Raw genomic sequence first — 113,248 nt, 5'->3', positions numbered from 1 at the left:
AGGGCGCGAGGTTCAGGTCGGTGCGCCCGGAGGACAGGGCCAGGATGGTGTCCGCGTCCGAGGAGTAGTACTGCAGCGCCGCCGGTGCCTTGCCCTTGGCCTCGAGCTCCTTGTTCCACGCGATCAGGATCTTCTCCTGGTTGGTGCCCGACCCCACCGAGATCTTCAGGCCGGAGATGTCATCGGAGCCCTTGATGTTGTAGCTGGAGCTCTTCTTGGCCTCGAAGCCCATGTACGCGGCGCGGTAGCTGGAGAAGTCGAACAGCTTCACCCGTGCGGCGTTGATGCCCACGTTGGAGAACACGGCCTCGAAGTCGCCGGACTGCGTCTTCAGCGGCCAGTTCTCCCAGGAGGTCACCTGGACATCCAGCGCCAGGCCCAGCTTGTCCGCGACCAGCTGGGCCAGGTCCACTTCGACTCCGATCGGGGTCTTGTCGTCCGTGGCGTGGAAGGACAACGGAATGGCGCCCGCGGTGGTGGCCACGGTCAGCTTGCCGTCCTTCCCGATCAGCTCGGGCACCTCGGCGGCCAGGGCCGCATCCTTCTCCGCCCGGATCCGCTGCTGGTCCGGTGAGGTGTTGTAGACGACGCCGTTGCGTGCCGCCGTCGCTGTGTTGCCGCTGGACGCGCCGCCTGCAGCGGCGGAGGCTCCGGGATCGGCGCAGGCGCTCAGCGCCAGCGTGCCGGAGAGGGTGCCGATCAGGACGAGGGCGGGAAGCGCCGCACGCTTCCGCCGGGGACCAGTACTGGGGCGGGCGGTACTGGCACGAATGGTATTGGGGGCGGTGCGGATTGCCATGGGTGTTCCTTAGATGTTGAAAGCGGGTTCGATCACTTTGGAGAAGAAACTCCGGGTGCGCTCTTCCCGCGGGTTGGTGAAAATCTCTTTGGGCGTGCCTTGCTCGACGATCTGGCCCTGGTCCATGAACACCACGGTGTCCGCGACGTCGCGGGCGAAGCCCATCTCGTGCGTGACGATGATCAGCGTGGTGCCGGACTTGGCGAGCCCGCGGATAACGTCCAGGACTTCGTTGACCAGCTCCGGGTCCAGGGCCGAGGTGGGCTCGTCGAAGAGCAGGATCTTGGGATCCAGGGCAAGTGCCCGGGCGATCGCGACGCGTTGCTGCTGGCCGCCGGAAAGCTGGCGCGGGTAGGCGCCGGCCCGGTCCTTCAAGCCCACCCGGTCCAGCAGTTCCAGCCCGCGTGCGCGGGCCTCGGCCTTGGTCAGCCGGGGCTTTCCAACCCGCGGCGCGACGACGGGCGCCTCGGTGACGTTTTCCAGCGCGGTCAGGTGCGGGAACAGGTTGAAGTTCTGGAACACCATGCCGATCTCGGTGCGCTGCTTCAGGATCTCTTTTTCGCGCAGCTCGTGCAGCCGGTGGCCGCGGACCTCGTAGCCCAACAGCGTGCCGTCGATCGCGATGAACCCGGCGTCGACCTTCTCCAGGTGGTTGATGGTGCGCAGGAGGGTGGATTTGCCGGACCCGGACGGGCCGACGATCACGGCGACGCCGCCGGGTTCGACCGTCAGCGTGATGCCCTTGAGGACTTCCGTGGTGCCGAAGGACTTGCGGACCTTGGTGATCTGGACCAGGCCCCGGGTGGGTTCGGCGGTCCCGGTTGGTCCGGTGGATCCGGCGGTTTCCGCCGTGAGGACTTCGGCGCTCATCGGGTGCCCCTTTCCTGGGTCGTTTCCCTTGTGGCGGGCGCATGCGTGGCGAGGAATTTGCAGGCCTTCTGCAGCGGGGTCAGCGGCAGGGTGCGGACGGCGCCCTTGGAGTAGTGGCGCTCGATGTAGTACTGGAAGACGCTCAGGACCGAGGTGATGACGACGTACCAGAGGGTGGCCACGAGCAGCAGCGGCAGGACCTGCTGGGTCCGGTTGTAGATGACCTGGACGGTGTAGAACAGCTCGGAGTAGGCCAGGACGTAGACGATCGAGGTGCCCTTGACCAGTCCGATCACCTCGTTGAACGCGGTGGGCAGGATGGCCCGCATGGCCTGCGGCAGCACGATCCTGGTGGAGCGCCGCCAGGCCGGAATGCCCAGGGCGGCTGCGGCCTCGAGCTGGCCCTGGTCCACGGAGAGGATGCCGCCGCGGATGATTTCGGCGGAGTAGGCGGCCTGGTTCAGGGTCAGGCCAAGGACGGCCGCGGCGAACTGGCTGATCAGGGTGGTGGTCTGGGCCTCGAAGAAGCGCACGTCCGTGAAGGGGATGCCTAGGCTGATTTTCTCGTAGAGGTAGCCCAGGTTGTACCAGAGCAGCATCTGCACCAGCAGCGGTGTGGAGCGGAAGATCCAGGAGAAGGTCCAGGAGACGGAGACCAGCAGCGGGGACGCGGAGAGCCGCATCAGGGCCAGGATGAATCCCAGGATGAAGCCGAGCGCCCCGGAAATCGCCGTCAGCTTGAGGGTTTCCAGCAGGCCATTCACGATCGACTGCGCGGTGAACCATTGCGCCACCACGCCCCACTCCCAGCGCGGGTTGGTGGCCAGGGACCAGGCGATGCCGGCCACGCCCAGGGCGACGACGGCGGTGCCCACCCACCGCCACGGGTGGCGGGCCGGGACCAGCCGGTAGTCGGCGTAGTCGGTGGCGGCCTGCCGGCCCGCCGAAGCGGTGCCGGAGGTTTCGGTGCCGGAGGTTCCGCTGCCGCCTGCGCCGGAGGGGTTCGTGGCTTCGGCGCCGGGTGTCCCGACGGCGGCCGGTGTGGTCTCGGGTACGGATTCGATGCCGGCGGACGCCGGCCCGGGGGTGGACTGCGCCACCGGGGTTGCTGTTGAACTCATGCGCCACCTCGCTTCTTCCAGTTGCTGTGGGGGTACGGTTGGCTGCCAATCTAGGGCCGTGCGAAAACGCGCAGCAAGGCGGCAAGTTGCATACGTTCACGCAGGTTCGCGCGGCGTCACACGACGAATTCTTGCCCCGATTTACGCCGCGTTACGCGCGGTGAACGGCCGTGACCGGCGCCTCGACCGGCCCGGATTCCGGTGCCTAGCATGAGGGCTCCGCACCAGAGCCGAGGAGACCGCCATGCCAGTGACAACCCCATCCGTGGTCCTCATCGGCGGCGGCCCCCGCACGGCAGGGTTGCTGGAACGCCTCGCCGCCAACCGCCCGGAACTGCTCGCCGGCGCGCTCCAAATCCACGTCGTGGAGCCGCACACCCCGGGCGCCGGCAGGATCTGGCGCTACGAGCAGCATCCCGGGCTGATGCTCAACTCCGCCGCGGCGGACGTCACGATGTTTACCGATGACTCTGTCCAGTGCGAGGGACCGGCGGTCGAGGGCCCCGGCCTGGCGGACTGGGCTGCCGGGGTCCTGGCCGGCACCATCACCGATGTTCCGGAGCTGCCGCACGAACTCCGTCGCCAGCTGGCGGCCCTCACCGGCTCGACCTTCCCCACCCGGCAGCTGCAGAGCGCATATCTGGAATGGTTTTTCCGCCGTTCCGTCGCCGCCCTCGGTCCGGATGTCACCGTCACGGTGCACCGGGACACGGCCACCGCCGTCGAACCTGTGCAGGGCGAGCCGGAGCCGGCCAGCCGTCAGGGCACCGAAAGCTACCGCGTCCGGTTGGCCGGCGGCGCGGTGCTGCGCGCCGACGTCGTGATCGCCGCCCTTGGGCATACGGATTCGCGGCCGGATGAGGAGTCTGCCGCGTGGGCCGGTTTTGCCGCCCGGCACGGCGCTTTCCACGCGGCACCCAGCTACACCACCGACGTCGACTACTCACCGCTCGCCGCCGGCCAGGACGTGATTGTCTCCGGCATGGGTCTGGCCTTCGTGGACCTGCTGGTACTCCTGATGGAGGGCCGCGGCGGCGGGTTCGAGGAGCTGCCCGACGGCGGCCTGCGCTATCTGCCCTCCGGCGCCGAGCCGAGGCTGTGGGCAGGGTCCCGCCGCGGCGTGCCCTACCATTCCAAGATCACCTCGGCGCTTCGCGGCGATGCTGCGGGGGAGCCGGCGTTCTTCACCGCAAAGGCTCTCGCCGGGCTGCTGGATGCGCCCGGCGAGCTGGACTTCCGCGCACAGCTGTGGCCCCTGATCGCCAAGGATGCCGGCTACGCGTACTACCGCGAGCTGTTCACCGGCTACCCGGAGCGGGTCCGGATCGGCTGGCAGGAATTCTCCGAACGGTTCTCCGCCGCGGACTGGTACAGCCAGGACCGCCACCGGCTCGTCACCGAGTCGGTCCCGGACACCGGGCTCCACCTGGACCTCGAGCGGCTGGACCACCCCTTCGCCGGCCGCGCCTTCACCGGCCATGCGGACATCCAGGCCGCGGTAGCCGCGTACATCGACCGCGACCTCGAAATGCGCACCGGGCCGGACCATTCGGAGACCCTGGCGCTGTTCACTTCCCTGCTCAAGTCCTACATGGACCTGGGCCGGCTGGTGCCGGCCGAGCGGCTGAATGCGCGGTCCCAGCGCGAGGTCCAGGGCTGGTGGCACGGCTTCTTTAGCTTCGTCGATTCCGGGCCGCCGCCGCGCAGGCTGCGGGAAATGCTGGCGATCCACCGGGCCGGGCTGCTGCAGTTCATTGGCCCGGGGCTGGAGATCGACGCCGCGGAGTACTCGGGCCGGTTCGTGGCCCGCTCGGCCCAGGCCGGCATCACCGTGTCAGCGACGGCCCTGATCGAGGCCCGGCTCCCGGCGCCGTCGGTGGCCCGCTCCGCGAACCCGCTGCTGCACCAGTTGCACACCTCCGGGCTCGGCACCGAGCAGCAGCTCCTGACCGCGGACGGTACGCACGCCACCAGGAGGCTCCTGGTGTCCGCCCACAACGAGCTGGTCAGTCCGGTCGGGGAGCGGCGCGAGAGGCTGTTCGGCGTCGGCCCCGGCACCTCCGGCTGGGGCGCCGGAGCCTTTGCCCGGCCCGGCACCAACGCCGCGCCGTTCCGCGAAAACGACGCCCTGGCCCGACGTATCCTGACCCTGCTGGGCGGCGACATCAAGAACCAGGACATCAACGGCCAGGACATCAAGAACCAGGACGCCACCCGCCAGGACATCACCCATCGAGCGACAAGTGGGTCGGCGGTGCCGCAGGCTGCCGCCCACGGAAAGGACCGGGCATGACCCCGTCATCCCTACACGCCACGCCCATTGACGGCCGTCCGCTGGACAGCTCCAGCCTGACAGTCCTCAACCTCCCCATGGACGATCCGCGGGTCCGGCCGCTCCTGGACGAGCTCGCGCTCGAATATGACACCCGCTACGGCAACCTCTTTGGCCGGGGAGCCGCCGCGGAGGAACTCAACCGCTACCCGGCCGGGGAATTCGCCGGGCCCGGCGGGGCCCTGCTGATTGTGCGCGAGAACGGTGAATCCGTGGCAGGCGGCGCGTTCCGCCGGCACGGCCCACAGACCGCCGAGTTCAAACGGATCTGGACGCATTCGGCGCATCGTCGGCGCGGACTCGCCCGGATCGTCCTGGCCGAGCTGGAGGCGCTGGCCGCCCGCCGCGGCTACCGGAAGGTCTACCTGACCACCGGACCCCGCCAGCCGGAGGCGAAACACCTCTACCTGAACACCGGCTACGAGGCACAGTTCGATCTCTCCGCCGATCCGGAGACGATCGGAGCGCTGGCATTCACCAAGGACCTGCCCCTCAGTTCCCCGAGGGGCTCTGCCTAGGCTTCCTGTGCCGCGGCATCCCGGAGGGGGCGCCGGGCCAGCCACGCCGCCACGATCGCGCCGGAGATGTTGTGCCACAGCGAGAACACGGCGGAGGGCAGCGCGGTCAGCGGGCTGAAGTGTGCCGTGGCCAGGGTGGCGGCCAGGCCCGAGTTCTGCATGCCGACCTCGAAGGCCAGTGCCCGGCGGGCCTTGTCATCCAGGCGTCCCAGCTTGCCGGCAAGGTACCCCAGGCCCAGGCCGAAGCCGTTGTGCAGCACCACGGCGAGGAACACGATCCCGCCGGCGGCGACGATCTTGCTGGCACTGCCTGCCACCACGATCGCGACGATCAGTGAAATCACGACGGCGGAGGCCCACGGCAGAGCCGGCAGCACCTTGGCGACGAGCTTCTTGAGGAACAGGCGGGCCAGCAGGCCCGCGATCACCGGCAGGAGGACGGTCTTGACGATGTCCTGGACCATGGCTCCGGCGTCAATCTGCAGGTAGGAACCGGCCAGGAACAGCACCAGCAGCGGCGTCACCACAGGGGCGATGAGGGTGGAGACCGACGCGACGGCAACCGAGAGGGCGACGTCGCCCTTGGCCAGGAAGGCCATCACGTTGGACGCCGTACCCGAGGGGGCGCAGCCCACCAGGATCAGGCCCACGGCCAGTTCGGGTGGCAGGTTCAGGGCGACGGCGATCAGCCAGCCAGCCCCGGGCATGATGACATAGTGCGCCACGATGCCGAGGACCACGGCCCAGGGGCGCTTGGCCACTGAGGCGAAATCAGGCGGGGTCAGCGTCAGGCCCATGCAGAACATGATGATGCCCAGCAGGAAGGGCACGCTGGGCGCGAGGGGTTTGAACGCCCCGGGGAGCAGGAAACCGGCGAGCCCGGCCACCACCACCAGGATCGGGAAGACGGTCACAGCGATCCGGGCGATCTTGGCCTCGGCGGCGAGGGCGGGATTGGCCGGGGCGTCAGCGGCGGCGCTCGCGTCCCGGGCGGTATTCGGAGTTTTAGTTGCCTCAAGCATCCAAGAATGGTGCCACCGGGGCGCGCGGACTGGCCACTTCGTGACCACCTGTCAGACAAATATGTCAGATTTATTGCCGGCGGCAAGAGGCCCGGCCGGTAGGGTTCATGGGGTGGGTGAGCCCTAAAAAGGCGAACTCCCGCCCCGGTGCGACGCCGCCCACATTCTCCAAATCCCCCACATTCCTGAACTGCCGCAGTGCCTTTAACTGCGACAGCAGCTGTGCCTTCTTCGCCGCTGTGCCCTTTTGACCACGAACGGAGCCATCAATGGCCACCAGCACCGCAACGGGGGCCCTGGCCCTCACACCCGAGCAGCTGAAATCGGTCCGCGGCGCCCTGGCGTCGCCGCGCCGGCTCAAGACCGAGGTCCTGGGCGGGCTTGTCGTGGCCCTGGCCCTTATTCCCGAAGCGATTGCCTTCTCGATCATCGCCGGCGTGGATCCGAGGGTTGGCCTCTTCGCGTCCTTCACCATGGCGGTGACCATCGCCTTCGTCGGCGGCAGGCCGGCGATGATCTCGGCGGCCACCGGCGCCGTCGCCCTGGTGACTGCCCCGCTGGTGAAGTCGCACGGCCTGGATTACCTGGTGGCGGCGGTGATCCTGGCCGGAATTTTCCAGATCGTCCTGGGCCTCTCCGGCGTGGCCAGGCTGATGCGCTTCATCCCGCGCCCGGTCATGGTGGGCTTTGTGAACGCCCTCGCCATCCTGATCTTCATGACGCAGGTGCCCGAGCTGATCGGCGTGCCCTGGCTGGTTTACCCGCTCACTGCGCTGGGCCTGCTGATCGTGTTCGGCCTGCCCAGGCTTACCAGAGCCGTGCCCGCACCGCTCGTGGCCATCCTGGCCCTGACGCTCATCACGGTGAGCGCCGCCGTCGAGGTTCCCACGGTGGGGGACAAGGGCGCGCTGCCGGATTCGCTGCCCACCCTGTTCGTGCCGAATGTCCCGTTCACGCCCGAAACGCTGCAGGCCATCTTCCCGTTCGCGCTGGCCATGGCCTTCGTGGGGCTGCTCGAATCGCTCATGACCGCGAAGCTGGTGGATGACATCACGGACACGCGCTCCTCGAAGACCCGTGAGGCCTGGGGGCAGGGTGTGGCGAATATCGTCACCGGCGTCTTCGGCGGCATGGGCGGCTGCGCCATGATCGGCCAGACCATGATCAACGTCAAGGCCTCCGGCGCCCGCACGCGGATCTCCACCCTCCTGGCCGGCGTCTTCCTGCTCATCCTCGTGGTGGCACTCGGGGATGTTGTGTCCCTGATCCCGATGGCCGCGCTCGTGGCGGTCATGATCTTCGTCTCAGTCGCCACCTTCAACTGGCACAGCATCCGGCCCGCCACCCTCAAGGCGCTGCCCAAGAGCGAAACCGCGATCATGGCGGCCACTGTGGCGGTGACCGTGGCCACGCACAACCTGGCGATCGGCGTCGGCGTCGGCGTCCTTGTCGCGATGGTCCTGTTCGCCCGGCGGGTGGCCCACTTCGTCACGGTGGAGCGTTCGGTGACGGAGGACGACGGCGGCCCGCTCGCCACCTACCGGGTGGATGGCGAGCTGTTCTTCGCCTCCTCGAACGACCTCTACACCCAGTTCGAGTACGCCCTGGACCCCGCACGCGTGGTCATCGACATGCGCGACTCCCACCTGTGGGACGCCTCCACGATCGCGGCCTTGGACTCCATCACCGAGAAGTACCGCCAGCACGGCAAGCACGTGGACATCGTGGGCCTGAACGAGGCCAGCATCCTGATGCGCCAACGCCTGGCCGGGAAGCTCGGCGCAGGCCACTGACCGGCGCGGCGATACCGGCCGGGCCCCGCAATTAGGTCAAACGATTGGGTCTTTTTGTTTGCCGTCGGGCGTCCTAGCGTGGACCTAAGTGGTTGCCCAGCCGGGGTGGCCGGACCACGGAGGAATATCCCATGACGACGCATGTAGCCGACTGCAGCGTAAGCAATTGCTCCTTCAATGACCATTCCCATTGCAACGCGGCCGCCATTACCGTCGGCGGCGCTGAAGATCATGCCTCCTGCGCCACGTTCATCGACATCGGCGTGCACGGAGGGCTCCCCAAGGTGCTGGCCGACGTCGGCGCCTGCCAGCGGACCGAATGCGCCCACAACGAGCACCTGATGTGCAAGGCGTCCGAGGTGCACGTGGGCCCCGGCGTCGACAACGCTGACTGCCTGACCTACGCCCACCGTTAAGCCGCACGCAAGCGCGACCCCACCCACCTAAGGACTATCACCTCTCCCCAGTCATCCGGGAATTAAGTCACACAAGTTTGACGTTAAGGCTTACCTAAGTAAGGGTTAGCTAAGTAGATGCTGTCTAACGTCAAACAAAGGATTCCTCTGTGGCGCCCACAATTCCCGCGGCTGTTAACCCCGTGCCAGCCGGTGCCAGGACCGGGCACAGTGCCCCGGCCGGCCTGGTCGAAGATGTCACCGACCACCTGTTCAATTCCCGCAATGCCGCCGCGTACACAGTCCAGGTTCTGCAGGGTGTGACGACGGTGGCCGCCAAGGTGGCCCGCTGCACGCGCCCCTTCACCGGGGCCACGCCCGGCGAGCTGAAGAGCCGGGTCGAGGCCGTGGATCTGGGCACACCGCTGGCGGACACCGCGGCCGCCCTCGAAGAGCTGGAAGGTGTCTACCTGCGGGATGCCGTCTATTTCCACGACACCAAATACGCGGCCCACCTGAACTGCCCGGTGGTGATCCCCGCACTTGTTGCCGAGGCCGTCCTGTCCGCCGTGAACTCCTCCCTGGACACCTGGGATCAGAGTGCCGGCGCCACGATGATCGAGCGGAAGCTCATTTCGTGGGCGGCCGGGCAGCTGGAGCTGGGCGGCAATGCAGACGGCGTCTTCACCTCGGGCGGCAGCCAGTCGAACTTCCAGGCGCTGCTGCTGGCCCGCAACCAGAGCGTGGAATGGCTGAAGCTGGACCCGGAGAATGACGGGCTCCGTTTGCCGTCCCTTTTGGAGAAGCTGCGGATCTTCACCTCGGCGGACAGCCACTTCAGCATCCGGAAATCCGCATCCATGCTGGGACTGGGGTACGACGCCGTCGTCTCCGTCCCCTGCGGACCGGAGCACCGGATGGACCCGGCGGCCCTTGCCGGCGCCCTGTCCCGTGCCCGGGATGCCGGACACGTGCCCATGGCCGTGGTGGCCACGGCCGGCACCACCGACTTCGGGGCCATTGATCCGCTCGCCGAGCTGTCCGCCGCGGCCCGCGAACACGGTGCGTGGTTCCACGTCGATGCCGCGTACGGCGGTGGCCTCATGGTCTCCGGCCGGCACCGGCACCTGCTCAACGGGATCCACCGGGCGGACTCGGTCACCGTCGACTTCCACAAGACCTTCTTCCAGCCGGTCAGCTCGAGCGCTCTGCTGGTCCGCGACTCAGCCACGCTCCGGCACGTCACCTTCCACGCCGATTACCTGAACCCGGCCTCCGCCGTCGACCGGCCCAACCAGGTGGACAAGAGCATCCAGACAACCCGCCGGTTTGACGCCCTCAAGCTCTGGCTGACGCTGCGGATCATGGGCGCCGCGGCGGTCGGTGCGCTCTTCGACGCCGCCATTGACCTTGCCTCGGGCGTGGGTGAGGACCTGGCCGCGGACCCAGACTTCGAGCTCGCCGCCACACCGCAGCTCAGCACTCTCGTGTTCCGCTACCGGCCCCTCCAGCCGGACGGCAGCCGCCTGTCCGACGACGCCGCGGACCGCCTCAACCAGGACATCCGCTCCGCCGTCTTCGCCTCCGGCGAGGCCGTGGTGGCCGGGACCACGGTGACCGGCAGGCACTATCTGAAGTTCACCCTGCTGAACGCCGAGGCCAGTGTGGAGGACATCCGCAGCATCGTTGACCTGCTCCGGGCCACCGGGGAAGCGCTGCTGGCAGATGCGGAGGTGGCCGCATGAGCTCCGGAAACGCGCGCGTCTACGACTTTGCCGCGATCGGCGTCGGGCCCTTCAACCTCGGCCTCGCCGCCCTGAGCGAGCCAATCGACGGGCTGGACGGGGTCTTCCTGGAACGCCGGGAATCGTTCGACTGGCATCCGGGCATGATGCTGGAACCGGCGCACCTGCAGGTCCCCTTCATGGCAGACCTCGTGACCCTGGCGGACCCGACGTCGCCGTACTCGTTCCTGAACTTCCTGAAGCAGACCGGACGGCTGTACCGGTTCTACATCCGGGAAAACTTCTATCCGCTGCGCGCCGAGTACAACCAGTACTGCCAGTGGGTGGCCGGGCAGCTGGATTCCGTCCGGTTCGGCACCGAGGTCCGGGAGATCAGCTACGACGCCGGCGTGTACCGGCTGGCGGTGGACGGCCCCGGGGGTCCCGAGGTGCTGCACGCGCGGCGGCTGGTGCTCGGCACCGGTACCTCGCCGCACATCCCCGCGGCCTGCGAGGGCATTGTGGACGCCGGCGGACTGGTCCTCCACAACGCCGAATACCTGCCGAGGAAGGCCGAGCTGCAGCAGCAGCGCAGCATCACGATTGTGGGCAGCGGCCAGAGCGCCGCGGAAATCTACTACGAGCTGCTGCAGGAGATCGACGTCCACGGGTACCAGCTGAACTGGGTCACCCGCTCGGGCCGGTTCTTCCCGCTCGAGTACACCAAGCTCACCTTGGAGATGACCTCGCCGGAATACGTGGACTACTTCCACGCCCTCCCGCAGGAGCAACGCGACCGTCTCATCAAGACCCAGAAGAACCTGTACAAGGGCATCAACTCCGAGCTCATCGACGCCATCTACGACCTCCTGTACGCCAAGAGCCTCTCCGGCATGGTCGACACCCGGCTGCTGACGCACTCGGCGCTGACCGGCGCGTCCTGGGACCCGGCCGCCAGTTCGCACACCCTGCAGCTGCGGCACGAGGAGCAGGGCGCCGACTACTCGCTGGACACCGGCGCCGTGGTGCTCGCCACCGGATACGGCTACGTCGAGCCGGATTTCCTGGCCGGGGTGCTGGACCGCATCGCCCGGGATGACCGTGGCAGGTTTGCCGTCGAGCGCAACTACAGCACCGGCGTCGAACCCGGCGAGATCTTCGTCCAGAACGCCGAACTCCACACCCACGGCTTCATCACGCCCGACCTCGGCATGGCCGCCTACCGCAACTCGTGCATCCTGCGCGAAATCACCGGCCGCGAGATCTATCCCGTGGAGCAAAGCATCGCGTTCCAGCAGTTCGGAACGCAGGAGCCCGCCAGGTTCCAGGGCGGCGGCCGATCTGCTGCTGTCCGTGAGCCGGCGGGGGTGCAGGCATGAGTTTCACGTTCCGCTGCTTCGACCCCGAAGCCGACGCGCAGCTCCTCCACAGCTGGGTCACCCAGCCGTACGCCTCCTTCTGGGGGATGCAGTCCGCCACGGTGGAGGACGTGGTGGAGGAATACTCCAAGATCCAGTCCAGCGGGCATCACCACGCGCTGCTGGGGCTCGACGACGGCGTCCCCGCCTTCCTGATGGAGGAATACCTCCCGTCGCTGTCGCCGCTCGCCGGCCTGTACGCCGTCCAGCCCGGGGACATCGGGATGCACCTCCTGGTCGGTCCGCCCGCAGGTCCGCCGCGCACCGGCTACACCGCAGCGGCGATGGAAACGGTCCTGGACAGGCTCTTCACCAAGGACAAGGTGGAGCGCGTGGTGGTGGAGCCGGACGCCCGGAACCACAAGATCCACGTCCTCAACGAGCGGCTGGGCTTCCAGCCTGCCGGAGAGGTGGCACTCCCGGACAAGCATGCTCTCCTCAGCTTCTGCACGCGGGAAGCATTCCACCGCGCTCGAGCCGCCCTTCATTCATCCCCGATCCGCCAGGGAGCAACACTGTGACCACCGCTGAACTTGAATCCGTCCAGACTGCCGGCAGCACCGACCTCTCGCCGGACGGCCTGGCCGCCGGCACCGACCTCTCTCCGGGCGGCCTGGCCGCCGGTAACGCCACCGCCCACCTGACCCCTGAACGCTGGGCCGCCGCCAACCGGCACCTGATCCGCAAAGCGCTCGCGGAGTTCTCGCACGAACGGATCCTCACGCCCGAACCCGTGGGCGCTGAACCCGCTGGCGCCGAACCCGGCAGCGTCGAACCCGGCATTGCCAAGACCGGCTCCCGGGAACCCGCTGAGTACCGCGTCACCAGCGACGACGGCTCCGTGGAATACCGGTTTACGGCCCGGAAACTGGAGCTGGACCACTGGTCCATCGCGGACATGCCCATCCGCCGCCTCGAAGCGGGGACATATCCCGATATGTCCAAGCCCGGGCCTGAAGAAGGGCCATGTTCCGCGGTGGAGGGGACCGAACTCGATGCCCTGCGCTTCATCACCGAGTTCCGGAAGACCCTCGGAATCCGCGAGGAGATGCTTCCGGTCTACCTTGAAGAAATCAGCAGCACGCTCGCCAGTCATGCGTACAAGCAGTGGAGGGGGCAGCCGTCCGCCGCTGAACTTGCGGCAGGCGTGACCGGCGGAGCCGACCCCGCCCTGGACTTCCAAGCCATCGAGCGGAGCATGACCGAAGGCCACCCCGGCTTCGTGGCCAACAACGGGCGGCTGGGCTTCGGCATCGCTGACTATCACGCCTTCGCCCCGGAGGCCGGTGCCGCCGTGCAGCTCGAGTGGATCGCGGTGCACCGGACCCGGGCCGTCTTCACGTCCGCCGAGGGGCTCGGCTACCGGGACCACCTCGACGCCGAACTGGGGGCGTCCGCCGTCGAGCATTTCGACGCCGAGCTGCGAGCCCAGGGCCTGGACCCGGCGGAGTATTTCCTGATGCCGGTCCATCCGTGGCAGTGGGCGAACAAGCTCACCGTGACGTTTGCCGCCGAAATAGCGCAGCAGCACATCGTCCACCTCGGGATCGGGGCGGACGACTACCAGGCCCAGCAGTCCATCCGGACGTTCTTCAACACGGTTTCGCCGGAGAAGTGCTACGTGAAGACGGCCATGTCGGTGCTGAACATGGGCTTCATGCGGGGACTGTCACCGCAGTACATGAAGGCCACCCCGGCCATCAACGACTGGCTCCGGGAACTGATCCTCGGCGACGCCGCCCTGCAGAAGCGCGGGCTGGGACTGATCCGCGAAGTCGCCGCGATCGGCTATCACAACGGCTACTACGAGGCCGCTGCGGCGAAGGAATCGCCGTACCGGAAAATGCTGTCGGCGCTGTGGCGGGAAAGCCCATTGCCGCTGCTAAAGGAAGGGCAGCAGCTGGCCACCATGGCGTCCCTGCTCCACGTCGACGGCGCGGGCAAGCCGATGGTCTCCGCGCTGATCGAGCGTTCCGGCCTGGAACCCGTGGAGTGGCTGCGCCGCTACCTCGAGGCCTACCTGGTCCCGCTGGTTCACTGCCTGTACGCCTACGAACTGGCGTTCATGCCGCACGGGGAAAACGTCATCCTGATCCTGGAGAACGGCGTTCCGGTCCGTGCCATCATGAAGGACATCGCCGAGGAAATCGTGGTGATGGGTGACCGCCTGGACCTGCCCGAAGAAGTGGCACGAATCAAGGTCGAGATCCCCGACAAGGAGAAGGTCCTGGCCATTTTCACGGACGTCTTCGACTGCATTTTCCGGTTCCTCAGCGCGTTGCTGGAGGAGGACGGCAAGCTCAGTGGCGAGGACTTCTGGCGCACGGCCGCGGACGTCGTGCGCGACTACCAGGCTGAGCATCCCGAACTCGCGGCCCAGTTTGCCCGGCATGATCTGTTCGCCCAGGATTTTCCGCTGTCCTGCCTGAACCGGCTGCAGCTGCGCAACAACCAGCAGATGCTGGACCTGAGCGACCCGTCCGGCGGACTGCAGATGGCCGGCCGGCTGGGGAACCCGCTGGCACGGTTCGCCTGACTGGGCGGGCCTGGCCTGCTTCCGTGCCGGACTGCGCCGCCGGAATTCCCCACCAGGCGAAACCAGGGATTCCCACTCGTGTGCCCGCCCTCGACGCCGAAATTCCCCACCTTTGAGGTCCCCGCTCGGCGTGTCGGGCCGAATCGCCGGTGTGTTCCGGCGTCGAAGCCTCAAAAGTGGGGAATTTGCGCACCGAGATGAGGAGACCCGGCAAGGTGGGGAGACGCGGAGAGGTGGAAGGCGCTGCCGGGCGAAACCAGGGATTCCCACTCGTGTGCCCGCCCTCGACGCCGGAATTTCCCACCTTTGAGGTCCCCGCCCGGCGTGTCGGGCCGAACCGCCGGTGTGTTCCGGCGTCGCGGCGTCAAAGGTGGGGAATTTCCGCGCCCAGATGGTGAGACTCGGCAAGGTGGGGAGAATCCACGGAGGCACGGAGGCAAGAATCCGCGGAGGCCGGGAGGCAACGGAAGCGGGGCCCACGGGTAGCCAGGCCCCGGGTCAGTGGGCAGCGGGTCGCAGGGTTGCAGAAGGCACGTCGCGGCACCCGCTGCTTTCTGCCCCCGCCTGTGCCTGCCCGCGCTAGCCCTGCGTGAGCCGGTACCGCTCGATCTGCTTGAGCCGGCGGAGGAGGCTGTCGCGGCGGGGGTGCGGGACGGCGTCGGCCGGCTCGGCGGTGAGTTCGATGTGCTCGGTGCCGTACTGCCACAGCAGCAGGTCATCGAGCAGCCGGTCCGGGCCGGGGGAGTAGCGGTGGTCCAGCGCCTGGCGGACCTCGGTGATCCGGTTGGCGCTGAGCAGCCCGGCGAGCTGCATGGTCTGGTTGAGGCCATGGGCGGCCATGAGCTCGGCGGCCCAGCCCCAGTCGTCATCGACCTTCCGGTCCACGTGTGGCAACAGGGTCCGCCAGACGTCGCGGATACGGTTGGGCGTCAGCGGCGCGGCACCCTCGCCGTCCACGTCCCAGTAACCGCGGACCTCTTCGTAGCGCTCGTGCAGGTCCGAGAATGCGCTTTCCACGGTCTCCAGCATGGCGGCGGTCGCGGTGAACTGGCGGTCGAAGTGCGGGGTCCAGGCCCGGGGGTCCTCGGCCTTGAACCGGATGTCGTGCTCGATCTCGCTCCAGGCGTGCGCGAAGACCGTGCGGATCTGGCACTCGAAGAAGTAGCTGCCGTTCGGCGGGACCTCCGGGTTGAAGGCCTGCTGGTACTCCTTGACGGCCTCGTTCTGGATGGTCCGCAGGATCAGGTGCCGGCTGGAGTAGCCGTAGGTGCCGGACTCGATCGAGCCGATGTCCTTTTCGCGGTCACCCCGGCAGTCAAAAAGCTGGCGCTGGCGCTTGATCAGGTTGGCCGCCACCGCGTTTTCCGCCGGCAGCTTGGTGATCACGCGGATCCCCACCATGTCGTTCAGCGTCCGGAACGGATCCGGGAATTTCAAAACTGGGGGACCGCCGGGCTCCAACGGTTTCTCGGTGCGGGAGATCTTCTCGCGGAAGGATTCCACGGTCTTGGTGCGGCCGGTGACGAACAACGGCGTGACCTCGGTGTCCTTGAGCATGGTCCGCAGCGTGAGCAGGACCTCCCTGGTGACCAGCTTCAGGGCAGGCCGGACCCGCTCGTAGAGTTCCACGTTCTCCTGCACGGATTCGCGCAGGCTCAGGTCCAAACGGTCCCAGTTGCTCGCCATGGACCCAGCTTACGGGGCACCACCGACACCGGCCCGCAAGCGCTCCCGCAGGCTCTCCCGCATCGGCCCCAGCGGGCTCTCCGGGAGCGGCCGTCAGCGTGCGGCGTGCAGGGGGCCCGCCTGCGGGGAGCCGCTAGGAGCCCAAGGTAGGCTCTGCACATGGCTGAAATGCGGCGACGGGCTATCATCGCTGCCGCAGCGGCGGTGACTCTGGGGGCAGTCTCCGCCGCCTGTTCACCGGGCCCCAAGGAGGACGCAGTGAAGAGGCAGAAGTACCAGTACGGCGAGGACCCGAGCCAGTGGGGTGAGCTCTTCCTGCCCGAGGTGGCCGCGCCCAAGGGTGTGGTGGTGGTGATCCATGGCGGGTACTGGCGTTCGCAGTACGGTGCGGAGCTTGGGGAGCCCCTCGCCAAGGACCTAGCCGCGCACGGCATGGCAGCCTGGAACCTGGAATACCGGCGGGCCGGCAACGGCGGCGGCTGGCCCAACACTTTTGCCGACGTCCTGGCCGGAATCGACAAGCTGGGCGAGCTCGCCGGTGAGCACGGACTCGGACTTGACCGGGTGGTCGCCCTTGGCCACTCGGCCGGCGGCCACCTTGCGGTCTGGGCGGCCGGACGCAGCAGGCTCGCCGGGCTCGGAGCCCCGGATGCGGACCGGCAGCTTACGCGTCGGGGCGACGACGACGGCGCGGTGCAGCTGACCGGCGTCGTCAGCCAGTCAGGGGTGCTCAACCTCGCGGCCGCCGAGCGGCTCAACCTCAGCAACGGCGCCGTCAGCAACTTTCTGGGCGGGTCGTCGGAGAAGTATCCCAAACGGCATAAATTCGCGGACCCGATGAGCGCGGTGCCGCTGGGCGTGCCTGTATATGCCGTGCACGGAATTGAGGACGACACCGTGCCGGTCAGCCAGTCCGAGACCTATGTCGGGGCAGCCAAGGCGGCCGGCGCGCCGGTCCAGTTGCTGAAGGTCCCCGGCGACCACTTTGCCCTCATTGATCCGAAGGCACCCGCCTACCGGAAGTGCCGCGAGCTCGTGCAGCAGCTGCTGGTCTGAAATCGGCCCGGCCCTCCAGCCCGCAGGCAGCCCTCCAGCCCGGCCCGCGGGCCGCCGGAAGCGAATAGACTTGACGCAGGTGCGCCGGGAAGTCTGGTCGGCATAGTTCCGTCGACCCTACTTTGAGGACTCCATGAGCGCCCTGCCACCTATTCCCACACCCCGTCGCCTCTCGGTTTTTGGACGCGGCAGCTACGCCGAGGCCCTGCGGATCGGCGAAATCCTGCGGAAGGAAACCGTAGGTGGCGCCCTGCTGGTCGCCGCGGCGGTGATCGCCTTGATCTGGGCCAACTCCCCGGCGTCGGCGAGCTACTTCGCGCTCCGCGACTTCAGGCTCGGCTACGAGCCCTGGCACCTGGACCTGAGCCTGGGCGCGTGGGCGGCCGACGGGTTGCTGGCCATCTTCTTTTTCCTGGTCGGCCTCGAACTGAAGCGCGAGTTTGTCGCGGGCGACCTGCGCCAGCTGAACAAATCCGTGGTCCCGGTGGCCGCCGCCGTGGGCGGCGTCGCCATTCCCGCACTCATCTATGCAGCGGTCAACCTCGCCGGCCACGACGCCCTGGGTGGCTGGGCCATCCCCACTGCCACGGACATCGCCTTCGCCGTCGCCGTGCTGGCGATCATCGGTTCCCACCTGCCCAGTGCGCTGCGGATCTTCCTGCTCACCCTCGCCGTCGTGGATGACCTCCTGGCCATCACCATCATCGCGATTTTCTACACCAGCGAGCTCCATCCCGTGCCGCTCCTGCTGGCCCTGATCCCGCTGGGCCTCTACACGTTCCTGGTCCAGAAATACCCCCGGTTCTTCGGTCTGCACGCACTGGCCGCCTGGGTGATCCTGCTGCCGCTCGGGGCCGCCACCTGGGCGCTGGTCCACGCCTCAGGCATCCACGCCACCGTGGCCGGCGTCCTGCTCGGTTTTGCTGTCCCCGTCCTCCGTTCCCGGGCCAGCGGCGGACCAGAGGCCGGGCCGGGCCTTGCGGAGACCTTTGAACACCGGTTCCGTCCCATCTCGGCTGGAATCGCGGTCCCGGTCTTCGCGTTCTTTTCCGCCGGAGTGGCAGTCGGCGGCCTGACGGGCCTCGGCGCCGCGCTGACGGACCCGGTGGCCGTGGGGATTATCCTGGCTCTCGTGCTCGGAAAACCCGCCGGAATCCTCGGAACCACCTGGCTCATCACCAAGGTCACGCGTGCCCGGCTGGACAGCTCCTTCAAATGGATCGACGTCTTCGGGCTCTCGATCCTGGCCGGCATCGGTTTCACGGTGTCGTTGCTGGTTGCCGAGCTGAGCTTCGGCCAAGGCACTGTCCACGATGACCATGCGAAGGTGGGGATCCTGGCGGCCTCCGTGATAGCCGCGCTCCTCGCGACCGCCGTGCTGCAGGCCCGGAATAAGCACTACCGCCAGACGGAGGCGGAAGAGAGGATTGACTCGGACCACGACGGCATCCCGGATGTGTACCAGCAGGACCGCGCCGCAGGATAGTTGTGGGGCCGGATTTAAGGGAGACTGGGGCGTAGGGGGAAGGCGCTGCACGCAGCCCGCTGATACCCCAAGGGGTATCATGATCTAGCTGAAATACGCACTGAAATATGCACCGGCCTTCCGGTGCCCCCGAAAGGAACAGGCATGAAGAGCATCTCCGTAAAGGACCTGGCCGCCCTGGGCGACGACACCGAAATCGTCGATGTCCGCGAGGAAGACGAATTCGCCGCCGTCCGGGTTCCCGGCGCCAGGAGCATCCCGCTCTCGCGCTTCGTCCAGTCCCTTGCCGAGGTTCCGGCCAGCGGAACGGTCTATGTCATGTGCGCCGCCGGCGGCCGCAGCGCCCAGGCCACCGCGTACCTGGAGGACCAGGGCTACGACGCCGTCAACGTCACCGGCGGGATCATGCAGTGGCACGACGAAGGGCACCCCGTCAACCGGGGCTGACCGTAGCGGGCTGACCTAACGGAGGGGCCATGGAAGTCATCGTCATCGAGACCCGCCAGCTCGGGGACCGCAGCTATCTGGTCCACGACGGCTCAGTGGCGCTGGCAATCGACCCGCAGCGTGACACGGACCGCATCGAGGCGGCCGCCCGCGACGCCGGGGTCGCCATCACGCACGTCGCCGAAACCCACCTGCACAATGACTACATCACCGGCGGGCTGATCCTGGCCCGCGCCCACGGCGCCAGCTATCTGGTGAACGCCGCCGATCCCGTGGCGTTCGAGCGCACCCCCATCACGGACGGCCAGAGCGTCCGGGTAGGCTCGCTCACAGTCACGGCGGTCGCCACGCCCGGCCACACGCACACCCATATGTCATTCATCGTGGACGACGGCGGGAAGCGGGCCGTCTTTTCGGGCGGCAGCCTGCTGTACGGCTCGGTGGGCCGCACCGACCTTGTGGCCGAGGCGGACACCGTGGGCCTGACCCACGACCAGTACGCCTCGGTCCGGCGCCTCGCCGCGGAGGCCGGCCATGACGCCGCACTGTTCCCGACCCACGGATTCGGCTCGTTCTGCTCCTCTGGACCCGCCACCGGAGCCCGGTCCTCCACCATCGCCGAGCAACTCGCCGCCAACCACGCCCTGACGGACCCGGACGAGGACCACTTCGTCCGCCAGCTCATTGCCAACCTCACGGACTACCCCTCCTACTACGCCCACATGAGTCCGGCAAACGTCCGGGGCCCGGGTCCGGCGGATCTGGCCGTTCCCGCGTCGCTTGATCCCGCCGAGCTCACCCGGCGGCTGGAGGGTGGCGAGTGGGTGGTGGACGTGCGGCGGCGCGTGGCGTTCGCCAGCAGCCACCTCAAGGGCAGCGTCAGTTTCGAGTACGGCTCCGGTTCCAGTTTCACCACCTACCTGGGCTGGGTGCTGCCGTGGGGTGAACCGCTGACCCTCGTGGGCTCGCGGGACGATATCGAGAACGCCATCCGCGACCTCTCCCGGATCGGCATCGAATCCCCGGACGCCGCGCTCGGAACTGAACCGCACACCCTGGCCCCGCAGGCCGCCCTCGCCTCGTACCCGCGTGTGGGCTGGGAAGGCGTGCTCGCCGGCCGGGGCGCCGGTGACACCGTCCTGGACGTGCGCCGGGCCGACGAATTCGCCGCTTCCCGTGTGGTGGGCGCGGTCAACGTGCCGCTGCACGAACTGCTGCTGCGCCTTGACGAGGTCCCGGCCGGGAAGCTCTGGGTGCACTGCGGCTCCGGGTACCGTGCCGGGATCGCCGCCAGCCTCCTCCAGCGGGCCGGGCGGGACGTGGTCCACATCGATGCCCGGTTCGCCGAGGCCGCGTCCGCCGGGATTGCCCTGGACACCCCGGCGGCCTGAACGCCGGCATCCAGTCCGGCGGCTGGAGGTAACCAAACGACGCGGAACGGATTCTCTGGCAGAGTATGAGCATGCTCACAGTTATAGGCGAGGGGCTGGTTGATGTAGTCCAGCGATCCTCCGGCGTCCAGGCCCATGTCGGCGGCAGCCCCCTCAACGTGGCGGTAGGGCTGGCCCGGCTGGACCATCCGGTCCAGTTCATCGGACGCTATGGCCGCGATGCCTACGGGGAGGCCCTGGCCGCGCACCTGAAGTCGAGCTCCGTGCTGCTCCCGCTGGGTCCCGACGAGCTGCCCACCAGCGTGGCCGCCGCGTTGATTGACGACGCCGGCGCCGCCACCTACACCTTCGACCTCGCCTGGGAGCTTCCCGGCGTCGCAGCGCGCCTGCCCTTCCTGCTGCAGGGAACCACACTGCTGCACACCGGCTCCATCGCCACCATGCTGGCGCCCGGCGCCGCGGACGTGCTGGCCGCCGTCGAACGCGCCCACCCGTCCGCCACCATCAGCTTTGACCCCAACTGCCGCCCCAGCATCATCCCGGACGTGGACTTCGCCCGCGGGCAGGCCGAAAAGTTCGTGACCCTCGCCGACGTTGTCAAAGCCTCCGACGAGGACCTCGAATGGCTCTACCCGGGTGCTGACCCGCTGGACTCGGCCCGCCGCTGGCTGGCCCTGGGCGGCTCGGAAGGGCCGGCCATGGTGGTGGTGACCCGCGGCGGCGAGGGCCCCTGGGGCGTCAACGCCGCAGGTGCCGCCCAGTTCCCCGCCCCCGAGATCAACGTCGCGGACACCGTCGGTGCGGGGGATTCGTTCATGGCCGCCCTGCTGTCCGGCGTGGTGGACCTGGGCCTGGACGGGGCCCAGAACCGCAAGGCCCTGCGCGAACTGTCCGCCGAAAGCCTCCGCGATCTCCTCGCCCACGCCTCCCGGGCAGCGGCGGTCACCGTGTCCCGCGCGGGCGCCAACCCGCCCACGCGCGCGGAGATGGCACGGATGGAAACGGGCGCGCAGCCCCTGCAGTAAGTGAAAGGCAGCCATGACACGCCACGATGTTCCGGTGTTCCCGGTCCGCAGTGACTCTTTCACGGAGGGCCAGACCCTCCCGCCTGCCCAGCGCAGCGGCCGGATGCGGGCAGGCGGCCAGGACCAGTCGCCGCAGCTGAGCTGGAGCGGCGCCCCGGCCGGCACCAAGGGCTACGCAGTGACCATGTTCGACCCCGACGCCCCGGGGCGCGGCGGCTTCTGGCACTGGGCCGTGCTGGACGTCCCCGCCGACGTCACGTCGTTGCCCGCCGGGGCTGGTGCCGAAGGCGGCAACGTCCTTCCCCCGGGGGCCATCCAGTTGAAGAACGACGGCGGGTTCCACGGCTACCTCGGGGCCGCACCGCCTCCCGGGCACGGGCCGCACCGGTACGTCATCACCGTCCACGCACTCGACGTTGCGCGGTCCGGGCTGAACGAGGGCACATCTCCGGCCAGCCTGGAATCGAAGCTGTCGGCTCACATCCTGGGCCGGGGCACGCTCACCGGCATCTTCGAACGGCACTGAGCCCCTCCGCCGTCGGACTCGCCGGAAACTCTCCAGTTCGCCGGAAATTTCCGGCGAACCCGACGCGGTCCGGCGAACTGGACGCGACCCGGGCGGATGCGGACGCGGGAGCCGGCCGCCGCGGTCCACGTAGACTGGCTCTATGCGGCTGGTAGCAAGTGACATCGACGGAACGATCCTGGGCCATGACGGCAAAATCAGTGAACGGACCGTCCGCGCGTTCCACGCCTGCCGCGACGCCGGGCTGGAACTGGTGTTCGTTACCGGTCGGCCGCCGCGCTGGCTCCACCCCCTGCAGGACCAGCTGGGGCACACCGGAACGGTCATCTGTTCCAACGGCGCCGTCGTGTGGGACCTCGAGGCAGACCGCATGCTCTCGGCGAGGACCCTGGACCTGGACGCCGTGTTCGAGATCCGGCGCATCATCAAGCAGCTGCGTCCGTCCGCCTTGTTTGCCGCCGAGACCCTCACCGGCTTCCACCTGGAACCGGGCTTCATTGAAAACGGCTCAAGCCAACTGCTCGCGGAATTCACGCCGGCCCCGCTGCACACCACCCTCGCCGAGGGGGACTCTGTGGTGAAGTTCCTGGCCATTCTCCGCGAGGGCACCGCCGACGAATTCCTCGCCGACGTGGCGCCCGCCGTCGCCCATCTGGCCGCCGCGACGCACTCGGCGCCGAACATGGCCCTGCTGGAGCTCTCCCTGCCCGGCGTGAACAAGGCCGTGACCCTCGCCGAATATGCGGCGTCCCTGGGCATTGGCGCGGCGGACGTGGTGGCGTTCGGGGACATGCCCAACGACATCGAGATGCTCCGCTGGGCCGGACACGGCTACGCGATGGCCAGCGGCCACCCCGAAGCGATCCGCGCCGCAGGCCAGCAGGCCCCGCACTTCGACGACGACGGCGTCGCCCAGATCCTCGAGGCCAAGCTGGCCGAACTCGGCGTGCGGCTGACCTAAGGGCGCCGCAGCCGACATCCCGGCCCCGTCCGGGGCCGAGGTCCACGTCCCGGCGTGCCCGCCGGCGTCCTGATGCACGTCCCGGCCGGACACCGGATTCCCAGCGGACGGTCAACTGGCGTTCACCTTGCCCTTCTAGGCTGAAGTCTCGCGACAGTTCGTATGACCGATAGTGGGGACATCATGGCCAGGCACCGCATCAACAACACGGACGATCAACCCCTGCGACCGGCGGAGCCGGACCCGCACTGGAGGCAGCTGCGGCAGGGCGACCGCGTCAGCGTCCGGCTGGCCCCGGGCGTCGAGACCAGCGGCCTCGTGGACGCAGTGACGGCGGACCACAGCGTCGTCTGGGTGGACCTCGACGGCGGCCGCGGCCGCACACTGCTGCACTGCGCCGACGGCGTCGAAATCCGACCGCACGACTCCTGACACCGGCCCCGCCGAGCCCCTTTGCCCGCTGCCGTCCTCCCGCCTGCGGCCCGGTTCGACCTCACGGGCCGGCAGGTCCAGGCTCAGGTACGCTTCAGGAGTGACCAGCCCTCACCCGTACTTCGCCCCCCGCGGGAACCACGACGCCAGCCCGGAGGACGCCGCTACCCGTGTCTCCGGCGGTTCCCTGGCGCCCTTGGCGATGGCCCACCGGGGCTTCTCGCTGGACGGGCTCGAGAACTCGATGGCCGCGTTCCGCGCCGCCGTCGACCTCGGGTACCGGCATCTGGAGACGGATGTCCACACGACGGCCGACGGCGTTTTGATGCTCTTCCACGACCCCACCCTGGACCGGATCACGCAGGGGAAAGGCCGGATCGCGGACCTTCCGGCTGAGACCGTGGAGCAGGCCAGGATCGGCGGAACCGAGCCGATTCCGCGGTTCGAGGAGCTGATTGCGGCCTTCCCGGACATCCGGCTCAACATCGACGTCAAGGACTGGCAATCGGTGGGCGCCCTGGCCTCGGCGATCGAACGCCACGGGCTGCACGACCGCGTGCTGGTGGCCAGCTTCTCGGACCGGCGGCGCCGTGCGGTGCTGAAGCGGCTGAGCCGTCCCGCCGCGAGCTCGGCCGGCATCATGTCCAGCGCCGTGTTCGTCCTTCTGGGCCCGGTGCTGCCGGCGCGGCTGATGTCCCTCGTGGCGCGTCGGGCACTGCGCGGGGTCCACGCCCTGCAGGTCCCGGTCCGCTACGGCGCGGTGCCCGTGGTGACGTCCGGCTTCATCCGGCGGGCCCACCGGCACGGCCTGCAGGTCCATGTGTGGACGGTCAACGAGCCCGCGGAAATGCACCGGCTGCTGGACGTCGGCGTCGACGGCATTGTCACGGACCGCGCCGACCTGCTCAAGGCGGTCCTTCAGGAGCGCGGGACCTGGGCCTAGCTGTGCTCCCAGCCGCCGCGCCCCGTCCCCACGACTGGACACCACGACCGGACACCACGACTGGACACCACGTCCTGGGCGCGCGTCTTGTTGGCGCCCTTGTTGGTGCCGCGGCCACGCCGGACTGGCAGGATAGACCCATGCGCATCCTCATCGCCCCGGACAAATTCAAGGGCTCCCTCACCGCCACCGAAGCCGCCGCCGCCATTGCCGAAGGCGCCCTGCGCGTCTACCCGGACGCCGAGGCCATCCAGTTTCCGGTGGCCGACGGCGGCGAGGGGACCCTCGAGGCGGCCGTCGCGGCCGGTTATGAGGAAAGGCTCAACGCGGTCGTTGGCCCGATCCTGGCCCCGATCGGCGCCGCCTGGGCTATCCGCGCGGATGCCTTCGGCGGGGCCACCGCGGTGATTGAAACGGCCCAGGCATCCGGGCTGGCGCACATGGAGCCCACCCCGGCGAACGCGCTGCGCGCCCACAGCTATGGCTGCGGGCAGCTGATCGCCGCCGCGCTGGACGCCGGTGCCAACGAAATCGTCCTGGGCGTGGGCGGCTCGGCCATGAGCGACGGCGGCAGCGGCGCACTCCGGGCCCTCGGACTCAAGCCCCTGGACGCCTCCGGGAATGTCGTGCCCCTCGGCGGCGGATCGCTCGCCGACGTCGCGTCCGTGGACATCAGCGGCCTCGATCCACGGCTGTCCGAAGTAAAGTTCAGGATCGCCGTCGACGTCCAAAACCCGCTGTACGGCACCGACGGGGCAGCACACGTGTTCGGTCCGCAAAAAGGCGCCGACGCCGATGCGGTGGAGCTGCTCGACGCCGGCCTGCGGAACTGGGCCTCGGTCCTGCGCGAGTCGACGGGCCGGGACGTCAATGTGCCCGGCGCCGGCGCGGCCGGCGGCTTCCCGGCGTCGTTCCTGGCCTTCAGCACGGCCGCCCTGGAAGGCGGCTTCGAACTGGTGGCCGGCCTGACCGGGCTTGCCGCGAAACTCGCGGTGGCGGACCTGGTCATCACCGGAGAAGGCTCCATGGACAGCCAGTCGCTGACGGGCAAGGCTCCGATCGCCCTTGCCGATGCCGCCCAGGCCCTCGGCATTCCCGTGATCGTGGTTGCCGGCCGGATCCTCGTCACGCCTGAGGACCTGGCCCGGCACGGAGTGGTGGCCGGCGCGCAACTCCTGGACGTCGCCGGCAGCCCGGAGGACGCTGTCGCCAACGCCGCAAAATACCTTGCCTGGGCCACCAGCCAGGTCCTCGAAGGCGCGTAGGGCGTAGGGGCGGACCGGACCGCGACTGCGCGCCCGTTCCTCTGGTCCGGGTGAGTCCGCCCGGCTAGACTGGCCAAATTGGGGGCCCGTGACTCCCGGCCAGGGCCATGAGCACACATGGCCTTCCCAGGAGGACGATATGTCCACGAAGCACAACTCCCGCCGGGCGAAGCTCCAAGAGCGCCGGCTAGAGGTCGAACACATCAACGTCGTGGACCGGCGCGTCATGCGCAAGGCCCTCGGCGGCACCATCGTCGGGAACACCATGGAGTGGTACGACGTCGGCGTGTTCGGCTACCTGATCACCACCATGGGCCCCGTCTTCCTGCCGGAGGCGGACAAGACCGTGCAGAACCTGTTCCTGCTCGGCACCTTCGGCGCCACCTTCATTGCGCGGCCGCTGGGCGGGGTGTTCTTCGGCTGGCTTGGCGACAAGATCGGCCGCCAGAAGGTCCTCGCGATGACCCTCATCATCATGGCGGCCTCGACCTTCGTGGTGGGGCTCCTGCCCGGGTACGCCGTGCTTGGTATCTGGGCGGCCGTTCTTCTGGTGGTCACCAAACTCATCCAGGGATTCTCGACCGGCGGTGAGTATGCCGGTGCCACGACCTTTGTCAGCGAACACGCCCCGGACGCCCGCCGCGGCTACTTCGCCAGCTTCCTGGACCTTGGCAGCTACATGGGCTTCGCCATCGGCGCGGCCCTGGTAACGCTGCTGCAGGTGGTGCTCGGCGGCGACACGATGGAGGCGTGGGGCTGGCGCATTCCGTTCCTGATCGCCGGTCCGCTGGGGCTGGTGGCCATCTACTTCCGCATGAAGATTGAGGAGTCCCCGACGTTCCAGGCCAGCCTTGACGCCCAGGCCGCCGGAGAAGCCGGCGGGGACGGTGAGGCCGCGGCAAAGGGCCCGGTAGCGATCGTTGCATCCCATTGGCAGAACATCCTGTTGGCCATGATCCTGGTCGCGGCGGCCAACATCGTCGGCTACGCGCTGACGTCCTATATGCCGACGTATCTGACGTCGAATCTGGGCTATGACGAACTGCATGGCACGCTGCTGACCATTCCCGTCCTAGTGGCGATGTCTGCGGCCATCCCGCTCACCGGCCGGCTCTCGGACCGGATCGGCCGCCGCCCGGTGCTGTGGATCGGTTCGCTCGGGACTGTGATCCTGGCGGCCCCGGCCTTCCTGCTGATTGGCGTGGGGGAGATCTGGTCCACCCTCCTGGGCCTGGCTCTCGTCGCTTTTCCGCTGACGTTCTACGTGGCGAATCTGGCCTCTGCCCTGCCGGCGCTGTTCCCCACGGCCAGCCGGTACGGTGCCATGGGCATTGCGTACAATTTCGCGGTGGCAATCTTCGGTGGCACCGCCCCGTTTGTGATTGCCGCGCTCATCGCCGCCACCGGAAACGACATGATGCCGGCCTACTACCTCATTGCCACCTCGGCCGTCGGCGCCGTGGCGGTCTACTTCATCCGCGAAACCGCCGGACGCCCGCTCCTCGGCTCCATGCCGAGCGTGGACACGGTGGAGGAAGCCCATGAGCTGGTTGCGGGCCAGGACACCAATGACAACCTGAATCTCAACGAGATGCCTTTTGACCACACCTACGAGCCGGCGGAACCGGCCAGTGCGGAAGGCGGGGCAGGGGCAGCAGAGGCGAAGGACCGGCCGGCGGAGTAGCCAGCCCTGAGTATCGGGTTATCGCCCGCCAGCAGTGCTTTCCCAGCAGTAGTTTCCTAGCGGCGCTTCTTGGGGGTGCGCTTGACGGCTGCCTTCACCGCGGCCGCCGAGGCCGCAGCCGGCGCCGGATCTTCGGTTTCCGGCTCCGCCACCGTGCCGCGCGCCTTCGCGATCGCCTTCATGCCGTGGTAGATCACCAGGGCCGCGGCCGAGCCCAGCGCGATCCCGGTGAACTTCAGGTCGCCAATGGTCCAGGTGTAGTCCGCAATCCCGACGATCAGGGCCACGGCGGCCGTGGTCAGGTTGATCGAGTTTGAGAAATTCACCTTGTTCTGGACCCAGATCTTCACGCCCAGCACGCCGATCATCCCGTAAAGCATCGTGGCCGCGCCGCCCAGGACACCGGCAGGGACAGTGGCGATCAGCTCGCCGAACTTCGGCGAGAAGCTCAGGATCACCGCGAAGATGCCGGCCACCCAGTAGGCCGCCGTCGAATACACCTTGGTGGCAGCCATGACGCCGATGTTCTCCGCGTACGTGGTAGTACCGGACCCGCCGCCAAACCCGGCAAGCATGGTGGCGGCGCCGTCGGCCAGCAGCGCCCGGCCGGAGACGCCGTCGAGGTTCTGGCCCGTCATGGCCGACACGGACTTCACGTGGCCGATGTTCTCCGCCACCAGCACCAGCACCACCGGAACGAAGAGGCCCACGACGCCGAGGTGGAATTCGGGAGTCTGGAAATGCGGCAGGCCCACCCACGCGGCACCCTCCATCTTGGAGAAGTCCACCTCGCCCCGGATCATCGCAACCAGGTAGCCCACCAGAACGCCCACCAGGATGCTCAGCCGGCCCAGCATGCCGCGGAACAGCACGCTGACCACGATGATGACGGCCAGGGTGATGAAGGCCGTGACGGGGGCCAAGTCGAAGTTGGCCTTCGCCGCGGGCGCCAGGTTCAAACCGATCAGCGCCACGATCGCGCCGGTCACGATCGGCGGCATGACCCGGTTGATCCAGCCGGCACCGAATTTCTGCACCACGGCACCGACGACGGCGAGCGTCGCGCCCGCCAGCACCACCCCGCCCAGTGCCCCGGGGACGCCGAACTGCTGCTGGGAAGCCATGATCGGGGCTATGAACGCGAAGCTGGAACCGAGGTAGCTCGGCACCCGCCCCTGCGTGATGACCAGGAACAGGAGGGTGCCGATGCCGGAGAAGAACAAGGTGGTGGCCGGCGGCATGCCCGTGATGATCGGGACCAGGAAGGTGGCGCCGAACATCGCCACGACGTGCTGCATCCCGATCCCCACCGTCAGGGGCCAGGTGAGCCGCTCATCAGGCCGGACGACCTCACCGGGGCGGACAGACTTGCCGTTGCCGTGGAGCTTCCATTTGGTGCCGAGCATGCTCATTGCCGGGAGCCTTTCAGAGAATGTGGGGCGGGCGCGGAAGGAATCTTCCCGAGCAACTTTACCGCGCAGGGTTTTGCCGGCCGTCCGCCTCGGGACGGTTGGGGCCGGGTCTAGCAGTGGCCGCTTTGGGTGGTGTGTGCCGGAGGTCACAGGGCTTTGCGGGAAGCAGACGCCGGAAGTTGAAGTTGCAAGTAGTGACCACAAACTATGGACAGCAAAAGCCGGCCACCCAAAGGGCGCGCCGGCACAGCGAAAGGGATGCCAATGACAATCGCCCACGATGAAGCAGTAATCGAGGCAGCCGCCGTCGACGCCATCTTTGCCGAAGCCCGCACCGCGAACGCCTTTACCGGCGACGTTACCGAGCAGCAGGCCCGCGCCATCTACGAACTGACGAAGTTCGGACCCACCGCTTTCAACTCACAGCCGCTGCGCGTCACCTACGTGCGTTCCGACGACGCCCGGGCCACACTCGTGGATGCCCTGTCCGCCGGAAACCGCGCCAAGACGGCCTCCGCGCCGCTGGTCGCCGTCCTGAGCTACGACACCGCCTGGCAGGAGCAGTGGGACACGTTCCTTCCCGGCTACAACGCCCCCAAGGCCATGTACGACGCCGCACCGGACCTCGCCGCGTCCACCGGCAACAACAACGCCCACCTGCAGGCCGGCTACTTCATCCTCGCGGTCCGCTCCCTGGGCCTGGCCGCCGGTCCCATGACCGGTGCCGATTTCGCCAAGATCGACGCCGCGTTCTTCCCCGACGGGAGCCAGAAGAGCTTCCTGGTGGTCAACATCGGCCAGCCCGGTGAAGACGCCTGGGGCGCAGCCAAGCCGAAGTTCGCCTACGAGGACGTCGTCCGTACCGTCTAAAGGCCCTAGCTCGCGGAGGTGCCTCCGGCGCTGCCTATCCGCGGAGGTGCCTCCGACGCTGCCTATCCGCGGAGGTGCCTCCGGTGCTGTCTTTCCGCGGAGGTGCCTCCGGCACCATGGGGGACAGGCCGGAGGCACTCGGGATGTGATTCTGCGGTTCAGCGCACGGCCCACATCCAGGGCCACTTCTAATTTTAGTCCGCGCCCTTGTCTCCGGCACCGTGTGTTTTCGCAAAATGCCACGGTCCGTGGCGGCCTTGGCATGGCACACTTTTCCCATGCGGAACCTGATCGCGGTGGCCTTCGTGGAGCCGGTAGCCGAGGGGCTCGAGTTTCCCCGTGATGACTGGCCGCTGCACATCACATTGGTCAAGTTCGACGTCGTCGAACCCCACCAGGACGCACGCGCCGAAACCGAACCGGGCACAATGCCGGTCCAGGACGATCCGCTCGCCGGGCAGATCGCCGCACTCATGGCGGATCCGGTGGCCGCGGTCCTGGGTTCCAGCCTGCGCGTGGCCGGCGAAGCCGGTTTTGGCCGCGCCGGCTCCATCCCGGTCAGCCTGATCGAACCCAGCGACCAGCTGCAGTTTCTCCACAACCAGCTGGTCCGGATGGTGGAGCAGCTGCCCGGCAGGATTTCCACGCCTGCGTACACCCTGGAAGGGTACCGGCCGCACGTCTCCCACCACGGCGACAAACGGCTCCGGCAGGGCGACGCCGTCGCGCTGGACCGGATAGCGCTGGTGGACATGGCCCCCGACGGCAGGCACGCCACCCGCCGGGTACTCAAAATGTGGACCGAAGTCCCGGCCTGAGCACCGGAACGGCCTCCTACGAGGTCCAACACGTCATATCTGTGACCCCAGCGGTGGATTCCCGCACGACCGGTGCCATACTAAGGGCAACTTCGACGATGAAGCGATGCATTCGGGCAAGTCAAGAGCGGACCGGGGGGCCACTACATGATGCTTGACACCGCGACACTGAGGGTTTCCTTGGCGCTGGTCGACCTGACACTGCTGCTGCTTTTCTACTTCATTACGTTCCGGCGCACGAGGTCCCCCTACAGCGGCTGGTGGTGCATGGCCCTCCTGCTGTTCCTGGTCGGCAATGCCGCGTATCTGATGGACGGAACGGTCCACCAGGCCTGGGCCATTCCGGCCGGCAACGTCCTGCTGGTCGCCGGCGCCGCAAGCATCTGGGCCGGTGGGCGATCGCTGCGCGCCCCTTCACCGCGGTCCTGGCACCTCGCGGCCGGCCCCGCCGCCACCGCCGTCGCTTCAGCCTTGGACCACCCGGCCACCAACACGTGGGCGGGAGGCCCGGTGTACCTGGGATTCATGGCCCTGCTGATCGGCATGGGATCCCGGGAGCTGTTCCTGCTCGAACGCGACTACTCCCGCGTGCATCGGCCCCTCGCTGTCGGAGCCGGCATCCTGGCTGTTTTCTACCTGGGCCGCCTCGTCGTGTTCCTGACGAACGGGCCGGACAGTGCAATCTTCACCACGGTCTTCGGCTCCGGCCCCATGACCGTCTTCTCGACGATCACGCTGGTGGTCGCCTCCTTCACCATGGCCGAGCTGAGCTACGAACAACAGACCCAGGATCTGCGGGCACGGGCCACCGTGGACGGCCTCACTGGCCTGCTCAACCGCTCGGCGTTCCTGGACCTGGCGGAGAACGAACTGCGCCGCCTGCGCCGGACCGGCACCACGGCCTCGCTCATCCTGGCGGACCTTGACCACTTCAAGGCGATCAACGACCAGTTCGGCCACTCGGCCGGGGACTCCGCCCTGCAGGCCTTTGCCAAGGCCTGCGCCGGAACCGTCCGCTCCACCGACCTCGTGGGCCGCTACGGCGGAGAAGAATTCATCCTCCTGCTGCCGGGGGTCACGCCGGAGCGGGCGCAGTCAATCGCAGCCGACATCAGCGCCAAGCTCCATCAATCCGCGTCCGCCGACATTCCCCGGCTGCCCACCGTGAGCTACGGCATCGCGTCCACCGGCTCCGCGCCTGGTGGACTCGACGCCGCAGTGGTCTCGGCCGACGCGGCCCTGTACCAGGCAAAGACGCTTGGCCGGGACCGCGCCGAGTTGGCCACCGGCGGACCTACGAAATAACGCCGTCCACCAGCGCTTTCGCTTCGGCCTGGACCTGCTTCAGGTGCTCGGCGCCTTTGAAGGACTCTGCGTAGATCTTGTAGACGTCCTCCGTGCCGGAGGGACGGGCCGCGAACCAGGCGTTTTCGGTGACCACCTTGAGGCCGCCGATCGCCGCGCCGTTGCCCGGCGCCTCGGTCAGTTTGGCGGTGATCGTTTCGCCGGCCAGCTCGGTGGCAGTGACGTCCGACGGCGAGAGCTTGCCCAGCGAGGCCTTCTGCTCGCGCGTGGCGGCGGCGTCGATCCGGGCGTACACGGGGTCGCCGAACTGGTCCGTGAGCCCCTTGTAGAGCTGCGACGGCGACTTGCCGGTGACGGCCGTGATCTCCGAGGCCAGCAGGGCCAGCAGGATGCCGTCCTTGTCCGTGGTCCAGACGCTGCCGTCCATCTTGTTGAAGGAGGCGCCCGCGGATTCCTCGCCGCCGAAAGCCCCTTCGCCGGACAGCAGGCCGGGAACGAACCACTTGAAGCCCACCGGAACCTCAACGAGCTTCCGCCCCAGGCTCTGCGCCACACGGTCGATGATCGAGGAGGACACCAGGGTCTTGCCGATCACGGACTGCGGGTTCCACCCGGTGCGGTGCCGGTAGAGGTAATCGATGGCGACGGCGAGGTAGTGGTTCGGGTTCATCAGCCCGCCCTGTCCATCAACAAAAGGCGTCACGATGCCGTGCCGGTCGGCGTCGGCGTCGTTGCCGGTGGCGATGTCGAACTTCGCCCCTTCGGACATCCTCGTGATCAGCGAGGCCATCGCCGACGGCGAGGAGCAGTCCATCCGGATCTTCTCGTCCCAGTCCAGGGTCATGAAGGCCCACTGCGGGTCAACGGTCGGGTTAACCACCGTGAGGTTCAGGTGGTGGCGCTCGCCGATCTCGCCCCAGTAGTCCACGGACGCGCCGCCCATGGGGTCCGCGCCGATCCGGACACCCGCCTCGCGGATGGCATTCAGGTCCAGCACCGAGGGAAGGTCGTCGACGTAGCTGCTAAGGAAATCGAACTTGCCGGTGGTGTCTGCCGCGAGGGCTTCGGCGACGGGGATCCGCTTGACGCCGCGCAGGCCATTCTCGAGTAGCTCGTTGGCGCGGTTGGCGATCCAGCCGGTGGCGTCGGTGTCCGCGGGGCCGCCGTGCGGCGGGTTGTACTTGAATCCGCCGTCGCCCGGGGGGTTGTGGCTGGGGGTCACCACGATGCCGTCGGCCTGCGGTGCGCCGGGGGCGGCGTTCCGGTTGTGCGTGAGGATGGCGTGGCTTAGGGCAGGGGTGGGCGTGTAGCCGTGGCGGGCATCGATGAGGACATTAACGCCGTTGGCCGCCAGTACTTCGAGGGCGGAATTCTGAGCCGGTTCGCTCAGGCCGTGGGTGTCCTTCGCCATGTAGAGGGGGCCGGTGATGCCCTGGCCCGCACGGTATTCCACGATCGCCTGCGTGATGGCGAGGATATGGGGTTCGTTGAAGGAGGCCTTTAGGCTCGATCCCCGGTGTCCGGAGGTGCCGAAGGCCACACGCTGGCCCGGGTCCGAGAGGTCCGGCGAAACGTCGTAGTACGCATCCAAAAGCGCAGTGAGGTCAACAAGGTCCTGGGGTTGGGCAACTGTGCCCGCGCGGCTAGCCATGGCACCAGCATGCCAGACGACACCGGCGTGCAACACGGTTTCGCGTCAAAGCCGGTCCTATGACGAAAAGAAAACCCGCCGAAGGGCCTGGTCCCAAGCCAACCCCACGGCGGTACGCTGGACGCAGGGACTTCTTGAGGGGACATGCCATGACTGACCAGCCAAAACAAGGCAAAGACGAGACCCCGGAGGGCTACCAGCCGACGCTGCGCCTCCCGGACCAGCAGCCGGACGCTCCGCAGCAGCAGGCAGCGCCCGGTGGCGGCCAGGACCAGGAACAATCGGCGACGCAGCAGTTCGCGCAGCCCGAGCCCCCGCGGCAAGCTGAGCCCCCGCAACAGCCTGATGCCCCCCAACAGCCCGAGCCCCCGCGGCAAGCTGAGGCCCCGCAGCAGCCTTCGGCCACGCAACAGCAGTGGCAGGAACAGCCCTACACGGGTCAGCAAGCAGGCCAACCGCAGCCCGGCCAGCAAGCAGGTCAGCCGCAGCCTGGCCAGCCGGCGCCGGACCAGGGCCCGTACTCCAGCCCTTACCCGCCGATCTACGGCGACTCCGGCCGCACGCCGTATACCGCGGGATCGGCGGGCTATGGACAGCCTGCCTATGGCCAGCCCTCCTCGCCGTATGGCCAGCAGCAGTCGCCGTACGCCCAGCCGGGCAGCCCCAATGCCTACGGCCAGCCGGCGTACTACGGCGTGCCGGCAGCGCCCAAGAGCCTGAGCATCGCCAGCATGTGCTGCGGCATCGCCGCCCTGGTGGGCTTCGGATTCTTCCTGCTTCCGCAGCTGGCCGCCGTCATCCTGGGACACCTGGCCCTGCGGCGCGAACCGGCCGGCCGGGGCATGGCGATCGCCGGCCTCGTGATGGGGTACGTGGGCATCGCCGTCACCGTCCTGGTGCTGGTCATCTTTGGACTGGTCATCGGCACGGCCCGCAACAGCGGATACGGCACCTAACCGCTCCCGCGGCGGCCATCGCCGGTCTGCATCAAAGCGTCGGCTCAGCGCGTCAGCGCGGCCACCAGCGGTTCGGCATTGGCCTCAAGCCACGCGCGGCGGCGGTTGATGAGGCCGCCCACGCCGTCCTCCCACATCCGAGCCCAGCCGCCGCCAAGGGCGGCGGCGTTGTGCCGCATCCGCTCGTAGCTCAGCGCGGCGGCATCGATCCCGGCGACGGGAACCCGACGTCGTTCATTCTCCGTCCAGCCGTAGGCGTCGGCGAAAATGCGCAGCCGGCGGAATGGGTCCTGGTCTTCCCAGCCTGGCCAGGCGTCTGACGGGTCGCGGAGCGGAACCCAGTGCATGGCAGTGTTGAGCGAATCGTGGAGTGCCGTGGCGGGTCCGGCGAGGTCGAAATCGACAAGTCCCGCGGCCAGGCCGCCCCGGACCACCACATTCTGGGGTGTGACGTCCAGATGGCAGATGAGCGCGGTGGCATCGGAGGGGTTCGGCCGGACCGGCCTGGGCGGGAACGAGTGGGCCCGCGGCACGAAGCCCGCCGACGCCGTGTGCAGGCGCCGCACCAGGCGGGCCACGGAGGCCAGCAGCCTCTCGGACTGCGCCCACGCTTCCGGTTGCGCCCCGGCGCACCGGCCCTGAACAAAGGTCAGGACATCCCGGCTCTGTGCGTCGCGGCCGAGGAAGCGTGGGGAGCCCGCAAAGCCTGCGTCCTCCAGCCAGTCGAGGTACTCGGCAACGGCGAGGGATTGCGGTTGGTGCGGGCGGCGGATGGTTCCGCCAACCCGCACCACACCATCGGTCACGTCGCCCGCCGGCATGATTTCGACGTCGGACGCCTCGCCGGGGGTGGGAGTGTAGACGCGCGATTCAACCGGGACGCGACGTGCGGGGCTCATCGGGTCAGCGTACGCCGCCCATGAGCTTCTTGATCGCCGGCGAGGCGATTGCCAGGCCCACGGCCAGCAGCATCGCGGTTCCGCCGATGCCGATGAAGTAGGGCAGCTCGTCCTTCGGGTTGTACAGGCCGGACAGGATGCCGGCCAGTGTGGTGCCCAGGGAAACTGACAGGAAGAACAGGGCCACCATCTGGGTGTGGAAGGCCTTCGGCGCCAGCTTGGTGGTCACGGACAGGCCGATGGGGGAGAGGAACAGCTCTGCGAGAGTGAACAGCAGCAGGATTCCGACCAGGGCCAGCAGAGGGGTCTTGCCGCCGCCGGCCAGCGGGATGAAGGCCAGGAAGGCCAGCCCCATGACGAAGAGGCCTACGGAGAACTTCAGGGCAGAACCGGGCTGCTTCCGGCCGAGTCTGGTCCACAGGGCGGCCATGATGCCGGCAAAGACGATGATGAACACCGGGTTGATGGACTGGACCCAGGCGGCAGGCATTTCCCAGCCGAAGAGGTTCCGGTCCAGCTTCTCTTCCGAGTAGACGGCAATGAAGGTGAACTGCTGCTGGAACAGCGCCCAGAACGCGGCAGAGGCGATGTACAGCGGGATAAACGCCGTCACCCGGCCGCGCTCGACGGCGGTGACCTTCTTGCTGCTGAAGATCAGGGCGAAGTACAGCACCGACGCGCCGATTGCGGCGTAGGCCATGGACATGGCCAGGTTCTCGGGGTTCACGGTGCCGGTCACGAGCAGCGCAGCGATGATCACGGCGATGCCGCCGAAGATCAGGCCGTAGCGGGTGCGCTGGGCAGCGGGAAGGGGATTCGGGACCCGCTGTGCTGCTTCGGGCAGCTTCTTGCGGCCCAGCGAGTAGATGACAAGGCCAATGGCCATGCCGATGGCGGCGGCGCCGAAGCCCCAGTGGAAGCCCTGGCTTTCCTGCAGCCAGCCGGTGACCAGCGGGCCAATCAGCGCGCCGGCGTTGATGCCCATGTAGAAGATGGAGAATCCGGCGTCGCGGCGTTCGTCTTTCTCGCCGTACAGGCTGCCGACGAGGGCGGTGGCGTTGGCCTTCAGCCCGCCGGAGCCCACGCCCACCAGCACCAGACCGGCGATCAGGCCGGGTATGCCGGGAACGAGCGCCAGCCCGATGTGGCCGGCCATGATCAGGATCGCCGCACCGAACAGCACCTTCTCCGAGCCGAAGAGCCGGTCAGCAAGCCACGCGCCGAGGATCGTGGAGAGGTAGACGCCGCCACCGTAGGCGCCGACGAGGCCGGCGGCCATGGCCTGTGGGATCTCAAGGCCACCCTGGGCGGCCGTGAAGTACATGTAGTAGAGGAGGATCCCCTGCATTCCGTAGAAGGAGAATCGCTCCCACATCTCTACGGAGAAAAGACTGGCCAGCATCTTTGGGTGGCCGAAAAACGAGGTGTCGCCCGGCGCCTTAGCGGAGGGACTGAACGAGGGATCGCCCGGCGTTGTAGCGGGGGGATTGGATAAATGAGTTGTGCTCATTTACTTAATGGTGACATTGTGACGCGCGATTGTCACATTCGAGCAGTCCGGAGGCAAGCAACCCGGATAGTGTTTTGCCTCTCTTTCGCCTCCCTTTCGCCGGATTTTCCGGGAGCCGGCCGCGGTGGGCGGCCGGGTCCCGGGCCGGGTGCTAGGCGGGCTCGCCGCCGTCGAACATGATGACCTGCCGGATGGCCTGGCCGTCAGCCAGCTGGTCCATGGCCTGGTTGATGTCGGCCAGGGCGATACGGTCCGAAATCAGCTCCTCGACCGGCAGTTTCCCGTCCCGCCACAGCTGGGCGTATTGCGGGATGTCCCGCGACGGTACGGCGGAACCGAGGTAGCTGCCCACGATCGTCCTCGCCTCGGCGGTGACGGTCAGCGGCGCCAGCTGGGCCCGGGCCTCGGGGGACGGCAGCCCGGCCGTGACGGTGGTGCCGCCGGGGGAGGTGGCGGCGAACGCGGTTTCGAACGCGCGGGCATTACCGGCGCACTCGATCACGTATCTGGCCTTGACGCCCTCCTCGAGGACCTGCTGCGGGGTGTACGTTTCGTGGGCGCCGAGGCGGCGGGCGTGATCGAGTTTCTGCTCCAGCGTGTCCACGGCGATGATCCGCGAGATGCCCTGCGAGATGGCGGTGATGAGCGCCGCCATGCCCACGCCTCCAAGGCCGACGATCATGATGCTGTCCTGCGGGCGCGGCCGGGCCGCGTTCAGCACGGCGCCGCCCCCGGTCAGTACGGCGCAGCCCAGGACCGCGGCTATGTCCGCGGGGATGTCGTCGTCCACCGGCACGGCCGACGCGCGGTCCACCACGGCATGGGTCGCGAAACCTGAGACGCCCAGGTGGTGGTGGACCGTCGCGCCGTTGCGGCTCAGGTGCCTGGATCCGTGCAGCAGCGTTCCGTCGTTGTTGCTCTTCGAGCCCGCGGTGCAGGGCAGCCTGCCGTCTTCGGCGCAGTTCGGGCAGCTCTCGCATCGCGGCAGGAAGGACATGACCACGCGCTGCCCGGGCCGCAGGTCGGCGACGGCGGAGCCGACCGTCACGATCCGGCCCGCGGCCTCATGGCCCAGAAGCATGGGGACCGGCCGGACCCGGTTGCCGTCGACGACGCTCAGGTCAGAGTGGCAGATCCCGGCGGCCTCCATCCGGACGAGGATCTCGGTGGGCCCGGGAGCCGCCAGCTCCAGCTCGGAGATGCTGATGGGCCTGGATTCCGCGAAGGGACGCGGGCGCCCGATTTCTTCAAGTACTGCACCGGTGATCTTCATCGATCCTCTTTCGCGGCCTGGTCGGGTTTGTGTGAACGATAGCCGCCGGTCGCAGCCAGCGTCCATTTGGGCGGTGCCTTGGGCGTCCCGACGACGGCCTGAGGGGAGGAGGGCACCGGCCGGGTTGTTCGCCACTTTCACCGCTTTGACCGCGTGCCGAGGGTCGCCGCCGCGGGCAAGAAAACCTCAAGGTAGCTCGGCGACAGTGTGAGCTATGGCTAGTTGGGGAAAGCGATATGGTCCCCCGAATCCGGCACCGCCGGCTGTGAGGGTAATGCCTTCCTCCACAGCGGCCTTTATCCTGCGACCACTGCGCCGGCATTGGGCCCCGGACTCCTCCGGGCGGTCCCCGACTTCGGACCGGGGCATGTGGCTTCACGGCTTCCTGATCGGCCTGACTGTTTTTGCCCTGATGGTCGCGGGCATTGTGCCGGGGCAGGCCGCAAGGGCCATCACCACCCTTCACGTCTTCGTCGCGGCCGGACAGTCGAACATGTCCGGGCGGGGCCTGCCCCTTGACAGTACGGATGACGTGGCAGACCCGCGCATCTTCCAGTACGGAGCGAAAACCCCCACGTTTCGGCCCGCTTCGGTGCCGTTGGACATGCACGACACGCCCAACGGACTTTCGCCCGCCACGACGTTTGCTCGGGAGTATCTAAAGACCCAGCCAGCAGACGTCGGAGTCCTCATCATCCCTGCAGCGCACGGCGACACCGCCTTCGACGGCCGGCCGGCGACTTTGACCTGGTCCGTCGGCACGGCTTCCGCCCCGGAGTACGATTTGGGGGCGCTTGCTGTCAAACAGACGTTGAGCGGCACAGCGGCGGCCAAAGCAGCCGGCTACGCCGTCGTCCTCAAGGGGATTCTCTGGCACCAGGGCGAGAGCAGCTCCGCCACAAGCACTGCGAGCTACAGCGCGAAGCTGGACCAGCTCATTGCCTACTTCCGCGACCAACTGTCCGCACCCAAGCTGCCCTTCGTCGTGGGACGGATGTCGCCGGAAGGCATCGCCGCCACACCGGGCAGGGGCAACGTGGACAGGAGCCACTACCAAACCCCAGGCCGCGTCGCCTATACCGGCTTCGCGCTCTCGATGGCCTGCGCCCTGAATCCGGGTGACTCAACCCACTTCTCCCGTGAAGGTATCGAATACCTGGGCAGGACATACCTTGCCGCGTACAGGCGGGCGATCGCGAACACTCAAACGTCCGACACCGCCACGCCTGATTTCGCCGTGCCGAACTGCGCTGGCAGGGCCATCGCCATAAACCCAACCCGATTCCTGGACACCAGGATTTGGCCGGGACGGGTGGCCGCGGGCAAATCGGTATCGTTCCGCGTCGCCGGCGTTAGGGGCGTTCCGGCCGACGCGTCTGCGGTCGTGGTGAACCTCACAGTGACCTCGCCGACGTCGAACGGCTACATAACCGCACACGCCTCCGGAACCGACAATCCGAGCACTTCGAACCTGAACTATGAAGCCGGGCAGACCGTTTCCAACCTCGCCATTGTGCCCCTGGGCGCGGACGGCCGGCTGACGCTCACCAACACGTCGTCCGGGTCAGCGCATTTGATCGTCGGAGTGTCAGCGTATTTCCACGAAGGCGTACCGTCCGCACCGGGGACGTTCAGTTCCGTCGCACCCACGCGGCTGCTGGATACGCGGTTGTCCTCGGGACCCGTTTCAGGCGGTCGATCGGTGACCTTTACAGTCGGCGGCAAGCTGGGGATTCCGATGAACGCATCCGCGGTGGTCCTGAACCTCACAACGACCCAGACGAAGAGCTTCGGTTTCCTGACCGCGTACCCCGCGGGTTCCACGAAGCCGACGGCGTCCAGCTTAAGCTACACAGCCGGGCAGACGGTGTCCAACCTCGTGGTGGTCCCCCTCGGGACTGACGGGAAGGTGACGGTTGCGAACACCTCGGCCGGCACGGCGGAGGTCATGGCAGACCTCCAGGGGTATTTCCTGCCAGGCAAACCAGCGCAGGCCGGAGCCCTCCGCGCCCTGAGCCCCACACGGTTCCTGGACACGCGGCTGTCCTCGGGCCCCGTGGCGGCGGGAGGATCGCTGACGTTCCACGTGCGCGGCGTCAAGGGAATCCCCACCACCGTGGCCGCCGTGGTGGTCAACCTGACCGCCACCGAATCCAGGTCCAGCGGGTTCCTCACGGCGTTCGGTTCTGGGGCGTCCACACCGAACGCGGCGAACCTGTCCTACGCGCGCGGACAGACGGTCGCCAACTTCGCTGTGATCCCGGTGGGGCCGGACGGCAATGTCAAGATTACGAATTTCTCGACGGGATCGGTGCAGATCATCGTCGATCTCGCGGGCTACTTCCGCGGGTAGGTCTCCGATGAGCCGCTGAACGGTGCGGCACTTGGAAACGGTGGGGCGCGCTTCTTCCTTGGGCTGCCCCGCGGGACATGCCCATTCTTGGCGCCCATGCCTGGACAAGATGGCATCATGTCCAGTCCTCGAGGCTAGGGGTGGGCATGTCCGCGGTGAGCGCTGGACATATCCCGTGTTCGGTCTGAGGCGTGGACATGTGCCGTGGCCAACGGGAGGGGTGGGCATGTCCTCTGGGAAGCCCGGGGCAGGAGCGAGGGCTAGAACCCCAACTGGGCGGCCACCTGCAGCAGCAGCCCCTCGGAGCCCATCGGCCCGATCAGTTGTATGCCCATCGGCAGGCCGGAACCCGGGGCGCCGCCGGTCCAGTGCACCGGAATGCTGATGGCAGGCAGTCCGCAGACGTTCACCATGGAGGACCACGGCGCGTATTCGCATTGCTTGCGGTAGTCGCCGTCGGCGTCGCCCGCCCATTCCGCAGCCGGCCAGTAATCCCCGCCGTGCGTCGCGGCCGTGAACCAGCCCACCGGGCGGGGCGTCTGCGCCAGGGCCGGCGTGAGGATGAGGTCCCACTGGCTGTACTGGGCGATCGTGTCGCGCTGGAACTGCCGGAGGAAACCGAGGGCTTCGTTGAGTTTCGCCGCACTCCGCTGCTGCGCCCGGCGCCGGAACGTCCTGGTGAGCGGGGTCAGGAGCGCCTCGCGCTGAGGTGGGATCCGCGCGCTGCCGATCCCGGCCGTCCAGGCTGTCGTGAAAGCGGCCGCGTAGCGGTTGTCATAGCGAATCGCGGCCTCTGAGGTCGCGTGTCCCGCCGCCTCCAGCCGCGCGACGCCGTCGGACAGTGCCTCGAGCGCCTCAGGATCCGGGGTGAAGGGGAAAGCGGTTTGCCACGGGCTGTCCAGGCTGATTCCGATCCGCAGCCGGCGCGGTTCCCTTGTGGTCAGGTCGAGGTAGCTGGAACCCGGCGGGACCGCGGGGGCGGGGGCCGGTGCCGCGGGCATCAGGGCATCCAAAAGCAGCGCGGCATCGGCGGCCGAGCGCGCGAGCGGCCCGGCAACCACGAGATGGGCCGGATCGCCGGAGCTTTCCCCGGCAGGCACCAGCCCTCGCCCGGGTTTCAGCCCGACCAGTCCGCACGCCGCAGCCGGAATCCGCACCGAGCCGCCGCCGTCGGATCCGGGGGCGAAGGGCAGCAGCCCCGCCGCCACGGCGGCAGCGCTGCCGCCCGAGGATCCGCCCGAACTGCGGCTGGGTGCATGTGGATTGCGCGACGGCGGGGCGATCCGGTTCTCGCTGTACGCCGTCAGGCCGAACTCCGGGACCTGTGTCTTGCCCAGCGACACCACCCCCGCCGCCTTGAGCGCGGCGGCGAGGGCGCTGTCGGCCAGCGCGGGCTTGCGGTCGAGCGCGGCGCTTCCGTGCGTGGTGACCACCCCCGCCACATCCGTCAGGTCCTTGAAGGCGACCGGCATCCCATGCAGCGGCGCCAGGGCTTCGCCGGTCCGGGTTCGGAGGGCGTGGACGTGGTCGGCTGCCGCGGCATCCTTCCGCGCCTGGTCCGCGGTGACGGTGATGAATGCCCCGAGGTGCGGGTTCCGGGCTTCGATGCGGTACAGGAAATGATCGGTGGCCTGCCTGGCGGAGAGCTCCCCGGAACGGAGCGCCTCGCGGAGCTGGACGGCGGCGAGCTCGTGGATTTCAGCCAAGGAAGCCGGACTTCAGCCGTTCGCGGGGCCATGCGGGTTCCGTGCCCGCCGGACATGCCCATTTTTGGGACCTGCGGGAGGACACCTTGGCATCATGTCCAGCGCTCGCAGCGAGGGGAGGGCATGTCCCGGGGCGGGGGCCGCGGACGGGCCGCTCCGCGGGGTGTTCGGCAGCCATGAGTCTCCTTTGCGGTCCCCAGAAGCGTAACGTGCCGCCAGCCGGGCACCGCTGCCGGCAGCGGGGGATACGCTGGGATCGGAGCTTGAATTCTGCGGAAAGGGTGAACATGAGCGACTTCCAGAGCGTAAGCGTGTCTGGCATCCCCGATGGTGCCAAGATCGTGGACGTCCGCGAGGACTATGAATGGGCCGCGGGACACGCCGAGGGCGCCCTGCACATCCCCATGGACCAGCTGCCGGCCCGGATCGAGGAGCTCGACCCGGACGAGGACGTGTATGTCATTTGCCGCACCGGCGGCCGCTCCTACCGGGCCACCCAGTGGCTGGTGGGAATGGGATATTCCGCCGTGAATGTGGCCGGCGGCATGGACCAGTGGGTCGAGACCGGCATGCCGCTGGTCTCGGACAACGGCCTCAAACCGGTCGTCCTGTAACCGAAGAAGGAAGACCTGATGCCCGCACCCACCGTCACCTACACATTCCTCGGACCCGAGGGCACCTTCACCGAGGCGGCCCTGATGCAAGTCCCGGGCGCGGCGGACGCCATCCGCATCCCGTCATCGAATGTGAACACGGCGCTGGACAAGGTGCGGGACGGTTCCGCCGACGCGGCCATGGTGCCGATTGAAAACTCGGTCGAAGGCGGTGTGACGGCCACCCTCGACGCAATCGCCACCGGCCAGGAACTCAGGATCCTCCGGGAGGCCCTGGTGCCCATCAGCTTCGTCCTTGTGGCCAGACCGGGAGTGGCGATCGGGGACATCCGGCGGATCTCCACCCACGGCCACGCCTGGGCCCAGTGCAGGCTCTGGGTCGAAGCCAATATTCCTCATGCGGAATATATTCCGGGGTCGTCCACCGCCGCGGCCGCGATGGGCCTGCTGGGCGGCGACGGCGCCCACTACGACGCGGCGATCTGCGCCCCGATCGTGGCCGCCGAGCAGCCGGGGCTGGCCGTGCTGGCAGACAACATCGGCGACAACCCCGGCGCCGTCACCCGGTTCGTGCTCGTGGGCCGCCCGGGCCAGCTGCCGGACCGCACCGGCGCGGACAAGACTACCGTGGTGGTGCCGCTGCCCGAGGACCGGCCGGGTGCACTGATGGAGATCCTGGACCAGTTCGCGACCCGCGGCGTGAACCTGAGCCGGATCGAATCCCGGCCGACCGGGCAGTATCTGGGCCACTACTTCTTCAGCATTGACGCCGATGGCCATGTGGCTGACGCCCGGGTGGCCGACGCGCTTGCCGGCCTCCACCGGATCAGCCCGGCCACCCGCTTCCTCGGCTCGTACCAACGTGCCGACGGCACCCGGACCAGCGTGGCACCGCATACCTCGGACCAGGCATTCCGGTCCGCGCATGCGTGGGTGAAAGACATACTGGGCGGAGCATCTGCCGAGGTGGAATATACGCCGGGGGCTTCGCCCAAAGCGTAGGCAAATGCCATCCGGTGCCCTTCCACCCCCTCCCAACTGTGCGTATGCTTGCCTGATCCATATTGGGGAAGTCCCCTAACGGAGGGAGCGGGTCATGTCAGGCACCAGCACAGACAACGACGGCCAGGGAATGATCGTCAATCCCAAGCCGACGGCTGACAACCAGGACTGGGACGGCGACGACGCCGACCGCGCGGACCGCCTGCGCTTCGAAGAAGAACAGGCAATGATCCGGGAGCAGTCCGAAGCCCGGGCCGCCAAGGCTGCCGCGGAAGCGAAGAAGGCGGAAGAGGCAAAGAAGGCCGCCAGCGCCTAGTCACCGCTCCAGCCGCCGTCGGCCTAGCCGACTTCGGTGCCGTCCTTGACCCGGACCAGCAGGGATCCCGGGGCCACCTGGACGGTGACCTTCGTGGCCTCGCCGGAAGGGTCGCCGTCGACCTGGGTGGGCAGGGGTTCGGAGCTCCGGATGGTGATCTTGCCCGACCGGTAATACGTCATGACCGGCAGTTCCTTCTTGTGCTTCAGAACAATCTTTGTGTACATGGCCAGCCAGCCGATTGCACTGCGCGGGCTCATCACCACGATGTCCAGCATCCCGTCATCGATCATCGCCTGGGGGATGAAATCGATGCCCCCGGGGATCAGGCCGCAGTTCGCGAAGAGGACGCTGCGGATACTCCGGAACTGTTCGGGCTGGTCATCCAGGGCAATGGAGACCTTTTTGCGCCGCCCCACCAGGTGCCGGGCGCCGGCCTCCGTGTACGCGAGCCAGCCCACCGCCTTCTTCAAATCGTCGTTCGTATCATTGACCACTTCGGCGTCCATGCCGATACCCGCGATCACCAGGAAGGTGTATTGCGCCGACTCTCCGGTGCGTGAATTGTCCAGGGTGAGCCGCGCCGTGTCGATAAACCGCTGGTGTCCGAACAAGGCGGCCTGCACATTGCCTGGGAGGTCCCCCACCTCCAGATGCACATTGCGGGCCAGGAGGTTGCCCGTGCCCAGCGGAATCAGGCCCATCGCGATGTCCGTCCCGGCGAGGATCTCAGCCACCACGCGCACGGTACCGTCGCCGCCGCAGGCCAGGACGACGTCGGCTCCGTAGGCCACCGCCGCCCGCGCCTGGGAAAAGCCGGGGTCCTCGGCTGTGGTTTCAAAGATGCGGGGCGGCTGCCAGCCTGCCTCGGCGCACGCCGCTTCAATCAGGCTCCGCGCCTCGGCGGACCTGGCCTTGATGGGATTCAGGACCACGGCAACTCTCTGGTGGCCCAGGCCCGGGCTGTGGGTTTCCTCCCACACGGCCCTGCGGGTGTGCTTGGCCTTCAGCCGGCGCACTCCCCACCAACTGGAGACGGCAAACGCCAGGACCCCAGCGATGACGAGGTACAGCAGCCAGTCGCGCATTGTGATCCAACAGTATCCCGCCAGCGCCCCCGCATCGGGTTGCCCGGGAACGGCGACCGGATTGGATACTCTTGTCTGGTGATCGACGTAAAAGACCTCAGCGAAAATCCGGACAAGTTCCGTGCCAGCCAGCGCGCCCGTGGCGCCGACGAATCCGCGGTGGACGCGATCATCGCTGCGGACTCGGCCAGGCGCGCAGCGCTGATCCGGTTCGAGAACCTCCGGGCCGAACAGAACGTCTTCGGCAAGAAGGTCGCGCAGGCCAAGGGCGAGGAAAAGCAGGCCCTCCTCGCGGACGTGAAGGTCCTGGCCGCCTCGGTCAAGGCCGCATCTGCCGAGGCGGATGTTGCCCAGAGCGCCCACGAGGAACTGCTCCGAAGCATCCCCAACCTGATCGAGGACGGTGTCCCGGCCGGCGGCGAGGACGACTACATCGTGGTCAAGACGGTTGGCACGCCGCGCGAGTTCCCCGACTTCGAGCCCAAGGACCACCTGGAAATCGGTGAGCTGATCGGGGCCATCGACATGGAACGCGGGGCCAAAGTGTCCGGCTCACGCTTCTACTTCCTGCGCGGAGTCGGCGCCCGGCTTGAGATGGCGCTGCTTCAGATGGCGATGGAACAGGCGATCGACGCCGGCTTCGTCCCCATGATCACGCCCACCCTGGTGCGTCCGGAAACCATGCAGGGCACCGGCTTTGACGTCAAGCACGACGCCGAGATCTACCGTCTCGCCGAAGACGACCTTTACCTTGTGGGCACCTCCGAAGTAGCCCTCGCCGGCTACCACGCCGACGAGATCCTGGACCTTTCGGGCGGTCCGGTCCGCTACGCGGGCCAGAGCTCCTGCTACCGCCGCGAGGCCGGTTCGCACGGCAAGGACACCCGCGGCATCATCCGGGTCCACCAGTTCAACAAGGTGGAGATGTTCATCTACACCACTGTTGAGGAGGCGGCCGGCGAGCACGCCCGGCTCCTGGCGTGGGAAGAAGAGATGCTGGCCAAGTGCGAACTCCCGTACCGCGTGATCGACACCGCGGCCGGGGACCTGGGCAATTCAGCGGCCCGGAAGTTCGACTGCGAGGCGTGGGTTCCCACCCAGGGCGCCTACCGGGAGCTGACCTCCACGTCCAACTGCACCACGTTCCAGGCGCGCCGCCTGAACATCCGTGAACGGATTTTCAACGAGGACGGTGCGCCCAAGGGCACCCGGGCCGTGGCCACGCTCAACGGCACCTTGGCAACCACCCGCTGGATCGTTGCCATCCTGGAGCACCACCAGAACCCCGATGGGTCCGTCAACGTCCCCGCAGCGCTGCAGAAGTACCTCGGCGGCATGACGGTGTTCCCCGTCCTATAACCACCGTCCTTTAACCACCAGCCGGGCCTCCGGTGGCCGCCGGGTAAATATTCACACTGTGGACAGGCTGTGGGTGTTTACCACAAGTTAACGCCTTGCTGTGGCGTGTGTCCTAGCGGCCGTCGGGGGTGTCTGCTCTACTTGTGAGATGACAACTATGACTGAATCCTCAGTCGCCGGCAACGATGACCGGCGCACCACACACCAGAACATGACAGACCAGAACACGGCAGACCATACCAGGAACGTCCGGGACCAAAGTGCCCTGAACGGCGCCGGCAGCAAGCTGCTGATCGCTCTCGACGTCGATGGCACCCTTGTGGACCACGACGGGCACATGTCAGTTCCTGTCCGCGAGGCCGCCCAGGCCGTGGTGGCCGCAGGCCACCACGTCATGATCGCCACCGGCCGCTCCCTCAACGCCACATTGCCCGTCATCGAGCACATCGGAATCGACACCGGTTACGCAGTGTGCTCCAACGGCGGCGTGATCCTGCGCATCGACTCGGGCTTGCCGGACGGCTACGAAGTCCTCCACAAGGCAACGTTTGACCCGGGCCCTGTGCTTCGGGCCCTGCGCAAGCGGCTGCCCACCGCAAAGTACGCCCTCGAGGACGAAGAAGGTAATTTCCTGTCCACGGAGCGCTTCCAGGACGCCAGCTTCGGTGTCGAGGCGGTGGGCGTCGACTTCCAGACCATGCTGGAGGCAACCGCTGTGCGCGTGGTGGTCTTCAGCTCGGAAAACACGCCCGAAGAGTTCAACGCCGCCATCCGCCACATCGGTCTCGCCGGCGTGACGTATTCGGTGGGCTGGACGGCGTGGCTGGACATTGCCGCGGCCGGCGTCACAAAAGCCAGTGCCTTGGAGCACCTCCGCGACCGGCTCAGCATCGACACCCAACGCACGGTCGCCGTCGGCGACGGCCGCAACGACATCGAGATGCTGACCTGGGCACGCCGCGGCGTGGCCATGGGGCAGGCCCCCGTGGAAGTGATTGCCGCCGCGGATGAGGTGACGAAGTCGGTCTACGACGACGGCGCCGCGCACGTGCTTCGCAGCCTCCTCTAGCCGCCGGCGGCGGCGGCGGACGGGCGGTGCCGGTGAGAGACCCTCCGGCTAGCGGACGTCGAGGATGAGGCCCAGGAGACGGGCCGCAGCGGGACGGGCCGCGTACTCTTCGTTCCACTGGGACCGGGCCACGGCTTTGCTCACGGCCTGGGTTGTGATCCCGAGCTCCTCGGCCACCGCCTTCTGCTGACCACGCACGCCCGGGGTGAGCAGGTCCAGCACCCGCCATTCCGCCTGGCTCCGGTCGTGCACAATGTGGCCCAGGAGGCGCAGGACGGCCTCGGCCTCGGCCGCGAGATCGGCCAGCGGGCCTTCTACGGCCACACGGACCCGGTCCTTGCCGTTGCGGAGGCGATCCACGGCGCGCCGGGCGTAGATCAGCCCGTGGCCCGAGGCGTCCTTGATCTGGTTCGGCAGGGGTTCATTGACCGGCCCCACCCCAATGCCCACGTACCAGCTGCCGCTGCGCAGGGCGATCATGGCCGCCTCCACCGCCTGGTGCGGACAGTCCAGGATGCCTTGGACCTCGTCCTCCACGGAACGGTCGAAATCGAGGCGCGCCGGAATGTGCCGCAGGTCCTTGAGGAGCTGCGGCACACGGTCGCCGTCGCGCCGGCTGTCGGTTTGATTGATGGTCAGCGTGAACATTCTGGATGACACACTACCCGGTGGCACTTGCCGGGCAAGTGCCCGGCGAGACTCGCAGGGCCGGGACCGTAACAGTGGCGCTTACCGGGCGACTATCCGGCTGCTAGGTCGGAGAGTTGGCCGGAGGGCAGATGGATCCAGCCCTCGCTCAGGGCAGCCGCGGCGTGCCCGGGGCCGGGCCGCAGTGTCCTGCCGAGAGCGACTGCCCGCGCTGTCAATGAGGCAATGACGGCATCGAACATGTCATCGGACGCCGCAAGATCGTCCCGGTACCCCGAGAGGTCCAGCCACGGGGCCTTGAGCGTCAGATCCGCCACGGCGGAGGACAGCCTTTCGGCTTCTGGCGCCCCGCGTCCCTTGTAGCCGCGGGCGTGGATCCCCCAGATCTTCAGGGATGGCGCCGGATAGACCTCCGCGAGCCGGCCGGAGCCATCCCTGGCCTGCGGCCCCGAGTCCCGGGCGATCTTGGCCTGGATGACGGCGCACCTCATGGCCGGGTGGGCCAGCCGGTCCGCGGAGACGCTGAGCGGAATCAGCCCGGTCCTGCCCGTGACGAACCGGTCCGTGTCACGGTAAGCGAGCAGCCGGCGGCCCTCGATCCCGTCGTAGCTGAGGACCGGCCCGGCGTCGAAAGCCAAATGCCCTGCAATGAAAGGCAGGAAGGCGTCAGGCCAGCCGAGGGGGCAGTCGATGCCCGTCATGTCGCTGGCGCCGAAGAGGCTGAGAATCTCCTCGTCGTCCACGTCCAGGGACAGATGCGCCAGGCGGGCCGCGCCGCCGTCGTCCCATTCGATGAGGGCCGCAGCCGTCTTCTTCGCGGCCGCAGCGAGGTCGACGCCGAGGGTCCTCACCGCTGCGCCCGCCAGCACTTAAAAAACGCGGGGTCCCTTACCGCCCAATCCGGCGACCCGGATGGGCGGTAAGGGACCCCGCGTTGGAGTGCAGGAACGGTCAGTGACCGGCCGCCGGCACGTAGCGCTTGATGGACGCTTCGAGCTCGGCCTCGGCGGCGGCGCGGTCGCCCCAGCCCTCGGCCTTGACCCACTTGCCCGGCTCCAGGTCCTTGTAACGGGTAAAGAAGTGCTCGATTTCCTTGATGAGGAACTCGCTGACATCGCTGATCTCTTTGATGTGGTCGAACCGGGCGTCGGTCGGGACGCAGAGAACCTTGGCGTCGCCGCCGCCGTCGTCGGTCATGTTGAAAACGCCGATCGGGCGGGACTCGACGATGACGCCGGGGTACAGGTCGAAGTCCTGCAGGAGCACCAGCGCGTCCAGCGGATCTCCGTCTTCACCCAAGGTGTTCTCGAAGAAACCGTAGTGAGTGGGGTACTGCATCGACGTGAACAGGACGCGGTCCAGGCGGACGCGGCCGGTCTCGTGGTCGACTTCGTACTTGACGCGCGATCCCTTGGGGATCTCGATGGTCACGTCATGCTTCATGGAATGCTCCTTGACGAATTCAGGGGTGCGCGGCACGCGTGACGAAGGCAAAAAGCAGTGTCGGTGCCGCCGACTACTATTGAGGATATAGCGAGAGGCGCTGGTTTCAGGAACTAGTGAGGACATTTCAGGACTAAGGACCAGCAGCAGCATGAAACCGATAACCAGCCGCGCCGGCACCGCACCGGGGCCCGGCAGGCTTCGCGGGATCCTCGCACCGCTGCTCCAGACCGTCCTGGTGGTGGCGCTGGCACTGCCGGCCGGGATCGCCATCGCCCCGGCATTCCTCGGCCCGGACCAGCCCCGGGGCGCTTCGGCATCAACGCCGGCCTGGCAGCAGATTCCCGCGACGCTGAGCGGCCCCGGCAGCGATGCGGACGGAATCCGGCCACTCAGCGACGCCGCGCCAATCCCCGCCGGCGCAGCCCTCGCGGCACAGCTCAACGAGACCCTTAAGCCCGCCGGCGCCGGCACCTTCACCGGGATCGTCCAGGACGCCGCCACGGGAGAGGTGCTCTTTGAACGCGGGGCCGACGAGGCCCGCGTTCCCGCGTCGAACATGAAGCTCCTCACAGCCGGCGCCGCACTGCGTGTCCTGGGCCCGGACCGCCGCTTCAGCACCCGGGTGGTGGCAGGGCCAACGCCGGGCTCGGTGGTCCTGACCGGCGGTGGCGATGTCCTCCTGGGCGCCGGCGAATCCGCCCCCGGGGCCGTCCTGGGCCGCGCCGGGCTCGCCACGCTCGCCGAGGCAACGGTCCATGCCCTCAAGGCCAACGGCGCGAGCGGCGCCGTCAGCGTCCTGCTCGATGACTCCCTCTTCAGTGGCCCCTCGCTCAGCCAGGCGTGGAGCCCCGAGGACGTCGCTGCCGGGGAGACGGCCCCGCTGTTCCCGCTGGCACTGAACTCGGCCAGGTTCGATCCCGCCAAGACCACCGGAACCCGCCCGCAGGACGCCGCCATGACCGCCGCCGAGGCGTTCGCCGCCAGGCTTACCTCGGCAGCGGCGGCCGCTGGGCTCTCCGTGACCCCCGGGGTCACCCGGGTCCAGCCCGGAGACGCGCCTGACAGTGAACCCGGGAAAGCCACTGAACACGGGAAAGGCAGCGCCCCCGCCAAGGTCCTGGCCGAGGTCCAGTCCGCCACACTGGGCCAGCAGGTGGACCTCATGCTGCAGACCTCGGACAACTACCTGGCCGAGGTATTGGGACGGATGACCGCCCTCGGCGACGGCCGGGCCGGCAGCGGCGAGGACGCCATTGCCGCCGTGCTGCAGCAGGTCCGGGGCATGGGCGTTCCCACTGATGCCCTCCGTGCCGCGGACGTCTCCGGCCTGGCCCTGGCCAACCGGGTCTCGGCCCGGCAGCTCACGGACGTGGTCCGGGCCATGACCTCGGGGACGGACACCCGGTTGCGCGCCGCCCTTTCGGGATTCCCGGTCGCCGGGCTCACCGGAACCCTGGGGGGCCGGTATGTGGAGGGAGCCTCGGCCGCGGGCGCCGGTCTGGTCCGCGCCAAGACGGGCACGCTGAACACTGTCATTGCGCTCAGCGGTTACGTCGTCGACGCCGACGGCCGACTGCTGGTCTTTTCCTTCGTGGGGAACGGCCTGACTCCCGGCGCCGCGAACAAGGCCGCCCTGGACCGCTCCGCCGCCGTTCTCGCAGGCTGCGGCTGCCGCTGACGGACCCTGCCGGATCTGAACGAACGGGGGACCACCCGGTTCGCCGGTCAGCGAAAATTAAGGCGCATTGTCCGGCCCCTGTGTTCTGATGGATCCCATGGAGTCCTCTGCGCGCGAGACAACAAGCGAGCCATCACGAAAAACCTCGGGTGAGACCTCGGTCCAGGCCCAAGGTCTTATCAATTGGGAGCTCGCCGCGTCCACGGCGGCGCGCCTGACGCCCGCGGGCCCCGTCCTGGGCGCCGCAGAGATCGGCGCCGCGGTGGAAAACCTGCGGCTCATGGCAGACCTTTCGGTGCCGCACGTCCACGACATCACCGGGCTTGACGCCGCCAGGGACCTGCGTGATTCCGAGGTCCTCGTGGTGGACAGGGCCTCATGGGCCAAGGCCAACACCCAGAGCTTCGCCGTGATGCTCAAGCCCGCCATGGAAAAGCTGCTGGAGGGCCGCGCAGCCCTGAGCCCCGGAGCCACCAGCGTCAGCGCGGCCATCACCGGCAGTCAGCTGGGCGCCATCCTGGCCTTCCTTTCCAGCAAAGTCCTGGGCCAGTACGATCCCTTCTCCGCGCTGGCCGAAAACTCCACGGCCCCCGCATCCGGGCGCCTTCTGCTCGTCGCGCCGAACATCATCGCCGTGGAACGGGAACTGAAAGTCGCTCCCGAGGACTTCCGGCTCTGGGTCTGCCTCCACGAACAAACCCACCGGGTCCAGTTCGCCGCCGCCCCGTGGCTGCGGCACCACATGCTCCAGGAGATCGAAAACCTCAGCGGCATGCTGCTGGGCAACGTCGATTCGCTGGTGGAACGGGCCTCCGCGGCCGCGAAGTCGCTGAAGGACCGGGCGGCGCCCGGCGCCGCGCCGGGACGGGGCGCCATCCTGGACCTGCTCCAGAACCCGGAGGAAAAGGCGGCCCTGTCCCGCCTCACCGCCCTCATGAGCCTGCTCGAGGGCCACGCCAACGTGGTCATGGACGCCGTGGACGCCAGCATCGTCCCCTCCGTGAAGACCATCCGGCAGCGGTTCAACGCCCGCGGCCAGGACCGCGGCATGATCGAGAAATTCATCCGCAACCTGCTCGGTCTCGACGCCAAGATGCGCCAGTACAGTGACGGCGCCAAGTTCGTCCGCGAAGTGGTGGACGCCGCCGGCATGGCAGGATTCAACAAAGTCTGGGAGCACGCCGGCCACCTCCCCAGCGAAGCCGAGATCCACGACTCGAAGCTCTGGCTCGACCGGATGGGCCTCTAGCCGCCATGACTGTCAGCAGCGGTGTTGGTTCGACCTCCGTTTCCAGCGGACGACGCCGGCCCGGCCGCCTCGCGCCGGTGGTCGGCACGGCCCGGAAAATGCTGCAGGACGCCCTTGCTGCGGCCGGCTACCCGGAACGCGTCCTGGTCGCCTGCAGCGGCGGCCCGGACTCCCTGGCCCTCGCCGCCGTTGCCGCCTATTTCGCCCGCCGCGCCCATGTGGACGGCCACCCCGTGGCCGTTGGCGCCGTCGTCGTGGACCACCAGCTGCAGCCCGGCTCTGCCGGTGTCGCCGCACTCACCGCCCGGGCCCTCGAGGACCTCGGACTCTCGCCCGTGCAGATCAGGACGGTCGACGTCGCCTCCACCGGCATCGGCCCCGAGGCGGCCGCCCGGGACGCCCGCCACGCGGCCCTGGAGGCCGCGGCCGAGGAGACGGGTGCCGGCGCGATCCTGCTCGGCCACACGCTCGATGACCAGGCCGAGCAGGTGCTCCTGGGCCTGGCGCGCGGCTCGGGCACCCGCTCCCTGGCCGGAATGAGGCCCTCCCGGGGGCGGCTGTTGCGCCCGTTCCTGGGCCTGCGGCGGGCGGACACCCTGGAGATCTGCCGCGTCGAGGGGCTGGAACCCTGGCACGACCCGTCCAATACCGATCCCGCGTTCGCGCGCTCCCGGACAAGGGTTGAAGTGCTGCCCCTGCTGGAGGACAAACTCGGCCCCGGCGTCGCCGAATCCCTGGCCCGCACTGCCGCGATCCTGCAGCTCGACGCCGACTACCTCGAGGACGTGGCGAACGACACCTTCGGCCGGCTGCGGGAGCAGGCCGGTGAGGAGATCAGCCTTCCGGAGGCCGCGTTGCGGGACCTTGCCCCGGCCGTGAGGTTCCGGGTGATTGCCAAGGCCGCCGCCGCCGTCGGGGGTCAACAGCCCAGCTACCAGCGACTGCTCGCCGCCGAAGCGCTGCTGCGCCGGCAGGGATCGGCAGGCCCGGTGGAGCTTCCCGGAGGCGTCAGCGTCTACCGGCTCTCGCTCGCGGAGCTCCTCGCTGCGGGGCCGTCCGCCTCCGCCGGTGTTCCCCGCGAAGCCGCCCGCTGTGGGAAGCTTGTATTCCGGCCTCAACGGCCGCCCCGAAATTAGTCGCACCCCGCATCTACACAGGAGCCATTGGTGGATTCAAACGACGTCCAGGCAGACCTCAAACACGTTCTCTACACCAAGGAACAGATCCAGCAACGGATCACCGAACTCGCGGCGCAGATCGACAAGGACTATGAGGGACGCGACCTCCTGATCGTCGGCGTCCTCAAGGGCGCCGTCATGGTCATGGCAGACCTGGCCCGTGCACTGCACAGCCACGTTTCCATGGACTGGATGGCCGTCTCCTCGTACGGCTCCGGCACCCAGTCCTCCGGCGTGGTCCGCATCCTCAAGGACCTCGACACGGACCTCATGGGCAAGGACGTCCTGATTGTCGAGGACATCATCGACTCGGGCCTCACGCTCTCCTGGCTCAAGACGAACCTGGAATCCCGCGGCACCGCCTCAGTGGAAATCTGCACCGCTTTCCGCAAGCCGACGGCCGCCAAGGTCAAAATCGACGTCAAGTACGTCGGTTACGACATTCCCAACGAGTTCGTCGTGGGCTACGGCCTGGACTATGCCGAGAAGTACCGCAACCTGGACTTCGTCGGCACCCTGGCACCGCACGTCTACGAGTAGACCGCTCACGCAGAGGCACCCGCGCCCGGGACCCGGGCGGGGCAAGGCCCGGCCCAGCTACGCCCACAGGGAACTTTTGCCCTTCACCGTGCGTGAGTTAGTGCGACGGTGTATAGCTAGAACCTGACGCAGCACCACACGCGCGCAGAACGGTCGCCGTGCAGCACTACCAGGAGGGACGGGGCCAGCCCCCGAACAGATGAAAGCTAAGAGTTTCTTCAAGGGCCCCGGCATCTGGATTGTCGTCGTGGTGGCCATGCTCCTGCTGGCATTCGCCACTCTGGCGCCCGGCGGTGCTAGCCGGATCGACACTGACAAGGGCCTTGAACTGCTGAGCACCAGCGGCAAGGTTGATCAGGCCAAGATTTTCGACGCCGAGAACCGTGTGGACCTGGTCCTGAAGGACAACCTGCAGGTCGACGGGCAGGACAAGGGCAAGAACGTCCAGTTCTACTTCGTCAACGCCCGCGCCCAGGATGTCGTCAAGGCAGTCACGGACGCCAAACCGTCCGGCGGCTTCACCGACCAGCCCATCGAAAACAACTGGTTCTCCGGGCTGTTCTCCCTGCTGGTGCCGGTGCTGCTGCTCGGTGTCCTGTTCTGGTTCCTGCTCTCACGGATGCAGGGCGGCGGGTCCAAGGTCATGCAGTTCGGCAAGTCCAAGGCGAAGCTCGTCAACAAGGACATGCCCCAGGTGACCTTCAGCGATGTCGCCGGCTCCGATGAAGCCGTCGAGGAACTCGAGGAGATCAAGGAGTTCCTGCAGGAACCGGCCAAGTTCCAGGCCGTCGGCGCCAAGATCCCCAAGGGCGTGCTGCTCTACGGCCCTCCGGGCACCGGCAAGACCCTGCTGGCCCGCGCGGTCGCCGGCGAGGCCGGCGTACCCTTCTTCTCCATCTCCGGTTCCGACTTCGTGGAAATGTTCGTCGGTGTGGGCGCCTCCCGCGTCCGCGACCTCTTCGAGCAGGCCAAGTCGAACGCGCCGGCCATCATCTTCGTCGATGAGATCGACGCCGTCGGCCGGCACCGCGGCGCCGGAATCGGCGGCGGCAACGACGAGCGCGAGCAGACCCTGAACCAGCTGCTGGTTGAAATGGACGGCTTCGACGTCAAGACCAACGTCATCCTGATTGCCGCCACCAACCGCCCCGACGTCCTGGACCCGGCACTGCTGCGTCCGGGCCGCTTCGACCGGCAGATTTCGGTCGAGGCCCCCGACCTGATCGGCCGCGACCAGATCCTGCAGGTGCACGCCAAGGGCAAGCCGATGGCTGCCGGCGTCGACCTCAAGGCCGTTGCCAAGAAGACCCCCGGCTACACCGGCGCGGACCTGGCCAACGTCCTGAACGAGGCGGCACTGCTGACCGCCCGCTCCAACGCGAACCTGATCGATGACCGTGCCCTCGACGAGGCGATCGACCGCGTCATGGCCGGCCCGCAGAAGCGCAGCCGGGTCATGAAGGAACACGAACGCAAGGTCACCGCCTACCACGAGGGCGGCCACGCGCTCGTCGCCGCGGCCCTGCGGAACTCCGCCCCGGTCACCAAGATCACCATCCTGCCCCGCGGCCGTGCCCTGGGCTACACCATGGTGGTCCCGGAAAACGACAAATACTCCGTCACCCGCAACGAGCTGCTCGACCAGATGGCCTACGCCATGGGCGGGCGCGTCGCCGAGGAACTCGTCTTCCACGACCCGTCCACGGGTGCGTCCAACGACATCGAGAAGGCCACCGGGATCGCCCGGAAAATGGTCACCGAGTTCGGCATGAGTGAAAGGGTCGGGTCGGTGCGGCTCGGCCAGGGCGGCGGCGAGCCGTTCCTGGGCCGCGACGCCGGCCACGAGCGCAACTACTCGGACCAGATCGCGTACATCGTCGACGAGGAAGTCCGCCGCCTGATCGACGGCGCGCATGACGAGGCCTACGCCATCCTGACCGAGAACCGCGACGTCCTGGACGAGCTGGCCCTGGAACTGTTGGAGCGCGAGACCCTGAACCAGGCCGAAATCGCCCAGGTCTTCACCAATATCCGCAAACGCGACTTCCGCGACGTCTGGCTTTCCAAGGAGACCCGCCCGGTCCAGGACGCCGGCCCGGTGGAGTCACGCCGTGAAAAGGCGGAACGTGAAGCGCAGGAGGAAGCCACCCATGCCCGGCTCGAAGAGCCCCTGGATGCCCAGCCGCCGCATGCGCAGGGTGTTGGCGGGCAGGAGTCCTTCCAGGGCGGTGCAACAGATATCGGGACTGATGGTCATCCCCGCTAGGCTTCTTCTGTGACTTCTAACTTCGATGATGACGTAACCGCCCCCGCTGCCGCCCCGGCGGGGGACGGGGAATCCCAGCATTCCAAGACCAAGGTGGACCGCCCCAGGATCGAAGCCGCCGTGCGGGAAATCCTGCTCGCAATCGGCGAGGACCCGGATCGCGGCGGGCTCCTGGACACCCCGAAGCGGGTGGCCAAGGCCTATGCGGAAATGTTTGCCGGCCTGCACCACGACCCCGCCGAGATCCTGGCCACCACGTTCGACCTTGACCACGAGGAACTCGTGCTGGTCAAGGACATCCCGTTCTACTCCACCTGCGAGCACCACCTGGTGCCGTTCCACGGGGTGGCGCATGTTGGCTACATCCCGTCCCACGACGGCAAGGTCACCGGCCTGAGCAAACTGGCCCGGCTGGTGGATATGTTCGCCAAGCGCCCGCAGGTGCAGGAACGCCTGACCACCCAGATCGTCGAGGCCCTCGTCAGCCACCTCAAACCGCGCGGCGCGATCGTCGTCGTCGAATGCGAACACCTGTGCATGTCCATGCGGGGCATCCGCAAGCCCGGCGCCAAGACCGTCACCAGCGCAGTGCGCGGGCAACTGCACGACCCGGCCACCCGCGCCGAAGCCATGAGCCTCATACTCGGAAGGTAAGAACACAGACTATGGACTCCCTAGCCGCAGCCCCGGGGACCGGCCCCGCAACCTCGCCCCTGCCCATCCTGCGCAAACCGCGCCCGGCGGCGAAGTTCCAGGACCTGCCCACGGACCGGACACTCGTAATGGGAATCCTCAACGTCACCCCCGATTCCTTCAGCGACGGCGGAGACCACCCGACGCCGGACACCGCGATCGCGGCGGGGCTCCGGATGTTCTACGCCGGAGCGGACATCATCGACGTCGGCGGTGAATCCACCCGCCCCGGTGCTACGGCAGTGGGCGTCGAGGAGGAACAGCGCCGGGTCCTGCCGGTCATCGAAGCCCTGGTCAAGGCGGGCGCCCTGGTCAGCATCGACACTACCCACGCCGCTACCGCCGCCGCGGCCCTGAAAGCCGGCGCCGCGATCATCAACGACGTTTCGGGCCTGACCATGGAACCGGAAATGGCCGAACTGGCCGCCCGCACCAAGGCCCCCTACATCCTGACGCACCGCCGCGGCGATGCCAGCACCATGAACTCGCTGACCGACTACCGTGACGTCGCGCGGGAAGTCGTCACTGAACTCACCGGTGTCCGCGACAAGCTCTACGCCGCCGGCGTCGCGCCTGAGCAGATCATTGTGGACCCGGGCCTGGGCTTCGCCAAGAACGACGCCCAGAACTGGGAGCTGCTGCAGCATCTGGATGTCCTGCAGGCCATGGGCCACAGGGTCCTGGTCGCCGGCTCCCGCAAACGGTTCCTCGGCAGCCTCCTGACCGTGGCCGGCAAGGCCGCGCAGCCGGTTGAACGTGACGCCGCCACGGCCGCCGTGACCGCCATCAGCGCCTTCCGCGGCGCCTGGGCCGTGCGTGTGCACGACGTCGGCCCCAGCCTGGACGCCGTCAAGGTCGCCGCACGGATGGTTCCGGCGGCAGCGGCGGCCGGCTCCGCCGACGCCGGCACCAACTGATCCGGCCGGCACCATGGACCAGATCACGCTGAGCGGCGTCACCGCCGTCGGCTATCACGGGGTGTTCGACTTCGAGCGTCGCGACGGCCAGCCGTTTGTGGTTGACGCCGTGCTGCACTTGGACTTCAGCAAGGCCGCGGCTTCCGACGACGTCCTGGACACCGCGCATTACGGCGAAGTGGCCGACTGCATCAAGGACTGGATCACAGGCGAGCCGCTGAACCTGATCGAGGCCCTCGCGGTGCGGATTGCCGAGGACGTGCTGCAGAAATTCCCCGTGGCCGCCGTGGACATCACCGTGCACAAGCCCAAGGCCCCCATCGAGGTGGACTTCGGCGACGTTTCCGTCAGCGTTCACCGGAGGCGGCCGTGATCCCGTCCTACACCCGCGCCGTGATCGCGCTCGGCAGCAACCTGGGGGAGCGCAGCGACACCCTGTCCGCCGCCGTCGCGGACCTCGTCGACCCGCCGGAAGTGCGCCTGCTGGCCATCTCCCCGATTGTCCAGACGAAGGCCGTGGGCGGCCCGCCGGGCCAGCCTGACTTCCTGAACATGGTCATCGCCGTCGAGACGAACCTGCCGCCGCGCGAACTGCTGCAGCACTGCCACGCCGTGGAACAGAAGCATCTGCGCGTGCGCGAAGTCCGGTGGGGCCCGCGGACCCTGGACGTGGACATCATCACCTACGGGAACGTGGTCAGCTCCGACCCCGAGCTCACCCTGCCCCACCCCCGGGCCGCCGAACGGGCGTTCGTGCTCTATCCGTGGTCGCTGATCGATCCCGCGGCCGAGCTCAACGGCGAACGCGTGGGCGAACTTGCGGTCAATGCCGCCGATTTCGCCGACATTGCGACGTTTGACGGCTTCCAGAACCGTGAAGCGGATGCCACATCCCCCGGGAGCACCGGAGCCTCCGGCGCAGTGGAGCGGCCGTGAAACTGACCAGCCCCCTGCTCCTGCTGGCCATTGGTGTGGTTGTGGCGATAGCCGGCTGGCTCACCACCGTCCTGACCGGCCGCTATTCGCTGGCCACCCCCGTGCTGCCCCTGACCGGGCTGGTGACCATGGGCGTGATCGTGGTGCTGACCCTGGTCCTGGGGATCCGCGTGCTCCGGTGGCGCAACGGCAAGAAGAAGAAAATCCTCAACCCGATCCTGGCTGCGTGGACCCTGGTCCTCGCCCAGGCCTGCGCCTACACGGGCACGGTCCTGCTGGGCTGGCACGCGGGAATCTTCGTGGAGCAATTGAGGCTGTGGAACCTGCGCAGCAACCAGGACCTCACCTGGCAGGCCCTCGCCATGGCCGGCGGCGGGCTGATCATGGTGATCGTGGGCCTCGTCGTCGAGCGGTTCTGCCGGATTCCACCGGAGGACGGCGACGCCGATTCCGGTCACGGCGCGCAGGGAAAGCGCAACAAGCCCTCGGCGGAAGGCGAATATGCCTACCGAAGCGATTGATCCTCCGGGCATCGACTGGCTCAGGGTGTCACCGAAGTACGTCACCGTGCGCCTGGTGGGTTGGGGGCTGGGAAACCTGGTCGCCGTCGCCCTGCTCTCAATTCCCCTGATCCTGGTGCTGGCCGGGGCCTGGACCTGGCCTCCGCTGTGGCTGGCCGCCGCCATCCCCGCCGTATGGCTGGTCCTGGCGCTGTGGCGGCTGTTGCTGATTCCGCGGCAGGTCCGCTCGATCGGCTACGCCGAGCGGGCGGACGACCTCCTGATCCGGCGGGGGATCTTCTTCCAGCGCACCCTTGTCGTGCCCTACGGGCGGATGCAGTACGTGGACATCGCCGTAGGACCGGTCGAGCGTCCGCTGGGCCTGTGCACCCTGAAGCTTCACACGGCATCCGCCGGAACCAACGCCGAGATCCCCGGACTGCCTGCCAGCGAAGGAGCCCGGCTCCGCGAACAGCTGTCTGCCCGCGGCGAAGCCCGGCTGGCCGGGCTGTGACGGGAAGGCCATGACGGGATGGCGCTGACACCGCAGGGTCCCGGAAGCGCCGCTGGCGCCGGTGACGGCGGGGCGGGGGTTGCCGGCGGGGCCGGTGGCGAAGGTACCGGCGACGCCGGCTGGTTGCGCGTGCACCCGGCATCGCCCTTTGTCCGGGGCTGGGTGGCGCTGGCCGCACTGTTGTTCTTTTTTGGCCGCGACAGCTTCGAACGGCTCCTCCAGGGCGGCCCGGTCGTTGACGAGCGGTTCACCGGACGGGCGCCATGGCTGCTGCTTGGCGGCGGCATCCTGCTGCTGCTGACCGTTCTCGGCTACGTCCTGAGCTGGTACTTCACCCGCTACCAGGTGGCGGGCGGCTACGTGCGCGTCAACACCGGATTCCTGTTCAGGCAGCAGCGGCAGGCCAGGCTGGACCGGGTGCAGGCAATCGACGTCGTGCAGCCCTTCCTGGCGCGGATCTTCGGGCTGGCGGAGCTGAGGTTCGAAGTCGCCGACGCCGGTGAATCCGCAGTGCGCCTCTCCTACCTGCGCGCGGACGAGGCCCGGCAGCTCCGGGCGACAATCCTGGCCCGCGCCGCCGGCTTTGCGCCGGAGCCGGGGCAGCCGGAGGCCGCAGCCGTCGAGGCCCCGGAACAAGCAGTGCTGACCGTGCCGCCGCCCCGGCTGGTGGGCTCGCTGCTGCTGAGCGAACAAAGCGTCGCGATCGTAGCCGGCGGCATTGCCTCCGTGCTGCTCTCGACCTTCACCGAACACAAGAACTTCACGGTCTTCCTGATCCCCGCCCTGATCGGACTCGTCGCCTCCTACTGGTCCTCGTTCAACAAGGGCTACAACTTCACGGCCGCCGTATCGCCTGACGGCATCCGGCTGCGCTACGGCCTGCTGGACACGCAGGCGCAGACCGTGCCGCCGGGCAGGATCCAGGCGCTCAAAGTCAGCCAGCCGCCGCTGTGGCGGACGCTCGGCTGGTACCGGGTCCAGGTCAACGTGGCCGGCTACGGACTGGCCGTGAACAGCGGCGAAGGATCGGCCCGGACCACGCTGCTTCCGGTCGGGTCCCTCACCGACGTCCTGAACATCCTCGCCCTGGTGCTCCCGGATCCCGGAACCCGAGATCCGGTGGGGGTATTCACGGCGGGAATCACCGGCATCGCCGATGCCGCCGGAACCCCCGAAACCGGCGCCCCGGGAACGGGAACCCCGCAGCAGCCCGACGGCGGGTTCGTCACCACGCCGCGCCGGGCCAGGTTCCTGGCGCCGCTGGGCTGGCGGCGCAACGGCTTCACCGCAACGGACACCGCCCTGCTCCTGAGATCGGGCCGGTGGTGGCGGAACTTCGTGGTGGTGCCGCACCAGCGCACCCAGTCCATGGCGCTCCAGCAGGGGCCGCTCGCACGGCGATTCCGGGTGGTGGACCTGGTCCTGCACACCACGGCAGGTCCGGTGGCCCCGCGGCTCATCCAGGCCGGCCTCGACGAGGCCCGGGCCCTGCTGGATGCCCAGTCCGCCCGGGCCCGTGCCGCGCGCATGCTCCAGCGGAGCGAGCACTGGATGGAGCCGGCAGCCCAACCGGCCCCGCCACCCACAGACCACCCCCAGGAAGGCCCGCATCATGGCTAAACCAGGACGCCTCGGCGTCGGAATCATTGGCGCAGGGAAGGTCGGTGCCGTCCTCGGGGCGGCGCTGCGCGGAGCCGAGCACGCCGTCATTGGGGCGTCCGCCGTGTCCGACGCCAGCCGCGAACGCGCCGAAACGCTCCTGCCGGGTGTTCCCATCCTGGACGTGCAGGACATCGTGGAGCGCGCCGAGCTTGTCCTGCTGGCCGTCCCGGACGATGCCCTCGGCCCCCTCGTGGACGGCTTGGCCAAGCTCGGCGCCTGGCAGCCCGGCCAGCTGGTGGCGCACACCTCCGGACGCTTCGGCGTCGGGATCCTGCACCCGGTCCGTGCCGCCGGCGCCGTGCCGCTCGCGCTGCACCCGGCCATGACGTTCACGGGCATGAGCCTGGACCTCACGAGGCTCCTGGACTGCACTTTTGGCGTCACGGCCGACGCCGCGATGCTGCCGATCGCGCAGGCGCTCGTCGTCGAAATGGGCGCGGAGCCCGTAGCGATCGCAGAAGCCGACCGCGTCCTGTACCACGCCGCCCTCGCGCACGGCTCAAACCACATGGTCACGCTCGTGGCGCAGGCCTCGCAGCTGCTCCGCGACGTTGGCGTCGAGGCCCCGGACCGGATGCTGGGCCCGCTCCTGCGAGCCACGCTCGAGAACGCCCTCGCGTCCGGCGAGTCGGCCCTGACCGGCCCCGTAGCCCGCGGCGACGCCGGCACCGTTGCCGCGCACGCCGGCGCCCTGCGCGAGTACGACGGCGGCGCGGCCGGCGATATTCTTGAGGCGTACCTGGCGATGGCCCGGGCTACGGCCCGCCGGGCAGGAAGCCGCGGGCTCCTGAAACAGGAACAACTCGACGGCATCGAACAGGCGCTCGGCGGGCCCGGCCAGAACGGGACGCACGCCCCGGAAGGACCCTGACATGGCAATCCAACTCGTCAACACCGCTGCCCAGCTCCGCGCCGCCAGCGCCCGGCTGCTGGCGCAGAAAGGCGGCACGTCCCAGGGGCTCGTGCCCACTATGGGCGCGCTGCACGAGGGTCATGCCCAGCTGGCCCGGACCGCCGTCGCCCAAAACGACGTCGTGGTGGCCAGCATCTTCGTCAACCCCCTGCAGTTTGGCGAGGCCGCGGATCTGGAACGCTACCCCCGGACACTGGATGCCGACCTCGCGCTGCTCGACGCCGAGGGCGTGGACCTGGCGTTCGCTCCAAGTGTTGAGGAGGTCTACCCCGGCGGGGCACCGCTCGTGCGGATCACGGCAGGACCCCTGGGCGACAAGTGGGAGGGCGCCTCCCGGCCCGGACACTTCGACGGCGCCCTGACCGTCGTCGCGAAACTGCTCCACTACGGAATCCCGGGGGCAGGGCTGCCGGGCGGTGGCCAGCCGGCCTACCGCGCCTACTTCGGGCAGAAAGACGCGCAGCAGCTGGCGCTGGTCCAGCGCATGGTGGCGGACCTGAATTTCCCCGTGGAGATCGTGCCCGTTCCCATCGTCCGCTCGGCCGACGGCCTGGCCCTGTCCAGCCGGAACCGTTTCCTCTCCGAGGACCAGCGTGAGGCCGCCCTGGTGCTCTCCCGTGCGCTGCGGCTCATCGAGGAGCGCGCCAACGCCCACGAGCCCCTGGACATTGAATCCGCGCAGGCCCTGGTCCGCTCCCAGCCGCTCGTGGAACTGGACTATTTCGAGGTGGTGGATCCGAGCACCCTGGAGCCCCTCGCGGAGAACTGCAGGGATACCCCGTTCCGCGGCGAAGGGCTGGCGATCATCGCCGCCAAGGTAGGACCCGTCCGGCTCATCGACAACGCGCCCCTGAACTCCTGACCCCGACCTCCAACTAACAGCAACGCGGAGTCACTTCGCGCCCATGGTGGGGCCCTCAATGAGCCGTGTCTGACCCCGCGTTATTTTTCGATGACGGGAATGCGCCCGGGGCTTAGACTGTTGGAACCTGCAGCAGCGCCGACGCTCGCCGGACCCACACCAAGCTCCCCGAGGGAACACCCATGTCAACAGACGTCTCTTCCAACGCCTCTGGCGACCCCACAACGGGCGCTGCCCCCGTCATTCCCGCACCGATCGCGCCGGCGGCACCAACCGCGCCGGCCAAGATGTCCCGGGAGTCCGTGACCATCATCGTCACGCTGCTGGTGGCCACGTTCGTCGTGATCCTCAACGAGACCATCATGAACGTCGCCCTGCAGCGGCTGATGGTGGATCTGAACATCGACGCGCCCACCGTGCAGTGGCTGTCCACGGGCTTCATGCTCACCATGGCGGTGGTGATTCCGACCACCGGGTTCATCCTGCAGCGCCTTTCCACCCGTGCGGTGTTCATGCTGGCCATGGGGCTGTTCTCCGGCGGCACGCTGCTGGCCGCCGTCGCGCCCGGCTTCGGAGTCCTGCTGCTGGCCCGCATCGTCCAGGCCGGCGGCACGGCCATCATGCTGCCGCTCCTGATGACCACCATCCTCACGCTCGTCCCGATTGAACGCCGCGGGGCCGTCATGGGCAACGTCAGCATCGCCATTTCGGTTGCCCCCGCACTGGGCCCCACTGTCTCCGGCCTGATCCTCCAGCACTTTTCCTGGCGGTTCATGTTCGTTTTCGTTCTGCCGATCGCCCTCGCCGCGCTGGCCATCGGGGCCAAGTACCTGACCAACATCGGCGAAACCGAGAAAACCCGGCTCGACGCCCTCTCAGTGCTGCTCACGGTCCCCGCGTTTGGCGGCCTCGTGTACGGCCTGAGCCAGATCGGCGGGGGACAGGCCGGCTCCCGCACCCCTGCCGTGCTGGCACTTGCCATCGGCGTGGCAGCGTTGGCGGCGTTCGTGCTGCGCCAACTGAAACTGCAGAAGGTCGATGCCCCCCTGCTGGACCTGCGCGCCTTCAAATTCCGGATGTTCACGGTATCCGTACTGCTGCTTGTCGTGGCGATGATTGCCCTGTTCGGCGCGGTGATCCTGCTGCCGCTGTACCTGCAGGAGATCCGCGGCCTGAAATCACTCGAGACTGGCCTGGTGCTGCTCCCGGGCGGCCTCGCCATGGGCCTGCTGGGGCCATTCATCGGCCGCGTTTTCGACAAGGTGGGGCCGCTGCCGCTGACGGTGACGGGCTCGGTCATGATGGTGCTGTCCCTCTGGCAGTTCTCCATGCTGGACGCCGCCTCACCGTTGGGCTGGATCATTTCCTTGCACGTGACACTGAGCCTGGGCCTGGCACTGCTGTTCACCCCGGCCTTCACCGCCGGCCTGAACCCGCTGCCGCCGCACCTGTACTCACACGGCTCGGCCATCATGAGCACCCTGCAGCAGGTGGCCGGCGCGGCCGGGACTGCGCTTCTGGTCTCGATCTACGCCTTCGTGGCAGAGTCCTCGGGAATGGTTGCCGGCATGCACGCCGCCTTCCTGACGGCTGCCGTCATAGCCCTCGCCGCCGTCGCGCTGTCCGCCATGATGCGTAAGACCGCAGGCGTGGCCCAGCCCGCCCACTAGACCCCAGGCAACGACCAACGCGGAGTCCCTTAGCGCCCATTCCGGACGTCCGGAATGGGCGCTAGTGACCCGCGTTGCTTGGGTCAGCCCGCGTAGAACACGCTGAGCTCGGAGATGAGCTTGTCCGGCGCCTTGTTGACGCCGTCGTGGCCCATGCCCGGCAGGATGGTGTAGCTGGAGCCTGAGAGGACGTCGTGAATCTGGGCGCAGGCCACGCCGAAGTAGGCCGGGCTCTTCTCGCCCACGATGATCAGCGTCTCCAGCGGCAGTTCCAGGAACGGCTCGGCCGGCATGTCGGCGGCGATGATCGCCTTGATCTCCCGGACACCGGTCTGCATGAGGTCCCGCAGCTGCTTGCCCATCGGGGTGGCCGCGGAAAGCTTGTTCGCCAGCGTCAGCATGGACAGCGGCATCCGGGACAGGGCGCTGCCGGTCTCCAGGCCTCTGAGCAGCACGGCGAGGGCGCGGTCGTCGTCGCCGGCGGCAGTGGCCCGCTCGTATTCGGGTGTCCAGTCCGCCGTGACGCTGTGGTTGACGGAGACTGCGGGGTCGTACACCGCGAGCCGTTCCACCGGCAGGGTGCGGGCCGCGTGCAGGGCCACCGCCCCGCCGAAGCTGTGGCCAAAGACGTCCGTGCTGTTCGTTTTCTTCATGACCGCGTCGAGGTCGTGGATATCCACGTCCAGGGTGTAATCCTCCGGCTGCGGGGAGGACGAGCCGCGGCCGCGCCGGTTGAAGGTGTGCACCGGCCGGCCCAGCGATGCACTGAGTTTCTGCGCGAAACGCGTGTAATCGGCGGCTGTCACCATCGAGGCCGGCACGACGACGATGCCCGAACCCGCCGAGGCGAGCTCGGCGCCCGTGCTGAAAAGCTCGATGGTTCCGCCGTCGGGGGTATTGATGTTCTCGCGGGTCATGCTCCGAGCCTAGCCGAGCCCACGCCGCGGTGCAGTAAGCGCCAGTTCACACGGCAGTTCAAACACCAGTTCGGCAGGGCGCAATACGCCGCAGGCCGAAAGCCCGCGGGAACGCGGGGGAGCGGGCGCTAGCTGCCCAGCCGGCCGCCGGAGACCTCGAGGTAGCAGGCGCCGCAGAGCGACTCGTACCAGACATCCTGGCCATCGATCGCGACCTGGTTTCCGTCGAAGACCACCTGGTCCCCGATCCGGCGGGTGTTGAAGATGGCCTTCCGCCCGCAGCGGCAGATGGTCTTGAGCTCTTCGAGGGTGTGCGCAATCTCCAGGAGCCGGAGGGAACCGGGGAAGGCGCGGGTCCGGAAGTCGGTGCGGATGCCGTAAGCCAGGACGGGGACATTGTCCAGGACCGCTATACGGAAGAGGTCGTCCACCTGCTCCGGTTCCAGGAACTGGGCTTCGTCGACCAGCAGGCAGGCCACCGGCGCGGTGTCCACGTGCTGGAGCAGGGCGTCCGGATCATCCCCATGGGCCTGGGCGGTGAAAAGCCCGCGGGCCGACGCGCCGGCGGGGATCAGGAAGTCCACCGAACGGGTCATGCCCAGGCGGGACACGACGTCGGCGTCGCCCTTGGTGTCGACGTCCGGCTTGGCCAGCAGAACCCGCTGTCCGCGTTCCTCATAGTTGAACGCCGCCTGCAGCAGCCCCGTAGATTTGCCGGAGTTCATGGCGCCGTAACGGAAATAGAGCTTGGCCAAGGGGGTCCTTTCGAAAGGGTCGCCCCCGATTCTAGCGGTCGGACGCTTAGCCGCCGTCAGCGGCCGTGCCCGGTTCCGGGGACACGGCGGCCGCCCCGCCGAGGAGGAACCGTGCCACGCGGAGGGCCAGCCGGTTGCCCGGCCGGATGGGTCCTTCGTGGAGCTGCCCCGGAACCACGGCGAAGCTGAGCGCCGGAACGGCGTCGGCAAGCTGGCGGCCCGTCCCGGCGAAGTAGGCAGGGCTCCAGCCGCCGCTGAGCATGAGCGTCGGGGCGGTGATGGCGGCAAAATCGGCGATTTCGGCGTCGGCGTCCAGCACGGCGCGCATCTCGGCAACAGCCGTGGGCAGCAGTTCGCGCATTTCCGCCCCCAGATTGGTGCGGGCAGAGAGGATGCTCAGCATGCGCAGCGCGCCCAGGGGCAGCCGGGACACCGGTCCCGCCGTCCCCAGGCCCTGCACCAAATGGGCCCAGGCGTCGTCGAGCTTGCCCGCGGCCACGGACCGCTCAAGCTCGGGCCGCCAGCGCCGGTTGAGGTTTCCGGAGAGGCTGACGGCCGCGTCGTAGGTCACCATCCGCCGGATCGGCACGCTCCGGGCCGCCTGCAGGGCCACAAACCCGCCGTAGCTGTGGGCCACGACGTCGCTGGCACCGGTCTCACGGAGCACGGTGGCCAGGTCAGCCACCTCGGTGGCGGCAGAATAGCCGGCGGGCTGGGGCGAGGAACCCGCGCGCCCACGCCGGTTGTAGCAGTGCACCGGCTGGCCCAGCAGCCGGCCGAGTTTGCCGGCAAAGGGCCGGTAGAGCGTATCGGTCACCAGGGTTCCGTGCACGACGACGACGCCGGATCCGTCGCCGCGCGGTTTTGGGACCCGTTTTGGGCCCTGCTCCGCCGGACGGATGGTGTGCAACTCGAGGTGACCCTCGCCGTCGTCGGTCCGCACAGTCCACGTCTCCACAGCCCCGAGTCTATTCCCGCGGCCCGTCCGCCCTGCTGCCGCCCGGGCAGAACCGGGCCGCGACCTGAACGGGACCTGACCGAGCGCAAATCGACGGTAAACTTGGGGATTGTGACTTCCCAAAACACCCCCGCCCCGACCAACGCCGCCGAGCCGCACGATGCCCCCGAGCAGACCCGCATCCGCATGGAGAAGCGCGCCAAGCTGATCGAACGCGGCGTCGAGGCATATCCGGTGGGTGTCGAGCGGACCCACTCGCTCACGGAAATCCGTGAGAAATACGCCCACCTGCAGGCCGACGAAACCACCGGCGACACCGTCGGCGTGACCGGCCGCATCGTCTTCATCCGAAACACCGGCAAGCTCTGCTTCGCCACCCTCCAGGAGGGCGGTGTGGACGGCAAGGCCGTGCGGCTTCAGGTCATGCTGAGCCTGGCGAATATCGGCGAAGAGGCGCTCGCGGAGTGGAAGTCCCTCGTGGACCTCGGCGACCACGTCTTCATCAAGGGCGAGGTCATCTCCTCACGCCGCGGCGAGCTGTCCGTCATGGCGGACTCCTGGACCATGGCGTCCAAGGCGCTGCGCCCGCTGCCCGTGCTGCACGCCGGGCTGAACGAGGAAACCCGTGTCCGCCAGCGCTACGTGGACCTCATTGTCCGCGACGAAGCCCGCGAAATGGTCTACACCCGCGCCGCGATCACCCGGTCCATCCGCGAAACCCTGCACCGCCAGGGCTACGTGGAGGTCGAGACGCCCATGCTGCAGCTGGTTCACGGCGGCGCCACGGCCCGCCCCTTCGAGACGCACATGAATGCTTTCGACCAGAAAATGACGCTGCGGATCGCGACCGAGCTGTACCTCAAGCGCACGGTGGTCGGCGGGATCGACCGGGTCTACGACATGGGCCGGGTCTTCCGCAACGAAGGCGTGGACTCCACGCACAGCCCCGAATTCACCACCCTGGAGTCCTACGAGGCGTGGGCGGACCAATTCGTCATGGCGGACCGGATCAAGGAGATCATCCTCGACGCCGCCGACGCCGCCGGGGTGGGCCGCGTGCTGCAGACCGAAGCCGGGGAGATCAACCTCGACGGCGACTGGGCCTGGCTGGCGGTCTACCCGGGCCTGTCCGACTTCGTGGGCCAGGAAGTGACTCCCGATACCCCGGTTGCCGAGTTGCTGGAACTGGCGGCCAAGCACGAGGTCAAGGTCGACGCCGGCTGGGACGCCGAGAAGCTCGTCGTCGAACTCTTCGGCGAACTGGTGGAGCCCACGCTGCTCAACCCCACGTTCGTCTACGACTACCCGCCCTCTGCCCAGCCGCTGGCCCGCCAGCACCGCGAGGACGGCCGCCTGATCGAGGCCTGGGACCTCATCATCGGCGGCATGGAGCGCGGCACCGCGTTCTCCGAACTGATCGACCCGGTGATCCAGCGCGAACGCCTCACCGAGCAGTCCCGCCGCTCGGCCGCGGGTGACGTGGAGGCGATGCAGCTGGACGAAGACTTCCTCCGTGCGCTCGAGTACGGCGCGCCGCCCATGGGCGGGATCGGCCTGGGCATCGACCGCCTCGTCATGCTCTTCACCGGCGCGGGCATCCGCGAAACGATCCTCTTCCCCCTGTTGAAGCCGGAAGGACACTGAGCATGGACTATATCGCCGTATTGCTGCCCCCCATCGTGGTGGGCCTGCTTTTCTGGTTTGCCATGAAATCCATATTCAATGCGGACAAATCAGAGCGGCAGGCAGAAGCACGCGCGCATGCTGAAGCGGAAGCGCGGGCGGAAGCTCAAACAGGGGAACAGGATTCTGGGGCCGTCGGGAGCTAATTGCCGGGAATGAAGTAATAGATCCCTATTGCGGCCTGTGGTTTTCCTTTGAACAGAGTTTTACGCTTTGACTCCCTGCTGTAACGCGGAGGATACTTATTCCAGATACATCCTGCTTTTCTTAACGCTCGATCTTTGGAAAGAGAGTCCTTTATGGCACAGAAAGTAAAAATCATCCTCGTTGATGATCTGGATGGGGGATCCGCGGACGAAACTGTCCGGTTTGGCCTTGACGGCGTGAGCTATGAAATAGATCTGTCGTCAGGCAATGCTTCAGAACTGCGCTCTGCGGTTGAACGATTTGTGGCGCATGCACGCAAGACGTCAAGCGGACGCGCCACGCGCACCAAAATTTCCAGCGGACGGAATCAGGACTCTGCCCAGATCCGTCAGTGGGCACGGGACAACGGCTATGCAGTAAACAGCCGCGGACGTATCCAGGCCGAAATTCAGGAAGCCTACCAAAAGGCCAATTCCTAGCCCGGAACCCGCTTCGGGGCGCACTATCAAAGCCCCGCATCGAGCCGGAATCACGTCTCTCAGTCGAGCGTAACGGTCAAATGCCAATGCCTCCGTTATCTGACGGGGGCATTGGCATTTGACGGCGCCATGCCCTCCCCGCCGGCAACCCAGGAGGCCTGCGGGCAAACCAAGAAGGCCCGCCGGCAACCCGGGAGGCCCGCCTGCCCACGCGCGAAGGGCCCCGCGAAGGGCCCAGCCAAGGGCCCGCCTGGCCCGGACTGCGGCGCCGGCCGGCAGGCTTCCGGGCGGTTCACGCCGCCGTCGGGGACACGGTCCGGGCGGGGGCGCGCAACCCACGGGTTTCCCCTGTGGCGAACAAGCCCCAAATCTGGAACCCGGCCACGTAGCATCAAAGTACGTCGTAGCTAGGAGTGTGGCGAAATGTTTGAGCGATTTACGGACCGTGCCCGTCGCGTAGTTGTGCTTGCCCAAGAAGAGGCACGCATGCTGAACCACAATTACATTGGTACCGAACACATCCTCTTGGGTCTGATCCATGAGGGTGAAGGTGTTGCCGCCAAAGCCCTTGAATCCTTGAGCATTTCGCTCGACGGTGTCCGCGAGCAGGTGCAGGAGATCATCGGCCAGGGCCAGCAGGCGCCGTCCGGCCACATCCCCTTCACGCCCCGTGCCAAGAAGGTCCTGGAGCTCTCGCTGCGCGAGGCCCTGCAGCTGGGCCACAACTACATCGGTACCGAGCACATCCTCCTCGGCCTCATCCGGGAGGGCGAAGGCGTGGCCGCCCAGGTGCTCGTCAAGCTCGGCGCCGACCTGAACCGGGTCCGCCAGCAGGTCATCCAGCTGCTCTCCGGCTACCAGGGCAAGGAAACCACCGGCGCCGGCGTCGGCCCCGGCCAGGCCGAAGGGACCCCCGCCGGTTCCGTCGTCCTGGACCAGTTCGGCCGCAACCTGACCCAGGCAGCGCGGGAGAACAAACTGGACCCTGTGATTGGCCGCGAGCAGGAAATGGAACGCGTCATGCAGGTCCTTTCCCGCCGCACCAAGAACAACCCGGTACTGATCGGCGAGCCCGGCGTCGGCAAGACCGCCGTCGTCGAAGGCCTGGCCCAGGCGATCGTCCGTGGGGATGTCCCGGAGACCATCAAGGACAAGCAGCTCTACACGCTGGACCTCGGCTCCCTCGTGGCAGGCTCCCGGTACCGCGGTGACTTCGAAGAGCGCCTGAAGAAGGTCCTCAAGGAAATCCGCACCCGCGGCGACATCATCCTGTTCATCGATGAGATCCACACCCTTGTGGGTGCCGGTGCCGCCGAAGGCGCCATCGATGCGGCCTCGATCCTGAAGCCCATGCTGGCTCGCGGTGAGCTCCAGACCATCGGTGCCACCACGCTGGACGAATACCGCAAGCACATCGAGAAGGATGCCGCGCTGGAGCGCCGCTTCCAGCCGATCCAGGTCAAGGAACCCTCTGTTGCGCACGCGATCGAGATCCTCAAAGGCCTCCGCGACCGGTACGAGGCACACCACCGCGTCACCATCACCGACGGCGCCCTCGCCTCGGCCGCGGCCCTCTCCGAACGCTACATCTCGGACCGGTTCCTGCCGGACAAGGCGATCGACCTGATCGATGAGGCCGGTGCGCGGCTGCGCATCCGCCGCATGACCGCTCCGCCAGAGCTCAAGATCATGGACGAGAAGATCGCTGCCATGAAGCTGGAGAAGGAATCCGCGATCGACGCGCAGGACTTCGAAGGCGCCGCGTCGCTGCGCGACAAGGAGCAGAAGCTCATTGCCGAGCGCGCCGAGAAGGAACGCCAGTGGAAGACCGGCGGCATGGACGACATCTCCGAAGTCGATGAGGACCTCATCGCCGAGGTGCTGGCGAACTCCACCGGCATCCCGGTCTTCAAGCTGACCGAGGAAGAGTCCTCGCGCCTGCTGAAGATGGAAGACGAACTCCACAAGCGCGTGGTCGGCCAGGACGAGGCCATTAAGGCCCTGTCCCAGGCGATCCGGCGCACCCGTGCAGGCCTGAAGGACCCCAAGCGTCCGGGCGGCTCGTTCATCTTCGCCGGCCCCACCGGCGTCGGCAAGACCGAGCTGGCCAAGGCCCTCGCGGAATTCCTGTTCGGCGAGGAAGACGCGCTGATCACCCTGGACATGTCCGAGTACTCGGAGAAGCACACCGTCTCCCGGCTCTTCGGTGCCCCTCCGGGCTACGTGGGCTACGAGGAAGGCGGCCAGCTGACCGAGAAGGTCCGCCGTCGTCCGTTCTCCGTGGTCCTGTTCGATGAAGTGGAGAAGGCGCACGCCGATCTCTTCAACTCGCTGCTGCAGATCCTGGAAGACGGCCGCTTGACCGACTCCCAGGGCCGCGTGGTGGACTTCAAGAACACCGTGATCATCATGACCACGAACCTCGGCACCCGGGACATCTCCAAGAGTGTGGCCACCGGCTTCCAGTCCGGCACGGACACGCAGACCGGCTACAACCGGATGCGCGCCCGGGTCACGGAGGAGCTCAAGCAGCACTTCCGCCCCGAGTTCCTGAACCGTGTTGACGATGTTGTGGTCTTCCCGCAACTGACCCAGGACGAGATCATCGAGATCGTGGACATGTTCGTTGGCCGGCTCGAGAAGCGCCTCAAGGACAAGGACATGGGCATCGAGCTCACGTCGGCGGCCAAGGTGCTCCTGGCAACCCGCGGCTACGACCCCGCCATGGGTGCCCGGCCGCTGCGCCGCACCATCCAGCGCGAGATCGAGGACCAGCTCTCCGAGAAGATCCTCTTCGGCGAGCTGCACGCCGGAGACATCGTGGTGGTGGATGTGGAAGGCGAGGGCGACACCGCGAAGTTCACCTTCGCTGGCAACGCCAAGCCGCGCATCCCGGAGATCGCTCCCAGTGTCTAGGCAGTAATTTCCTAGGGCCCCGTCCGTTCCGAAAGGAACGGACGGGGCCTTTGCGTTGTGCGCTCACCTCCAGCGGTCAGGTGGGAAATCGCGCCGGCGGCGCAACGTCGCAGGTCAGCGCCATGTGGCCCGGCCCGACGCCGGTCTGAAAGCATTGGTTCACTCTTAGTGAACTTTTTGTGATCAACGCCACAGAGGGTGTTGAATCGGTGCATGGCTGCCAAGGACTCAGAGACCCTGAGCGAACAACCCGAGACCCCTTTCCATGATCTGGACCATTACCTCGCAATCCCCAAGGTGAGCGGTTTGGCGCTGAGCCCCGACGGCTCCCGGCTGGTCACCACCGTGGCCACGCTCGGCGCGAAGGGCACAGACTTCTGCACCGCGTTGTGGGAAGTGGACCCGGCCGGAGTCAAACAGGCCCGCCGGATCACCCGCAGCGCCAAAGGGGAGGCCGGCGCGGTGTTTGCCGCCAACGGCGACCTCTACTTCACCTCCGCGCGTCCTGACCCGGAGAGCCCCGACGCCGACCCCGTCAGCGCCCTCTGGATACTCCCGTCCGACGGCGGCGAAGCACGGGTGGCCCTGTCCCGCGCCGGCGGAATCGGCGCGGTCCACGCCGCCAGGGATGCCGACACCGTCGTGGTCACGGCCTCGGTCCTGGCCGGCTCCACCGACGAGGACAACGACGAAGAACGCCGCAAGACGCGCAAGGACAACAAGGTCGCGGCCATCCTGCACAGCGGCTATCCCGTCCGCTACTGGGACGCGGACCTCGGTCCGGCGCAGCCGCGGCTGTTCGCCGTCGAATCCGGAGGGCCGCTGGAGGCCGGAAAGCCGACGACGGTCGACGCTGCGCCGCCGCTGCAGCTCCGCAACCTGACGCCCGACGCCGGGGCCGGACTCCGGGACGCCGTCTCGGTGGTCAGCCCGGACGGCCGGACCATCTACAGCAGCTTCGCGAAGCCCCTGGCGAACGCCGATTCGCGTTTCGTGCTGGTCGCCGTCGACGTCGCCACCGGCACCCGGACCGTCCTGCTGGACACGGAAGGCATGAGCTACTTCCCGGGACCTGTCAGCCCGGACAACCGGAGCCTGGTGGTGGTCAGCGAAAGCGACACCACGCCGTTTGAGGCCCCGCAGGTCAAGCTGCACCTCCTCGACGTCGCCGGTCCGGCAGCGGGCGAGGGCACGCTCACGCCGCTGGCCCATGACTGGGACCGGTGGGCCCGCCCAGCCGCCTGGCTGCCGGACGGATCGGCCCTGCTGGTCACCGCTGACGAGGACGGCGCGTCGCCGGTGTTCCGGATCGTTGTGGCAGGGGAACCGGGCGAGGCCGGCCAGGTGCTGCGCCTGACGGACGACGCCGCCGCGTACACCGACGTCGTCGCCGCACCGGACGGACGCAGCGCGTACGCCCTGCGCAGCTCGTACGAATTCCCCGCCGAACCGGTGCGGATCGACCTCGACGGCGGCGGCGTCGTCCGCCTGCCCGCGCCGGCGGAGCGCCCCGAGTACAAGGGGACGCTGGAGCGTGTGGAGACGACCGCTGCCGACGGCGCCAGGGTGCCCGCGTACCTGGCCCTGCCGGAGGGCGCGTCCGCGGCGAGCCCGGCCCCGCTGCTGCTCTGGATCCACGGCGGCCCGCTGGGATCCTGGAACGCCTGGACCTGGCGCTGGAATCCGTGGCTGCTGGTGGCCCGCGGCTACGCCGTGCTGCTCCCGGACCCGGCCCTCTCCACCGGCTACGGCCAGGACCACATCCAGCGCGGCTGGGGGGAATGGGGCAAGGCTCCGTTCACGGACCTGATGGCCATTACCGACGCCGTGGTGCTGCGCCCGGACATCGACGAGACGCGCACGGCCGCCATGGGCGGTTCCTTCGGCGGGTACATGGCCAACTGGGTGGCCGGGCATACAGACCGCTTCAAGGCAATTGTCACGCACGCCAGCCTGTGGGCCCTGGACCAGTTTGGCCCCACCACGGACGCCGCGCAGTACTGGCTCAAGGAAATGACGGCCGAGATGGCCCTGGAGAACTCCCCGCATCTGCACGTGGAGAACATCCGGACCCCCATGCTGGTCATCCATGGCGACAAGGACTACCGGGTGCCGATCGGCGAAGGGCTGCGGCTCTGGTACGAACTGCTCGCCAAATCGCAGCTGGCGGCCGACGAGAACGGCGAAACGGATCACCGGTTCCTGTACTTCCCGGACGAGAACCATTGGATCCTGCAGCCGCAGCACGCCAAGGTCTGGTACGGCGTCGTGGAGCACTTCCTGGCCAGGAACCTGCTGGACAAGGACATTCCCGTCCCCGACGAGCTGGGCCTCTGAGCCTGACCTTCCTGCCCAACTGACTCGCAGCAGGGGCCGTTATGAGCGTTGAAAACGGCCCCACCTGCGAGTCAGTTGGGTGGGGGAGCGGCCAGGGTCCCCCGTAGGATTGTGCTGTGACTGAGACCGTGACCGAGACCGCCACTGCGACGATCCGCATCCGCCCTGCCCGCACCAGCGACGTTGGCGCCATCAAGACGCTCGTGGCGCCGCTGGCCGACCAACGGATCCTCATGGCCAAAGAAACCGTGGCCTACTACGAAAGCCTGCAGGAATTCCGGATCGCCGAATCCGCGAACGGCGAAGTGATCGGCTGCGGAGCGCTCCACGTCATGTGGGAAGACCTCGCCGAGGTGCGCACCCTGGCCGCCTCGGATGCATGGCGCGGCAAGGGAGTTGGCCACGTGCTGGTGGAGCGGCTGCTGGAAGATGCCCGCGCGCTGGGGGTCTCGCGCGTCTTCTGCCTGACGTTCGAAGTGGATTTCTTCAAGAAGCACGGCTTTGAAGTCATGGCCGACCAGACCGCCGTCGACCCCGTGGTGTATTCGGAGCTGCTCCGCTCCCATGACGAAGGTGTGGCCGAATTCCTGGACCTCGCGCGGGTCAAACCGAACACGCTGGGCAACACGCGGATGATCAAGGAATTGTAGCGCCCGCAGCATCCGTCGGACCGGGACTTCCCATCAATAAATTTGGTGGATAAACTGATCCCGGCCCAGGGGGTGGGCCGCAATACTTTTCGGAGGCAGAAAATTGCTTAACGACGTGATTTTTCCCGATTTCTCCGCTTTCCACAGAACAGCCGCCAGGGCCGCTGACATGCCGGCAGAGCCGCCGGGGTCGCCAGTCCAGACGCCAAATCAGTTGCCCGCCCGGTTGCTCGAGGGCGCAGCGCCGGAACCCGCCAACCGCTCGTCGCCCGCCGCGCCGCCGTTCTCCTGGCTGGGCGTGGACGCCTGGCCGCACTTCCCAGCGCGGGCCGACAAGCAGGCCTGACGCTTCCGCGGGACGAAGAGCGAACCGCATCAACCCCGCCGACCGGAATTCGCAGCCCGCCGCGCATTTGCGGCTCATCAGTGCACTTGCGGCTCCGCCGTGGAGCCCCGGGCCGGGGAAACGGGAGCCTACCGCCGGCCGTGCCCCGGTAGTAGGGTCTAAGCACAGCCAGGACAACCATCCAGGGAGCGCCGCCATGAAGAAACTCATCAATGATCCCAAGGCCGTGGTCGACGAGTCAGTGGAAGGGTTCGGGCTTGCACATGCCGACCTCGTGACCGTCTTCGCGGACCCGAAATACATCGTGCGCAAGGACGCGCCGGTGGCGGGGAAAGTCGGACTCGTTTCCGGCGGCGGCAGCGGACATGAGCCGCTCCACGGCGGGTACGTCGGGGTGGGCATGCTCGACGCCGCCGTTCCCGGCGCCGTCTTCACCTCGCCCACACCGGACCAGATCCTGCCGGCCACCCTGGCAGTGAACTCCGGCGCCGGCGTCGTGCACATCGTGAAGAACTACACCGGGGACGTCCTCAACTTCGAAACCGCCGCCGAACTCGCGCAGGCCGAAGGCGTCGAGATTCGCACAGTCCTGGTCAACGACGACGTCGCCGTGGAAGATTCGCTGTACACGGCCGGCCGCAGAGGCGTCGGCGGCACCGTCCTGGTCGAGAAGATCGCCGGGGCGGCAGCCGAGCGCGGCGACAACCTTGACGCCGTGGCCGCGATCGGGGACCGGGTCAACCAGAACGTCCGCAGCATGGGCGTGGCGTTGTCGGCCTGCACCGTTCCGCACGCGGGGGTGCCCAGTTTCGAGCTCGAGGAAAACGAGATCGAAATCGGGATCGGCATCCACGGCGAGCCGGGACGGCACAGGATTCCCATGGAAAACGCCGACGGCATCACCGACCGCCTCTTGGATCCTGTGGTCAGCGACCTCGGACTGAATTCCGGGGACAAGGTGCTCCTGTTCGTCAACGGCATGGGCGGCACCCCGGCGAGCGAGCTCTACATCGTGTACCGCCGGGCGGCCCAGAAACTCGCCGAGCAGGGCGTTACCGTGGCGCGCTCCCTTGTGGGCAACTACATCACCTCCCTCGAAATGCAGGGTTGCTCCATCACCGTCCTGCGCCTCGATGACGAAATGACGACACTCTGGGACGCTCCCGTGCACACTCCGGCCCTTCGCTGGGGCGTCTGACCGTGGGGCTGGATGTCGGCTGGGCCGTGCGCTGGCTGACGCTCTCGGCGCAGGCCATGGCCGATCACCGGGTGGAGCTGATCGAGCTGGACCGGCCCATCGGGGACTCGGACCACGGCGAGAACATGGACCGCGGCTTCAAGGCCGTGATGGACAAACTGTCCGAGGCGCCGCCGGAAACTCCGGGAGCGGCCCTGAAGCTGACGGCCATGACGCTGATGTCCAAGGTTGGCGGGGCCGCCGGCCCGCTCTATGGCACTGCTTTCCTGCGGGCCGCCACGGCGCTGGGTGACACGTCCGACGTCGACGCCGCCACCTTGGCAGCCGCGCTGCAGGCTGCCCGCGACGGGATTGTGGCCCGCGGAAAGGCCGAGCCGGGGGACAAGACCATGGTGGACGCCTGGACTCCTGCGATCGAGGCAGCCGCCGCCGAGGCCGGCGACGGCGATGTCCGGAAGGTGCTGCTCGCCGCGGCAGAGGCCGCCGAGGCCGGTGCCGTGTCCACGGATCCGATGCTCGCCCGCAAGGGCCGCGCCAGTTATCTGGGAGAGCGCAGCATCGGCCACCGCGACCCGGGAGCGGTCTCCAGCGCGCTGATCCTGCGCGCCGCGGCCGGAGCCACTGAATGACAGTCCGGCTGGTGGTCGTCTCGCACAGCGCCAAGATCGCCGACGGCGCCGCCGAGCTCGCCGCCCAGATGGCGCCGGACGTCCTCATCCTCCCCGCCGGCGGCACCGACGACGGCCGGATCGGCACGAGTCTGGAAAAGGTCATGGCTGCCCTGGAGGAGGCCGCCGGTGACGGGGCCGGTGAAGGCGTCGTGGTGCTCACTGACCTCGGATCCGCCGTGATGACGGCCGAGTCCGCAGTAGAGTTCGCGGCGGATCCGGGATCTGTGCTGCTCGCGGACGCGCCACTGGTCGAAGGACTCGTTGCGGCCGCCGTGGCTGCCCAGGCGGGGGCCGAAGCGGCGGCGGTCAAGGACGCGGCGGAGGCCGTCTACCGGCCCCCGGCCCATCCTGCGGCGGCCGAGCACGGACACCAGCAGCCCCCGGATGCCACGGGGGACTTCGAACTCGTCAACCAGGCGGGAATGCACGCCCGGCCGGCGGCGAAGATCGCCGGAGGCCTGTCCGCCATGGACGCCGACGTGACCGTCAACGGCGCCGATGGCGCCTCGATGACAGAGCTCATGATGCTTGCCGCCGGCAAGGGAACCGTCCTGCACGTGGAAGCCAGCGGCCCCGACGCCGCCAAGGCGGTCGGCTACCTCGAGCGCCTGGTCAGCTCGGGGTTCGGGGAACCGTAAGCGGGCCCGGGCCATCGGATCCGGGCTATGGGGCCCGCCGGAGTCCGTCCGAGTCGAGCACCACGCTGGCTGTGATGAAAGTTCCGCACTGCTCCCCAAACGGATGCGCCGTACGGGGCGTGAAGGCGGCTGTGCGTGCCGGCAACGGATTTCCGGCGGTATCTGTGCCCGTAGCCGTAACTTCGATGCGGCTGGCCGTCAGCGTGTCCATCATCAGCATGCCGGTGAGGGTGCCGTTGGGGGAAGAAGTGGCCGAGCAGACGCCGTCGCCGCCGGAGTGGCCCGGCTCGCAGCCCTGGTCCACGGTGGTGCTCCCTGGAACGAGTTCCAGGTTAGCTTCCTTGCAGCGGCCGTCCTGGCAGGCCGAGAGGTGGATGGTCCGCACCGACGGGGCGTACTCCCGGGCCACGGTAAGGGAAACAACCGTTGCCTGGGCGATCGCCGGGCAAGCGACCTCCGCCCGGCACGAGGTGGCCACGACGGCGGTGAGGGCCAGTGCGGCCGCGGCCGCCAGCATTCGCATGCTCCAGCGTAGATCCTCAGGCAGGGAGCCGGAAGCCGCCCAGGTGCAGTTCCGCGAGGCCGTCGCCCAGCAGGCCGTCCAGCGCGCGTTCGAGCTGTTCGGGAGCGGCATTGAGCCGGTGCAGGGCCGCGAGCGGGATCCCGATCCCATGCGGTTCAAAGCCCAGGTCCGCCGGGGCCTCGTGGAACAGGACCGGAGCCACGGGGTCCTCGGCCACCCGCAGCACGGCCATGACGGCGCCGCGCACCTGCCGGTCGGTGCCGTGCCAGGACTGCCCCTTGGGGGTGTACGTTGGCGGCGGCTCGCCGGCCGCAAGCCAGGCGCAGGACTCGCGGACCGGGCATTGGCCGCACTTGGGGGCCCGCGCCGTGCAGACCAGCGCGCCGAGTTCCATGACGGAGGCGTTCCAGCGCACCGAGGCGCCGGGGTCGGCGGGGAGCAGCGATGCCGCCAGCCTCATTTCGGCAGCGGTGAGGGCCTGCGACGGCAGCGCCGAGCCGGAGACCAGCCGCGCATGGACCCGGCGGATGTTGGTGTCCACCACCGTTTCACGGCGTCCATACGCGAATGCCGCAACGGCAGCGGCGGTGTAGCTGCCCACGCCGGGGAGCTCCAGGAGCTCGGCGTAGGAGCCGGGGACGGCGCCGCCGTGGCTGTCCCTGATTGCTGCGGCGGCGGCATGCAGGCGCAGGGCGCGCCGCGGATAGCCCAGCCGGCCCCAGGACCTGACGGCTTCCCCGGCCGGTTCCCCGGCCAGATCGGACGGCTCCGGCCAGCGGCGCAGCCATTCCTGCCAGACCGGAAGGACCCGTACCACCGGCGTCTGCTGCAGCATGACCTCGCTGACCAGCACGCCCCAGGGCGTGCACTCCGCGGCCCGCCACGGCAGTTCCCTGGCGTTCGACGCGAACCAGCCATCCAGGGCGGCATGGAGGGCGGGGAGATCCGCGGCGCCATCGCACGGCCCGGCGGGCAGGGACTCCCGCTGTGCCGCGGCGGATACTGGGGGCGTGGGGGTTAGAGTTTCGATCCATCCAGCGTAGTAGATCGGGGTAACGGATCGGGACGGCGGCGGGTCCAGCGGCGTGGTCGGACGCCATAGCCCACGCGGTTCTCTAGGCTAGAAGAATGGTCAGGCAAGGCAGTTCAGGAACAGGCGGATCGCGGCCGAAAGGTTCCGGCGGAGGACGGCCCGGGCGAAAGCCCGGACGGCCCCCGCTTACCCGGGTCTACCGCCGTCGCCGACTGGTTGCCGGCGTGGTCCTGCTGCTCATCATCGCCGTGGGCTTCGGCGGCTTCGTGGCCATCTCCAACGCCATCGGCGGCGGCCAGCCGTCCGGCCAGCCGACCGGGGCAGGATCGGCTCCCGCGGGCCAGCCGACCGCCTCCGCATCGGAAAGTTCCGCGGCGTCCGAGGACCCTTCGGCTTCGCCCACGCCGTCCTCGGGAGACGGCTGCGAGCAGAATCTGGTGACCGTCACGGCCGCCACCGACAAGCAGGCCTATGCCGCCGGCGAGAAGCCGATGCTGAGCCTGAAGGTGACCAACAACAACAAGGTCCCCTGCGAGATCAACATTGGGACCTCGCAGATGGAATACATGATCACCAGCGGCTCGGACCGGATCTTCTCGTCCAAGGATTGCCAGGCCGAGAGTACGGACCTGATGAAGACCATTGCTCCGGGCAAGAGTGAAACGGCGAACTTCCCCTGGCAGCGCAACCGCACGGTGCAGGGCTGCGAATCCATCGACGCCAAACCCGGCGCCGGGGGCGCCTACTATGTCTTCACCGCACGGCTGGCGAATAAGACAAGCGCCAAGGGTGCCGTGTTCCAGCTCAACTAACCGGGGCGCCAGGCGTGTGCGGGGGTGAGGGTTTAGAGGAACCGGTCCAGCAGGCTTGCCTCGGCCATCCGGCTCAGACCCTCCCTGACGGTCCTGGCGCGCTGGTCACCGATCCCGTCCACGGTCATGAGGTCATCAATTGTTGCCGCCATCAGGAACTGCAGGCCGCCAAAGTGGTCCACGAGCCGGTCGGCGACTGCCTTCGGCACGGCTTTGAGGCCGGAGAGCAGACGGTAGCCGCGCGGCTGCACGACGGCGTCGAGGTTGGCTTCGCCGCCGGCAAAGCCAACGATCCCGGCGATCTTGCCCAGGTCGATCAGTTCGGTGGGGCCCAGGCTGACGAGGGCCTTGACCGCGTTGTCGATGTCCTCCGCGGAGGCGGCGGGGCCGGAGTAGTCGCGGATGATGACGTCGCTGCCCGGGCCGCGGCCCACGGTGAGCTCGTCCAGCTGCAGCGAGAGCAGGCGGCCGTCCTCGCCGAGTTCCAGGACATACTGGGAGATTTCCTCGGAGATCCTGCGCACCATTTCCTGGCGCTGGAGGGTGACCGCGACGTCGCGGACCGTCACCATGGCCTCGATTTCCAGGGCGGAGAGCGAGCTGGTCACCTGGTCCAGCCGCGAGCGGTAGCGTTCCAGGGTTGCCAGTGCCTGGTTGGCGCGGGCCAGGACCTTCTCTGAGCCCTCCAGGACGTGGCGCAGACCGTTCACGTACAGCGCGATGATCTGCATGGACTGGCTGACCGAGATGACCGGGACGCCCGTCTGGATGGCCACGCGTTCCGCCGTCCGGTGCCGGGTGCCCGATTCCTGCGTTTCGATGCTCGAGTCCGGGACGAGCTGGACGGCCGCGCGCAGGATGTTGCTGGCGTCCTTGTCGCAGACAATGGCACCGTCCATCTTCGCCAGTTCCCGCAGCCTGGTGGGGGAGAAGTCGATGCCGATCTCGAAGCCGCCGGAACAGATGGACTCAATGGTCCTGTCGATGCCCAGCACGATCAGGGCGCCGGTCCGTCCGCGCAGGATGCGTTCCAGGCCGTCGCGAAGGGCCGTGCCCGGTGCCACTCTGGCCAGGGTCGCCTTGAGCGCATCTTCAGGGCTCCGAGCCATAGATTTCCCTTCAAAGGTGCAGGCGCATGCCCGCAAGTGCGCCGGTTTCCAGGGTCTCCCGGCAGGATCAAAAGTACTCAGTTCCCCGCTCTCCCCATGATAGGGGTAAAGCAGGGCCTCTTCCGCACAAGCAAGCCTTAAAGTGGTCCATTGCGACGTTCCGCCGGAGCTCCCGGAAGTGCCGCCGCGGGGACCGTTCGCGGGGGCATTTTGCCGGTGCCGGACCGCCGCTTCGGGCTCCCTTTATTCCCCTGTCATGTCCCCTGCGAACCCAAGTCATGCCCGCTTCGTGCGCTGTCCGCGGCCTGCGATAAACTTGAACCCTTGGGTGTACCGCGGGTTCTCCGCGCCGTGACCCGTCCACAGCCGCAGCGAAAGTAGCATCGTGTCTCAAGAAGTCCTCAGCCCCGCCCGAGTCCAGGAGATTCACAAGCAGGCGGCCCGGCGTCGGACTTTCGCGGTCATCTCGCACCCCGACGCCGGCAAGTCCACCCTGACGGAGGCCCTCGCGCTGCACGCAAAGGTGATCGGCACTGCCGGCGCCTCCAGCGGCAAGGCCAACCGCAAGGAGACGGTCTCGGACTGGATGCAGATGGAAAAGGACCGCGGCATCTCCATCAGCTCCGCCGCGCTGCAGTTCGCCTACCGGGACACCGTCATCAACCTCCTGGACACCCCGGGCCACGCTGATTTCTCCGAGGACACCTACCGCGTCCTCGCCGCCGTGGACTGCGCCGTGATGCTGGTCGACGCCGCAAAGGGCCTGGAAACCCAGACCATGAAGCTCTTCGAGGTCTGCAAGCAACGCAACCTGCCCATCATCACGGTCATCAACAAGTGGGACCGGCCCGGGCTGGACGCCCTGGCCCTCATGGACGAGATCACCGAGCGAACCGGCCTGCAGCCGATGCCCCTGACCTGGGCCGTGGGGATCTCCGGCGACTTCCGCGGCGTCTGGGACCTGCGCAATGACCGGTTCGCGCAGTTCAAACGCAACAACGCCGGCGCCAACATCGCCCTCACCGAGTACTTCACCCCCGACCAGGCCGCCGCCAGCCAGGGCGAGGACTGGACCAACGCCGTGGACGAGGCCGGGCTGGTCATCGAATCGAACCTGGCGTTCGACGTCGAAGCCTTCCACGCCGGCCAAGCGACACCGATCCTTTTCAGCTCGGCAGCGCTGAACTTCGGCGTGAAGGAAATCCTGGACGCCCTCGTCGACTTCGCCCCGCCCGCTGCCCCGCGGCCCGACGTCGACGGCGATCCGCGCCCGGTTGATGCCCCGTTCGCCGGATTCGTCTTCAAGGTCCAGGCCGGCATGAACAAGGCCCACCGGGACCACGTTGCCTTCATCCGGGTCTGCTCCGGCATGTTCGAACGCGGCATGGTGGTCACCCAGGGGCGGACCGGGAAATCCTTCGCTACCAAGTACGCCCAGCAGGTCTTCGGCCGCGAACGCGAAGTGATCGACGAGGCCTTCCCCGGCGACGTCGTGGGCCTGGTCAATGCCTCCTCGCTCCGCGTGGGGGACAGCCTGTTCCTGGACCAGCCCGTGGAGTTCCCCGCGATCCCGCTGTTCGCCCCGGAACACTTCCAGGTGGCCCGCTCCAAGGACCCCAGCCGGTTCAAGCAGTTCCGCCGCGGCATCGAACAGCTCGAGCACGAGGGCGTCATCCAGGTGCTCCGCTCCGACATCCGCGGCGACCAGGCGCCCGTGCTGGCCGCCGTCGGCCCCATGCAGTTCGAGGTGGTCGAAGACCGGATGGCGCACGACTTCAGCGCCCCAATGCGGCTGGAACGGCTCCCGTATTCCATGGCCCGGATCTCCACCGTCGAGGCCATGCCGGCGCTGGCCAACGTCCCCGGCGCCGAGGTCCTCCTGCGCTCCGACGGCGAATACCTGGCCCTGTTCAACGACGTCTGGGCCCTGCGCCGGATCGAAAAGAACCACCCCGACCTCACCCTGGTGCCGATTGGGACCCACAACCCCGCAAAATAGCGCAAGGCGCCGGACAGAAAGACCGTCGGGACGTCTTCCGGAATCCGGTTTCCGCGTTATCATAAGTAAGCTTGCTTATTATGCGGGTGCCGGGACGAGATTTCCGGCTTCGGACTGATCCGCCTGATTCCAGCGGCGGCCCCATTAGAGGGACCACGTAGAACTTTGACAACCATGGACCCCGGTTTCCTGCTCAGCGGGCGCTACCGGATCGAAGAACTCATCGGCCGGGGCAGCCAATCAAGTGTGTACCGTGCCACGGACGAGGTCCTGAGACGCGAGGTGGCAGTCAAACTTTTCCGCGACGGCACTGTGGACGAAGAACGGACCCGCAGGCAAAGCGAGGAAGTGCGGATCCTGGCGGGGATGGCCCACCACGCCCTCGTAACACTGTTCGACGCCGGGACAGAGCTCAGGGACCCGGACCGCCGGCTCAGCTTCCTGGTGATGGAACTGGTCCGCGGCCCCGACCTGCGTCGCCGCTCGGCCGAGGGCCCGCTTTCGGCGGCCCACATGGCGCTGATCGGGCACGATCTCGCCGACGGACTGGCCCACATCCACCACCACGGCATCATCCACCGGGACGTCAAGCCGGCCAACATCCTGCTCGTTGACTACAGCGCCGAGGACCGGCGCCCGCGCGCCAAACTCAGCGACTTCGGCGTGGCCATCACCATCCGGGAAGGCCACCGCGGCGACCCCGACGACAGTTCCGGCACCCCGGCCTACCTCAGCCCCGAACAGGCCGCCGGCGAACCGGCCGGCCCTGCCAGCGACGTCTATTCACTCGGGCTGGTCCTGCTGGAAGGTCTGACCGGGAAAATGGCGTACCCGGGCGCGCCTGTCCAGTCCGCCCTGGCCCGGCTGCTCCAGGACCCGCACATCCCCGAAGAGCTTGCGCCTCTGTGGGCGACACTGCTGACCTCCATGCTGGACAGGGATCCGGCGGCCCGCCCGCCGGCCCGCGAAGTCTCCCTGGCTCTGCGCCAGGAAGTCATCAATGGCGCGGGCCGCCACCGCCGTGACCAGGCCGCGCTGCTGACCGACGAAGAAGGGCGCATGCAAGCGGTCGAGCGGTACCGGATCCTCGACACCCCCGCGGATGGCGCCTTCGACCGGATCGCGGCGCTGGCCGCACGCATGTTCTCGGTGCCCGTGGCGATTGTCAGCGTTGTGGACCATGACCGCATCTGGTTCAAGGCCCACCACGGCACGGACGTCACGGAGATCGGCCGGGATCCCGGGTTGTGCGCCTCCGCCGTCCTGCAGGGCGATGCCTGGATTGTCCGGGACGCCATCAACGATCCCCGGACGCTGACCAACCCCCTAGTAGCGGGCGAGTTCGGCCTGCAGTTCTATGCCGGGGTGCCGCTGCGCACTCCTGACGGCTACAACCTGGGCACCTTGTGCATCCTGGACCGTGAGCCGCGCGAGTTCAGCTATGAGGACACTGCTGCGCTGGAGGACCTGGCGGCGCTCGTGATGCACGACTTGGAGCTGAGGCTTCACAGCCGGCGGGCGCTCGCCGGGTTGTAAGAGACACGCCTACCGCCGCCCCCGAAGTCAGGTGCCGGCGTCGGACCCTCCTCCCGCCGGGCCGCCTACCGCCGGCCGGCGTGCAGGGCCAGTTCGAGCTCGAAGCGCGCGGTGGGATCCTCAAGGGCGTCGCCGAAGAGCTCGCGCAGCTGCGCCGCCCGGTAGCCCACTGTCTGCGGATGGATCCCCAGTTCGGCGGCAACCGGCGCCCGCTGGCCCCAGTGGCGCAGCCAGGAGAGCAGGGTTTCGGCGAGCCGCTCGCGTTGCGCGGGCCGGAGTCCTTCCAGGGGCGCCAGCCGCCGGTTCGCCAGCTCGGTGATCGCCGAGGGCTCCGCCGCGAGAATCACCTGGGCCAGGTGCTCGTCGGCCCAGATCGGGGGATCCTCGGGACCCTCGCGCGGCGGCAGGGCCGCGGCGGCCAGCACGGCCAGCCGCAGTGAATCCGGAACCCTTTCCCAGCTGCCGGAGGGCCCCACGGATGCGCCGCGCCCCTTCAGGACGCGGTCCAGGTCCTCGCGGGCGGACCGAGACTTCCGCGCCGGCACCAGCGCCACGACGTCGGTCTCACGCTCAATCACCAGGGTTCCGGGACCAAGGCGCAGCCGCAGGCCGGCGGCCCGGTCCAGCGGCAGCGTCACCACCGCCATGCGCGCAGGCAGGGACCAGTCCGCCATCGCCGCCGTCTGGCGCAGCGCCGCCTCGTCGGCCTGGCCGAGCAGGAGCAGGTCCAGCAGCTCGGTCCGCCGCCGGTCCACCGCTCCGGCGCGCTCGGACTGTTCAAAGGCATAAGCCTCGGCGCTGACCGCCGACAGCTCATCGATGTACGCGAGGATCGATTCGCCCAGATCCACCACGACCCCCTGGCCCAGATGGTGTTCCACGGAGACCTTGGACATTTCCCGGAAGGTCACACGGGCACCCATCCGGTACGCGCTCAGGAGTGCGTCCATGCTCCGCCCCTGCCGGAACTCGCCGCTGCCCAGCCCGGCCACCAGCTCCCGGCTCTCTTCGGACAACGCCGGCAGCCGGGTCCCTGGCAGTTGCAGGAACCGGTCCAGCGCCGCTGCCACGCCCCTTCTCAGGCCACGGCCGAATCGGCCCTCAATCGGCCTGGCGTACGCCGGAACGAGCTGCGGGACGGCCTCGATGATGGCCTCGACGATGCCGGGCATCCGGGGACGGAGCATATCGCTGACCTCCCGCGGCAGGGCCAGCCACGGAGGATCGTAGGCGGGGGCGGGGCCGGCGGCCTCCCGGGCGGGGGATACATTCATGGACAGTCCGTTGAGTTGTTGCGGCGGGATAGTTTTATCAAGTCGATCGTACGCCTTGGGTGAAGAAGTATGGCGCAAACTGACATAAGGTTGTTAGATGATCCGGCTCCGTAAGCTGGCGCGCGCCGCATCTCTACTGACCACCCCACTAGCTCCAGAAGACATTCTGTCGCTGTTCAATCCTGTGTTTTCCGCCCGCCAGTTGCGCGGCGTGGTCACCAGGGTGGTTCCAGAAACGGCCGATTCCGCCACCATTTTCTTCCGTCCCGGCCGCGGCTGGCAAGCACATCTTGCCGGCCAGTGGGCCCGTATCGGCGTCGAGCTCGACGGCGTCCGCCACTGGCGGTCGTATTCGCTCAGCGCCCCCGCGGGGCAGGACCCGGCCATCACGGTTACCGACATGGGCGCCGTCTCCGCGGCCCTCGTGCGCGGGACCAAGCCCGGTGACGTGCTGTTCCTGGCTCCTCCGCAGGGCGACTTCGTCCTGCCCGAACACCCGCGCCCACTGCTCATGCTCACCGCCGGCAGCGGGATCACCCCGGTGATGTCGATGATCCGCACCCTCGTACCGCACCGTCCCGACGCCGACGTCGTGCTCATCCACACCGCCCGCTCCGCCGCGGACGCAATTTTCCGTGAGGAACTCGCCGAGCTCGCCGACCAGTTCCCCAACTTCCGGGTAACGCACTGGTTCACCGGTGACCAGGGACGGCTGGACTTCAGCTCAGCCGCTGACCTGGACCGGCTGTGCCCGGACTGGCGCCAGCGCGCAGCCTATGCGTGCGGCCCTGAAGACTTCCTCAATGACACCGAGGCGCTCTGGGAGGCCGTAGGCGAGGTGGACCTGCCGGAGGCTGACGCCCCCGCAGGCTCCCTGACCATCGAGCGCTTCAGCACCAGCCTCGCCGGCGGCGCCGGGCACGACGGCGGACTGGTCACCTTCGAGGCCTCCGACCGCGAAGTCGAGGCCGACGGCGACACCCCGCTGCTCGACGTCGGCGAGGACGCCGGTGTCCTGATGCCCAGCGGCTGCCGGATGGGCATCTGCCACAGCTGCCTCATTCCACTGCGTGCCGGCCATGTCCGGGACCTCCGCACGGGCGAAGTGCACGGCGAGCCCGGCCAACTAATCCAGACGTGCGTGTCGGCAGCCGCCGGCCCCGTTAACCTCGACCTCTGAGGAGTATCACCGCATGACGATTGTTTCCAGCAAACCGGATCTATCCGACGTCGACACCACTGGCGGCGCCTCCGCAGACGGCGCCCCGGCAGCAAAGGTGGTGACCGCCGCGAAGACGCGGCCCGGCGCCCTCGCCGAGACCGGCAGCCCGCTGCTGCGTCCGCCCGCTGCTGCCCACCTTTCCGACGAGCAGGTGGCGGAGCTGGGTCGCGAACTCGACGCCATCAAGGACGACATCCTCGCCAAGCGCGGCGCGTCGGACGCCGCCTACATCCGCCGGATGATCAAGATCCAGCGCGGCCTGGAACTTTCCGGCCGTGCCGCGCTCCTGGTCAGCAAGAACAAGCCCGCCTGGATCGCCGGCACCACACTGCTGAGCTTCGCCAAGATCCTGGAAAACATGGAGCTCGGGCACAACATCCTGCACGGCCAGTGGGACTGGATGCGGGACCCGGACATCCACTCCACCACGTGGGAATGGGACTTCGTCACCCCCGCGCGGTCCTGGCAGCACACCCACAATGACCTCCACCACCGCTGGACAAACGTGGTCGGCAAGGACAACGACATCGGATACAACCTGTTGCGGATGGATCCGGAGCAGAAATGGGTGCCGTTCAACATCGGCAACCCGGTCTACAACGCGCTGCTGGCACCGGTGTTCGAGTGGGGCATCGCGATCTACGACCTCGAACTCGTGGACTACAAAGAGGGCCGGAAGTCGAAGGAAGCCTTGACCAGGGACTTGAAGGCCCTCGGCCGCAAGGCGCTGAAGCAGTTCACCAAGGACTATGCCGCCACGCCCGCCGTCGCGATGCTGACCGGTTCCGGCAAGCAGGCCCTGTACGGCACCCTGACCGCCAACGCCGTCCGCAACGTGTGGGCGCACGCGGTGATCTTCTGCGGCCACTTCCCCGAAGGCACCGACACTTTCACCGAGGAAATGGTCGAAGGCGAGACCCGCGGCGACTGGTATGTGCGGCAGATGATTGGCTCGGCCAACATCTCCGGCTCCAAGTTCATGCACCTCATGACCGGCAACCTCTCGCACCAGATTGAGCACCACCTGTTCCCGGACCTGCCCTCTAACCGTTACGCGGAGGTGGCGCCGAAGGTGCAGGAAATCTGCAAGCGCTACGGGCTGCCGTACACCACGGGCCCGCTGCTGAAGCAGGTCGGCTCCACGTGGGCGAAGATCTTCAAGCTGGCCCTGCCGCCGAAGAAGGCCTAGCCAGGCAGGCCCGACTTCAGGGTCAAACCACCCGGTTTGAACCGGTTTGAATGGGCTTGAATGGGTTTGAAGGATTAACCAGAGGGGCGTCTGCCATCGCGGCAGGCGCCCCTCGCGTCTCGTATGGGGCTTTGCTGACCGGCGGCCGGCTCAGGACTTGCTCGCCACACCAAGGATGTGGGCCAGCCGCGGGTTGCCGGGGAGGACCGAGAAGCCGAAGCGGTCGATGCGCTGCACGGTGAGGCCGGCCCCGGCGATCATGGCGGCGGTGTCGCGGTTCGGGTGGCATCCGCCTGCCACCCGGGTCCACAGCGGTGTGAGGAGGTCTTCGGCGGCCGCCAGCACGCGGTGCGCGGAGCGGACGTGTTCATAGAACAGCAGCGAGCCGCCGGGGCGCAGGACCCGGACTATCTCCGCGAGGGCGGCGGACTGGTCAGCCACGGTGCACAGCACCAAACTCGAGACGACGACGTCCACCGAGGCGTCTGCGGCCGGCAGCGCTTCGGCCACGCCGTCCTTCACTGTGACAGGCACGGGTGCCTTCGCGGCGGCCGCGCCGGCCAGCCCCCGGAGCGTGGGGTCCGGTTCGAGGGCCAGCACGGAAGTTACCGCGGCAGGGTAGAACGCGAAGGTGGCCCCGTATCCCGCGCCGATTTCGACGACGACTCCGTGCGCAGGTTCCACAAGGCGCCGGCGGTGCTCCGTTGCCCCGCGGGCGTCCATCCGCGGGCCCACCCGGGCATAGGATCGCCCGAATGATGAATCGCGGCGGCTGGTCTCCGGCATGAGGCTCCTTCCGGTCAGCGGGCCGCGGCAGGATCGAGGGTGAGCCTGCGCAGCAGCTGCGCGTTGAGGGCAACCACAATGGTCGACGCCGACATCATCACGGCGCCCGCGGCGGGGGAGAGCACCACCCCTGCGAAGGCGAGGACGCCGGCTGCCAGGGGAACAGAAATGATGTTGTACCCGGTGGCCCAGACGAGGTTTTGCCACATCTTCCGGTAGCTCGCCTTGGACAGGTCGAGCAGCGACAGCACGGCCCGGGGATCGTCGCCGGCCAGGACCACGCCGGCCGATTCCACCGCCACATCCGTCCCCCCGCCAATCGCGATCCCCACCTCCGCCCGGGCCAGCGCCGGAGAGTCGTTGACGCCGTCGCCCACCATGGCCACCTTCAGTCCGCGGCCCTGCAGCTCCGCGACCTTCTTGTCCTTGTCGGCCGGGAGGACCTCGGCGAACACTTCGTCGATGTTGAGCTCGGCGGCGACGGCGTCCGCCACCTGCCGGGCGTCGCCGGTGACCATGGCCACCGTGATGCCGCGCGCCTGGAGGGCCCGGACGGCCTGGCGCGACTCGGGCCGAACTGCATCCTCCAGGCTGACCGCTCCCACCACGGCGCCGCCGTCCACGACGTGGAGCACTGCCGCGCCGCGAGCCAGCCAGGCGCCGGTCGTGGCGGCCAAATCCTCCGGTTCCTGCAGGCCGAGTTCGCGGAGCAGGGCCGGGCCGCCCACCTGGACTACGCGGCCATCGACCGTGGCCCGGGCCCCGCGGCCCGTCAGCGCGGTGAACCCCTCCGCCGTCGGAATCTTCAGTTCCCGTTCCCGGGCGGCGGCCACGATCGAGCGGGCCACCGGGTGTTCGCTGTCCGCCTCCACAGCGGCGGCGAGAGCCAGCACCGCGTCCCGGCCTGCGGCTGAGGCCGGCCCCATGCCCGCGGTCGCGGCAACTTCCTTGAGCTCGGGTTTGCCCCTGGTCAGGGTTCCGGTCTTGTCGAACAGCACGACGTCGACCGTGCGCATGCGCTCCAGCGCCATCCGGTTCTTGATCAGGACACCGGCCCGGGCGGCCCGCTCCGTGGAGATGGCGATAACGAGCGGGATGGCAAGGCCCAGGGCGTGCGGGCAGGCGATCACCAGGACCGTCACGGTGCGGGTGACGGCCTCGGTGACGCTGCCCATCAGGGTCCAGACGACGAAGGTCAGGGCGCCGGTGCCGGCGGCGAAGTAGAAGAGGAACGCCGCTGCCCTGTCGGCCAGGGCCTGGGCCCGGGAGGAGGATGCCTGCGCCTCAGCCACGAGTCGCTGGATCCCGGCCAGGGCGGTGTCCTCGCCGATGGCGGAGACTCTGACCCGCACGGAGTTGTCCGTGGCGATGGTCCCGGCCACCACGGGATCGCCAGGTGCCCGCAGGACCGTCCGTGACTCGCCGGTGATCATCGATTCGTCGAATTCGGCCCGGCCGTCGCTGACCGTGCCGTCGGCCGGCATCCGTCCGCCGGGGCGGACCAGGATGGTGTCTCCGGCGCGGAGCATCGAGACGCTGACGGTCTCCGTGCCGGCGCCGGTGACGCGTTCCGCCTCGTCGGGCAGCAGCGCAGCCAGGGCGTCCAGCGCGCCCTGGGCCGAGCCGAGGGCGCGCATCTCGATCCAGTGGCCCAGCAGCATGATCGGAACCAGCAATGCCAGCTCCCACCAGAAGTCGAGGTCGAAGCCGCCCAGGCCCAGGCTGGTCACCCATGAGGCAATGAACGCCACGCTGATGGCCATGGCGATCAGCAGCATCATCCCGGGCTTGCGTGTCCTCACTTCGTTGAGGCCGCCCCGGATGAACGGTTGGCCGCCGTAGATGAAGATCGCCGTGCCGAATACCGGCGGAATCCAGGCGGAGCCCGGAAACGCCGGCGGCTGGTAGCCCAGGAGGTCCGCGAACATGGGGCTGAAGAAGACCACGGGAACGGCCAGGGCCAGTGACACCCAGAACCTGTCCCTGAACATCGCGACGCTGTGCCCGGCATGCTGGCCGTGGCTGTGGACAAGGTGGTCATCCGCGGCGGAGCCGGCAGCGGCTCCGGGGCCTGCAGGATGGTCTGCCCGGCCGCCCTGCGGCGTCCCGTGGATGCCGTGATGGTGGGTGCTGTGAACGCCGATGCCGGGATCTATGCCCGGATCGAGGTCCCGACTGCTGTGCCGATGGTCCATGGTGTGCGCTCCTGGAAGGTGTTCAGTCGTGTGCAGCTACGGCAAAGATACCCCCAGGGGGTATTTCTGACAAGAGCCTGGCGGCTCAGCCGACCTCGCGGTTGTGGCCACACCGAGGTAGGCCAGGAGCAGGGCATGGCGGCGGCTGAGGGGCTGCACTAGGACTCCTCGCCCAGCACCTTCAGATTCTCGCGGTACTGCTCGGCCGTGAGCTCGCCCCGCGCAAAGCGTTCGTCAAGGATCAGGCGGGCCTGGGATCGTCCGCTCGGCACTGACGGCTGTGGAGAAACGGGGGTTGGACCGGGAGGCCCGCCCTGCCCCTGCGGAGGAATCTGCCCCTGGCCCGGCAGCAGACCAGGGCCGTCATGACGAAGGCCTCCGGTGAGGAGCCGGACGGCCAGGATGACCAGCACAGTAATTCCGGCCAGCAGGAACACGCCCCACAGCCACATCCAGCCGAGTTCGTACCCGTAACCCCACATCATGTCGCACCCCTCTGGTGCGGCCGGCGCGGCTGGGACGGTTGGATCGGCCGGCCGCATCCGCCAGCCACTATCCCATCGTGCGGCCGCCGGGGCGGCGGCGTTAGGGTCCTAAGTCGCTTCTGTGTACGCCGCCGGCACGTCCCAGGCCCCGGGCCCGTCCTCCGCGGCGTCAGCTGATCAGCAGTCCCAGGGCCTCGGCAAGGTGGCCCACCTCGCGGACCGAGAACCCCGCGGGAACTGGCCCGTGCCCGTTGGGGCTGGCCGGCACCACTGCATGGGTGAAGCCGAGCCGATGCGCCTCCTGGATGCGCTGGTTGATGCCGGGGACCGGGCGGACTTCGCCGGCCAGGCCTACCTCGCCGAAGGCAATCAGCCGCTGGGGGAGCGGCTTCTTGGCTTTGGCGGAGGCCACCGCCAGGGCCACGGCGAGGTCGGTGGCGGGTTCGCTGAGCTTGACCCCGCCAACTGTGGCCACATAGGAGTCGTCCTTATGCAGCAGGCAGCCGGCGCGCTGCTGCAGGACGGCGAGCAGCATCGCCACGCGCGAGCTGTCCAGTCCGCTGGTGGCGCGGCGGGGCTGGGAGCTGGCGCTCTCGGCGAGCAGCGCCTGGACCTCGGCCAGCAGCGGCCGGCGGCCCTCCAGCGTGACCGTGATGCAGGTTCCCGAGACGGGCTCCTTGGTCCGCGAGACGAACAGCCCGCTGGGATCGGCGAGGCCCTCGATGCCGTCCTCGTTCAAATCGAAGCAGCCGACGTCGTCGGTAGGTCCGTAGCGGTTCTTGACGGCGCGCAGCAGCCGCAGCCGCGAATGCCGCTCGCCCTCGAACTGGCAGACGACGTCCACGAGGTGCTCCAGGAGCCGGGGCCCGGCGATGGAACCGTCCTTGGTCACGTGCCCGACCAGCAGCGTGGTCATGTTGCGGCGCTTGGCCGCGGCAATCAGGGAGGCCGCAACCTCGCGCACCTGGGACACCCCACCGGCGCTGCCCTCGACGTCGGCGCTGCTGAGGGTCTGCACGGAGTCCACCACCAGCAGCCGCGGCTCCAGCTTCTCCACCTGCCCCAGGGCTTGCCCGAGGTCCGTTTCGGCGGACAGGTACAGGGACTCGGCCACGGCGTCGATCCGGTCCGCACGGAGCTTGACCTGGGCGGCGGATTCCTCGCCGGTGATATAGAGGACGTCCTGCGCGGTGCGGGCGAACTTGGCCGCCACGTCCAGCAGCAGCGTGGACTTGCCCACCCCGGGTTCGCCCGCGAGGAGGATGACGGCGCCGGGCACCAGCCCGCCGCCCAGGACGCGGTCCAGTTCGTCCACGCCGGTGGGCAGGAAAGCCGCGGTGGTGGCGTCGATGTCGGCGATCCGGCGGGCCGGTTCAAGGACCGTTGTGGCCGCCGTGGTGCGGGCGACGGCGGCGCCGGTCTCCTCCACACTGCCCCATGCCTGGCATTCGCCGCAGCGGCCCACCCACTTGACCGTGGTCCAGCCGCATTCGGCGCATTTGTAGCCGGGCGCCTTGGGCCCCCGGGAAGTCTTCGTAGCCATTGGTCCACACTATCGGGGGCCGGCGACAACGAAGCGCGCCGGCCGGGCCATGTGGGCCTGCGCGGCATCGGCGGCGGCTACAGCGGGGGAAGGATGTCCCGGGCTTCCTTGGAGTCCACGCCGGCGGCCTCCAGGAGGTCCACCATGAGCGGGCGGAACAGCATGACCACCGTTTCGCCCTCAAGTAGCTGGACATCCAGCATCCGCGGATGCAGCCGGACGGCAATCTCCCGCAGCTCGGACCGGGCAGTGCGCAGATGCGCGCGGCGGGCGCCGTCGTGCACTTCCGCCAGGCCCAGCGACAGCTCATCGACGGCGGCGGCCGTCTCCTGCAGGACGTCGGCGATGTTCTGGGTGGCCTCGTCCGAGAGGGCCGCATGGTTGATGGCGCTGGTCAGGCGGCGCGCAAAAACCCGGCTGTTGCGCAGCGCGAGATCGATGTAGTCCAGTGACTGCTCCATCTGGTCCAGCTCTTCCCGGTGCCTTCGGTATGCGGGGGCCAGGGTGGCCACCTCGCCGGAGGCGCGCAGCGTCTGGCGCATGGCATCGACGAGGGGCTGGCAGTTCCGCCCCCGGATGAGGGCATGCCAGGCCTGGGTGGAATCGCTGTAGCTCAGCGCCGAGGCGCATTCCCGCAGGACCTCGGCGAGCTCGTGGAGCAGCTTCTTGACGTCATTGCGGGGTTCACGCCGGGGATCCTTGGGAACCAGGACGGTCATCAGCAGCGCAAACACCCCGCCCACCACGGCGTCGATGCTGCGCGTGAACGGCCCCCCGATCGGCGCCGGCAGGAGCACCACGAGCACTGACTGCAGGCCCAGCTGGGTGGTGAAGATGGTCCCGCTGTCCAGGAACCTCGCCAGCAGGATGGAGAACAGGAGAACGACGGCGGCCTGCCAGATCCCGGAACCCAGCCAGTGCAGCAGCAGGTCCCCGACGACGATGCCGAGCGTGCAGCCCAGGCCCACCTCGATGACGCGGCGCAGCCTCGGGTCCCGGGAAAAACCGAGGGCAATCAGGGACGATGTGGCAGCAAACAACGGCCCGTTGTGGCCCAGGACGTATTCGGCGAACGCGTAGGCGCCCACGGCGCAAGTGGTCATCTGGATGGCCGGCCCCAGGGAGTTCCGGCTCCGGACAAAGCCGGTCCGGACCCGGCCGCGCAGGAATCGTGCGCTTGCGGAGAGTCCAGTCGCGGAGGCCATGCCCTCCAGTCTATTTGCTGCCCCGGGGCGGCCGGCACGGCCGGTCTGCCCCTCCCGCCCGTTGCTCTATCAGTTGTGGTCCCCATTTTCGGGTTTTGGCGGGTCTTGGCGTGCGGAAGTGATAGCGCAACGTGGAGGGGCATGACCGATACGACTGTGACCCACAGAACACAATGGCTCCCCGGCAGATGTAAGCCAATGGCCCAGCGTCGTTAACCGGCCGTTCACCTTGGTCCGCAATTCTCTTCATCTGGGCCACTTACCGTCGGTAAAGGTACAAATCCGTACGCATCCCTGCTGGCCTTCTCCGGCCCAGCACGCAAAGCCCTGAAAGGGGTACATCTAAGTGAAGGCTCTCCGCTTCGGCCGCAACGCGGCTATCGCTGTTATCGCCGCCAGCGCACTCGCGCTGACCGCTTGCGGTTCGGACAATGCAACCAACACGGCCCAGACCGCGGCTCCGTCCGCGTCCGGCCCCAAGGTCACCGGCACCCTGACCGGCATCGGCTCTTCCGCCCAGGGCGCAGCCATGGACGTCTGGAAGACCAACTTCGCTACCGCGAACCAGGGCGCCACTGTGCAGTACTCCCCGGACGGCTCCGGCGCCGGGCGCAAGGCAATCCTCGACGGCTCGGCACAGTTCGCCGGCTCCGATGCCTACCTCAAGGATGACGAGCTCGCCAGCTCCAAGGACAAGTGCGGCCCCGACGGCGCCCTCGACATCCCGGTCTACATTTCCCCGATCGCCGTGGCCTTCAACCTGCCGGGCATCACGGACCTGAAGCTCGACGCTGCCACTGTTGCCAAGATCTTCCGCGGCGAGATCGCCAACTGGAACGACCCCGCCATCGCGGCCCTGAACCCGGACGCCAAGCTTCCGGACCTCAAGGTCACCCCGGTGAACCGTTCGGATGACTCCGGCACCACCTCGAACTTCACGGACTACCTGTCCGCCGTCGCCCCCTCGGTGTGGACCGACAAGGCCGCCGGTGTCTGGCCCGCGAGCCTGAAGGGCGAGAACGCCAAGGGCACCTCCGGCGTCGTCAAGACCGTCACCGACACCCCCGGTGCGGTCACCTACGCCGACGACTCCGCTGTCAGCGGCAAGCTCGGCACGGCGCAGATCAAGGTCGGAGACTCCTTCACGAAGATCTCCGCCGACGCTGCTGCCAAGGCAGTGGACCAGGGCAAGCCGGTTGAAGGCCGCAACGCCAACGACCTCGCCATCAAGCTGGACCGCACCACCACCGCCGCCGGCGCCTACCCGATCGTCCTGGTGTCCTACCACATCGTCTGCAGCACCTACGACACGCAGGCCACCGCTGACCTGGTCAAGGCCTTCGTCAAGTACGCAGCTTCCGACGCCGGCCAGCAGGCCGCCGCAGACGCCGCCAAGTCGGCGCCGCTGTCCAAGGCCCTCCAGGACAAGGCAATCGCTGCCGTCGACGCCATCAAGGCCAAGGCCTAGGGATAACGCCGCACCGCGAGGCATAGTGGAAACACGAGCCTGATCAAGGTTCCCTGCATCATGGCGGCCGTCACCGGCGGCCGCCATGGAGCAGGGAACCGACGCGTTTGTTCCAAACATCAAGATTTGCCGGACGCCGGCGGCGGAGGCCTCCGCAGCCGGCGCCCGGACCTCCACCCAAACCGAAGGACCGTGAAGTGACCACCACCTCCCTGACCAAGTCCCGGGGCGCAGGCCACACCGGCGACAAAGTCTTTTCCGCAGCCGCCTTGGCGGCAGGGTGTCTGATCCTCGTCGTGCTCTTCGGCGTGGCACTGTTCCTGGTCATCCAGGCGTTCCCGGCCCTCGTGGCATCGCCGGACAAGATCCAGGGCGGCGAAGGGTTCTTCACCTACATCTGGCCGCTCGTCATCGGCACCCTCATCGCCTCCGTGATCGCCCTGGTAATCGCGACGCCGATCGCGATCGGCGTCGCGCTGTTCATCTCGCACTACGCACCGCGCAAGCTCGCCTCCGGCCTGGGCTACGTCATTGACCTGCTCGCCGCGATCCCGTCCGTGGTCTACGGCGCCTGGGGCGTTGCGTTCCTCGCCAAGGAAATCTCCCCGTCCTATAACTGGCTGGCCAACAACATGGGCTGGCTGCCGATCTTCCAAGGTCCCGCCTCGGCCACTGGAAAGACCATCCTCACGGCCGGGATCGTCCTCGCCGTCATGGTCCTGCCGATCATCACGTCCCTGACCCGCGAGATCTTCCTGCAGACCCCCAAGCTGCACGAAGAGGCCGCGCTGGCCCTCGGCGCCACCCGCTGGGAGATGATCCGGATGACCGTCCTGCCGTTCGGCCGGCCCGGCATCATCAGCGCCGTGATGCTCGGACTCGGCCGGGCCCTCGGCGAGACCATGGCCGTGGCGCTGGTGCTGTCCTCCGGAGCCCTGACCGCCAGCCTGATCCAGAGCGGAAACCAGACCATCGCCGCCGAAATCGCCCTGAACTTCCCCGAGGCCAGCGGACTGAAGGTCAGCACGCTGATCGCCGCCGGCCTGGTGCTGTTCGTCATCACCCTCGGCGTGAATATGATCGCCCGCGGGATCATCACCCGGCACAAAGAATTTTCGGGAGCCAACTAAATGACCTCCACCCTGACCCCCGTGCGCAAGCGCTCGGCACTGACCAAGGGCCAGCTGCCCAAGGCCGCGCCGTACATTGTCCTGGCCGTAGCACTGGTCCTCGGTGCCGCCATCCTGGCCCTGATCGGCTTCAACGCCTTCGGCTGGGGGCTGGTCTCCGGCATCCTCTTTGCCGCCGGACTGGTCGGCTGGAGCCTGGTTGTGGAAGGCGCCCGCAAGGCCAAGGACAAGTTGGCCACCTGCCTGGTGGTGGGCGCCTTCCTGGTCGCCCTGCTGCCCTTGTTCTCGGTGATCTGGACCGTGCTGGTCAACGGCCTCCCCGGCCTCCTGGATCCCGGATTCCTCACCACCTCCATGAACGGCGTCACCGGCGCCTTCGATAACAAGACCGTCGAGGAAGGTGCGCCCCTGCTCGGCGGCATCTACCACGCGCTCATGGGCACCCTGCTGATCACCGTGCTCGCCACCCTCATCTCGGTCCCGGTGGGCCTGCTGACCGCGATCTATCTCGTTGAATACGGCGAGGACCGGGCGCTGGCCCGGGCCATCACCTTCTTCGTGGACGTCATGACCGGCATCCCCTCGATTGTCGCGGGCCTGTTCGCCGCTGCTGCCTTCTTCGCGCTGGTCGGCCCGGGCACCAAGACAGGCGCCGTCGCGGCCGTCGCACTCTCTGTGCTGATGATCCCGGTGGTGGTCCGCTCCAGCGAGGAAATGCTCAAGATCGTTCCCAACGAACTCCGCGAGGCCGCCTACGCCCTCGGCGTCCGCAAATGGCGGACCATCCTCAAAGTGGTCCTTCCGACGGCGATCTCCGGCATCGCGTCCGGCATCACCCTGGCGATCGCCCGCGTGATCGGCGAAACCGCGCCGATCCTGGTCACCGCCGGATTCGCGACCACAATCAACACCAACGTGTTCAGCGGCTGGATGGCCTCGCTGCCAACGTTCATCTACACGCAGATCCTGAACCCCACCTCGCCGTCCAACCCGGATCCGTCCTCCGAGCGGGCCTGGGGTGCGGCCCTGGTGCTCATCATCCTGGTGATGCTGCTCAACCTCGGCGCCCGCCTGATCGCCCGCGTCTTCGCCCCCAAGGCCGGCCGCTAGGCCACCGCCGCGCCCGCCGAATAAACCTCCAGCAAGTGAAGGAACACCATGTCTAAGCGCATCGACGTCAAAGACCTGAACGTCTACTACAGCAAATTCCTGGCCGTCGAAGGCGTCAACATCAACATCGAGGCCAAGTCCGTCACGGCCTTCATCGGCCCGTCGGGCTGCGGCAAATCCACCTTCCTGCGCACGCTGAACCGCATGCACGAGGTCATCCCCGGGGCGAGGGTTGAGGGCGAGGTACTGCTGGACGGGGACAACCTGTACGGTCCCGGCGTCGACCCGGTCACCGTGCGTTCCCAGATCGGCATGGTGTTCCAGCGGCCCAACCCGTTCCCCACCATGTCCATCCGGGACAACGTGCTGGCCGGCGTGAAGCTGAACAACAAGAAGATCTCCAAGGGAGAGGCCGACGTCCTGGTGGAGCGCTCCCTGCAAGGGGCGAACCTGTGGAACGAGGTCAAGGACCGCCTGTTCAAGCCCGGCTCCGGCCTCTCCGGCGGCCAGCAGCAGCGCCTGTGCATCGCCCGGGCCATAGCCGTAGAGCCCCAGGTGATCCTCATGGACGAGCCCTGCTCCGCCCTGGACCCGATCTCGACCCTGGCCATTGAGGACCTCATCAACGAGCTCAAGGACCAGTACACGGTGGTGATCGTGACGCACAACATGCAGCAGGCGGCCCGCGTGTCGGACAAGACGGCCTTCTTCAACATCGCCGGCACCGGCAAGCCGGGCAAGCTGATCGAGTTCGGTGACACCCCGACCATCTTCAGCAACCCGACCGAGAAGGCTACCGAGGACTACGTCTCCGGCCGCTTCGGGTAACCGGCAAGTCCCTTACAGGCCGGCCACCGGCGTGAGCGCCAGCTGCAGGACGAACGCGGCGGCGGCGGTGACAACCGGGGTCAGGACCCAGAACGCCAGGATGCGGATCACCAGCCGCCGGTCCGTGCCCGGGAAGGACTGGTTGGCGCCGGCGCCCAGCGTTGCCGCCGTCACCGTGTGGGTGGTGGAGACGGGCCAATGCAGCCCGATCGCGCCCACCAGCAGCATCACCGAGCTGTACATCTGGGCGACGAATCCACGCAGAGGGTCGATCCGGGTCAGCCGGTAGCCGATGGTGTAGGAAATCCGCCAGCCGCCCGCCAGGGTCCCCGCCGACAGCAGGACGGCCGTCATCACCGCCACCCACACCGGCACGGACCCGCCGTCGGAGAGCCCGGCCGCCAGCAGCGCCAGGATCACCACTGCACTGGTGCGCTGGCCGTCCTGTAACCCGTGGCCGAAGGCGACGGCGCCGGCTGCAATGGCCTGGGCCCGCCGGGACCGGGTGTTGACGACGTTGGGCGGCGTGTAGCGGGCGGCCCAGCTGGCAGGCCAGACCAGCAGGAACGACCCGACATAGGCGATCACCGGGGAGACCAGCAGCGGCAGAGCCACCTGGTACAGGAGCGAGTTGTCCACGCCGGTGACGGGGTTGCCGCCGACGGCGACGCTCGCCACGCCTGCCCCGGCGAGGCCGCCGACCAGGGCGTGCGTGGAGGAGGCCGGGATGCCACGCCACCACATATAGATACCCCAGAGGATGGCGCTCACCAGCGCGGCGAGGAGAATCGTCAGGCCGTTCGTGCCCGTCGGCAATGTCAGCCACGTCTGGCTGACGGCCAGAGCAAGCGCGGCGCTCAGTCCGGCGCCGATGAAGTTGAACAGGCTGGCCAACAATACCGCCACGGTTGGGGTCAGCGCTCGCGTCCGCACGGCCAGGGCAACCGAGGAGGACGCATCCCTGAAACCGTTGAGGAATGCGAAGGCCCCGGCGCAGAGTAGCACCAGGGCAAGGAAGAAGAACACCACGTCAGGATTCCTTGACGATGATGCTGCCCACCTGGGTGGCGATCCGGCGCATGTCCTTCGTGACTTCGACAAGCTGGTTCGCGATGTCGCGGTTGCGCGCGTACTGCATCGCCTTCATCTCGTGGAGCATGTCCGCGACCCAGACCCGGTGAGTGCGTTCGGCGCGTTTGGCCAGCCGGAGGATCTCGATCCAGTAGTCCTCGAGTTCGTCCAGGTTGTTCAGCTTCCGCATGGCATCGACCGTGAGCTCGGCCTGCCGGCTGATGATTTCCAGCTGGTCCGCTGCGCGCTTGGGCAGCCGTTCGAGCTTGTACAGGGACACGAGCTCGGCGGCGGCGTCGAGCTTCTCTATGGCCTCGTTGAGGAAGCGGGACAGCGTGTACATGTCCTCGCGCGGCAGGGGATTCACGAAGCTGGTGCGCATATGGGTCAGGAGGGCAAAGTGCAGCTCCGCCGATTTTGCCTCGTGGTTGTGCATGTCCTCCACCAGCCGGGCATGCTCACTGGCCGGGGCGCCGAGGATCTCCGAGAGTGTTCCAGTGGCCAGCACGATCTGGCGCGCCATTTGTGAGAGCAGGTTCAGTCCGGCGGACTCCTGCGGGAACAAGCGCAGCTTCACGTTGTGTCACCGGTCTTCCGAGGAGTGGGTCGCGGGTAGGCTCGGCCGCCTGTGTGACTTGACGGAGACCAGCGCATGCGCCTTACTTTACCGTCCGCGCCGGGCCCGGACCGGCCGGACGCGGCATATGACGGTGCCGGCACGCCCTCAATCAAAAGAGGGCATAAAAATGGTGCCGAACCGGATACGCCTCTCGGCGGTAGGCCGCTCTAGGCGGCTAAATGTTGAAGCCCGGGGGTTTCGCGGTTCGGCACCGCTTTCAGTTTTCTACGTAGGTTCTTTCAAGTCAACATTGACAGCCTGCCCGGGCCGTGCGTGGTGGCCCTTAGTCCAGCTCGCCCAGCCGCCACGCGTTGGCTGCGTGTTCGAGGTCTTCCGCCGTCTTGACCAGCAGGTGGGAGTTGCGGGTGAGCTTGCTGGCGTGGTTCTCGTTGCTGTGCTCGGCGTTGTCCGCAATCGTTGCCTGGCCCAGGGCAACCACGCGGCAGAACGCGGCAGAACGTTCCAGCGCGACGTCGAAGTCGCCGTCGAACGCCCCGGAGAGGATGGCGTCCGCCATGGATTTCATCTCATCCGCGCCCGGCGGTTCGGCCGCGCCGGCCACCACATGCGAAACCTGGGCCGTGTCCTTGCCTGCCTTGAAGTAGACGGAGATCCGTTCGGGGTCCTGGATGGTGGCGGCCCGCAGGGCGTAGAGGCGCCACAGGGCGCCGGGGAGGGACCGTGCGGGGCTTTCGGCCCACATTTCGGCGATCGCCTCCAGTCCCTGCTCATCGGCGAGCTTGACCAGCCGCTTGGTGACTTTGGGGTCGTCGCTGTCGCGGCCGCGGCGCACCAGCGCCTGCGCGGCCAGATGGGCCGCCTCCGAGACGCGGGCGGGATCGGCCCCGCCGGCGAACGGCTCAAAGTCGATCGGCGCGAAGGGTTTCGGCTTGTGGTGCCGCGGGCCGGGGGCGCTTGATCCTGCTTGCTCGCTCATGCCCCCACGCTACTCCAGTGCCGCCGGGGAATCGAGGATCGGGCCGGCGGCGCTGCCGCTGACGTGCGACGCCGGTCCCGGCAGTGTGAATAAAGTCGGCCCAGGTCTGGGGTACAGTATTAACGTCCAGAAATGGACTGGGCTGAAACGCGCCGCAGCGACGGATTTATCCGCTGTTTCGGAGCTATCAGTTGGGGCCTTTAGCTCAGTTGGTAGAGCATCGGACTTTTAATCCGTGGGTCGTGGGTTCGATCCCCACAGGGCCCACTCTTTTAGCGAAGAGTGGAAATTCCCCGGCTTCCTGGCAACAGGAGGCCGGGGATTTTTTGTGCCCCCGGGCCTTTTGGTGCTGACGGGCCCTAGCCGCTGCGATTGCACGGAAGGCTAGTTATCAGTTCGGCTAGGCTTGCCGGATGGACTCCCACGGCGCCTCCGGATACTGGTACGGCCCCGATGACAGCCTTGACCCGCCTGCTGCCATCCTGCAGGCCCTTCGCGACTACAGGATCTCGGAGGTGGCGACCCGGCGGTCCACGCGCGATTCGATGGGGATGGGCGAGACGGACCTCCTGGCCCTGCGCTACCTGCTGCGGGCCAAGGCCACCGGCGAGCGGGTCGGCCCCAAGGACATCAGCCGTGTCCTGGGCATCACCACCGCCTCCACGACCTCGCTGATCGACCGGCTGGTGGCCAGCGGACACGTCCGGCGCGAGCCGCACCCGACCGACCGGCGCTCGCTCGTGATCGTGCCGACGGTCTCGACGGACTCCGAAGTCCGCGCCACGCTGGGCCACATGCACCGGCGAATGATGGAGGTGGCCGAGTCCATGAGCGCCGAGGACGCCCGGGTGGTCATCACCTTCCTGCGCCGGATGGGCGAGGCGATTGGCGAAGGGCGGCACTAGTTTTGCCCCGCACAACCGGGAAACTAGCTCGTTTAACTAGTTAGTTATTCTATTTATATGTATGCTTACTACTTGTTTTCCGGCCATCAACGAGAGTAGGCGTCATGCCTGAATCCGCAACCTTTACCGGGGGCACAGGCGGCAGTCCCCTTCTCCCGCGGCACTGCGGCGCCCCCATGGAGTGGCACACCCCGGAGCCGGCTGCGATGTCCTCCTACTCGTTCGGGCCCGCCGAGCGTTCCTTGGCCCTCCCCGCGTTGTGGCGCTGCCGCTGCGGTTTTCAGCTGGACGACGTCGGGCAGGGCGCCGCGGAGCCGGTGGCAGCCTACTCGCACAGCCATTGACGACTCCGCCGGCGGCCCTGGATCCATGACGAAGCCCGTATTCTGTCCGGGCTGGACCACCCGGCGGTAGTGGCCTTTGTGGGCGGGGGGCGCGTGCCGGACGGACACCCGTGGGCGGGCCGTCCCTTCCTTGTGGAGGAATTTGCCTACGGCGGGAGCCTGGCGGAACGGATCCATGCGGGTCCGAGCGAGCCGCAGGATGTGGCCGGCTGGGCCGCGGCTGCCCTGTCCGGGCTCGGCCACGTGCACGCCGGCGGCTTCGTGCATCAGGACATCAAGCCCGCCAACATCCTTCTTAGCTCACTGCGCAGGTCCCCGGTGAGGATTGCGGATTTCGGGATTGCCGTACCCGCGGGAACTGTCCTCGTGCCGGGATCGTCGTCGGGCACCGTGCATTACATGAGTCCGCAGCAGTCCAACGGGGGACCGGCGGATCCGGCGGCGGATGTCTACGCCCTGGGTCTGGTCCTCCTGGAATGCCTGACCGCGGCCAAGGCGTTCCCGGGGACGCCGGTGGAGTCGTTGGTGGCACGGACTCTGCGGAGCCCGGTGATCCCGCCCGGTCTCGGGCCCCGCTGGGTGTCGCTGCTGGGTGCCATGACGGCTATGGACGCCGCGGACCGGCCCCCGGCCGATGTGGCCGCCGCCGAGGCCGCGGCTATCATCCACCGCCCCGTACCGCCGCTGCGCGATCGGGCGGCCGGGTTCTTTTTCGGCGCCCCGAGGACGGCACCTCCCGCGCCGGGGCGTCAGCCCCTCAACCCCGTGGCGTGAGCCCGGCCGGCACCAGCGCGGTGGGGGAGGCCACGTCCAGCCGGTCCAAGGGGGTGCCCGGCACCCCTGTTTCGGGGTCCAGGGGAAAGGTCACGACGTCGCCCGAGCGTTCGTGGGCGACGTGGAGCCATCCCTCGCGGACCACATGGTGCCGGGGCCAGTCGCCGCCGCTGGGAACATCGGCCACCGGCCGCAGCGCCGCGCCTCCGGCCGCCACCTCCAGCACGCTGATCCGGTTCGAGCCGCGCACGCCCACATAGGCGTGCCTGCCGTCGGCTGCCAGCGCGATTTCTGCCGCAGAATCTCCCGGCACGGCACCGCCGGCGGTGGCCGGCCCGACGAATCCGAGCCGGAAGGCACCGGAGTCCGGCGACAGCGAGGCCGCGGCCACCTCAATTGAATACTCGGTCACCACAAAGACGTCTCCGCCCGGGTGCTGGACCAGGTGCCGGGGGCCGCTGCCCTGCGGCAGGACCACCTCATGGTCCAGGACCGGCCGCAGAGCCGGCCCCGGCTCGGAGCGGACGGTCCAGATCCGCAGGAGGTCGTGGCCCAGGTCCGTGGTCATCACCCGGCCGTCGGCCAGCATGAGCGCGGCATGGGCGCGGCTGGGCCGCCCTGGTTTTTCGGGGGCTTCCGCGTCGGGAGCGGAGCCGTAGGGGTCGCGGGACTCGGCGGCGGCGGCCCGGTCCAGGATTCCGCCGTCGGCACCGAGTTCGTAGAACAGCACCTGGCCGTCGCCCCAGCAGCACACCACCAGGAAGCGCCCGGAAGGCTCGACGGCGACATGGCAGGCCGCGTCACCGGCCGGCCACGCGGGTCCCGCAGGCTCCAGGCCAAACGCGCCATCCCGGCGGTAGGCCCGCACGGTCCGCGCATGCTCGGCAACGGCGTAAACCACAGGAAGCGAGGGGTGGACCGCCAGGAAGGACGGCGAGTCGGCCTCCGCCGCAAGACCGAGCCATCGCAGGGTGCCGTCGGCCGCCGCGGCGACGGCGCCGATCCCCGAACCGCTGCCGCCGGAGTCTGCAGTGTAGGAGCCGGTCCAGATGAGGTGGTGTGCAGGGATGGATTCCATGCTGACATCCTGCCAGCCGGGCCTTCCACGTGGCGGCAAACCGCCGTGGCAAGAGGGCGCGCAAACCCGGCTGGCCCCATCGCGGCGGCTGGGAGCCTTGGGTAGCATAGGATTCCGGGCAACTGCAGCAGAAGGAGGTGGGTCCCGTTCACGCAAGTCCAGAAAGGGCGCCCTCCCAGCGGTGCCGGCTGCGGCCAGCTCACGGTGAGGGCGTCTGACACCAGACCGAAAGGCGCTCCCATGCCACTAGTTGGCCAAGATTCCCCGCACCAGAGACTCACGGCCAGGCTCCGTGCGGCCGGCTGCGTGTTCGCCGAAGACGAGGCCAGCCTGCTGATCGCCGCCGCCCCGACGCCGGCCGAACTTGATGAGATGGCCCGCCGGAGGGTTGCCGGCCTCCCGCTTGAACACATCCTCGGCTGGGCGGAATTTTGCGGACTCCGCATCGCCGTGGACACCGGAGTCTTCGTGCCGCGGCGACGCACGGAATTCCTCGCCCGGCAGGCCGCCGCGCTCCTGGACACCTGGCGGCAGGAGCCGGCCGGGGCAGGCCGGCCCGCGCCGGTCGTTGTTGATCTCTGTTGCGGCTCCGGCGCGGTCGGGGCGGCGCTGGCCGCGCTCGCCGGCCCCAAGGGACGGCGCAGCACTATCGAACAGCCCGGCCCCATCGAACAGCACAGCGCCATCGACCTGCCCTCCGCCATCGAACTTCATTGCGCCGATATCGACCCTGCCGCCGTGGCGTGTGCGCGCACCAACGTGCTGCCCTTGGGCGGGGAGGTCCATGAGGGCGACCTCTACGATCCGCTCCCGGCGGGACTCCGGGGCCGCGTCCGGTTGCTGGCCGTCAATGCCCCCTACGTTCCCTCGGCCGACATCGAAACCATGCCGCAGGAGGCGCGCGTGCATGAGCCGCGGGCCTGCCTCGACGGCGGCGCCGATGGGCTGGAGGTGCAGCGGCGGGTCGCCGCCGGCGCACGTCAATGGCTGGCGCCAGGCGGCCACGTGCTGATCGAGACCAGCCGCCGGCAGGCCGCACAGACGTCCGAGATCCTTCGCAGGCACGGACTGAGACCACGGGTGCTGCGCTCGGAGAAGCTGGGGGCCACGGTGGTGGCTGGCGCGTTGCCGTTTTCCGGCTGAGCCGGGCCAGCCGGCCGGCCGGCTGAGGGCGGCGGGCCCGGTTAGGCGTCCTGCGCGGGGCGCCTAGGGCAGCTTGTCCGCCGCGGTGGTGCTCCCGTGTCCGGCCTCGCGGTGGACGGCGGAGCTGATGACGGTACCCGCGCGGCGGGCGGCCTCGCCCAGGTGGTCGGTGACCTCTGGGGCCTTGTCCTTGACCGTTTCGGCCGCGGCGGCCACCTTGTCCTGGACCGGCTTGCTGTGCCACAGTTCGGTGCCCCGGGCCTTGAGCTTCTCATAGGCGGCGCGGCCCGACCGTGAGCCGAGGACATACCCTGCGGCCAGTCCGGTGGCGAAAAGAAGTTTGCCCTTCATTTTGTGCTCCTTCTCCATGCGGTACTTGAAGATAATGCAAAAAACCGGCCCTGGGTATACCCCAGGACCGGTTTCCGGCCAGTCTCCGTATTAGCGGACTGAGCGCTTGCTGATCATGCCGTAAACCAGCAGCACGACGATCGAACCGCCGATGGCCAGCAGCCAGGTCGACAGCGAGAAGAACTCGTTGAGGCCCACGCCGAACAGTGCGCTGCCGATGAATCCGCCCAGGAGGGCGCCAACGACGCCGAGGATCAGGGTGATGATGATGCCGCCACCCTGACGTCCCGGAAGGATAGCCTTAGCGATTGCTCCGGCGATGAGGCCCAGAATCAGAAATGCGAAAAAACCCATTTTTATCGTTCCTTCTTCTTTCATAGAGGAGGCACCTGGATCGTCAGGTGCGCTTCATCCTTCTGCCTCAATAGTAATCATGCTTAGTATCAAAGGCCACCCGGCGCCCCGTGGGTGGGGCGGGCGGGATGCCAAATTTCAGCCACATCCGGCCTACCAGGCGTAGTCTTCCGGTGCAGTGCGGTGGCCCGGGAAAATCTCGTCAAGGCGCTTCAGCGCGTCGGCGTCGAGCTTCAATTTGTGCGCCCTGACGGAGGATTCGAGCTGCTCGAGGGTGCGCGGGCCGATGATCGGAGCGGTGACTGCCGGCTGGTGGAGCAGCCACGCGAGTGCAACGTCTGCCGGGTCCTGGCCCAACTCTGCGGCAAAGTCCTCATAGCGCCGGATCTGTTTCTGGTGCGCTTTGAGCGCCTCGAGGGCGCGGCCCGCGATGCGGCGGACGCCGTCGCCCTCCTTCTGCAGCACTCCGCCCAGCAGGCCACCGTGCAGCGGCGACCACGGCAGGATTCCCAGGCCGTACTGCTGGGCGGCCGGGATGACTTCCAGTTCCGCGTCCCGGGTCAGCAGGTTGTAGATCGACTGTTCGCTGACCAGCCCGTAGTAGTTGCGGCGGGCTGCGGTTTCCTGGGCGCGGGCGATGTGCCAACCGGCGAAGTTGCTGCTGCCGGTGTACAGGATTTTGCCCTGCTGTACGGCGACCTCGACAGCCTGCCAGATCTCTTCCCAGGGCGTGTTTCGGTCCACGTGATGGAACTGGTACAAATCGATGTAGTCCGTCTGCAGCCGTTTCAGGCTTGCATCCAGGGCCCGGCGGATATGCAGTGCCGAGAGCTTGGACTCATTGGGCCGGTCCGTCATGGTGCCGAACAGCTTGGTGGCCAGTACCGTGCGCTCCCGGCGCTCCCCGCCCTGGGTGAACCAGCGGCCAAGTATTTCCTCGGTCCAGCCGCGGTGGCTCGAACCGCCGTACACGTTGGCGGTATCGACGAAATTGATGCCGGCGGCCTGAGCGGTGTCCAGGATGGTGAAGGCCTGCGTCTCCTCGGTCTGCGGGCCAAAGTTCATGGTCCCCAGGCACAGGCGCGAGACGGTCAGGCCGGAGCGGCCCAGATGCGTGTAGCGCATGAAGCGCTCCTCTCCGTCCTGACCTCCTCCGCCCTGACGCGTTGCGGGTTTTCTCCGAAGGTGGGCCGGTCTGTGCCGTCCGCGCTCCGGAGCGGGCGTCAGCGCTCCAGGCGGAACCCGAGCTTGATGGTGACCTGCCAGTCCGCGACCTGGCCGTTTTCAAGGTGCCCCCGGATCTCCTTGACTTCGAACCAGTCAAGGTTCCGGAGGGTCTTGGCGGCCTCCGTGATGCCGTTCCGGACCGCCGCATCGACGCCTTCGTTCGAGGTTCCGACAATTTCAGAAATGCTGTAGGTGTGATTAGACAACTTCGCTCCTCGTGATCGTCATCGATGACCGGCTGTGGGCCGTTCCTGCAGACTAGCCCACGGAACCGGGCCGGACTAGGGGGATGGGACCGGAATCCGGGACCCCGGGGGGCGGTGGTCCCGGCAGCGGCCGCTTTGCCTGCCGGGGAAAGGCGTCGGCCCGCGGCCTGATCTTGCTCACCATCCATGGCAGCATGTAGTGCGCCACCCAGGCCAGATCGCTGGCCCGGGTTTCCCGCCAACTCCCCGGCGGCATGGGCTTGGGCTCAAGGGGGCGCAGCCGGTGTGGCACGTTGAGCGTGTCCAGGACCATGGCCGCAATGGTGTGGTGACCCAGCGGCGAGAAGTGCAGGCGGTCCGGATCCCACATTCGGGCATCGCCCAATTGCCGCAGTGCCCACAAATCAGCAATGAGGACATCGTGCCGGGCGGCGATGACGCGGATGTTCTCGTTGAAGACCGCAACCTTGCCCCTGATGTGCCCGAACACGGCGGTCTCGCCCCAGTCCGGCCCGGTGAACAGGACCACCGTGGCCCCGGTGGCTGAGAGCACTGCCACGGCCGCGTCGAGGGAGGCGGCCATCCGGTCCGGATCGCCGCGATGGAACACGAGATCGTTCCCGCCGGCCGAGAGGGTGACGAGGTCCGGTTTCAGGTTCAGGGCCGGCTCAAGCTGCTGGTCGAGGATTTCGCGCAGGACCAGGCCGCTGATGGCGAGGTTGGCGTACCCGAACTCTCCGCGGCCCTCGCCGAGTTCCTCGGCTATCCGGTCCGCCCACCCCCGCATGCCGCCGGGGCTCAACGGTTCCGGGTCGCCGACACCTGCCGTGAACGAATCTCCGAGGGCGACGTACCGGCTCCAGGGCGGTGAACGCCATGCACCTGACTGACCTCGTGCGGAGCCCTGAAACCCCGGCTGCCGCCGCCCCGCCGCGGGAATATTGTTGCCGGTATGGCCGGCGTCCGGCTCGAGGAACCTGGCGGCGTTCACATCACCACCAATACGCCGATAATCCATGCCGCGCTAGGTACTTATGCCCCTAGCGAGGCGCCGAGGCGGCGTTGCCGCGGGAGCGGAGACCCCCTTCCCTTCGGGGCCGAAAATACTCAGGGGGGTATGATGTGGAACCTGACGCGCCGATCCCGGAGGTACCAATGGAACTCGATCCCACCGACATGAAGCCTGTCATCAACCGGCTTCGCCGCGCGCAGGGGCAGCTCGCGGCAGTCACGAGGATGATCGAGGAAGGCCGCGACTGCAAGAGTGTCGTGACCCAGTTGGCGGCCGTCTCCAGCGCCCTGGACAAGGCGGGATTCGCCATTATCGCCACCGGCCTGCAGCAGTGCATGCAGCAGGAAGACCCCAGCCTGGACCGGGCAGAACTGGAGAAGCTCTTCCTCTCGCTGGCCTGAACGGCTCCGCCAAGCGTGTGCCAAAGCAGCACGCCTAAGCAGCACGCCAAAGCAGCGCGCCTGAGCAGCGCGCCTAAGCGCCCGCCGGTCGTTTGGGCGTCAGGCGCTGCCTTCGGCCAGGACGAAGGTCTTCAGGTCATCGAGGGTCTGCTGCATGTGCGCGTCCATGGCGTCCCGGGCCCGGTGCGGGTCGCGGGATGCCAGCGCGTCCGCGATGTTCTGGTGGTGCCCGATCGCGTGCTTCTGGATGTCCGGCACCTTGGACGTCTCGGTCCGGCGCTTTTCCAGCACCCGGTGCAGCGGTTCGAACAAAACGGCGACGAAGACGTTTTCGGATGCCTGCAGTATGAGGTCGTGAAAGGCGAGGTCAGCCTCGACGAACGCGGCGAGATCGTTGGTCTCATGGGCCTGCCGCATCCTCTCGACCTGCGCGCGGAGGGCCTGGATGTCAGAATCCGCCATCCGACCGGCCGCAAGTTCGCATGCCCCCGTCTCCAGCATCCGCCGCAGCTCAATGAGCTGGATGGCGGCCGAGGCGTCATTGGTGCCCTCTGAGGCTGCCCGCAATACGGCATCCAGGGAGCCCCAGCGGTTGATCGGGTTCACGAACGTGCCGCGGCCCCGTTCCACACTGAGGATCCGCTGGGCTTCGAGGGTCTTCATGGCCTCGCGGACGGTCATCCGGCTGACTTCATGCCGGGAGCTGAGCTCAAGTTCGCCGGGGACGCTCGCGCCGGGCGGGAACTCGCCGGCAATGATCCGGTCCAGCAGTTCGTCGGCCACTACGCCGACCAGCGATTTCCTAGCCAATTCTCCCCGTCCAGCGACTGCACTCAGCCTGATGACTTGCCTGATGGCGTGCTCCTGATGGCCAAGTCTACTTGCGTGTCCTTGTGCCATATGCCACACTAGCACTCAGATATAAGATGTCTGACATCTTACATTTAGCCCCTTCTGCGGCTCCCGGAGTACCGCAGGTTTCCACCGATCGATCCCACACAATGGAGTGCATAGTGCCCCTCGAAGCAGACGTGCTGGCCGCTTTCCCCGCGGAAGTACAGATCCCCGCCCGGCTCGTGGCAGACAGCGTGGCGGCCTCGTCCGAGACATCCCCCCGCGTCCTGGTAGTCCTCGACGACGACCCCACCGGCACCCAGTCCGTGTCGAACCTGCCCGTCCTCACCCGCTGGGAAGTGGGGGACTTCGCCTGGGCGTTCGGCTACGAAGTCAACGGCCAGCGCCAGCGCGCGGTCTACGTGCTGACCAACACCCGCAGCCTTGACCCCGCCGAGGCCGCAGCCCGCAACGAGGAGATCGTCCGGAACGCCCTCGCTGCCGCCGCATCAACGGCAGGAACGGCTGAGGGAGCACTGCGGCTCAGCTTTGTCAGCCGGAGCGACTCCACCCTTCGCGGCCACTACCCGCTCGAACCGGACGTCATCGCCGCCACCGTCACCGCCGTCAACGGCGAGACGACCGACGGCGTCGTGATCGTTCCCGCGTTCCCCGACGCCGGCCGCGTGACGATCGGCGGCGTGCACTTCACCCGCGGCACAGGCGAGGACGCCGGACGGCTCACCCCCGTGGCAGAGACCGAATTCGCCCGGGACGCGAGCTTCGGCTTCGCCAACTCGGAGATGGCCAAGTACGTGGAAGAGAAGTCGAACGGCCGGTTCCCCGCGGACTCGGTGATCGTGCTGGACCTGGACATCATCCGGGCCTCCACGGATCCGAGCATCTCCGCCAAGGCGATCGCCGACGCCATCGACGCCGCCACGAACTCCACCCCGATCGTGGCGGACATCGTCACCGAAAACGATCTGCGCGCCCTGTCCCTGGGCCTGGAGGAAGCAGAACGCCGCGGCAAGAAGCTCCTTTACCGTGTGGGCCCGCCGTTCGTCCGGGCACGGATCGGCCAGGAAATCCGCACCGAACTCAGCGGCGAAGAAGCGTTTGCGGGCAACACCCCCTCGGAAGCCGGCGGCCTGATCGTCGTCGGCTCGCACGTCGGCGTCACCACCCGCCAGCTCAACGCCCTCACCGCGCAGCACAGCGCGGCCCGGACCGTGGAGATCGACGTCGAAAGACTGCTCGGCGAGAACGCGGGGGAGTACCTCGACGAAACCGTTGACACGGTGGTTGCCGCGCTCCGCGGCGGCGACGTCATTGTCCACACGAGCCGGCTCCTGATCAAGACCTCCGACGCCGCCGAAAGCCTGCGGATCGCCCGGACCGTCTCGGCCGCCGTCGTCGCCGTCGTGAACCGCACGCTGAAGACCTTCCCGCCCCGCTTCGTGATCGCCAAGGGCGGCATCACGTCCTCGGACGTGGCCGCACACGGCCTGGAAATCCGGCACGCGATCGTCCGCGGGCCCATGCTG

At 68.0% G+C, this 113,248-nt stretch carries 105 protein-coding genes and 1 tRNA gene (2 of these 106 cut by a window edge); 69 read left to right on the top strand and 37 right to left on the bottom strand.

What is annotated here, in order from left to right; genetic code table 11:
- The 3 genes in view from AC1DDO_RS07475 to AC1DDO_RS07465 are tightly spaced (at most 9 nt apart) and all read right to left on the bottom strand, a layout consistent with a single transcriptional unit that may run on beyond the window.
- Positions 1-799: the 5' portion of an ABC transporter substrate-binding protein gene (locus AC1DDO_RS07475; RefSeq protein WP_476971639.1), read on the bottom strand. 275 nt of this gene lie to the left of the window's left edge; 799 of the gene's 1,074 nt are visible here — the first part of the coding sequence; it begins with the start codon at positions 797-799; its stop codon lies beyond the left edge, outside the window.
- Positions 800-808: 9 nt separating this feature from the next.
- Positions 809-1,669: an amino acid ABC transporter ATP-binding protein gene (locus AC1DDO_RS07470; protein WP_476971638.1), complete on the bottom strand. Its 861-nt coding sequence runs from the start codon at positions 1,667-1,669 to the stop codon at positions 809-811.
- Positions 1,666-2,790, bottom strand: coding sequence for an amino acid ABC transporter permease (locus AC1DDO_RS07465; RefSeq protein WP_476971637.1), 1,125 nt, complete (start codon positions 2,788-2,790; stop codon positions 1,666-1,668). Before AC1DDO_RS07465 ends, AC1DDO_RS07470 begins: the two co-directional genes overlap by 4 nt.
- A gap of 244 nt (positions 2,791-3,034) precedes the next feature.
- Between AC1DDO_RS07465 and AC1DDO_RS07460 the strand changes: the two genes are divergently transcribed.
- Both AC1DDO_RS07460 and AC1DDO_RS07455 read left to right on the top strand, forming a co-directional pair.
- Positions 3,035-5,083: an FAD/NAD(P)-binding protein gene (locus AC1DDO_RS07460; RefSeq protein ID WP_476971636.1), complete on the top strand. Its 2,049-nt coding sequence runs from the start codon at positions 3,035-3,037 to the stop codon at positions 5,081-5,083.
- A complete protein-coding gene (locus tag AC1DDO_RS07455; protein ID WP_476866852.1) occupies positions 5,080-5,640 on the top strand; it encodes a GNAT family N-acetyltransferase in 561 nt (186 codons plus the stop codon). Before AC1DDO_RS07460 ends, AC1DDO_RS07455 begins: the two co-directional genes overlap by 4 nt.
- Here the strand turns inward: AC1DDO_RS07455 and AC1DDO_RS07450 are convergent.
- Complete coding sequence (locus AC1DDO_RS07450) at positions 5,637-6,662, bottom strand: bile acid:sodium symporter family protein (RefSeq protein ID WP_476866853.1); 1,026 nt, start codon at positions 6,660-6,662, stop codon at positions 5,637-5,639. The two genes, AC1DDO_RS07455 and AC1DDO_RS07450, sit on opposite strands and share 4 nt — an antisense overlap.
- A 269-nt stretch (positions 6,663-6,931) precedes the next feature.
- On the opposite strand from AC1DDO_RS07450, the gene AC1DDO_RS07445 reads away from it, so the two are divergent.
- The 6 genes from AC1DDO_RS07445 (at position 6,932) to AC1DDO_RS07420 (ending at position 14,528) form a co-directional block, all read left to right on the top strand.
- Positions 6,932-8,455 (top strand): SulP family inorganic anion transporter, encoded by a 1,524-nt coding sequence (locus AC1DDO_RS07445; protein ID WP_476866854.1) that lies wholly within the window; start codon positions 6,932-6,934, stop codon positions 8,453-8,455.
- A 131-nt stretch (positions 8,456-8,586) separates the two neighbouring features.
- Positions 8,587-8,871: a DUF1540 domain-containing protein gene (locus tag AC1DDO_RS07440; RefSeq protein WP_476866855.1), complete on the top strand. Its 285-nt coding sequence runs from the start codon at positions 8,587-8,589 to the stop codon at positions 8,869-8,871.
- 182 nt (positions 8,872-9,053) lie between these two features.
- Positions 9,054-10,595 carry a pyridoxal phosphate-dependent decarboxylase family protein gene (locus AC1DDO_RS07435; RefSeq protein ID WP_476867073.1) on the top strand — a complete coding sequence of 514 codons (1,542 nt, stop codon included), beginning with the start codon at positions 9,054-9,056 and terminating at the stop codon, positions 10,593-10,595.
- Positions 10,592-11,953, top strand: a complete 1,362-nt coding sequence (locus AC1DDO_RS07430; RefSeq protein ID WP_476866856.1) for a lysine N(6)-hydroxylase/L-ornithine N(5)-oxygenase family protein — start codon at positions 10,592-10,594, stop codon at positions 11,951-11,953. Before AC1DDO_RS07435 ends, AC1DDO_RS07430 begins: the two co-directional genes overlap by 4 nt.
- Complete coding sequence (locus AC1DDO_RS07425) at positions 11,950-12,513, top strand: GNAT family N-acetyltransferase (protein ID WP_476971635.1); 564 nt, start codon at positions 11,950-11,952, stop codon at positions 12,511-12,513. The genes AC1DDO_RS07430 and AC1DDO_RS07425 overlap by 4 nt, the downstream gene beginning before the upstream one ends.
- A 59-nt stretch (positions 12,514-12,572) precedes the next feature.
- Complete coding sequence (locus AC1DDO_RS07420) at positions 12,573-14,528, top strand: IucA/IucC family protein (RefSeq protein WP_476867074.1); 1,956 nt, start codon at positions 12,573-12,575, stop codon at positions 14,526-14,528.
- Between the two features lie 579 nt (positions 14,529-15,107).
- On the opposite strand, the gene AC1DDO_RS07415 is transcribed toward AC1DDO_RS07420, so the two are convergent.
- A complete protein-coding gene (locus tag AC1DDO_RS07415) occupies positions 15,108-16,214 on the bottom strand; it encodes a GTP pyrophosphokinase (RefSeq protein WP_441408284.1) in 1,107 nt (368 codons plus the stop codon).
- A 258-nt stretch (positions 16,215-16,472) separates the two neighbouring features.
- Between AC1DDO_RS07415 and AC1DDO_RS07410 the strand changes: the two genes are divergently transcribed.
- From AC1DDO_RS07410 to AC1DDO_RS07360, 11 genes are all read left to right on the top strand, one after another.
- Positions 16,473-17,270 (top strand): alpha/beta hydrolase, encoded by a 798-nt coding sequence (locus tag AC1DDO_RS07410; RefSeq protein WP_476866858.1) that lies wholly within the window; start codon positions 16,473-16,475, stop codon positions 17,268-17,270.
- A gap of 133 nt (positions 17,271-17,403) precedes the next feature.
- On the top strand, positions 17,404-18,756 hold the full coding sequence (nhaA, locus tag AC1DDO_RS07405; protein WP_476866859.1) for a Na+/H+ antiporter NhaA: 1,353 nt from the start codon (positions 17,404-17,406) through the stop codon (positions 18,754-18,756).
- 144 nt (positions 18,757-18,900) lie between these two features.
- On the top strand, positions 18,901-19,203 hold the full coding sequence (locus AC1DDO_RS07400) for a rhodanese-like domain-containing protein (RefSeq protein ID WP_441408281.1): 303 nt from the start codon (positions 18,901-18,903) through the stop codon (positions 19,201-19,203).
- Between the two features lie 29 nt (positions 19,204-19,232).
- Positions 19,233-20,594: an MBL fold metallo-hydrolase gene (locus AC1DDO_RS07395; protein ID WP_476866860.1), complete on the top strand. Its 1,362-nt coding sequence runs from the start codon at positions 19,233-19,235 to the stop codon at positions 20,592-20,594.
- 71 nt (positions 20,595-20,665) lie between these two features.
- Positions 20,666-21,619, top strand: a complete 954-nt coding sequence (locus AC1DDO_RS07390; RefSeq protein ID WP_476866861.1) for a carbohydrate kinase family protein — start codon at positions 20,666-20,668, stop codon at positions 21,617-21,619.
- Positions 21,620-21,632: 13 nt separating this feature from the next.
- Entirely contained in the window at positions 21,633-22,145 is a 513-nt protein-coding gene (locus tag AC1DDO_RS07385; protein ID WP_476866862.1) for a YbhB/YbcL family Raf kinase inhibitor-like protein, read from the top strand.
- A 142-nt stretch (positions 22,146-22,287) separates the two neighbouring features.
- On the top strand, positions 22,288-23,106 hold the full coding sequence (locus AC1DDO_RS07380; protein ID WP_441408277.1) for an HAD family hydrolase: 819 nt from the start codon (positions 22,288-22,290) through the stop codon (positions 23,104-23,106).
- A 183-nt stretch (positions 23,107-23,289) separates the two neighbouring features.
- Positions 23,290-23,538 (top strand): hypothetical protein, encoded by a 249-nt coding sequence (locus tag AC1DDO_RS07375; RefSeq protein ID WP_476867075.1) that lies wholly within the window; start codon positions 23,290-23,292, stop codon positions 23,536-23,538.
- A gap of 100 nt (positions 23,539-23,638) precedes the next feature.
- On the top strand, positions 23,639-24,481 hold the full coding sequence (locus AC1DDO_RS07370) for a glycerophosphodiester phosphodiesterase family protein (RefSeq protein ID WP_476866863.1): 843 nt from the start codon (positions 23,639-23,641) through the stop codon (positions 24,479-24,481).
- A 140-nt stretch (positions 24,482-24,621) separates the two neighbouring features.
- Complete coding sequence (locus AC1DDO_RS07365; protein ID WP_476866864.1) at positions 24,622-25,746, top strand: glycerate kinase; 1,125 nt, start codon at positions 24,622-24,624, stop codon at positions 25,744-25,746.
- Positions 25,747-25,885: 139 nt separating this feature from the next.
- Positions 25,886-27,430 (top strand): MFS transporter, encoded by a 1,545-nt coding sequence (locus AC1DDO_RS07360; RefSeq protein ID WP_476866865.1) that lies wholly within the window; start codon positions 25,886-25,888, stop codon positions 27,428-27,430.
- A gap of 56 nt (positions 27,431-27,486) precedes the next feature.
- On the opposite strand, the gene AC1DDO_RS07355 is transcribed toward AC1DDO_RS07360, so the two are convergent.
- Positions 27,487-28,842, bottom strand: a complete 1,356-nt coding sequence (locus AC1DDO_RS07355) for a uracil-xanthine permease family protein (protein ID WP_476866866.1) — start codon at positions 28,840-28,842, stop codon at positions 27,487-27,489.
- A gap of 264 nt (positions 28,843-29,106) precedes the next feature.
- Between AC1DDO_RS07355 and AC1DDO_RS07350 the strand changes: the two genes are divergently transcribed.
- The 3 genes from AC1DDO_RS07350 (at position 29,107) to AC1DDO_RS07340 (ending at position 31,835) form a co-directional block, all read left to right on the top strand.
- The gene (locus AC1DDO_RS07350; RefSeq protein WP_441408272.1) at positions 29,107-29,712 is read left to right on the top strand and encodes a malonic semialdehyde reductase; all 606 of its coding nucleotides are present in this window, start codon (positions 29,107-29,109) and stop codon (positions 29,710-29,712) included.
- Between the two features lie 278 nt (positions 29,713-29,990).
- Positions 29,991-30,530, top strand: a complete 540-nt coding sequence (locus AC1DDO_RS07345; RefSeq protein WP_476866867.1) for a 2'-5' RNA ligase family protein — start codon at positions 29,991-29,993, stop codon at positions 30,528-30,530.
- Positions 30,531-30,677: 147 nt separating this feature from the next.
- Positions 30,678-31,835, top strand: coding sequence for a GGDEF domain-containing protein (locus AC1DDO_RS07340; RefSeq protein ID WP_476866868.1), 1,158 nt, complete (start codon positions 30,678-30,680; stop codon positions 31,833-31,835).
- On the opposite strand, the gene pgm is transcribed toward AC1DDO_RS07340, so the two are convergent.
- Entirely contained in the window at positions 31,825-33,486 is a 1,662-nt protein-coding gene (gene pgm / locus AC1DDO_RS07335; protein ID WP_476866869.1) for a phosphoglucomutase (alpha-D-glucose-1,6-bisphosphate-dependent), read from the bottom strand. The genes AC1DDO_RS07340 and pgm overlap by 11 nt on opposite strands.
- Before the next feature lie 149 nt (positions 33,487-33,635).
- Here pgm and AC1DDO_RS07330 point away from each other — a divergent pair, with 149 nt between their 5' ends.
- Positions 33,636-34,442, top strand: a complete 807-nt coding sequence (locus AC1DDO_RS07330) for a DUF4190 domain-containing protein (protein WP_476866870.1) — start codon at positions 33,636-33,638, stop codon at positions 34,440-34,442.
- Positions 34,443-34,486: 44 nt separating this feature from the next.
- On the opposite strand, the gene AC1DDO_RS07325 is transcribed toward AC1DDO_RS07330, so the two are convergent.
- From AC1DDO_RS07325 to AC1DDO_RS07315, 3 genes are all read right to left on the bottom strand, one after another.
- On the bottom strand, positions 34,487-35,341 hold the full coding sequence (locus AC1DDO_RS07325) for a phosphotransferase (protein WP_476866871.1): 855 nt from the start codon (positions 35,339-35,341) through the stop codon (positions 34,487-34,489).
- 4 nt (positions 35,342-35,345) lie between these two features.
- Entirely contained in the window at positions 35,346-36,851 is a 1,506-nt protein-coding gene (locus AC1DDO_RS07320) for a peptide MFS transporter (protein WP_476971634.1), read from the bottom strand.
- A 151-nt stretch (positions 36,852-37,002) separates the two neighbouring features.
- Positions 37,003-38,124 (bottom strand): alcohol dehydrogenase catalytic domain-containing protein, encoded by a 1,122-nt coding sequence (locus AC1DDO_RS07315; RefSeq protein WP_476866872.1) that lies wholly within the window; start codon positions 38,122-38,124, stop codon positions 37,003-37,005.
- 367 nt (positions 38,125-38,491) lie between these two features.
- Here AC1DDO_RS07315 and AC1DDO_RS07310 point away from each other — a divergent pair, with 367 nt between their 5' ends.
- A complete protein-coding gene (locus AC1DDO_RS07310; RefSeq protein ID WP_476866873.1) occupies positions 38,492-40,477 on the top strand; it encodes a sialate O-acetylesterase in 1,986 nt (661 codons plus the stop codon).
- Between the two features lie 260 nt (positions 40,478-40,737).
- Here AC1DDO_RS07310 and AC1DDO_RS07305 read toward each other — a convergent pair whose 3' ends face one another.
- Positions 40,738-42,183, bottom strand: a complete 1,446-nt coding sequence (locus AC1DDO_RS07305) for an amidase (RefSeq protein WP_476866874.1) — start codon at positions 42,181-42,183, stop codon at positions 40,738-40,740.
- 287 nt (positions 42,184-42,470) lie between these two features.
- Between AC1DDO_RS07305 and AC1DDO_RS07300 the strand changes: the two genes are divergently transcribed.
- From AC1DDO_RS07300 to AC1DDO_RS07290, 3 genes are all read left to right on the top strand, one after another.
- Entirely contained in the window at positions 42,471-42,797 is a 327-nt protein-coding gene (locus AC1DDO_RS07300) for a rhodanese-like domain-containing protein (protein ID WP_390201660.1), read from the top strand.
- Positions 42,798-42,815: 18 nt separating this feature from the next.
- A complete protein-coding gene (gene pheA / locus AC1DDO_RS07295; protein WP_476866875.1) occupies positions 42,816-43,799 on the top strand; it encodes a prephenate dehydratase in 984 nt (327 codons plus the stop codon).
- Between the two features lie 94 nt (positions 43,800-43,893).
- Positions 43,894-44,115 (top strand): hypothetical protein, encoded by a 222-nt coding sequence (locus AC1DDO_RS07290; RefSeq protein WP_390201662.1) that lies wholly within the window; start codon positions 43,894-43,896, stop codon positions 44,113-44,115.
- 23 nt (positions 44,116-44,138) lie between these two features.
- On the opposite strand, the gene AC1DDO_RS07285 is transcribed toward AC1DDO_RS07290, so the two are convergent.
- Positions 44,139-45,203: a diacylglycerol/lipid kinase family protein gene (locus AC1DDO_RS07285; RefSeq protein WP_476866876.1), complete on the bottom strand. Its 1,065-nt coding sequence runs from the start codon at positions 45,201-45,203 to the stop codon at positions 44,139-44,141.
- Positions 45,204-45,281: 78 nt separating this feature from the next.
- Here AC1DDO_RS07285 and serS point away from each other — a divergent pair, with 78 nt between their 5' ends.
- Both serS and AC1DDO_RS07275 read left to right on the top strand, forming a co-directional pair.
- Positions 45,282-46,562: a serine--tRNA ligase gene (gene serS / locus AC1DDO_RS07280; protein ID WP_476866877.1), complete on the top strand. Its 1,281-nt coding sequence runs from the start codon at positions 45,282-45,284 to the stop codon at positions 46,560-46,562.
- 148 nt (positions 46,563-46,710) lie between these two features.
- Positions 46,711-47,631 (top strand): HAD family hydrolase, encoded by a 921-nt coding sequence (locus AC1DDO_RS07275; protein WP_476866878.1) that lies wholly within the window; start codon positions 46,711-46,713, stop codon positions 47,629-47,631.
- Positions 47,632-47,679: 48 nt separating this feature from the next.
- On the opposite strand, the gene AC1DDO_RS07270 is transcribed toward AC1DDO_RS07275, so the two are convergent.
- From AC1DDO_RS07270 to AC1DDO_RS07260, 3 genes are all read right to left on the bottom strand, one after another.
- Positions 47,680-48,279: a hypothetical protein gene (locus AC1DDO_RS07270; RefSeq protein ID WP_476866879.1), complete on the bottom strand. Its 600-nt coding sequence runs from the start codon at positions 48,277-48,279 to the stop codon at positions 47,680-47,682.
- A gap of 92 nt (positions 48,280-48,371) precedes the next feature.
- Positions 48,372-49,130: a DUF429 domain-containing protein gene (locus AC1DDO_RS07265; protein ID WP_476867076.1), complete on the bottom strand. Its 759-nt coding sequence runs from the start codon at positions 49,128-49,130 to the stop codon at positions 48,372-48,374.
- A 100-nt stretch (positions 49,131-49,230) separates the two neighbouring features.
- A complete protein-coding gene (locus tag AC1DDO_RS07260) occupies positions 49,231-49,722 on the bottom strand; it encodes an inorganic diphosphatase (protein ID WP_441408258.1) in 492 nt (163 codons plus the stop codon).
- A gap of 151 nt (positions 49,723-49,873) precedes the next feature.
- Here AC1DDO_RS07260 and dacB point away from each other — a divergent pair, with 151 nt between their 5' ends.
- The 15 genes from dacB to AC1DDO_RS07185 all read left to right on the top strand — a co-directional run bounded on the left by dacB (position 49,874) and on the right by AC1DDO_RS07185 (position 65,303).
- Entirely contained in the window at positions 49,874-51,403 is a 1,530-nt protein-coding gene (gene dacB / locus AC1DDO_RS07255) for a D-alanyl-D-alanine carboxypeptidase/D-alanyl-D-alanine endopeptidase (protein WP_476866880.1), read from the top strand.
- 97 nt (positions 51,404-51,500) lie between these two features.
- Positions 51,501-52,652, top strand: coding sequence for a zinc-dependent metalloprotease (locus AC1DDO_RS07250; RefSeq protein WP_476866881.1), 1,152 nt, complete (start codon positions 51,501-51,503; stop codon positions 52,650-52,652).
- A 98-nt stretch (positions 52,653-52,750) separates the two neighbouring features.
- Positions 52,751-53,788, top strand: a complete 1,038-nt coding sequence (gene tilS, locus AC1DDO_RS07245; protein ID WP_476867077.1) for a tRNA lysidine(34) synthetase TilS — start codon at positions 52,751-52,753, stop codon at positions 53,786-53,788.
- 30 nt (positions 53,789-53,818) lie between these two features.
- Positions 53,819-54,370: a hypoxanthine phosphoribosyltransferase gene (gene hpt, locus AC1DDO_RS07240; protein ID WP_091255514.1), complete on the top strand. Its 552-nt coding sequence runs from the start codon at positions 53,819-53,821 to the stop codon at positions 54,368-54,370.
- Between the two features lie 199 nt (positions 54,371-54,569).
- Positions 54,570-56,636 carry an ATP-dependent zinc metalloprotease FtsH gene (gene ftsH / locus AC1DDO_RS07235; RefSeq protein WP_441408255.1) on the top strand — a complete coding sequence of 689 codons (2,067 nt, stop codon included), beginning with the start codon at positions 54,570-54,572 and terminating at the stop codon, positions 56,634-56,636.
- A 9-nt stretch (positions 56,637-56,645) separates the two neighbouring features.
- Positions 56,646-57,290, top strand: a complete 645-nt coding sequence (folE, locus tag AC1DDO_RS07230; protein ID WP_476866882.1) for a GTP cyclohydrolase I FolE — start codon at positions 56,646-56,648, stop codon at positions 57,288-57,290.
- Between the two features lie 11 nt (positions 57,291-57,301).
- Positions 57,302-58,246 (top strand): dihydropteroate synthase, encoded by a 945-nt coding sequence (folP, locus tag AC1DDO_RS07225; RefSeq protein WP_476866883.1) that lies wholly within the window; start codon positions 57,302-57,304, stop codon positions 58,244-58,246.
- A 13-nt stretch (positions 58,247-58,259) separates the two neighbouring features.
- A complete protein-coding gene (folB, locus tag AC1DDO_RS07220) occupies positions 58,260-58,619 on the top strand; it encodes a dihydroneopterin aldolase (RefSeq protein WP_441408252.1) in 360 nt (119 codons plus the stop codon).
- Positions 58,616-59,182 carry a 2-amino-4-hydroxy-6-hydroxymethyldihydropteridine diphosphokinase gene (folK, locus tag AC1DDO_RS07215; protein ID WP_476866884.1) on the top strand — a complete coding sequence of 189 codons (567 nt, stop codon included), beginning with the start codon at positions 58,616-58,618 and terminating at the stop codon, positions 59,180-59,182. The genes folB and folK overlap by 4 nt, the downstream gene beginning before the upstream one ends.
- Positions 59,179-59,703 carry a DUF3180 domain-containing protein gene (locus AC1DDO_RS07210; RefSeq protein ID WP_441408250.1) on the top strand — a complete coding sequence of 175 codons (525 nt, stop codon included), beginning with the start codon at positions 59,179-59,181 and terminating at the stop codon, positions 59,701-59,703. The genes folK and AC1DDO_RS07210 overlap by 4 nt, the downstream gene beginning before the upstream one ends.
- The gene (locus AC1DDO_RS07205; RefSeq protein ID WP_476866885.1) at positions 59,684-60,196 is read left to right on the top strand and encodes a PH domain-containing protein; all 513 of its coding nucleotides are present in this window, start codon (positions 59,684-59,686) and stop codon (positions 60,194-60,196) included. Before AC1DDO_RS07210 ends, AC1DDO_RS07205 begins: the two co-directional genes overlap by 20 nt.
- A gap of 18 nt (positions 60,197-60,214) precedes the next feature.
- Positions 60,215-61,816: a PH domain-containing protein gene (locus tag AC1DDO_RS07200; RefSeq protein WP_476866886.1), complete on the top strand. Its 1,602-nt coding sequence runs from the start codon at positions 60,215-60,217 to the stop codon at positions 61,814-61,816.
- On the top strand, positions 61,809-62,729 hold the full coding sequence (locus AC1DDO_RS07195) for a Rossmann-like and DUF2520 domain-containing protein (protein ID WP_441408247.1): 921 nt from the start codon (positions 61,809-61,811) through the stop codon (positions 62,727-62,729). The genes AC1DDO_RS07200 and AC1DDO_RS07195 overlap by 8 nt, the downstream gene beginning before the upstream one ends.
- Before the next feature lies 1 nt (position 62,730).
- Positions 62,731-63,633, top strand: coding sequence for a pantoate--beta-alanine ligase (gene panC / locus AC1DDO_RS07190; RefSeq protein WP_476866887.1), 903 nt, complete (start codon positions 62,731-62,733; stop codon positions 63,631-63,633).
- Positions 63,634-63,815: 182 nt separating this feature from the next.
- A complete protein-coding gene (locus AC1DDO_RS07185) occupies positions 63,816-65,303 on the top strand; it encodes a DHA2 family efflux MFS transporter permease subunit (protein WP_476971633.1) in 1,488 nt (495 codons plus the stop codon).
- 83 nt (positions 65,304-65,386) lie between these two features.
- Here the strand turns inward: AC1DDO_RS07185 and AC1DDO_RS07180 are convergent, their stop codons facing one another.
- From AC1DDO_RS07180 to AC1DDO_RS07170, 3 genes are all read right to left on the bottom strand, one after another.
- The gene (locus tag AC1DDO_RS07180; protein ID WP_476866889.1) at positions 65,387-66,220 is read right to left on the bottom strand and encodes an alpha/beta fold hydrolase; all 834 of its coding nucleotides are present in this window, start codon (positions 66,218-66,220) and stop codon (positions 65,387-65,389) included.
- Between the two features lie 128 nt (positions 66,221-66,348).
- On the bottom strand, positions 66,349-66,975 hold the full coding sequence (locus AC1DDO_RS07175; protein WP_476866890.1) for a thymidine kinase: 627 nt from the start codon (positions 66,973-66,975) through the stop codon (positions 66,349-66,351).
- Between the two features lie 46 nt (positions 66,976-67,021).
- Entirely contained in the window at positions 67,022-67,933 is a 912-nt protein-coding gene (locus AC1DDO_RS07170) for an alpha/beta fold hydrolase (RefSeq protein WP_476866891.1), read from the bottom strand.
- Positions 67,934-68,044: 111 nt separating this feature from the next.
- On the opposite strand from AC1DDO_RS07170, the gene lysS reads away from it, so the two are divergent.
- From lysS to dhaM, 9 genes are all read left to right on the top strand, one after another.
- Complete coding sequence (gene lysS, locus AC1DDO_RS07165) at positions 68,045-69,577, top strand: lysine--tRNA ligase (RefSeq protein WP_441408241.1); 1,533 nt, start codon at positions 68,045-68,047, stop codon at positions 69,575-69,577.
- A gap of 2 nt (positions 69,578-69,579) precedes the next feature.
- The gene (locus AC1DDO_RS07160) at positions 69,580-69,762 is read left to right on the top strand and encodes a hypothetical protein (protein WP_441408240.1); all 183 of its coding nucleotides are present in this window, start codon (positions 69,580-69,582) and stop codon (positions 69,760-69,762) included.
- Positions 69,763-69,915: 153 nt separating this feature from the next.
- On the top strand, positions 69,916-70,242 hold the full coding sequence (locus tag AC1DDO_RS07155; protein ID WP_390201687.1) for a histone-like nucleoid-structuring protein Lsr2: 327 nt from the start codon (positions 69,916-69,918) through the stop codon (positions 70,240-70,242).
- A 423-nt stretch (positions 70,243-70,665) separates the two neighbouring features.
- Complete coding sequence (locus tag AC1DDO_RS07150; protein WP_441408239.1) at positions 70,666-73,158, top strand: ATP-dependent Clp protease ATP-binding subunit; 2,493 nt, start codon at positions 70,666-70,668, stop codon at positions 73,156-73,158.
- Between the two features lie 213 nt (positions 73,159-73,371).
- Complete coding sequence (locus AC1DDO_RS07145) at positions 73,372-75,495, top strand: S9 family peptidase (protein WP_476866892.1); 2,124 nt, start codon at positions 73,372-73,374, stop codon at positions 75,493-75,495.
- A 116-nt stretch (positions 75,496-75,611) separates the two neighbouring features.
- Entirely contained in the window at positions 75,612-76,145 is a 534-nt protein-coding gene (locus AC1DDO_RS07140; protein WP_476866893.1) for an amino-acid N-acetyltransferase, read from the top strand.
- Between the two features lie 542 nt (positions 76,146-76,687).
- Positions 76,688-77,689 (top strand): dihydroxyacetone kinase subunit DhaK, encoded by a 1,002-nt coding sequence (dhaK, locus tag AC1DDO_RS07135; protein WP_441408236.1) that lies wholly within the window; start codon positions 76,688-76,690, stop codon positions 77,687-77,689.
- A gap of 2 nt (positions 77,690-77,691) precedes the next feature.
- A complete protein-coding gene (dhaL, locus tag AC1DDO_RS07130) occupies positions 77,692-78,318 on the top strand; it encodes a dihydroxyacetone kinase subunit DhaL (protein ID WP_441408235.1) in 627 nt (208 codons plus the stop codon).
- Positions 78,315-78,998 carry a dihydroxyacetone kinase phosphoryl donor subunit DhaM gene (dhaM, locus tag AC1DDO_RS07125; protein WP_441408234.1) on the top strand — a complete coding sequence of 228 codons (684 nt, stop codon included), beginning with the start codon at positions 78,315-78,317 and terminating at the stop codon, positions 78,996-78,998. Before dhaL ends, dhaM begins: the two co-directional genes overlap by 4 nt.
- A gap of 25 nt (positions 78,999-79,023) precedes the next feature.
- Here dhaM and AC1DDO_RS07120 read toward each other — a convergent pair whose 3' ends face one another.
- Complete coding sequence (locus AC1DDO_RS07120) at positions 79,024-79,521, bottom strand: hypothetical protein (protein WP_476866894.1); 498 nt, start codon at positions 79,519-79,521, stop codon at positions 79,024-79,026.
- Between the two features lie 16 nt (positions 79,522-79,537).
- Positions 79,538-80,374, bottom strand: a complete 837-nt coding sequence (locus AC1DDO_RS07115; RefSeq protein WP_441408232.1) for an A/G-specific adenine glycosylase — start codon at positions 80,372-80,374, stop codon at positions 79,538-79,540.
- Between the two features lie 404 nt (positions 80,375-80,778).
- On the opposite strand from AC1DDO_RS07115, the gene AC1DDO_RS07110 reads away from it, so the two are divergent.
- A complete protein-coding gene (locus AC1DDO_RS07110; protein ID WP_441408231.1) occupies positions 80,779-81,366 on the top strand; it encodes a hypothetical protein in 588 nt (195 codons plus the stop codon).
- 32 nt (positions 81,367-81,398) lie between these two features.
- Here AC1DDO_RS07110 and disA read toward each other — a convergent pair whose 3' ends face one another.
- Positions 81,399-82,475, bottom strand: coding sequence for a DNA integrity scanning diadenylate cyclase DisA (gene disA, locus AC1DDO_RS07105; RefSeq protein WP_441408230.1), 1,077 nt, complete (start codon positions 82,473-82,475; stop codon positions 81,399-81,401).
- Positions 82,476-82,860: 385 nt separating this feature from the next.
- On the opposite strand from disA, the gene AC1DDO_RS07100 reads away from it, so the two are divergent.
- Entirely contained in the window at positions 82,861-84,474 is a 1,614-nt protein-coding gene (locus tag AC1DDO_RS07100; protein ID WP_476866895.1) for a peptide chain release factor 3, read from the top strand.
- A 174-nt stretch (positions 84,475-84,648) separates the two neighbouring features.
- Positions 84,649-86,010: a protein kinase domain-containing protein gene (locus tag AC1DDO_RS07095; protein ID WP_476866896.1), complete on the top strand. Its 1,362-nt coding sequence runs from the start codon at positions 84,649-84,651 to the stop codon at positions 86,008-86,010.
- 65 nt (positions 86,011-86,075) lie between these two features.
- Here the strand turns inward: AC1DDO_RS07095 and AC1DDO_RS07090 are convergent, their stop codons facing one another.
- Positions 86,076-87,284 (bottom strand): PucR-like N-terminal domain-containing protein, encoded by a 1,209-nt coding sequence (locus tag AC1DDO_RS07090; protein WP_476866897.1) that lies wholly within the window; start codon positions 87,282-87,284, stop codon positions 86,076-86,078.
- A 97-nt stretch (positions 87,285-87,381) separates the two neighbouring features.
- Between AC1DDO_RS07090 and AC1DDO_RS07085 the strand changes: the two genes are divergently transcribed.
- Together AC1DDO_RS07085 and AC1DDO_RS07080 are read left to right on the top strand one after the other, a co-directional pair.
- Entirely contained in the window at positions 87,382-88,464 is a 1,083-nt protein-coding gene (locus AC1DDO_RS07085; protein WP_476866898.1) for a ferredoxin reductase, read from the top strand.
- 13 nt (positions 88,465-88,477) lie between these two features.
- Positions 88,478-89,695, top strand: coding sequence for a fatty acid desaturase family protein (locus AC1DDO_RS07080; RefSeq protein WP_476866899.1), 1,218 nt, complete (start codon positions 88,478-88,480; stop codon positions 89,693-89,695).
- Positions 89,696-89,845: 150 nt separating this feature from the next.
- On the opposite strand, the gene AC1DDO_RS07075 is transcribed toward AC1DDO_RS07080, so the two are convergent.
- From AC1DDO_RS07075 to AC1DDO_RS07055, 5 genes are all read right to left on the bottom strand, one after another.
- Positions 89,846-90,481 carry a class I SAM-dependent methyltransferase gene (locus tag AC1DDO_RS07075; RefSeq protein ID WP_476866900.1) on the bottom strand — a complete coding sequence of 212 codons (636 nt, stop codon included), beginning with the start codon at positions 90,479-90,481 and terminating at the stop codon, positions 89,846-89,848.
- 14 nt (positions 90,482-90,495) lie between these two features.
- A complete protein-coding gene (locus tag AC1DDO_RS07070; RefSeq protein ID WP_476866901.1) occupies positions 90,496-92,676 on the bottom strand; it encodes a heavy metal translocating P-type ATPase in 2,181 nt (726 codons plus the stop codon).
- A 158-nt stretch (positions 92,677-92,834) separates the two neighbouring features.
- Positions 92,835-93,161, bottom strand: a complete 327-nt coding sequence (locus AC1DDO_RS07065; RefSeq protein ID WP_476866902.1) for an SHOCT domain-containing protein — start codon at positions 93,159-93,161, stop codon at positions 92,835-92,837.
- A gap of 169 nt (positions 93,162-93,330) precedes the next feature.
- Positions 93,331-94,704 (bottom strand): DNA repair protein RadA, encoded by a 1,374-nt coding sequence (gene radA, locus AC1DDO_RS07060; protein ID WP_441408220.1) that lies wholly within the window; start codon positions 94,702-94,704, stop codon positions 93,331-93,333.
- Positions 94,705-94,781: 77 nt separating this feature from the next.
- Entirely contained in the window at positions 94,782-95,909 is a 1,128-nt protein-coding gene (locus AC1DDO_RS07055) for an FUSC family protein (protein ID WP_476866903.1), read from the bottom strand.
- A gap of 346 nt (positions 95,910-96,255) precedes the next feature.
- Between AC1DDO_RS07055 and pstS the strand changes: the two genes are divergently transcribed.
- The 4 genes from pstS to pstB all read left to right on the top strand — a co-directional run bounded on the left by pstS (position 96,256) and on the right by pstB (position 100,445).
- Positions 96,256-97,377 carry a phosphate ABC transporter substrate-binding protein PstS gene (gene pstS, locus AC1DDO_RS07050; RefSeq protein ID WP_476866904.1) on the top strand — a complete coding sequence of 374 codons (1,122 nt, stop codon included), beginning with the start codon at positions 96,256-96,258 and terminating at the stop codon, positions 97,375-97,377.
- A 197-nt stretch (positions 97,378-97,574) separates the two neighbouring features.
- Positions 97,575-98,507 (top strand): phosphate ABC transporter permease subunit PstC, encoded by a 933-nt coding sequence (pstC, locus tag AC1DDO_RS07045; RefSeq protein ID WP_441408217.1) that lies wholly within the window; start codon positions 97,575-97,577, stop codon positions 98,505-98,507.
- Positions 98,508-99,617: a phosphate ABC transporter permease PstA gene (gene pstA, locus AC1DDO_RS07040; RefSeq protein WP_476866905.1), complete on the top strand. Its 1,110-nt coding sequence runs from the start codon at positions 98,508-98,510 to the stop codon at positions 99,615-99,617.
- Between the two features lie 48 nt (positions 99,618-99,665).
- Positions 99,666-100,445 carry a phosphate ABC transporter ATP-binding protein PstB gene (gene pstB, locus AC1DDO_RS07035; RefSeq protein ID WP_476866906.1) on the top strand — a complete coding sequence of 260 codons (780 nt, stop codon included), beginning with the start codon at positions 99,666-99,668 and terminating at the stop codon, positions 100,443-100,445.
- A 12-nt stretch (positions 100,446-100,457) separates the two neighbouring features.
- Here pstB and AC1DDO_RS07030 read toward each other — a convergent pair whose 3' ends face one another.
- The 3 genes from AC1DDO_RS07030 to AC1DDO_RS07020 all read right to left on the bottom strand — a co-directional run bounded on the left by AC1DDO_RS07030 (position 100,458) and on the right by AC1DDO_RS07020 (position 103,072).
- Positions 100,458-101,471 (bottom strand): inorganic phosphate transporter, encoded by a 1,014-nt coding sequence (locus AC1DDO_RS07030; RefSeq protein ID WP_476867078.1) that lies wholly within the window; start codon positions 101,469-101,471, stop codon positions 100,458-100,460.
- 4 nt (positions 101,472-101,475) lie between these two features.
- A complete protein-coding gene (locus AC1DDO_RS07025) occupies positions 101,476-102,093 on the bottom strand; it encodes a DUF47 domain-containing protein (protein ID WP_441408214.1) in 618 nt (205 codons plus the stop codon).
- 325 nt (positions 102,094-102,418) lie between these two features.
- Positions 102,419-103,072: a hypothetical protein gene (locus AC1DDO_RS07020; RefSeq protein ID WP_441408213.1), complete on the bottom strand. Its 654-nt coding sequence runs from the start codon at positions 103,070-103,072 to the stop codon at positions 102,419-102,421.
- 194 nt (positions 103,073-103,266) lie between these two features.
- On the opposite strand from AC1DDO_RS07020, the gene AC1DDO_RS07015 reads away from it, so the two are divergent.
- The 4 genes from AC1DDO_RS07015 (at position 103,267) to AC1DDO_RS07000 (ending at position 105,095) form a co-directional block, all read left to right on the top strand.
- Positions 103,267-103,339 (top strand) — tRNA-Lys (locus AC1DDO_RS07015).
- Positions 103,340-103,485: 146 nt separating this feature from the next.
- Positions 103,486-103,977: a MarR family winged helix-turn-helix transcriptional regulator gene (locus tag AC1DDO_RS07010; RefSeq protein WP_476866907.1), complete on the top strand. Its 492-nt coding sequence runs from the start codon at positions 103,486-103,488 to the stop codon at positions 103,975-103,977.
- 104 nt (positions 103,978-104,081) lie between these two features.
- Positions 104,082-104,321, top strand: a complete 240-nt coding sequence (locus tag AC1DDO_RS07005; protein WP_476866908.1) for a hypothetical protein — start codon at positions 104,082-104,084, stop codon at positions 104,319-104,321.
- A 21-nt stretch (positions 104,322-104,342) separates the two neighbouring features.
- Positions 104,343-105,095: a serine/threonine-protein kinase gene (locus tag AC1DDO_RS07000; RefSeq protein WP_476867079.1), complete on the top strand. Its 753-nt coding sequence runs from the start codon at positions 104,343-104,345 to the stop codon at positions 105,093-105,095.
- On the opposite strand, the gene AC1DDO_RS06995 is transcribed toward AC1DDO_RS07000, so the two are convergent.
- Complete coding sequence (locus tag AC1DDO_RS06995) at positions 105,079-106,173, bottom strand: lactonase family protein (RefSeq protein WP_476866909.1); 1,095 nt, start codon at positions 106,171-106,173, stop codon at positions 105,079-105,081. The genes AC1DDO_RS07000 and AC1DDO_RS06995 overlap by 17 nt on opposite strands.
- Positions 106,174-106,413: 240 nt before the next feature.
- Here AC1DDO_RS06995 and AC1DDO_RS06990 point away from each other — a divergent pair, with 240 nt between their 5' ends.
- The gene (locus AC1DDO_RS06990; RefSeq protein ID WP_476866910.1) at positions 106,414-107,316 is read left to right on the top strand and encodes a putative protein N(5)-glutamine methyltransferase; all 903 of its coding nucleotides are present in this window, start codon (positions 106,414-106,416) and stop codon (positions 107,314-107,316) included.
- Between the two features lie 63 nt (positions 107,317-107,379).
- On the opposite strand, the gene AC1DDO_RS06985 is transcribed toward AC1DDO_RS06990, so the two are convergent.
- The 5 genes from AC1DDO_RS06985 to AC1DDO_RS06965 all read right to left on the bottom strand — a co-directional run bounded on the left by AC1DDO_RS06985 (position 107,380) and on the right by AC1DDO_RS06965 (position 110,472).
- Positions 107,380-107,667, bottom strand: coding sequence for a YtxH domain-containing protein (locus AC1DDO_RS06985; protein ID WP_476866911.1), 288 nt, complete (start codon positions 107,665-107,667; stop codon positions 107,380-107,382).
- 90 nt (positions 107,668-107,757) lie between these two features.
- Positions 107,758-108,021: a GlsB/YeaQ/YmgE family stress response membrane protein gene (locus AC1DDO_RS06980; RefSeq protein ID WP_476866912.1), complete on the bottom strand. Its 264-nt coding sequence runs from the start codon at positions 108,019-108,021 to the stop codon at positions 107,758-107,760.
- A 153-nt stretch (positions 108,022-108,174) separates the two neighbouring features.
- On the bottom strand, positions 108,175-109,146 hold the full coding sequence (locus AC1DDO_RS06975; RefSeq protein ID WP_476866913.1) for an aldo/keto reductase: 972 nt from the start codon (positions 109,144-109,146) through the stop codon (positions 108,175-108,177).
- Positions 109,147-109,244: 98 nt separating this feature from the next.
- Positions 109,245-109,454 (bottom strand): dodecin, encoded by a 210-nt coding sequence (locus tag AC1DDO_RS06970; protein ID WP_476866914.1) that lies wholly within the window; start codon positions 109,452-109,454, stop codon positions 109,245-109,247.
- Between the two features lie 52 nt (positions 109,455-109,506).
- Complete coding sequence (locus tag AC1DDO_RS06965; protein ID WP_476866915.1) at positions 109,507-110,472, bottom strand: SGNH/GDSL hydrolase family protein; 966 nt, start codon at positions 110,470-110,472, stop codon at positions 109,507-109,509.
- Between the two features lie 137 nt (positions 110,473-110,609).
- Between AC1DDO_RS06965 and AC1DDO_RS06960 the strand changes: the two genes are divergently transcribed.
- Entirely contained in the window at positions 110,610-110,867 is a 258-nt protein-coding gene (locus AC1DDO_RS06960; protein ID WP_441408203.1) for a metal-sensitive transcriptional regulator, read from the top strand.
- A gap of 99 nt (positions 110,868-110,966) precedes the next feature.
- On the opposite strand, the gene AC1DDO_RS06955 is transcribed toward AC1DDO_RS06960, so the two are convergent.
- Positions 110,967-111,677, bottom strand: coding sequence for a FadR/GntR family transcriptional regulator (locus AC1DDO_RS06955; RefSeq protein ID WP_476866916.1), 711 nt, complete (start codon positions 111,675-111,677; stop codon positions 110,967-110,969).
- 203 nt (positions 111,678-111,880) lie between these two features.
- On the opposite strand from AC1DDO_RS06955, the gene AC1DDO_RS06950 reads away from it, so the two are divergent.
- A protein-coding gene (locus AC1DDO_RS06950; protein WP_476866917.1) for a four-carbon acid sugar kinase family protein crosses the window boundary here: on the top strand, positions 111,881-113,248 show its 5' portion. The gene runs 132 nt beyond the window's last position; the window shows 1,368 of its 1,500 coding nt (coding positions 1-1,368); its start codon is at positions 111,881-111,883; its stop codon lies off the right edge, out of view.

Source organism: Arthrobacter sp. 10N43 (genome assembly GCF_056394525.1).
Note: the sequence above shows the minus strand (reverse complement) of the source record. Positions and strands in the feature narration are given on the sequence as shown.

What these genes read in the sequence shown, in the direction of transcription:
- AC1DDO_RS07365 (WP_476866864.1), top strand. Translation starts at nt 24,622, where the DNA reads ATGCGCATCCTCATCGCCCCGGACAAATTCAAGGGCTCCCTCACCGCC.
- AC1DDO_RS07355 (WP_476866866.1), bottom strand. Translation starts at nt 28,842, where the DNA reads ATGAGCATGCTCGGCACCAAATGGAAGCTCCACGGCAACGGCAAGTCT.
- AC1DDO_RS07470 (WP_476971638.1), bottom strand. Translation starts at nt 1,669, where the DNA reads ATGAGCGCCGAAGTCCTCACGGCGGAAACCGCCGGATCCACCGGACCA.
- AC1DDO_RS07440 (WP_476866855.1), top strand. Translation starts at nt 8,587, where the DNA reads ATGACGACGCATGTAGCCGACTGCAGCGTAAGCAATTGCTCCTTCAAT.
- AC1DDO_RS07390 (WP_476866861.1), top strand. Translation starts at nt 20,666, where the DNA reads ATGCTCACAGTTATAGGCGAGGGGCTGGTTGATGTAGTCCAGCGATCC.
- AC1DDO_RS07300 (WP_390201660.1), top strand. Translation starts at nt 42,471, where the DNA reads ATGAGCGACTTCCAGAGCGTAAGCGTGTCTGGCATCCCCGATGGTGCC.
- AC1DDO_RS07380 (WP_441408277.1), top strand. Translation starts at nt 22,288, where the DNA reads ATGCGGCTGGTAGCAAGTGACATCGACGGAACGATCCTGGGCCATGAC.
- AC1DDO_RS07090 (WP_476866897.1), bottom strand. Translation starts at nt 87,284, where the DNA reads ATGAATGTATCCCCCGCCCGGGAGGCCGCCGGCCCCGCCCCCGCCTAC.
- AC1DDO_RS07450 (WP_476866853.1), bottom strand. Translation starts at nt 6,662, where the DNA reads ATGCTTGAGGCAACTAAAACTCCGAATACCGCCCGGGACGCGAGCGCC.
- folP (WP_476866883.1), top strand. Translation starts at nt 57,302, where the DNA reads ATGGACTCCCTAGCCGCAGCCCCGGGGACCGGCCCCGCAACCTCGCCC.
- AC1DDO_RS07070 (WP_476866901.1), bottom strand. Translation starts at nt 92,676, where the DNA reads ATGGACCATCGGCACAGCAGTCGGGACCTCGATCCGGGCATAGATCCC.
- AC1DDO_RS07315 (WP_476866872.1), bottom strand. Translation starts at nt 38,124, where the DNA reads ATGAAGATCACCGGTGCAGTACTTGAAGAAATCGGGCGCCCGCGTCCC.
- tilS (WP_476867077.1), top strand. Translation starts at nt 52,751, where the DNA reads ATGCTGCAGGACGCCCTTGCTGCGGCCGGCTACCCGGAACGCGTCCTG.
- AC1DDO_RS07080 (WP_476866899.1), top strand. Translation starts at nt 88,478, where the DNA reads ATGACGATTGTTTCCAGCAAACCGGATCTATCCGACGTCGACACCACT.
- AC1DDO_RS07425 (WP_476971635.1), top strand. Translation starts at nt 11,950, where the DNA reads ATGAGTTTCACGTTCCGCTGCTTCGACCCCGAAGCCGACGCGCAGCTC.
- AC1DDO_RS07340 (WP_476866868.1), top strand. Translation starts at nt 30,678, where the DNA reads ATGATGCTTGACACCGCGACACTGAGGGTTTCCTTGGCGCTGGTCGAC.
- AC1DDO_RS07345 (WP_476866867.1), top strand. Translation starts at nt 29,991, where the DNA reads ATGCGGAACCTGATCGCGGTGGCCTTCGTGGAGCCGGTAGCCGAGGGG.
- AC1DDO_RS07145 (WP_476866892.1), top strand. Translation starts at nt 73,372, where the DNA reads ATGGCTGCCAAGGACTCAGAGACCCTGAGCGAACAACCCGAGACCCCT.
- AC1DDO_RS07415 (WP_441408284.1), bottom strand. Translation starts at nt 16,214, where the DNA reads ATGGCGAGCAACTGGGACCGTTTGGACCTGAGCCTGCGCGAATCCGTG.
- AC1DDO_RS07195 (WP_441408247.1), top strand. Translation starts at nt 61,809, where the DNA reads ATGGCTAAACCAGGACGCCTCGGCGTCGGAATCATTGGCGCAGGGAAG.
- AC1DDO_RS07155 (WP_390201687.1), top strand. Translation starts at nt 69,916, where the DNA reads ATGGCACAGAAAGTAAAAATCATCCTCGTTGATGATCTGGATGGGGGA.
- AC1DDO_RS07005 (WP_476866908.1), top strand. Translation starts at nt 104,082, where the DNA reads ATGCCTGAATCCGCAACCTTTACCGGGGGCACAGGCGGCAGTCCCCTT.
- AC1DDO_RS07330 (WP_476866870.1), top strand. Translation starts at nt 33,636, where the DNA reads ATGACTGACCAGCCAAAACAAGGCAAAGACGAGACCCCGGAGGGCTAC.
- AC1DDO_RS07455 (WP_476866852.1), top strand. Translation starts at nt 5,080, where the DNA reads ATGACCCCGTCATCCCTACACGCCACGCCCATTGACGGCCGTCCGCTG.
- AC1DDO_RS07075 (WP_476866900.1), bottom strand. Translation starts at nt 90,481, where the DNA reads ATGCCGGAGACCAGCCGCCGCGATTCATCATTCGGGCGATCCTATGCC.
- AC1DDO_RS06985 (WP_476866911.1), bottom strand. Translation starts at nt 107,667, where the DNA reads ATGAAGGGCAAACTTCTTTTCGCCACCGGACTGGCCGCAGGGTATGTC.
- AC1DDO_RS07250 (WP_476866881.1), top strand. Translation starts at nt 51,501, where the DNA reads ATGGAGTCCTCTGCGCGCGAGACAACAAGCGAGCCATCACGAAAAACC.
- AC1DDO_RS07430 (WP_476866856.1), top strand. Translation starts at nt 10,592, where the DNA reads ATGAGCTCCGGAAACGCGCGCGTCTACGACTTTGCCGCGATCGGCGTC.
- AC1DDO_RS07350 (WP_441408272.1), top strand. Translation starts at nt 29,107, where the DNA reads ATGACAATCGCCCACGATGAAGCAGTAATCGAGGCAGCCGCCGTCGAC.
- dhaM (WP_441408234.1), top strand. Translation starts at nt 78,315, where the DNA reads ATGACAGTCCGGCTGGTGGTCGTCTCGCACAGCGCCAAGATCGCCGAC.
- dacB (WP_476866880.1), top strand. Translation starts at nt 49,874, where the DNA reads ATGAAACCGATAACCAGCCGCGCCGGCACCGCACCGGGGCCCGGCAGG.
- AC1DDO_RS07260 (WP_441408258.1), bottom strand. Translation starts at nt 49,722, where the DNA reads ATGAAGCATGACGTGACCATCGAGATCCCCAAGGGATCGCGCGTCAAG.
- AC1DDO_RS07065 (WP_476866902.1), bottom strand. Translation starts at nt 93,161, where the DNA reads ATGATGTGGGGTTACGGGTACGAACTCGGCTGGATGTGGCTGTGGGGC.
- AC1DDO_RS07160 (WP_441408240.1), top strand. Translation starts at nt 69,580, where the DNA reads ATGGACTATATCGCCGTATTGCTGCCCCCCATCGTGGTGGGCCTGCTT.
- panC (WP_476866887.1), top strand. Translation starts at nt 62,731, where the DNA reads ATGGCAATCCAACTCGTCAACACCGCTGCCCAGCTCCGCGCCGCCAGC.
- AC1DDO_RS07055 (WP_476866903.1), bottom strand. Translation starts at nt 95,909, where the DNA reads ATGGCCTCCGCGACTGGACTCTCCGCAAGCGCACGATTCCTGCGCGGC.
- AC1DDO_RS07120 (WP_476866894.1), bottom strand. Translation starts at nt 79,521, where the DNA reads ATGCGAATGCTGGCGGCCGCGGCCGCACTGGCCCTCACCGCCGTCGTG.
- AC1DDO_RS07400 (WP_441408281.1), top strand. Translation starts at nt 18,901, where the DNA reads ATGAAGAGCATCTCCGTAAAGGACCTGGCCGCCCTGGGCGACGACACC.
- AC1DDO_RS07320 (WP_476971634.1), bottom strand. Translation starts at nt 36,851, where the DNA reads ATGAGCACAACTCATTTATCCAATCCCCCCGCTACAACGCCGGGCGAT.
- AC1DDO_RS06990 (WP_476866910.1), top strand. Translation starts at nt 106,414, where the DNA reads ATGCCACTAGTTGGCCAAGATTCCCCGCACCAGAGACTCACGGCCAGG.
- AC1DDO_RS06980 (WP_476866912.1), bottom strand. Translation starts at nt 108,021, where the DNA reads ATGGGTTTTTTCGCATTTCTGATTCTGGGCCTCATCGCCGGAGCAATC.
- AC1DDO_RS07275 (WP_476866878.1), top strand. Translation starts at nt 46,711, where the DNA reads ATGACAACTATGACTGAATCCTCAGTCGCCGGCAACGATGACCGGCGC.
- AC1DDO_RS07285 (WP_476866876.1), bottom strand. Translation starts at nt 45,203, where the DNA reads ATGCGCGACTGGCTGCTGTACCTCGTCATCGCTGGGGTCCTGGCGTTT.
- AC1DDO_RS07150 (WP_441408239.1), top strand. Translation starts at nt 70,666, where the DNA reads ATGTTTGAGCGATTTACGGACCGTGCCCGTCGCGTAGTTGTGCTTGCC.
- AC1DDO_RS06965 (WP_476866915.1), bottom strand. Translation starts at nt 110,472, where the DNA reads ATGGATTATCGGCGTATTGGTGGTGATGTGAACGCCGCCAGGTTCCTC.
- AC1DDO_RS07465 (WP_476971637.1), bottom strand. Translation starts at nt 2,790, where the DNA reads ATGAGTTCAACAGCAACCCCGGTGGCGCAGTCCACCCCCGGGCCGGCG.
- AC1DDO_RS07310 (WP_476866873.1), top strand. Translation starts at nt 38,492, where the DNA reads ATGTGGCTTCACGGCTTCCTGATCGGCCTGACTGTTTTTGCCCTGATG.
- AC1DDO_RS06960 (WP_441408203.1), top strand. Translation starts at nt 110,610, where the DNA reads ATGGAACTCGATCCCACCGACATGAAGCCTGTCATCAACCGGCTTCGC.
- pstA (WP_476866905.1), top strand. Translation starts at nt 98,508, where the DNA reads ATGACCTCCACCCTGACCCCCGTGCGCAAGCGCTCGGCACTGACCAAG.
- AC1DDO_RS07460 (WP_476971636.1), top strand. Translation starts at nt 3,035, where the DNA reads ATGCCAGTGACAACCCCATCCGTGGTCCTCATCGGCGGCGGCCCCCGC.
- radA (WP_441408220.1), bottom strand. Translation starts at nt 94,704, where the DNA reads ATGGCTACGAAGACTTCCCGGGGGCCCAAGGCGCCCGGCTACAAATGC.
- pstB (WP_476866906.1), top strand. Translation starts at nt 99,666, where the DNA reads ATGTCTAAGCGCATCGACGTCAAAGACCTGAACGTCTACTACAGCAAA.
- AC1DDO_RS07205 (WP_476866885.1), top strand. Translation starts at nt 59,684, where the DNA reads ATGCCTACCGAAGCGATTGATCCTCCGGGCATCGACTGGCTCAGGGTG.
- AC1DDO_RS07085 (WP_476866898.1), top strand. Translation starts at nt 87,382, where the DNA reads ATGATCCGGCTCCGTAAGCTGGCGCGCGCCGCATCTCTACTGACCACC.
- nhaA (WP_476866859.1), top strand. Translation starts at nt 17,404, where the DNA reads ATGAGCGCCCTGCCACCTATTCCCACACCCCGTCGCCTCTCGGTTTTT.
- AC1DDO_RS07325 (WP_476866871.1), bottom strand. Translation starts at nt 35,341, where the DNA reads ATGAGCCCCGCACGTCGCGTCCCGGTTGAATCGCGCGTCTACACTCCC.
- AC1DDO_RS07010 (WP_476866907.1), top strand. Translation starts at nt 103,486, where the DNA reads ATGGACTCCCACGGCGCCTCCGGATACTGGTACGGCCCCGATGACAGC.
- AC1DDO_RS07200 (WP_476866886.1), top strand. Translation starts at nt 60,215, where the DNA reads ATGGCGCTGACACCGCAGGGTCCCGGAAGCGCCGCTGGCGCCGGTGAC.
- AC1DDO_RS07185 (WP_476971633.1), top strand. Translation starts at nt 63,816, where the DNA reads ATGTCAACAGACGTCTCTTCCAACGCCTCTGGCGACCCCACAACGGGC.
- AC1DDO_RS07290 (WP_390201662.1), top strand. Translation starts at nt 43,894, where the DNA reads ATGTCAGGCACCAGCACAGACAACGACGGCCAGGGAATGATCGTCAAT.
- AC1DDO_RS07270 (WP_476866879.1), bottom strand. Translation starts at nt 48,279, where the DNA reads ATGTTCACGCTGACCATCAATCAAACCGACAGCCGGCGCGACGGCGAC.
- AC1DDO_RS07395 (WP_476866860.1), top strand. Translation starts at nt 19,233, where the DNA reads ATGGAAGTCATCGTCATCGAGACCCGCCAGCTCGGGGACCGCAGCTAT.
- AC1DDO_RS07445 (WP_476866854.1), top strand. Translation starts at nt 6,932, where the DNA reads ATGGCCACCAGCACCGCAACGGGGGCCCTGGCCCTCACACCCGAGCAG.
- AC1DDO_RS07385 (WP_476866862.1), top strand. Translation starts at nt 21,633, where the DNA reads ATGACACGCCACGATGTTCCGGTGTTCCCGGTCCGCAGTGACTCTTTC.
- AC1DDO_RS07180 (WP_476866889.1), bottom strand. Translation starts at nt 66,220, where the DNA reads ATGACCCGCGAGAACATCAATACCCCCGACGGCGGAACCATCGAGCTT.
- AC1DDO_RS07375 (WP_476867075.1), top strand. Translation starts at nt 23,290, where the DNA reads ATGGCCAGGCACCGCATCAACAACACGGACGATCAACCCCTGCGACCG.
- AC1DDO_RS07095 (WP_476866896.1), top strand. Translation starts at nt 84,649, where the DNA reads ATGGACCCCGGTTTCCTGCTCAGCGGGCGCTACCGGATCGAAGAACTC.
- disA (WP_441408230.1), bottom strand. Translation starts at nt 82,475, where the DNA reads ATGGCTCGGAGCCCTGAAGATGCGCTCAAGGCGACCCTGGCCAGAGTG.
- pgm (WP_476866869.1), bottom strand. Translation starts at nt 33,486, where the DNA reads ATGGCTAGCCGCGCGGGCACAGTTGCCCAACCCCAGGACCTTGTTGAC.
- folB (WP_441408252.1), top strand. Translation starts at nt 58,260, where the DNA reads ATGGACCAGATCACGCTGAGCGGCGTCACCGCCGTCGGCTATCACGGG.
- dhaK (WP_441408236.1), top strand. Translation starts at nt 76,688, where the DNA reads ATGAAGAAACTCATCAATGATCCCAAGGCCGTGGTCGACGAGTCAGTG.
- pheA (WP_476866875.1), top strand. Translation starts at nt 42,816, where the DNA reads ATGCCCGCACCCACCGTCACCTACACATTCCTCGGACCCGAGGGCACC.
- AC1DDO_RS07020 (WP_441408213.1), bottom strand. Translation starts at nt 103,072, where the DNA reads ATGAGCGAGCAAGCAGGATCAAGCGCCCCCGGCCCGCGGCACCACAAG.
- AC1DDO_RS07360 (WP_476866865.1), top strand. Translation starts at nt 25,886, where the DNA reads ATGTCCACGAAGCACAACTCCCGCCGGGCGAAGCTCCAAGAGCGCCGG.
- AC1DDO_RS06975 (WP_476866913.1), bottom strand. Translation starts at nt 109,146, where the DNA reads ATGCGCTACACGCATCTGGGCCGCTCCGGCCTGACCGTCTCGCGCCTG.
- AC1DDO_RS06995 (WP_476866909.1), bottom strand. Translation starts at nt 106,173, where the DNA reads ATGGAATCCATCCCTGCACACCACCTCATCTGGACCGGCTCCTACACT.
- ftsH (WP_441408255.1), top strand. Translation starts at nt 54,570, where the DNA reads ATGAAAGCTAAGAGTTTCTTCAAGGGCCCCGGCATCTGGATTGTCGTC.